Genomic DNA, 115343 nt, shown 5'->3' with positions numbered 1-115343 from the left:
TTGTTGGGTGTTTTTATTGGTGGTAATGGGAGTGGTATTGCTGTTTTAAAATCTCGACACCCCTTAAAAACTTGAATTGCTTTTCTCTCTCATTGAGTCTTAAGAAGTCCATTAAAACTTTTTTAATCTCTCGCAAGTTTTTAAATTAAAGCTTATTTTTTGAGTCAGATTAAAATCGTTTCATTTTAAAACTAGGATTAACGCTTGATATGTGAAGCACTCAAACGCAAAAATGGAGATTTTAAAAACAAATGAACATTTTGAGCAAAAGCTCATAACCCTAAATCCAAGGTTACTAGCTTGATTTAATGGTGCTCTAAATAAGAAATCACGCTTAAAGCCGCCGTAGCGCCATCGCTTGCTGCACAAACCACTTGTTTAGGGGCAAAAATGCGAATATCTCCCGCTGCAAACAAACCTTGAACATTTGTTTTCATGGAAAAATCCACCACTATTGAGCCGTATTCATCGCATTTGCATAGCATTGAGCCATCTTCTTGCTTCAATACAGCGTTATTCACATCATAACCCACAAAAACAAAAAATCCCGGCACGACCAACTCTCTTGTTTGATTAGTGGCTGTATTTTTAATGCTTAAAGAAGACACGCCGGCATTATCGCCCTTGATTTCTTCTACCACATAAGGGGTTAAAAACTCAATTTTATCATTCTTTCTAGCATGCTCTAAAGTGATAGGTGCACACCTAAAGCCATCCCTCCTATGGATAAGATAGACTCTTTTGCAGATATTAGCCAAATAAATCGCCTCTTCTACGGCGGTATCGCCCCCACCAAGCACCGCTACCTCCTTATTTTTGTAAAAAAAGCCATCGCATGTCGCACAAGTGCTCACGCCCTTGCCCCAATATTCTGACTCGCCTTTAATACCTGTGCGTTTAGGACTACCACCGGTAGCAATGATCACGCTTTTAGCTTCAAAAGTCTTGCCGTCTTCTGCCAAAATAACAAAATGAGAGTCTTTTTTAGAAACCCTTTGAATGGCGGTCATTTCGTGCTTTAAGCCAAAGCGAAAGCACTGCTCTTGCCATGGTTGCATGAAATCCAACCCACTCACCACTTCCTTAACGCCCGGATAGTTTTCAATCTCGCTACTGCCAGTGATTTGCCCTCCAGGCATTCCTTTTTCAAACAAAACGGCGTTTTTGACACCGCCTCTAGTGGCATAAAGCCCCGCACTCAAGCCTGCAGGACCACCTCCAATGATCGCACAATCTATCATGGCTACTAGCCTAAAAGTTTGTCTAATTGCTCTTTTAAAGCGACTTTAGTTTGCACGCCCACTAGCTGATGGACGACTTCACCATCTTTTGTGAATAAAAGGGTAGGAATGCTTCTAATGTTAAATTTTGCACTCAATTCTTCTTGATCGTCGGTATTGACTTTACAAATCTTAGCCTTACCTTCATATTCGCTAGCCAATTCATCAATTATAGGGGATAGCATCTTGCAAGGACCACACCATGGTGCCCAAAAATCCACTAACGCAACCCCTTTTTTAATGGTGCTTTCAAAATTTTCTTCAGTTAATTCAATATAGTGACTCATTAGTTACTCCTAAATATGTGATTTTGATTAACGATAATAATACTAGCTTGAGAATGTTAATGCAAAGTCTTTTATTTTAAATAAGTCTAAAAAGTGATATTTTCTAAAAGTTCAAATTTACCATTTTTCACAATGAGAGCGTCAATGCAAAAATCACTATTAGGATCTTTTTGAGACAAATAATAGCGGATCGTTTGAATTATTTTTTGTAATTTACTTGGCGTGATCGCATAAATAGGATCAAAATTTTCCCCGCTTTTGACTTCAATGAAATGCAAAACCCCCTTTTTAAAAGCGATGATATCAATTTCGCCAAATTTTGAAAAAAAGTTCCTTTCTATTATTTCAAAACCCAGCGTTTTTAAAAACTCGCAAGCTTCTTCTTCAGCCTTTAAGCCCTTTTCTTTATGCTTGTTATTGAAAAAACGCATTCAATTTTCCAAGCGGATCATTTTAGGGGTATCCAACACGCTTTTTAAATTTTCAAGCTCTTTTAGGGCGTTTAAAAGCGATTTTTCATTCGTGGTGTGCGTGGAAAATAAAATTTTAGCCTTGTTAAAATGCGGGATTTCTTTTTGTAAGACATTGTTGAGCGAAATATCATTTTGGGCTAAAATCGCACTGATTTGAGAAAAAACCCCCTTTTCATCGCTCACTAACAAACGCGTATAATAAGCGCATTGTATTTCTTCTTTGGGTTTTAAGGGGAGTTTTTGGGGGGTTTCAAAGCCTAGCATCAAAGAGCTTTTTTTCCTTGCGATTTCTATAATATCGCTAATGACCGCGCTTGCTGTAGGCTCTCCCCCAGCCCCAGCCCCATAATACAAAGTCTCGCCCACCTTATCCCCTATGACGCTTATAGCGTTCATCACCCCATCCACTTTAGAAAGCATGGATTCATTTCTAATCATGCTTGGATGCACCCTTAATTCAATGCAATCTTGATGTTTTTTAGCGATACCTAAAAGTTTAATGCTATAACCAAACTCTTTTGCAAACTCCATGTCATCTGGCTCTATTTTTTCAATACCTTCAATTAAAATTTCTTCTAATTTCGCATCAATACCATACGCTAAAGACGCTAAAATCAAGAGCTTGTGAGCTGCATCAATGCCCTTAATATCAAATTCAGGGTTTAATTCCGCATAACCTAAATGTTGCGCATCTTTCAAAGCGTCTTTAAAACTCGCTTGATTTTTAAACATCTGGCTTAAAATATAATTGCTTGTGCCGTTTAAAATGCCCTTAAAAGAAAGGATATGATTAGCGCTCAAGCCGTCTTTTAAAGCCTTGATAATAGGGATACCCCCACACACGCTCGCTTCAAAGCCTATGGGGGTGTTTTTAGCGATTTGTTCTAATTCGTAGCGGTGATACGCTAACATAGCCTTATTGGCTGTAACGAAAGCTTTTTGTTTGGCTAAAGTTTTTTTAGCTAAAAGATAAGGTGCTTCAACCCCACCCATAAGCTCCACGATAATATCAATCTCTTTATCTTCTACCAAACTTTCTAAATCATTACTGATTTCAAAAGGATAGCCCTTGTGTTTTTGAACATCTCGCACCACCGCTTTTTTAATGACTATTTCTACACCGGCCCTATCTTTTATAATTTCTTGATTTTCTTGTAAGATTTTAGCGACCGCACTCCCCACACACCCTAAACCCACAAGCCCTATATTTAATCTTTTTTTCATGCTTTTTCCTTTAATTTCGTTTTTTCAAAACGGCGTTTTTTTCTTGCTCGCTCGCTTTTTCTATCGCTTCAAAACTCCCAAAATAATCCAATAATTTTTTCACGCTGGCTTCTCCTATGCCCTTTTCTTTTAAAAGAGCGATTTGTTTCATGTTTTTAATTTTAGTGGATCGGTGGAAGTTTATCGCATACCGGTGGCTTTCATCGCGCAATTTTTGCACCCATTGCAAGCGTTTGTCACTAGGGAGCAATTTAAAAGTATCGCTCATCGTATGGATAATGTCTTTAGCGCCCCCTTTAGAGCGATAAGCTTTAGAATCCCTTTTTTCTTTAGAAATAGCGATCACTTCTACAAAACTCCCGCTGCTTTTTAAAGTTTCTAAAGCGATGTTTAATTGCACCCTCCCTCCATCTATCACCCACAAATTAGGCGGTGGCTCTTTAGCAAAATCTAAGGCTCTTCTGGTGAGCAATTCGCTCATTTGAGCGTATTCATTAGAGCCTTTTAAATGGTAGCGCCGATAAGAGTTTTTTTGGAATGCACTATTTTCATACACGACCATTCCCCCCACGCATTGGCTGTTTGCATGGTGGCTTGTGTCAAAGATTTCCACCCTATAAGGCACGCACTCTAAATTTAAAAGCGAGCGCACCTCTTCTAAGATTTCTTCTTCGTTAGAGGTTTTTTCTTGGCTAAAAATCTCTTGAGCGTTTTTCATAGCGATTTCTATTAAAGCGAGCTTATCGCCCTTTTTGGGGATATTAAGAGTGATTTTTTTAGAGTGTTTATGATAAATAAACTCTTGCAATTCTTTAAGCGTTTCATTAGAGCAAGCGTTCAATAGAATTTGTTCAGGCATTAAAGGCAAATGCGATTGGTAATGGTTAATGATCGCTTGTTTCATCGCTTCATCAGCATCAAACCCATTGAGGGAGTGGATTTTTTCAAACGCTGAAGAAATGATTTTACCCCCACGCATGAACATTTTCACTAACACCGCCCTGTTGTTTTTGCCATAAAAAGCAAAAATATCCAAATCATAGAGTTTGGCTAAATCCATGCAAGTGAAAGGGGCGATTTTTTGGATTTTAGAAATCCTGTCTCTATAAATGAGAGCTTCTTCAAAACGCAAGTTACTAGAAAGGCGATCCATTTTTAATTGAAGTTCTTTGATGAGCTTGTCTTTATTTTCAATCATTTCTAAACATTCTTTAGCGATTTTTAAATATTCTTCTTTGGTGATTTTATTCTCGCATGGAGCTTTACAACGCTCTATTTGATAAAACATGCATGCCTTTTTATCCTTAATGCAATTTTTCTTTTGAACTAAAGGGAGCAATTCATACAAGCTATCCAAAATATCTTTAGCCCCACTAGTAAAAGGGCCAAAATATTTAACGCCAAGCTGTTTTAAAATTTTTCGTGTGATTAAAGGAATAGGAAAGTCAGTGGAAAAATCCATATAAATATAAGGGTAAGTTTTATCGTCTCTTAAAAGAATGTTGTATTTGGGTTTGAGTTGCTTGATTAAAGAATTCTCTAAAATCAAAGCGTCTTGCTCGTTTTCTACTAAAATTGTTTCTAAAAAAGCGATTTGTTTGACCATCATTTGAATGCGCAAACTTGTGCGATGATTGGGCGTGATTTCATTATTATGGATAGAAAAATAGCTTTTGATGCGCTTTTTTAAATTTTTTGCTTTACCGATGTAGAGTAATTGGCGGTTTTTATCAAAGTATTGATACACCCCACTGCCATTAGAAAGGTTTTTTAAACTGGACAATAAATCAGCCATTCATTCCTCAAAAAAACTGCGTTGGTAGTGGATCAAAGAGCGCGCTTTTTCAAAACATTCATGCAAACGAGCGTCTTTGATAGGGTTATGGAACAACCCTAAAGCACTAGGGCGATAAAATTGGGCTTGCTTTTTAATGGGTGTATAAAAATTGGCCTTTTCTAGCGAATCTTTAGGCACATAAGCCACAATTTCTAACGCATCTAATCCCTCAAGCCCACAAACATGCCCTTGCACGCTTAAAAAATGGCTGATTTCTTTAGCGATTCGTTGATTAAATTCCTTACACGCCCAAAGATCTTTAAACGCAAAAAGCAATTTAGAATCTTTTATGAAGATAAAAAGCAAATTTTCTTGTAAACTTAAAGGTATAAAAACCTTAAGCTTTTTGAGTTTCAAAAGAGTTTCAAGCTTTTTATAAGACTTTTTTTGAATGAGTAAGGAGAAAATATTTTGTTCCATAAACTTATCTTAACATGCTTTTTAACGCTTGTGGCGCTAACGATTCAAGCTTGTGGCTATAAAGCCCCCCCATTCAATGAAAAACCCGCCCCAAAAACTCCAAATAGCTCTAATTCTTCTATGCAAACGCCCACCAATAACACCACGCCATCGTTTTTGAATGAGCCTTAAAAATATCATTCTTGACTAAGGGCTTTGATTTCTAGAGTTTTTGTGGCTAATCTTTGAGCCTCGCTCTCATCATGCGTGACCATAATAAAAGTGGCGTGAGAATTTTGGTGTATTTCTTTGATGAGATCTTGTAAATTCTTGCGGTTGATGCTATCTAAAGCGCTGAAAGGCTCATCCAATAAAATGAGTTCTGGCCTGTGGATAATCCCCCTAATAATGCCCACCCTTTGGGCTTGCCCCCCACTCAATTGATTAGGGAATTTATCCATAATACTCTCATCTAAGCCCATTTTTAACGCTAAAGCTTTAGCTTCTTTTTGAGCGGCTTGTTTGTCAATGCCTTGTAAATTGAGGCAAAAAGTCATGTTTTGTAAGGCGTTTAAATGGGGGAATAAAGAATTGCCTTGAGCGATATAGCCTATTTTTTGGCGTAAAAAAGCGTTGTTTGAATCAAAGGTTTCATTAAAGATTTTAATCCTCCCAAGACTTGGTTTTAAAAGTCCTAAAATCAAGCCTAAAAGCGTGCTTTTACCGCTCCCACTCTCCCCTAAAATGCATAAAAAATCCCCTTCTTCAATACTTAAATTAAAATCTTTAAAAATTGCACGATTGTGGTAGTTAAAAGATAAATTCTCTATTTTAATGATTTCTTTCATGTTTTATAGCCCCATGTTTTCTAAAAAATCTTTAGCTACTATTTGGGGGCTTTTTTTCAACACTTCCACCTGATAGTTTAAATCTTGCATTTTTTCATCGCTGATCTTTATTTTTTCTAAGATTTCTAACACTTTAGGATATTTTTTGACAATTTCTTTTCTTATGACAATACCGGCTTGATAATTAGGGAAAAATCCTTTATCGTCTCTAAGCACCTTCAAATCAAGCTCTTTGATTTGAGCGTCTGTAGTGAAGACATCTAAAGCGTTGATTTTATGGGATTCAAAACTTTTATAACGCAAGTTAATATCCATTTCATGCAAACTTCTAAAATGAAAGCGATAGGCTTTCACTAAGCCCTTAAAAGCGTCCTCTCTTTCAAAAAAGTCAAACTCCGCGCCAAAATCAAAATTTGGGCTATGAAAGGCTAAATCGCTAAAAGTTTCAACAGCGTATTTTTGAGCGTCCTCTTTAGAAATCGCTAAGGAATAGGTGTTATTAAAGCCCAAAAGCCCCACCCATAAAAGATTAAATTCTTTCTCATAACGCCTTTTAATCGTTTCAAAATCCACTTTTTGAGTCAAAGGGTTTTTGAGCGTATTCACCCAAGCGGTGCCGGTATATTCCACATACAAATCAAAATCGCCCCTAATTAATGCCGGATGGATATTCATCGTCCCCCCACCAATGCCAAACACTCGCTTAACAGGAATATGGTGTTTTTCTAACAAAAGGCTTAAAATCTCGCCCAAAATATACTGCTCGCTGCTAGGTTTTGCCGCCACGACTAAAGGCTTTTCTTCTATAACGCTTCTAGGCACTAGCCATAATATACTCGCTAGTAATAAAAAGAGGAATACCGCCACACTAACATAAACTCTTCTTTTTTGTTTTTTGGTGGCGTTTTGAGAAAGCAGGTGTTGCAAGGCGTTTTCATGCTGAAACACGCTCACAAATTTATCCGCTAAAACACTAAAAACCGCAATAATAAAACTACCCGCCACTAAAAGCGTGGTATTTTGTGTGTTTAGCCCTCTAAAAATCGCTTGCCCTAATCCCCCAGCCCCAATGAGTGCTCCAATCCCAGCCATCGCCACTAACATCACCACCGCAATCCTTAAGCCCACTAAAATTTGGGGGATAGCAAGTAAAAATCGCACCCTAAAAAACAACTCTTTGGGGTTACACCCTAGCCCAATGGCGGCCTTAATGACTTCCTCTCTCACCTCTTTTAAGGCGTTATAAGTGCTATGGACAATGGGTAATAAGCCGTATAAGACCAACACTAAAAGGGCGTTTTTTAACCCCACCCCAATCAAAGGGATGAATAACGCAAATAGTGCCAGCGAAGGGATCGTGTAGAGAAAATTCACCACAGGGAGTAAAAAGACCCTAGCCTTTGAATTGTAAAACACAAAAACCCCAATCAAAACCCCAAACACCAACACGATAAGACCAGAAAGCGAAACGATGATAAAATGCTGTGCAATTAAATCTATAAAATAAATAAAGCGATCATGAAATTCTTTTATCAAATATTTTACCACGCTTATCTTTAACACCATTGCAACTAAATGTTGTATAGCCACATCCACAGAATGGATCAACCATTCATACAATTCTTTGATCAATTGTTTAAAAACGCCCATGATCAGCATTATAACCAAACTTATTCTAATAAAGGTGTCTTAAAATGCTAAAGGCATTCTTTAATGTTGGTTGCAAGTTAAAATTGAAAGGTTCGTTTGCCTAAATTGGTGCTCACTTCTATCCATAAGGGCTGGTTTTCGCATAAAATTTCATAGGCTACGCTTTGATTCCTCACTAAAGAAACGCTTTTTGGCGTAGGGTAGAGTGCACAAGAACGCCCTTGATTGATGTCAATTTTTAAAATCACCACCTTTTCCACTAGAGCGCTCACCTTTAGATAATACGACCCCCTAGCCCCTTGCCATTCCAAATAGGGCGTCTCTTGGGAGACAATTTCTAAAGCCACCAAAGGGCTTTGAGCGAGTTTTAAACGCGTTTTTTGATCCTTTAATTCTTGTTCGCTATTGATCCCTTTATCAATCAAATCAAAAAGGTTTGAAGAAACATCCTTATCCCTAGCGATAAGGCTTGACAAGAAAAGAAAGATTAACAAAAAAATTGGTTTCATGCGGTTTTCATTTTTATTTAGGATTGAATTCTTTGTCCAAAATAGAATGGATCTTACTCAAATCATTCGCATCAGTTGAAAAAAAGATTTCCACGCGGTTGTTTTTCATTCTGTTTTCTAGGGAGTCATTAGGGGCGATAGGGTTTGTGGATCCATAAGAAGAAAAAGATAACTGATCGGGATCCACGCCGTATTGCATAAGGACTTTCATCACTCTATAAGCGCGATTGGCGGCTAATTCGTAATGGCTTTTAAAACGAGTTTTAATTAAAGGCGTGTTGTCTGTAAAACCTCTCACATTGATATGCACCCTTTTAGGGAGCTTTTGAATGATTTTAGCGATCCGTTCAATATAAAGCATCATGTCTTGATTGATGGCATCAGATACAGCGTTTTCAAAGAGCAAATTAGAGGGGAGCTTTAAAATAGAGCCTTGATCAATTTGCTCTAAAACACTGCCCTCCCCCTTACGAGTGATAGTGATCTTAGATTCAGTGTTTTGCGAAGCCGGCTTGGAGCTTTCACTCGCCGTTTGCTCTTCTTCTTGCCCTGAATCAGGCGGAATCACTACAACCGGCTGTAGCGCTTCTGGCTTGGGGGCATAACTAAAAATTTTAATGAATTCGGTTTTTAAGGCTTCTACTTTGGATTTATTGACCGCTGAAATCGCATAAAGAGCGATAAAAAGTGCAAGCAATAAAGACAAAAAGTCCGCATAAGGAACCGCCCATTTTTCACCAGCAGGGCATTCGGTGGGTTTGTTTTTCTTGGCCATGTTTAGCCCTCAAATTGAGATTTTTTAGGCTCACCAGGAGCGATATAATTTAAGAGTTTGTTTTCTAAATCCCTTGGATTTTCCCCATTAGCGATGCCTAAAATCCCCTCTAAAAGAACGGTTTTTTCTTTAATAATATCTTTAGACTTAGCCTTAAGCTTATGCCCAAAAGGGCCAAAAATCGCATAAGAACACATAATCCCTGTCACAGTAGCCGTGAATGCCCCAGCGATCCCTGCTGCCATTTCGGCCGGGTTGTCTAGTTTTTGCAAGGCTAACATAAGCCCCATAACCGCCCCCACCAACCCCATCGTAGGCGCCGTTTCGCCGGCAGTCTCCCAATAGTGAGCGGCACCGTGGTAGTATTCTTCCATTTCTTCAATGCTGATTTCTAAGCTTTCCTTAACGGATTTTAGATCCTTACCATCTATAATCATAGACAAGCCATTACGGGTGAAATCATCTTCGATTTGCGCCACGCGCCCTTCTAAACTCAACACCCCATCTTTTCTAGCCAAAGTGGCTAATTCCACTAAATTTTTAATGGTTTCATTCAAATTGATTTTAGGGTTTAAAAAAATAATTTTTATCTCTTTGTAAGCGGCTTTCACATAGCGTGCATGCGTGCCTGTCATAGCGGCAAAAAGCGAAGTGGGCACGATGATAATGACTGAACTCAAATGGATAATGTGTAACGGGTTGCCATCTTCTAAAATATCGCCTAGCGAAATAGAAGCGATCGCTAACACCAAGCCTAGTATGGTTGATAGATCCAAATTTTACCCCTTAACCTAAATTTTCATAATCGCATGAATGCATTGAATGAGTAACACTCTTTTTCTGGCTTGGTGCAACATTTAAGCCATCCTTGAAACCCAAATTTTAGAATGCTCTCTTTCAGCAAAAAAACTCGTTTTACCCCCATGCCCTGGATAAATTTCTATATCTTTAGGGAAATCTAAATTTTGAAACCTTATCAAGGACTCTTTCATGTCTTTTTCATTAGAATAAGGGAAATCATAACGGCCAATGCTGCGATAAAAAATAAAATCCCCACTAAAAATCACCCCTTCTATTTCTATGATAGAACAACCGGGCGTGTGTCCGGGAAAATGCCAATATTTAATGGTTGTGTTTTCTATCTCTAAAGTCGTGCAACCTTTATTACAAGGCACGCTAAAAGTGGGGCTAAAAATGGGCATGCCCAAATGAAAAATATCATTTTCTAGCATGAAAATATCATCTTTAGGGGCGTAAATGGGGGTGTCTTTAAGGATTTTTGACAATTGAGCGCTATCCCAAACATGGTCATAATGCCCATGCGTGATTAAAATCGCTTTAGGGTTTTTGGCGTTTTCTAACACCCATTTGCTGCTAGAAAATCCGGGATCTATAATAAAATCTATCCCACTAGAAAGCTTCACAATATAAGCGTTTTCTTCCACCGCCCCACACTCTCGCCTTAAAATTTCCAAACTACTAACTCCCTACTAAACTAGCTTAAAAAATCATCATTATTCAATATCATAGCGCAAAAATAAGGCAATTTTGACTAGAATGGTGGTCTCTTATTTTGATTGAGATGAGTTTAATAGAAGGAAAATCGTGCGTTCGTTTGGAAACTACATGCAAGAGTGGCTTTATAGCGAAAAAGGGTATTATAGAAAGGCTGTAATCGGTCAAAAAGGGGATTTTTACACTTCGGTGTCTTTGAGCAAGTTTTTTGGGGGTGCTATTGCGTTTTATATTATCAAGCTTTTAGAAAAAGAAAAATTATTTTTGCCTTTAAAAATTGTAGAAATTGGCTCTCATCATGGGCATTTTTTGAGCGATATAGCCAATTTTTTAAAAGCTTTAAGCGTGGGCGTGATAGAAAAATGCGAGTTTGTAAGCTGTGAGCCTTTAATAGAATTACAAAATATCCAACAAATCACTTTTAAACAAGCCACGCAATTAGATTTAATCGGTTGCGATTTAAAAGAGCTTGATTTTAAAGAAAATGAAAGCGCGTTTGTTGTCTCTAATGAATTGTTTGATGCGTTTGCTTGCGAGATTATCAAAGATAACCAAATGCTTTTTATCACCCATGATCATCAAAGTGTTTGGAGCCATGTTGATGAGCCTACTAAAGAACTTCTAAAAACATTGAATTTAAAAGAAGGGTGTGCACCCTTGTTTTTGAACGCTTTTATCAAGGATTTGTTAGAAAAGTTGGATAAGGCTTCTTCTTGGGTGTTTTTAAGCTTTGATTATGGCGATACAATAGAGAGAAAAGACATGCATTTAAGGGCTTTTAAAAACCATCAAGTGCTGGATTTCAAGGATATTTTAAACCATTTAGCTTCTTTGTATCAACAAAGCGACTTGACTTATGATGTCAATTTTTCTTTGGTGCGCTCTTTGTTTGAAAAACACCACGCAGAATTTTCATTCTTTAAATCGCAGGCTAACGCTTTGCTTGATATGGGGCTTATGGAATTGTTAGAGACATTTTCAAAAAGCGTGAGTTATGAAAGGTATTTAAAAGAAGCCGCTAAAATCAAACCCTTGATTAGCCCCGGAGGTTTAGGGGAGCGTTTCAAGGCGTTAGAGTTTGTGAAAAAGAGTGAAATATAAAAACAATCAAAAAGCGATAAAAAGCGTGTTTTAATGCTTTCTAATGTGTGTAGCGATGAGATAAACGCTCACCACTCTTTTATAATCCAATTTATCCCCATAATTATTGCGATAGAAATTGACTTTAAACGCTGGCACTTTAACCCCTAATTCAATACTACTGCCTCCAAGATGGATTCACCACCATTTTTATCAAAGCCGTATTCTTCAGTATTCCAACGGATGCCAAATTTTCCTGATATTTTCCTGATAATTGAAAGATAGTGCGGTTATTGACTTGGTCAAAAAGGTTAAAATTGCTATTTTGAAACCAAGCGCTAGCCCCTATATCCATGCCAACCACAAGTCCTAAAGATTTCCTAAACAGATGCACATTTCTATTTTGAAAAACTTTAGCGCCGATCATAGCAGAGAATGGATTAGGGTATCGTTGTAAATCTTCTAAAATTGCACCCCCACCTTGCGTTTGACTAAGTCTTCTTAAGTCGTTGGAGTTTCTCCCACTAGAGAGTTTATCGTTCTTCCAATTAATCAGCAAATCCGTATTGAAACCATTAAGATAAAGCAAGTGCCCAAAAATCTATATTGCAGCTGCGGTTATCAAGATTAGGAGCGTTGCTAGAGGCTAACTAGCATTAAACCGACACACCGCCTATTTTTTTGTGTGTTCTAATTTAAGTTTTCAATACTGCCCCAAAAACTGCCCTATTTTACCTCATATTTAAGCTTTAAAACCTAAGCATAAGCCATTTTGTTGGGCTTAAAAATTCTACCCTTGTTTTTAAAGATCCACAATGTTTAAAACGCCCTAAATTTAAAGGGCATTTCGCCTTAAAACTAAAAATTTACAGCAAAATTTTTCAACCACTCATTTATCGCCTTTCTGCTATAAAGTATGGTTTTGCCGTATTTAAAAAAGGGGATGGAGGTTGCCTTACCTTGATTTGCTTTCATTCTTGCCTTTGCTTGAGTGTTTTTTGATATGCCAAATTCTTACTCCAACTGCTCTATGGTTATCAAATCGCCATTTTTGATATTTTTCATTTTAAGTCCTTTGCTTTAAATTGTTTTTGAAACACTACTCAAAGAAAACCCAAACACAGATTAGGCGAATAAGATTTAAATTTCACTTTTATGAGTGTTTGTTTTAGGGCTTAGCAGTCTGTCTTGTGAGCGTTTTTCTTAAAAATTATTAAAAAATAATAAAAAATAACCGAAATAATAAATAATGGGATAAAAATACAATACCAAAAATCTTATCAAAGCACTAATAAGCATTAAATAAAACTATAATTTCAAACAACAAAACTTCCTTAACAAAATGCCGCACTTTAAGTTTTATTTAACTATATCACTTTTAATTTTAACATCTGTCTTGCATATATGTTTTAAAGGTAGTTTCATTCATCATGGCTTTTTCAACTCCATTTTCACAACTCCAAATTTGCCAATCGTTGCTAGATTTAATTGGTATGTAAAAAACATATCCAGTCTTTTTGCTTGCAAACAAATAAGCCTTTTTCAGCTTTTCTACCTTATCTTTGTATCTGTCCGTATCAAATTCAGCGTTGCCATTGCCATTTACACCCTTTACTTCAAAGATATGAATAATGTCTTTTTTGTCTTTAAAAATAAAATCTGGATAGCTTGTGTGTTTAGATTTGTGATAGTAGTCGAATTTGACATTTGAGTTCTCATCTATATAGTTCTTGCCTAGCAAATATATTTGCTCTTCATCAATTATTATACTCTTGCAACACTTTTTCTTGATTTTGTTTAAAAGCTTAAACCATTCAAGCTCGGATTGGCTATCGTGGTGAAACTCATCATCTTTATCATCAGTCCATATTGTGTTATCTGCATTGAAAGTATTGCCATTTAAATCCATAAAGGCATACACATTGTTTCTCAAGCCATCGGTAATTTCAACCATTTTTCCGTATTTATCGTAGTCTTCTACCACTGACCTTAGCTCTTCTTTTATCTTCTCTAAATTGCTTGTAAAATCAAACCATTTTTTGGCATCACTCACAAACTCCCTGCGTGCTTTTTTAACGATACTATCGCATTTGTTTAGCTCTCTGTATGCTTCAAAGATGTTTTTGTTATCTGCTAATTCTCGCTTTATGCACTTGCTAATATCAATATCGCTCATGGCTACTTCGGCTAAAGTTACGGATTTAAAAGGTGCAAATTCTTTGATTATCTCATTGCCTAAAAATTTGCCCCTAAGTCTTATCTCTTGTTTGCCCCTAGAGATATTTTCGCTAGGCTTTACTCCATAAACATAAGCCTTGCTAAAATGCTCTTGCGTGTTCTTATCTAGCTTATCAAATTCTTTCAGATAAGGATTTCGCCTTACCCTGCCGATTACTTGCTCATCAAGTGTCACAGAATGCGTATCCCTTACTTGATAAAGCACGCACGCCCTAGGTATGTCAAAGCCTTCTGTGATTACCATTTTAAAGATAATTACATCTATTGGATAATTTGGCTGCTTGATTAGCTCTCGCCAAATTTTTTTATTTTTTGTCTTGATAAGGGCGTTGTTGGCTTCATATTTCTTTTCATCACTCACAAAACTAGCCCACTGCAAGCCTTGGTCTTCTACTATTTTGACTATTTTTTCAAACTCTTCAGCCCCTTGCGTTGCATTTGAAATTTGCACTATAAAAGCAGGGTTGATATTGTATTTTTCATAAGTTGGTTTTATCTTATCTTTAAAGTGCTTTAGCGCCTTTGTTAGTTCGTATTCTAGCTCGCCTTTATTGTCTATGTATTCGACTCTTTTAATTAACTTTGCATCTACGGCATCGCTCTCTTTTAGGATTAAGTCGTATTCATCGTTTTTTGGCGTGGCTGAGAAGTTAATTGTTTTAACAAAATAGCTTTGAAGTGCATTGATTTTGTTTGTCGCTATGTGGCTTTCATCTCTAATTAGCACTATCTCTTTCTTTTCCCTTTTGCATTTTTCAAGGAATGCTAGCAGTGCGCTCTCTTTTTTTATCCTAGATGCATCTGTAAATTGATTAGTTGGCAATACATAAGCATTATACCCCCAGTCTATTTGTATGCTATATTCTGTATTTTTCTTGTTTTCATTGCCAGTTGAGATTAGATATGGCTTTATGGATTTAAAATAATAGTCGCTATTTTTCATAAAGCTATTGTAACATTGCTCGGCTAAATCGCCCTTTGAAAGGCTAGAGATTAAAAATATATATTTATCATCCTTGCTTAATAACTCATGCATAAGCATAGCCATCATGTGAGTTTTACCACTGCCAGTTGGTGCTTTTACGCCTATGGTTTTAATATCAGTAAGAAATAGCGACAATAGATCTTGAACTAGGTTGTGTTGTAGTTCGTTTATTTCATCAGTCATTTTCTATCTCTTTTTGGCAAGTTTTTTCGAAGTTTTCACAAATCCAGTCTATTTTGTCATTTATATCTGAAAAGGGAGGGAGTCCGTATAGACTTTCATCTATTCTGTCAAATATATTCTCATCGGTATTTGGAATTTGGGCTATCTCTACTACTTCTAGGCTATCGCCATAAGGCGCATTATTTTCAATCCACTTGTAGCTTTTGTCGCCATCATAGCACTTGCCATCCATTACTCTTTTTAATCTTTTAGTGGTGACATCATAAGCTATGCCATTTGGATTCATCTCTGTTATTTCGTTGTTTGTGGCTAATATAAATTGTCTATTGCCACCATCTTGTCTGTTTAATTCAAGCACTGCGTGTCCTGTTGTACCACTGCCAGCAAAGAAGTCTAGGATTATATCGTTTTCATCTGTTTTAATCATTTTTAACAAATTTATTATTAATGTAACTGGTTTTGGATTTTTAAAAGGAGCGCTGGTATTTCCTACAGCTAAAATGCTATCTAAAACTTTTTTTGCGCTATCATTTGAGTTTTCATTTTCTAGCAAAGATAATGTTGTAAAAGGTTTTCCATTAACAAATTCAATTTCATTCTTTCCATTTTTCTTTCTACATTTCTTCGTATGTTTTGGTATATATTCTATTATTTCTAACTACAACAAATCCATTTTTTAACCCCCACTCAAATGCAGATTTAGACCATCGCCAAACCCAATCAGTTTGCCCATGATTTCCAGCTTTTCTTGCTAAAAAATTTTCATAATTTGAACCAGCATAAAAAGTTTGCCCATTAATTTCTATTGGATAATCCATATTTTTAGAATATTGTAATGAGCTATAATCTAATGCTTGAGTTAATTTATATTTGCCACGCTCTTCTACGAATTCATCTTCTAGCGTAAAACTTTCATCATCTCTTTCATCAAGTTCAAAATTGTCCATAGCTTCTATGTTTTTTACATAAGCTAATACATAATCATGATTTTTTTTGAATTGTTGTCGAACTTTTACCACCTTTTTTGACAATCCTAGGAATTGCAAAAATAAAATTCGCCTCACCAAAAACCTCATCAAAAAGACACTTAACATAAGCATGATTTCTATCATCTATGCTACAAAAAATCACGCCATCATCTTTTAAAAGTTGTTTGGCAAGTTGAAGTCTATTGTAAAGCATGGTGAGTAGGTTATCTCTTTTTATTGCGTTTGTGTAGTTTGTCTGTGCGCTCTCACCCATGCTATCCTTACCATAAGGTGGATCTATGTAGATGACTTTGATTTGTTTTCTGTATTGAATGAGTAAATTATTTATGGCATTGTAGTTGTCGCCGATGATGAGTTTGTGCTTGATGCCACCATTATCAAAGCTAAGTGAATTATTTTTTTTAAAATATTTTATGGTGTTGTCGCCAGCGATTTCAAATCTCACATCAAAGTGAAAGCCAGTGCGTTGATACCTTGTGCCTAGTGCTTTGATTTTGATTAGCTCTTGTGTGTTTAAGGCTCTGTCTGTGAGCGTTTTTAAAAACTGGGCGTTCTCTGTTTCTATGATGCCATTTTCTTTTAGCTCATCAAATTCTTTTTTGTATTCTTCTTTTAATTTTTCTAGGCTTTTCATCTTTTGTCCTTGTTGTAGTTTGATGCGGTGCAGAGATTTTGTGTGAGTATTCTAGTGTAACAAAGCTTAAAAAATAATCTTGCTCTTTGGTTGTTGTTGTGCTATTTTTTATGAAATATCTAGTTTGTTTTTTAAAATTTTTTGTGTTTTAATTTTTTATTTTGCATATATTTTTCTTTCTGTCTTAAAAAAATTTTCTATCTTTCAAAAAAATTTTTCAAAAATTTTTTGCATTTTCTAAAAATAAAAATGAAATTTTTATTTTATTTTTGAAATTTTGAAAAAATTACAAAAATCTTTCGCAAAAAGCCTACTTTAGGGGCTTTTTAGTGAAAACCCCACACAAAGAGAGTTATCCTACCACATTTCTTGGACTTGCTTTTTTCTTTTGTCGATGCTACATTGCTTTTAAAATTTTTTTTGGAGCTTTTTGCCTTGCGTGATGATTTTGATGAGTTTTGGACCTGTTATAGGGAGTTGTTTTGCACTACTAATCGCTTCATTTAAGGTGTTTTGTGCAAGACCCCTCTCGCTCACGATCGCTTGACTTTGTAAAACGCCTTCTCCTAAACCAAAATAAGATCCATTTTTTCAGCGTGGAGCCAAAACGAGAGAGAGTAAAAGGGCTTTTTTCATGGTTTTCCTTTAGTTTAAAATCTTGTATTCAGTATTTTATCATTTTTTTAAAAAAATGAAGCCTGTGAAAAACCCATCAAAAACTGATAAAAACGCTTTAATAAACCCTAAAACCATAAGTAATGGTAAACATCAAATGGCTTCTATCAGAATACACATTGTGCGTTAAAGGCTGTGTGCCAGGCCCATTAGGATCAGCCGGGACATACATGCCACAATACCCAATACAATAGCCTTTTTTGGTGATATTGCCATAATATTCTAGTTTTAAATCCAGTCTAATATTATAGCGGTTAGAAAAATAGCTCAAAAAGAGTGCAAGACTCCTTTCATCAGCCCTTGGGCTGTCAGTCCAACGGCCTAAAATTTTCCAGCTAAGCCCTTTATAACTCGATCCCACATAAGCAAAGCCATCGATCACATCAGCGCCAACGATATTGTTGATTTCTGCGTCATAAATACTATTCGTCCAAATATTATACCCCAAAGGATCCCCATAAATACCTATATCGCCATTAGCGTTACCGATATTTTTATAGACACTGCCCCCAAATTGCCACTTGTTATAATAAAAACGGGTGCGGAAAAAATAAGTTTGCCCACTCTTACCCAATGGCACTTGTTGGAAGAGGATTATATCGTTTTGATCAGCCGGGGTGACAAAAATTGGGAAAAGCCCCACAAAAGTGCCTACAAAACGAAAACCCTTATTATTAAAATTAGGGTTGGTATCATAAGTGACATTGATGCCTGGTGCATACATCCTTTGAAAGATCGCATAAAAATAAGGGTTGATTTTCAAACCATTTTTTTCGTATTTTAAATCTGCAATCATTAGAGCCTTACCGCTCGTATAGTAACGCCCAAAATACCAAAACCAATCGCTTGACGCTGAAGCCCTAGCGTCTGAATACATCACTCTCAATTTAGTGTCTTTGTATTTGATAAAACCCTCAACGCCTTGACTATAAGAAGTGAACCAGTCATAATCTTCAGCCTCATAGCGCCCCCCTTTCACACCCAAACTGAATTTATCTTTTTTGTAGTTGTAGCTCAAAAAGGCGTTATGCACCATAGCCAAACGAGGTTTTTGCACATGCAAACCACTATGCCCCGCATACCAGCCAATGTATTGCCAAAAGATACCCGGACCAAAAGGATCCGTCCTAGAGCCAGGCTGTCCATTAGGGATATTGTTGCCTTGATAGGCGGTGGAGTCATAGGGAAGTGCTGCCATCATGCCCCCTACTTCCGCTCTCAAACCCTTGTATAAACCCATGCTCAAATTCAATTCGCCCAGTAAAGAAGTGTAGCTACCTGTGGGGTAAATGTCTTTAGAGGGTTGGTATCTTTGGTCGTTAAAGCCATACTTGGTGTAGCTGCTCACTTTTCCAGTGATGCTCATGTTGAAATTGTAAGCTTGAAGTTTGGAAAAAAAGAGACTAGAAAGCAGTAAAAAAGAGAAGGAGTAAGAAAAATACTTTTTGTTTTTCAAAGCCCTACTCCTAAAGATACTAAACCAAAAAATACAAAAATCATATCTAAGGGATAGAGAACCCTCTTAGAAACTATAACTGATATGCGTCATCAAATGGCTTCTATCCTGGGTAATGCTTTTTGCAATACCACCCATGTTTTGAGGACCTTGTGCGAACGCTGAAGACTCAAACAAACCATTATTCAAGTTGAGCGGCTGACCATTTGGCCCAAGGAAACCGGTCCCAGGGTTGTAGCCTGCACGGATTTGGAAAGTTAACCATACGAGTTTGAGACCTGCTTTGATGCGTTTGCTAAACTGATAGTCTAAATACATACCAATACCATATTCCAAAGCCCTTGGTGCGGTCGTGAAGCGCTGATAAACGCTCCAACTAAACTTACCATGCTTGCCCCCACCTTTAACATACTCGGTGAATGCGTCCGCATCGGTAATGTTGTCAATCCCTGCAAAACCTAAGCTATAGATACCACCGACCCATTGTTCGATACCATCAATAGCCACAGGGTTACCCCAAGTTCCTAAGTTCATGTTAGGGTTACCAATGTTGAGATAAGCACCTCCAACAATAAAGTAGTTGTTAATGTCTATGTGGTGGCGCAATAAGAGCGTCGCACCACCAGGTCCTTGTAACCCACGCCACTTACCATTATCCAAGAATGGATCCCAAGTGTTATAACGAGCGGGTGCATAACGACCGTATTCAGCATTATTCCAACGATAGTCATACAATCCATAGAAAGTCGTTTTATTTCTAATGCCTATACCTCTGAAATCAGGATTGGTATCATATTCTATTTTAACGCCGGGCAATGTACCTACCTCTGGGATAAGATACACATAAGGGTGGATCAATAAATTCTTTGTAGGGCGATAAATGATACCGGCCTTATGAATACCCCAAGGCTTTTCACGATAGATAGGGAATAGCCACTGACCATCAGCGATACCACGACCCCAACTGCTAAAGAGCAAGAATTTCATGTTCTTAGTAAGCTTGAAAGTCCCATAAAAACCTTGGAACAATTGATAAATCCAATCCATTTGCTCTTGCTCGGTAACATCAAAGCGCCCCATTACCATATGGACCCTACTGCTATCATAGGTAAGATTCGCTTTATAAACTTCGTAGCGTCTTGAATGCCCAGGCAAGTAGGCGTTAGCCGGATAATAGTTAGGGAATAAGCCGTTCCACTCACCCATATACATATAGCCAATACCTCTAGGGTCAATAATACCGCCTGGCCCTTGCTGTTCCCACATTTTAGTTGCGTTCATACAAAGACTCATAGAATCAGTGCCACACGAAGTTTTATCCCAATAGCTTGGAGGGGTAAAATCTTTCGCCCATCTATCGTATCTAGTGCTATCATAAACTTGTCCGCCTAAAACACCGCCTAAATTCACGCTCCAACCCTTACCCAAATGCACAGACCCCTCTATCTTACCGGTAAGATTGACAAAAGTCTCCGTAGGATAAATACCTTTAACGGGGTTGATAGGCGAGTGGTTAAAACCCACTTTAGAGAAGTTAATAAAATCCCCATGCACCTCGTAAGTGATTGCTCCTAACGAACCCGTCGTAAATAATAGCGGTAGTGTCAAACGCTTGAGCAATGCGGTAGCAACTTTTCGTTTTTTTAATTTCATTCCTTTTTCCTTACTTTACCTAATCAGATAAATTACTCTGTAAAAAAGATTTTAGCATAAAAGAACATAGAATTAGCTAAAAATCAAGCTAATTTTTCTTAAAAATCACAAATTTAAAACCCAAGCTTGCCATTAAAAGCTTGCTCATAGCATGCAATATGGATAGGATAATCCTTTTTAAAATTTTATAAGATATTGAAAAAAGGCTTTTTGAGACTAAAATAAGAAATTTATTAATATAATAAAAATATCAAAACAACGGAGTTAAAGAATGAAAAAAATTTGTTTGAGTTTAGGTTTAATTTTTAGTTTGGGATTTTTAAAAGCCCATGAAGTGAGTGCTGAAGAGATTGCAGATATTTTCTACAAGCTCAACGCCAAAGAGCCAAAAATGAAGATCAACCACACTAAAGGGTTTTGCGCTAAAGGGATTTTTCTCCCTAATCAAGCCATAAAGAACGATTTAGATGTGCCCTTACTTGATGAAAAAGAAATCCCTGCGTCTGTAAGGTATTCTTTAGGGGGCGTGGCGATGGACGATAAAAGCAAAGTCAGGGGAATGGCGTTAAAACTAGAAAATCAAAACGCTAGTTGGACAATGGTGATGCTTAATACAGAAATCAATTTCGCCAAAAACCCTGAAGAATTCGCTCAATTTTTTGCGATGAGAATCCCACAAAACGGAAAAGTAGATGAAGCAAAAATCAAAAAGCTTTATGAAGAAGTCCCCTCTTATAAAAATTTTACCGCTTACACAAAAACCATAGGGATTAGCTCAAGCGTGGCTAACACGCCTTATTATAGCGTCCATGCGTTCAGGTTTAAAGACAAAAAAGGGAAATTATTGCCTATGAGATGGAAATTTGTGCCAACCGATGGCGTTAAATACCTTAACCCCCAAGAATTAAAACAAAAAGATTCAAATTATCTGCTCTCTGCATTCCAACAACACCTTAAAACTAAACCCATAGAATATAAAATGTATTTGGTGCTTGCAAATAAAAATGATGCCACTAACGACACGACCGTGCTTTGGAAAGGCAAACACAAGGAATTATTGGTGGGGACATTGAAAGTTAAAGAATACGAAGGGATGGGCTGTAATAAAGATGTGTATTTCCCAGCCGATCTCCCTAAAGGCGTAGAAGCCCCTATTGATCCCTTGTTTCAAATTAGGAATGAAGTTTATGGGATCACTTTTGGCAGGAGACAATAAAAAGAGATTTAAAGCAAAGTGATCGCTTGCTTCAACTCTTTAGTCTTTAAAAAATGCCTTTGAGCATTTTTTAATCCGCTGTTATTTTATTAAAAATCAAAACTTCAGCGTAAGATTGGTCATCATATAGCTCCTATCCTGGTAATTCGCACTAAAATCACCACCAGGATCGTTGAATTTGGGTGCTCCAAAATACCCTACTTGATAGCCTTTATTGATTTTTGCTCCATAATAAGTGATCCTAAAGTTAAGGAGAACGACTTCACTGAACGCATAGCTCGCATTGAATTGCAAGGAATATTCATTAGCCCTCCCCACTTGCCCTAACGCATTCTTATTTGCATGAGAGATGCGCCCAAAAACATGCCATGCAAAACGCTTATAAATCCCACCAACAGAAGTGTAAAAAGTGAAAGTGTCCGCGTTAGTGATCGCATCTGCCAACCCATCATAAGCCGTATTATCCCAAAAATCATAGCCAATCATTCCAGCATGCTTTACACTAACTCCAATATCATTATCAACATAAGAAGTGTTATTACCTTTTGGCATCGTGTGAGAGCCTAAAAAAGCGTCCGAATTCCCAAAAGTGTTATAAAGACCAATGGACCAGTTATAATTATCCCACCAAAAAATTTGGCGGATATTTAAAGTGACGCCATTTTTCCCTAACAACGAGCCATGCGGTGTGCTGTCTTGTATGCTGTAAGTTTTTGTCTTTGGGTTATACCACCCTTTATAATACAAAGGAAAAGTTGTCATTATCATGCTTTGAGAACGAAAACCTACGCCGCCAAAATTTCTATTCGTGTCATAAACCAGTTTGAAACCAGGAGCGTTATAAGTTTTAGGGGAAAAATAATAAAAAAATTGAGCGTCTAAACCTTTATAAGAATAAGTCGTAGTGATCCCATGCCAACCATAATTGATGAAATCGTTGCTGTTGTTGGGGTTGCCTCCTTTTTTTAAATAAGGCACTGTTGCATAAAATTCATAAACCCAAGAATTGAACGCCAAACCCCTACCATAAGAACTCCACCACCAAAATCTTAATCTTTGCGTTTCAGTCTTATAGGGCTGATAATACACTTCCCACCCTTGATTGGATCCGCTCATAAAATCAATATTCGCTTCATAGCGCCCTGCCTTAAACCCAACAATATCTTTATAATCGTATTGCAAAAAAGCGGTATCTAGCACATAAGGTCTTGCATGATAGCTTGCAGATTGGGAGTTTCCAGAATAAGCGGGACCAAGGTATTTATTAAAAAAATACCCATGATAACCCCCAATGAAATTTTCTACAATAGAGCCAAAAACTTTCCCATTCGCCTGGTCAATATCGTATTTAGTCTTATCGTAAGCAATAGCGGCAAGCGTGCCTCCTAAAGAAGCATAGAGCTTATGATTTTCGGTATTTTTTGGGAGCAAATTCACTTTGATTTGCGCCATGCCCACAATATCTACAAAACTTTCAGTAGGATAAATCCCTTTTTTGGTGTTGATTTGAGAATTGTTAAAACCAATTTTAGAAAAGTTTTCCATGCGACCATTGAACTGGTAATCCAAAGCCTGCATGTCATAAAACAAACAAGATAAAAGCGATAAAAAAGAAGTAAAAAAACATTTTTTCATTAAACTACCCATGCCCATGCCTAAAATTAAACCATGCCTAAAATTAAACCATGCCTAAAATTAAACCATGCCTAAAATTAAAAACCCATAAAATTAAGAGATCCTGTTTTTTATTTTTTTATTCGTTTCATTTTTTTATAAAAAACAATCCCTTTATTATCAATGAGTTTAAAGTTATAAGCATTAAAACCACATATTTGCTACTTTTAAAACTTATAAGCGATTTCAAATCTAGCGTTAAAGCCAGGCTCTGCCATGCCCCTTGCGTATTTGTCTTGATTGGGTTCATCAGGGCTCATCACTGGGCTTGCTTGATCGATGTATTGTTTGTTAAAAACATTGTTAAAAACAGCGTTCAAGCTCAACCCTTCAAGTTTTTTGTAAGTGGGCTTGTAAGTGATAAAAAAACTGCTCACCCCATAACCGGGCTTATGCACATGGAAAATCCCAGGCGTTTTAGGGCAATTGCTAGGCCGTCTGTCAATATCCGTAGGGCCGTTACGATAAGGGCTATAAGAGCAATAATCTAAATCGGTCACAAAGCGTGAAAGCCAAGTGATACTAAGCCCAATGCGTGGGACCGTATAGCTTGCCGTTAAAATAAACACATTACCCACCGTGGCAGCCAATTCATACACATCAGCGATCAAATGCTTTCTTAAAGAAGGCCATGATCGCGCCACGCTCAAGCCTAAAGAAAAACCCTTATACTTAGCCGTCCCTGAAACTTCATAGCCCGGCACATAAATAATATCTTTTGGGGGCAAGTTAGTCACAAAAAGCGTTGAAGAAAATTGATTGATATAATTAGAGATCAACTGGACAAAACCAGCAGCTCTAAAATCAAAATACTTACTGCTATATTCAGTGTTAAATTCCACATTTTGCCCAATTTCTGGCTTTAAATTTCGGTTATAACGCAAATTGTCTTGACGCATCCACACCAAGCCTCCAGGCATAGGACCTCTAGTGACATACGCATAAGAAAGCCTAAAATTCAAATCCTCTAAAGGCGAGACATTTAAAGCCGCACTAGGGCTAAACCCTTGAGTGACATGCAATTGCCAGTCTTTATCCATTAAAGTATAGACATCATAACGAGTCCCCGCCCCTAAAGTGACCATAGGGTGCAAAGTGTAGTTCGCTTGTGCATACACCCCAATCACATTCGCCGTAGCGCCATTCCTTTGGCAGCGCCCATTCATGTTGGGATCATTGGGTCCTGTAACTCTTAAGCAAGCATCAGGGGCATCGCCCGGTTTGACCAATTCGCTATTAGGGATCGCCTTATCAAAAGTGGTTAAATTTTGATAATTCAACCCATATTCAAAAAGATTGTCATTTTTATGGTCTATGGTATGGATCACATTCGCATTAAATCCGGAATTGATGATAAATAAATCCTTATTAGCGACGACAGAACCGCCTCCAAGGCTTTTAAAAGTAATAGCACAAGTTTGTTTAATGGCGTCATAAATACCTCCTTGCGCCACGCATCTGTTTTCTTCTCCTTGAGAGAGTTGTGGGTTTGGCGTAAAAGAAATTATGGTCGCTATATCAGTAGACCTAAAAAGAGGGTCAATTTTGACATTCCTAATGCTCGTATAACCATTGATCTTTAATTTAGGATCGCCAAAACGACTCCCCCCTTCTCTTTCATAATTCAAACTCACATTATGCACTAAATTGACGCTATAAGTTTTAAACAAGCTGGCGTCATTTTCAAACAAACAATCGCTAGGGTTTTTCTCGTTAGGGAAAGCGTTAAAATCACCGCAAGAATAGGGTAAAAAAGTGCCTGTAAAATTCGCTCTTAAAGGGCGATTAGCGTTATCTCTAGTCATGTTATAACTAAGCGTTAGGATATCTCTTTCGCTTAAATAACCATTGATTTTAGCCATCACATTGTTTTGCTCGCTAGGGCTTCCTGAAACCTTATTGCTTTCTTTGGGCTTGAAAAGATCTTTTGTGGCGTTATCCCCATCACGATAATAAAAAATATTTTGATGCGTGTAATACAAAAGCACATCAAAATGATTATTACGATAAGCGCCCATAACGGTTTCTCTATCCCCAAAGTTGGTTAAAAAAGTTGCAGCCCCACTCATCGCATAGTCTTTACCTCTAGGGATAAAATCATTCGCGCTTTTAGTCTCCATTTTAATCGCACCAATTAAAGCCATAGGCCCCGCGCTCGCTTGAGCCGCTCCTTTAGTGACCACCACGCTTTTAAGCATTCCGGGGTCAATAATCGTATTGCCTTGATGCCCATAGCTAGCACCCATTTGTGCTGCGCCATCTACCGTAACCCTAGTCAGTCTGTCTTCAATACCGCGCACATAAATTTTTTGCGCCATGACCGCACCACCACCTACATTGATATTAGGGTTTCTCCTAAACATATCGCTGATTTGGTTGGCTTGTCTTCTCTCTAATTCTTTACTTGAAATAGTTGTTTGGTTGTTGTAATTAAAGATTTTGACCGCTTGAGTGGTAACTTTGCCTAGAGTGTGTTGGGTATTCTCCTTTTTATCTTTTTTTCTTTCTGTCTTTCTTTCTTCTTTTTCTTCTTTAGCTTCTGCTTCAAACATTCCTAATAAGGACAAAAAAATAGAAAAACTACAATATTTTCTAAAACGCTTATCGTTCATTCTTAAAATCCTATTTATAATAATTATTGTTTTTTAAAAAACAACGGCTTTTTATTATAGCTAAAAAAGTGTTATGGTCAGTAAATATGCAATTTTAGAGAGAGATTTTTTCTGTATAGAGAGCGCTAATTGTAAAAGACACCTTTTAGCGTTTCTTAATTTTCATGTTTTAATTTTCATGATTAACGCTTAATAAAAAAATCCTACCTTATTCTAACTTTTTTATTTTTATAGAGTTTGAATATTTTAGAACTAGAGCTTTCAAACAAACCCCTTTCATCGCTCACAATGACATCAGCGAGATTGGAAGCGATCTCTTTATCATAAGTGCATTGAGTGAGGTTAGCTGAAGTGCTATAAAGCGTTTTAAAACGCTTTAAAAAATCCCCATGCCTACCCCTAATCACACGAACGGCGTTTAAATTAGGATAAATAAAAGTGGTTTTAGCGCTTCTTCTAATGAGATTTTTAAAAGCATTGGGTGCACGCACCAAGCTTTTTAAAGTTCTAAAATCAGCGCTTTCTATTAAAACGCTTTTATTTTTAGGGCGCTTCTTTAGAGCGTTGAGTTGCTCGCTATCTTTAGAAAGCAAGCCGATAGTGGTATCGCTTTGGGCTAAATACACGAACGCCATCAAATTATTTTAAATAATCTTGCAAGGCCAATAGTGCATCTTCTTCAGGGCTTTCTTCGAGGGCTAAAAGCAAGACTTCTATCGCGCTTAAAGTCGTGAAATAACTTACATGGTTTTTAAGCACAGAAGCGCGAATGAGTTTGGCGTCATCTTGAGATTTGTGATCGCTTGTGTTGATAGCCATGCTGATTTCCCCATTCATCATTAAGTCCATGATATTGGGACGGCCTTCAGAGATTTTAAGCACTTTTAAAGACTTTACCCTAGCTTTTTCTAAAGCTTTATGTGTGCCTTCTGTGGCGCACAATTCAAATCCTAATTGGACCAAGCGCTTCATTAAAACACACGCTTCTTCTTTGTCCTTATCTTTAATAGAGACAAAAATAAGCCCCTTGTTTTTAATCGGGTTAAAGCAAGCCGTTTGTGCCTTGAAAAAAGCAAGCCCTAACGATCGAGCAATCCCCATCACTTCGCCGGTGCTTTTCATCTCAGGCCCTAAAATCAGATCCGATCCATAAAGTTTATTAAAAGGGAAAACCGCTTCTTTTAAAGCCACAAAATGGGGTATTTTAGGCTTATAAATGCCATTAGAATACTCTACTATATTTTTTTTATCATAAAACTTAAGGGCTTCTTTCAAGTCTTCTAACACCATAACCCTAGTCGCTACTTTGGCTAAAGGAACGCCTAAAGCCTTACTTAAAAAGGGCACGGTCCTGCTAGCTCTAGGATTGACTTCAATCAAGTAAAGTGCATTTTTATACACAGCAAATTGGATATTCAATAGCCCCACTACGCCTAAATGCAAAGCGATTTTCGCACTCACTTGTTCAATTTCATCTAAAATTTTAGGGCTTAGATTGGAAGGGATAAAGCAAGCGGAATCGCCTGAATGGATACCCGCCTCTTCAATATGTTGTAAAATGCCTGCAACATAGACCTCTTTTTTATCGCAAATAGCATCTACATCTAATTCAATCGCTTTTTCTAAAAACTTATCAATGAGAAGGGGATTTTTAGGGCTAATTTCTAAAGAATGCGTCACGCTTTCTAAATAATGGTGCAATTCTTCAATATTTTCTAAAATTTGCATGTGTTGCCCCCCTAACACATAACTAGGGCGCACAATGATAGGGAAACCAATTAAATTAGCAATGCTATAAGCTTCATCAATATTTTTAGCCATGCCATTTTCAGGCTGCTTAATATCAAGATCTTTTAAAAAGAGAGAAAATTTTTCTCTATCTTCAGCAATGTCAATCACTTTAAAAGGCGTGCCAATAATAGGTGCTTGCATTTTGGCTAAATCTTTAGCGAGTTTTAAAGGGGTTTGTCCCCCAAAATGCACGATAATGCCATCTACTTGTTCTCTTTGAATGATGGTTTTCACGCACTCAAAATGAATGGGTTCAAAATAGAGCGTATCGCTTGTATCATAATCCGTGCTAACGGTTTCTGGATTGCAATTAAGCATGATACTTTTAATGTTTAAATCTTTTAAAGCAAAGCTTGCATGCACGCAACAATAATCAAATTCAATGCCTTGACCAATGCGATTAGGACCAGAGCCTATGATTAGGATTTTATTTTCTTTATTTTCTTTATTTTCTTTATTTTCTTTATTTTCTTTATTTTCTTTATTTTCTTTATTTTCTTTATTTTTTAAAATGGGGGGCAAAGGGTTAGGGGCATAGGTGGAATACAAATAAGGCGTAAGCGATAAAAACTCCGCTGCACAAGTATCCACTTCTTCAAAATTGGGCGTGATTTGTAGGGTGATTCTAGCCAATTCCACTTCAAAAGGGCTCACTTCCAAACTTTCATTTTCTTTGATTTTAGCAGCAATCCTTGCATCGCTAAAGCCTAAATTTTTAAGCCCTCTCATTTTTGTTGCGTCCGTTAAAACGCTAGAATTAATGCTCTCTTCCACTCCTACTAGCTTTTGAATTTGAGATAAAAACCACCTATCAATCTGGCATAATTCAAAAACTTCATCAACAGAAATGCCCAACCTGAACGCATCAGCGATATAGAGCAAGCGCTTGAAATTAGGTCGGCGGATTTCCTTTTTTATGGTTTCTAAGTCTTTACTTAAAGACTCAAACCCTAGCCAATTGTTTTCCAAAGAGCATAACGCTTTTTGTAAAGCTTCTAAGAAATTCCCCCCTATTGCCATCACTTCGCCAATGCTTTTCATAGAAGTCCCTAAAGTGCTAGAAACACCGGCAAATTTTTCAAACGCAAAGCGAGGGATTTTGACCACAATATAATCCAAACTAGGCTCAAAACTCGCCGGAGTGTTGGTAATATCGTTTTTGATTTCATCTAAACTAAAGCCCACCGCAAGCATGGTAGCCACTTTTGCAATAGGAAAACCGGTCGCTTTTGACGCTAGAGCGGAGCTACGGCTCACTCGTGGATTCATTTCAATCACAACCATTCTCAAAGTCTCTGGATGGATCGCAAATTGCACATTACTCCCACCCGTATCCACGCCAATTTCTCTTAAAATCGCAAAGCTCGCATCGCGCATGCGTTGGTATTCTTTATCGGTGAGTGTGAGACTTGGAGCGATGGTGATACTATCGCCGGTATGAATGCCCATGGGGTCAATATTTTCAATACAGCACACAATAATGCAATTATCCTTGCCGTCTCGTATGACTTCCATTTCATATTCTTTCCACCCTAACAAGGACTCTTCAATCAAAATTTCATTGATGGGCGAAGCGTCTAGGGCGTTTTTAGCTAATTCTTGAAACTCTTCAATATTATAAGCGACCCCACTCCCCCCACCGGCTAGAGTGAAACTCGCTCTAATCATGGCTGGAAAGCCAATTTCATTAATAGCTTCTAGGGCTTCTAACTCGCTATAAGCGTAACGCCCTTTAGGCAAATCCATTCCGATTTTTAACATCGCTTCTTTGAACGCTTGCCTGTCTTCGCCTTTTTTAATCGCTTCAATCTTAGCCCCTAAAAGCTCCACGCCTTCTAACATGCCCTTTTGATGCATTTGCATGACCACATTCAAAGCGGTCTGTCCACCCATTGTGGGTAAAATGGCGTCAATCTTTTCTTTTTTAATGATAGTGGCGATATTTTCTGGGGTGATGGGCTGGACATAAGTCTTATGAGAAAATTCAGGGTCAGTCATCACAGTGGCTGGATTAGAATTGATTAAGATCACCCTATAACCTAAAGATTTTAAGGTCTTACAGCTTTGAGTCCCTGAATAGTCAAATTCGCAAGCTTGCCCAATCATAATAGGACCTGAGCCTATCAGTAGAATATTAGAAATATCGGTGCGTTTAGGCATGATCAATCCTTAAAAAAGAATATAAAACGAAGTGTTATCAATATTTAAAATATTTTTAAGTTGGGTTTTTGCGTTATATCCCCCCCTATTTTTTCAAACTATTTGTCTCTGTCTGAAAAAATACCAATGATTTGCAAGATAGAAATAAAGACATTCAAAAAGTCTAAATACAAACTCACCGCCGCATCAATGGGGCTATCATACATGCCTTTAACGATGTTTTGAGTGTCGTAAGCGATATAAAGACTGAATAAAATCGCACTCGCTCCCGCAATGACAACTTGAAACATAGGACTACCCAAAAACAAGTTAATGAGCGAACACACCACCACCACAATCAAAGCGATAAAGAGCATTTTACCCATATTCGCTAAGTCGTTTTTAGTCTTAAGAGCATACACGCTCATCAAACCAAAAACAATAGTCGTCATGCCTAAAGCTTGCCAGATCGCCCCTAAACCAGCTTTTGCAATCACCATACCAAGCAAAGGAACTAAAGTAACCCCTGATAATGAAGTGAAAGCAAAGAGCATGAATAAATTCAACCCAGGTTTGGATTTAGAAAACATCAAGCCAAAAAACGCCACAATTTCAGCGATAAAAAACGCCCATTTATACTGCACTACGGTTTGAAAATTCATTAAACCCAATAACGCCCCAATGGTCGCTAACAACAAACTACCTGCAAAGAACTTATAAGTCGTTTTGACAAAACCCACCAACTCGCTTTCATGCAACAAAGAATCTTCTGCATACGCACTACGAGAATTCACTCTGTCATACAATGCCATGTCTTACTCCTTGAAATTTTAACTCAAAATGAACAATTTAATTTAACCCTATGAAGGTCCAATATAATAACACAAAATGTAGTAAAATACCAAACAAAACCCCCTAAAAATTGAAATTGAAGTCTGAAAATAGGATAATAGTTACGATGAAAATTTTTATCAATGGATTTGGCCGCATTGGGCGATGCGTTTTAAGAGCTATTTTAGAGCGCAACGACACAAACCACCCTTTAGAAGTGGTGGGTATCAACGACCCTGCTAATTGGGAAATTTTGGCTTATCTTTTAGAGCATGACAGCACGCATGGGCTACTTAATAAAGAAGCGCGTTACTCTAATGGTAAGCTTATTATCGGCTCGCTAGAAATCCCTATTTTTAATAGTATCAAAGACTTAAAAGGTGTGGATGTTATCATAGAGTGTTCAGGGAAGTTTTTAGAGCCTAAAATGTTAGAAAATTACCTTTTGCTTGGGGCTAAAAAGATTCTTTTATCCGCCCCCTTTATCGGCGAATACGATGAAAAACAATACCCTACTTTAGTGTATGGCATCAATCATTTTCTTTATCAAAACCAAGCAATTGTTTCTAACGCCTCTTGCACAACTAATGCAATCGCACCCATTTGCGCGATTTTAGATAAAGCTTTTAGTATTAAAGAAGGCATGCTAACAACCGTTCATAGCTACACGAGCGATCAAAAACTCATTGATCTAGCCCACCCCTTAGACAAACGACGCTCTAGAGCGGCTGCAAGCAACATTATCCCCACAAGCACTAAAGCCGCTCTAGCCTTGCATAAAGTTTTACCCAATCTCAAAAATAAAATGCATGGGCATAGCGTAAGAGTGCCTAGCCTTGATGTTTCCATGATAGATTTAAGTTTGTTTTTAGAAAAAAAAGCTCCTAAAGAGTCAATCAATGATTTATTGATTGAAGCTTCAAAAGGGGCTTTAAAAGGCGTGTTAGAGATAGATTTGAAAAAAAGGGTTAGCTCTGATTTTATTTCTAATCCTAGTAGCGTTATTGTCGCGCCTGATTTGACTTTCACGCTAGAGAATATGGTAAAAATCATGGGGTGGTATGATAATGAATGGGGGTATTCTAATCGTTTGGTGGATATGGCGCAGTTTATATGTCATTATTAAGTCATTGTTATCAATCTTTTGAGTTTGTTTGACCTAAAAGTTGTAAAAGCGCTTTTAAAAAGCTATCATTCGCTCACGCAAGCTCTTTGATGTTTATTTAAAGAACGCTTTTAGTATTTTTGATAACCAACGCTCATAAAACAAAGCTTTAAATCTTTTCTAAACTCTGTTTAAAACGGATTAAAAAATCATGCGTTGGTTGTTTTAAAAACTCTGTGTATAAAATAGACCGTAAGCGTTTAGGGATATTCAATCTCCTAGCTTTGTCTTTAAAATCCTTTGGCATGCTTAAAGTTTGTTGGGGTTTAAGGGCGATAAAGACATGCTCTTTATCCTTTTCAATGATGAATTTTTGAGCGATTTCTAAACTAAAAAAATGGCGTTTGATTTCTTCTTTTTGAGAAAAACTCAACACATACCCCTTTTGTTTTAAGATTTTATCCACTATAAAAAGCGCGTTTTGTGAATATTTAAAAAAAATGATCCCATGCATTTGTGAAAAGGGGGTCAAAGGGTAAAGCCGCTCTTTTTCTTGATCCAAAAATTTAAAACTTTGGATAATGCCTTTGGAATAATATTGCATTAAGGAATTGGCGTAATGTTTTCTAAAAAAATTGCGTTTGAATTTCAAAGAATAATTAGAAAAGTCTTCAAAAAATTTCATATCTTTAGCGAGCGTTTTAAGAATGTCTTTAGAGGTGTAGAGTAAGGGACGCACAATCGCATAAAACCCTCTTTTTTCATAAGCTTGAAAGCTTAAAAGCGTGTTCAACCCAGCTCCCTTGCTTAATTGCATCAAAAACCATTCTAGCCTGTCATTCAAGTGGTGCGCTAAAATCAAATGCTTGTAAGAATGCTCTCTGATTAGGGTTTCAAAAAAATCATAACGGATTTTTCTCGCTTGCATTTCAAAATCATGCGTGATTTTTTGAGCGTAATGGATATAGCATTTTTTATGGTGTGTTTTTGCGAGTTTTTGAGCGTGTTTGATGATTTCAAGGCGTTGTTTTTGCGTGTTATAATCCACTAACGCGATGTCAAAGGCGATATTTTCTTTAACTAAAAGATGAAACAAGCAAGTAGAATCCACCCCACCTGAAAAACCCAATAAATTTTTACCCTCTCTTAAGGGCTCTAAATAAGCTTTAAAATCTTGCACTATAAAATTTACACTCAATGTATGCTTAATTGATCGCATTCTTTCATGAAATTTCCTTATGGGTTAAAATGCTTTTTAGTAAGCTCACACCCTCTATGCTTAAAATTTCATTCCTTACTTTTTCAACTTCATTCAAACTTGGAACTTTTGTATGAACGGCTTCATTGCGGATATTTTGAATGAGACTTAGGCTTTTTTGAAAAAAAGAATTGATGAATTTGTTTAAGCTTTCTTCTAAATGGCATTGGACTTTTTTGTGTTTGAGTAGGAATTTAATGCTCCCAAGATTAGGCTTTTTAGTAAAAAAATCTTTAAGCGTAAAAAATTGCCCTTGGACTTGATAAGTTAAATCATAAAGGTTGGGATCTTTTTCGCACGCTTTTAAAAGAACTTTTTTAGCAAAAATATAAATTTCATATTCTAATATTTTAGAGTATTTAACTATAATGCTTGTAAAATCATTCAAAAAATCGTTTTGGCTTTGTAAAAGCTCTAATTCTGCATGAATGATATTATTGATGCTATCAGGGTGTAAAAGGTAAAAAAGCCTTTTGCCAAAAACAAAGTGCATGAAATTTTCTTGCATGGCTAAATATTCTTTGCTTTTACACACGCTCAGATAATGCTTTTCGTCCCCTAAAAAATAAGAACGCTCTTCTTTTAATCTCACCGGCAAAGGATAAATGTAATTATTCCTATAAATGGCATAGGTGTGGTTGTTTGGCGTGATAAAATTGGCTAAAAATTTATCCCTTAAAAGGCTAAAATCTTCCCTGACCAATTCTCTTAAATCGCTGATAATGAAAAAGTCTTCCACTTCCAAATTTTTTTCTTTATAATAGCTAGGGATCAAACTCTCATCAATATCTTTAGAAACTCTTATTACCTTAGCGACAAATAAATTAGCGTAATCGCTCAAAAAAAGTTGCAAAAAATTTTCTTCATTGGTGGCTTTGTAGATCTCTTCTAATAAGGAGTGCTGCCTTTCTTGATTGTTGAGTTTTGATTTGATCTTGCCAAAGCCCACTTGGGATTTTTCTTGCAAAATACTTAAATATTGTTGGATAACATCTTTTTGATAGTAAGGGTTATAAAGGATTAAAAGATGGTTCATACCTTGCCTTATTTTAGGATTTCTTTGAGATTTTTCTTGATCTCGTCAGGGTTTTGCTCGTATTCTTGTATGAGATCTTTTAAGACTTCAAACAATTCGTTAAAATCTTGTGGGTGATCTTTTTTAAATTTGATTATCAAGTCCAAAGTTTTACAAGCGTTATTTGATCGATCCGTGTTGTCATCAAGAGCGTTTTTTATATCCAAAACCATATTGATAATGCGAGCACTTTGCATAGGGTTTGAAATGCGTTCGAATAAAAAGCCTTTAAGCGCATTTGCAAGACTAAGAGATGAAAAAATTTTAGAAAACATTGCCTTTCCTTATTAAGAGATTCAAAACACCGCTTTTTAAACTTAACTAACAAGCTTTTTTGCGTTTTTGAAATTTTAAAACAAGTTTAATTATAGCTTATTCCTCTTCAGGCTCAACTTCTATAAAATCTTCGCCAATTTTAATCCACTTTTCAAGTTCTTCACTGCACTCTTGCGTTTTTTTAATGTCTTTTTCTAATTCTTGAAACGATTTTTCTAGTTCAAATATGTTTGGGAAACATGCTTGTTTAAACTTGGTTTCATCATTGATGAGATCTAATATTTCTTGTTTTTTGGTTTTCAAAATTGGATTTCATTTTTTCTTTAGCTTTTTCAAATTCTTTTATTTTTTGTTGTTCTCTCCAAGAATCCCATACTTCAAAAGCAATACCGATAAGCGGCAAAGCTTTGTTTATGTTACCTACCAATTTGACAGTGCCCCAAGGTTTGAATTTTAAAGCCAAATCTATGCCTGCAAATTTTCCCACAGCCACTATCCCATCTCTAGCCAATTTGACATTAGTTGCATTGATAAACCCGCTTTGTCTTAAAAAATTAATTCCCATTTTTCCAAGTGTTGTGAAATATTTTTCAGAAGAACTCAGATCGGCGTTAAAACTCGTCCCAATTTTAGAAATTTCATTTACAATCCCTTGCGTTTGTCTCTCAAATTCATTTTTGACTTTTGTGTCTATATTTGATACCTTCATTGCCTATTTCTCTTTCAAAAAAACCATTAAATGTTTCTATGCTAGTGCCAGAAACTTGACGGATAAGATCGCTAAAATACCTCGTTATAAATTCTCTTAAATGAATGCGAGATTGAGAAATTTCTCCATTTAAATCTTGAATATCTTGTCGCCTTTTTTAAGCATTTTATTCAAGTATCCCATTTCTATACTAATGCCTTGCAACACTTGTTTTGCAAGCGGTGCTTGCCTATGGATAATATCTTGAATGATGCTTTTTTGGCTTCTTCTATGATGGTTAATTCCCCACCATTTTCTTTAATCTTTTGTTGTGTCGCATCTTGCAAGGCTTTGATATGTGAAAGTTTTTGAAATTCTTCTTTATGCTTTTGCCAATGTTCAAACCCCAAGTCAAAAGGATTTGCAACAACAGCGACAATCACCAAACTCTCTTTTTCTTCTTCGTTTAAAGAAATCAGTTCATCAAGTCTGCTTTGAATATTTTCTTTTTTGATCTTAAATCTTTTGTTGTAATCTTCTTCATTTTCAATATCCGCTTCTTCATCAAAACGGCTGATGACAAATATGGTCCTAGATAAAAGATTGAGCGTTCTAAACAACCAGTTCAAATCGTCCTTATGACTTTCTTTGATGGGATTTGACGGGTTGAGCGCGTATAAAATGAGATGGGCTTCGCTGACATATTTTTTTGTAATATCTTTATAGCGTTCTATCTTCCCACTATCGTGTTCTTTTACTTTAAACCCGAATAATCCTGGAGTGTCAACTAGCTCAATTTCACCATCTATGTTGTAGATTTTAACTCCATCGCTGGATTCTTGATGACCTATCTTCATGCTCGTTTTGTCTAATCGCTCGATCCAAGCTGCTGCTATGGATGTTTTCCCTCAGAAAAACCTCCCACTAAAGCCACTTTAAGTTTTTGATCGGCGACATTTTCATCGCATTATGGATTTTTTCTTTGAGAGAATCTTCAACATCGATGCCGTATTTTTCCCCTGTATGGACAAAATCAAGTAATTTTTTAAGAACTTCTTGATTCCTCTTTTGATTTTTTTTAAATTGTTCTAGCGTTTCATTCATTGCATGCTCCTTGTTTTGATGTTATTCGAGATGTATCCTAATCTTTCATGGGCTTCTTTTAATTGTATTTTCATGCGCTTGTAATTATCAATAAGTCCGTTAAGATCGGCTTTGAAATTTTCAATTATTCCCAATGCACCTTTTTTTGCAACTTTCAATTTGGCTTTTCACATCCTCTGCAATTTTTTCACAAACTTGTTTTAAAGCATTATCCACTTCTTTTCTTTGTTGGGATTTTTTATAGTCTGAATCAAAAAGATTCCACACTGATTCAACCATCCCAATTAATCCTAAAAGACCCCCTAATCCTAGCACTATCCAACCCAGAGGATTCCAAACCCCAAGCAAAAGCAAACCTCCTATTGAAGCCCCTAAGCCTAATTTACTAATGTGTGCCACTATTAATATTAATGTCAAAATTAAAATCACTATTAGTATTGATGTATTCTAAATTTTCTAGAGAATTTTTAATTCTATCTTCAAATTGTTTAACAGCTTTTTCTATACTTCTGCGGAATTGTTCCACATCTTTTTCAAACCGCCCTTCTATGTTTTTACACAATTTTTCAATTCCTTGCTTGTATTCATTTTTAAGAATTTCTTCAAATTCCTTATTTTCAATTTCTCTTTCAAGCGGTTTGATTCTATGATTTTGGCACGTGAGTTTTTAATAAGCTCTTCGCTGATAAATCTCCCTAATTGTTTAAAATGAGATTTATTCAATAATTCTTCTTCTTTAAAATTTTCTAGAAATTTTTGTTTGTTTTTATAAAAATCAGTCTCTAGGATTAAAGCTTGTGCAAGACCATAGAAAGCCATTTGGGCGCTAACTGCTTTATGACCCATGTAGTGTTCGCCTAAAATGTTTTTCATCTCTTTATCTAAAATTTTTAAGCTTTCTTGTTCGTTTGCGTTGATAAGCCCATCTTTTAAGGCTCTTGGGCTGTTAATCGGTTTGTTAAAAATTGTCTATACCTCTGTTTGCGAATCAAGTTGTTTTTGAATTTTTTCAATTGTCCCTTCTTTATTCTCTTCTCCTTTTTGCGGAGAATTGCAACTTTTTGTGATATAAAAACAGCATGGGCTTTTTGTGTTGCGTCAGAAATTTGCTCAATCACTTTTTCTTCGTCGCTTTCTATGCTTGGAACATTAAGCAAAACAAAGTCTTGATTGCCGTATTTGAAATGATAAGATTGTGTTTTTAAAGTAAAATCGCTTCTTCCATCGCCCATAATCTCTCCATCTTACAATGAACTCATTTGATTTAAAATATCTTGTTTTTCAGATATATAATTTTTCTTTTTTAGTTCTGTATCGTTTAATTCGTCTTGAGATTTTTGAAAACATTCTGATATTTCCTTAAATTTTCTATTTCCTGTAAGAAAGTGAAAAATTTTAAAAAATATGTTGCATTCTTTTAAAGAGGTAAGTTTATTTTCAAGGTTTTGCAATGTTTTTTGAATGTCAGAAATTTCAGTATCGTATTGTTCTATAATGCGTTCATCATCTTTATATTTCTTTTGATAATTTGAATCAAGTTGCTTGAATCATTCTTGTTGATCTTTTTTGTTTTGTTCTTTAAAAAATATTCTCAAACATTCAATAAGGGTTAATTTCCCTGCATTGGTTTCTCCATAAAATGCAATGCTAAATCTTTCCCACTCTTCATTATTGTGTAAGCTTTCAAGTTCTAATTGTTGGAATTCCTTTAACGCTTCTTGGTTAAATTTTTGTAGTTTTTCATCTTTATCATTGGTATGTCTAAAAATACTTTGAAGATTTTCAATATTGGTTTTTACCCCAACATAAATGTTCTTCATTTTTTGCCTTTAAACGGATTTTTCTAATCCATTTTAACAAAAAAACGCAAACCCACACGCTCTAGCCACGATCTTGTCGTGCTTTTAGCCTTACGGCTAACTTTTAAAAAGGGCTTAAAACCTTAGCGAGTAAGATATTATCTTTAAAGGCACTAGGCACAATCGTGTAATGCCCAGGTTTTAAGGGGGTGTTTAATTCGCTGTCATTGATTAAAATTTCCCCATCCACTTCAGGTGCCCATCTCAAATCCCTTGCTTTGTAAAAATACTCGCCTTCTTTATTTTCCACTAATGCCTTAATAGGCTTATTTAACAAAGCCTTAAAAGAATTGTGCTGGTGTTTTAAAGCGATTTTATTCAAAGCTTTAATGCGAGCGTTAATGATTTTTTTAGGCACTTTCTCTAAAGAATACGCATGCGTATTTTCTTCAGCACTAAAAGCAAAGATATTCAATCTATCAAATTGGAACTCATCTAAAAATGCACTCAATTCTTCAAATTCGCCCTCATTTTCTTCTGGATGCCCTACAATAATCGTGCTTCTTATAAAGCTTTCTTGAACTTGTTTCATGGCGTTTAAAAGCTTTAAATGGTGTGCTTGGCTGGAGTTACGACGCATTTTTTTAAGCATGGAATCGCTAATATGCTGTATGGGCATGTCAAAATAATTTTGAAAAATGGGCGAGTTTTCAATCGCGCCAATAAGCTCTAAAGTGGTGCTAGAAGGGTAGAGGTATAAAATACGAGCACTCCTTAAGGCTTGTTGTTTATCAATCGCACTAATGAGCTGGATTAAGCCGTCTTTTTGCCCCTTATCGTATAAAAATGAGCTAGAATCTTGAGCGATAAAAGTCATGTCCTTATAGCCTTTAAGCACTAGATCTTCTACTTCTTTTAAAATGGAGTCTAATTCTCTGCTATGCAATTTCCCCTTAAAGCTAGGAATGGCACAAAAAGAGCATTTTTGGTTACAGCCCTCAGAAATTTTAACATAAGCATGCACGCTAGATCCTGTGATAACGCGTGCGTTATAATGCTCGCTTAAAAACACTTGCTCGCTGAATTGGTTTTGTTTTTTAGCGATTAAAATATCAATCTTGTCATAATCCCCCACTCCGGTAAAAATATCCACTTCAGGGATCAATTCTTTGATTTCATCTTTATAGCGCTCGCTCAAGCACCCGCTCGCAATCAAAAGCGTGCCCTCTTTTTTGTCCTTAGCGGCGTTAAGAATGGTTTGGATACTCTCTTGTTTAGCGCTTTCAATAAACCCACAAGTGTTGATAAGAATCACATCAGCGCTTTTAGCGTCATTGGTGAGCGTGTAATTATAGAGCTTGCCCAACATCACTTCTGAATCCACCAAGTTTTTAGAGCAACCTAATGAGATTAAGCAAAGTTGTTTGTTTTCTTTTTGCATGTTAATGGCTTTTAAAGTTTTTCAAATCCACTTCCCAAAAGAAATCAATCCATTCAGGAGCGTCTTTTAAAAACGCATCGGCTTTGTATTTTGCGCTTGTCTTTTGGAACAAACTCGCGCTATAAAACTTTTTATCAAGGTGTTTTTCCTGCAACACTTTAAGCACCGCTTCTAAAGAATTACCGCTATCTACGATTTCATCTACCACAAGAATGGTTTTTAAATAATCTTTGATTGTGGGGATATTTTCAATTTTTAGGGCGTTTTGTCGGTTTGTAGTGTCATAAGAAATCGCATTGATGCCATAAACTTCCCTTAAATTCCAATGCAAACTCAAAAAATGCGCTAAAGTCATGCCCCCTCGCATCACGCACACAAGGGCTTCTGGGATACCGCAAATTTGTTCTACTTGTTCCACTAATTTTAGGCTGTCTTTTAAAAAGGTTTCATAAGAATAATGCATTGTGATCCTTAAATTTCATAATATTGCTTTAAAAAGGTTGTGTTCGCTACGCCATCAAATTCCCTTAAATTCAAATCGTTTAGGGCTAATTCTAGGGTATTTAAGGCGTAAGCGCTTTGGTAAACAGGAATGATTCCCATGTGATTGATGCGAATGAGTGCATCTTTATAAGGCTCTTGCCCACCCGCAAATTGCACCTGGTATTTTTCTTTTAAAAGAGTTCGCAATTCTTTGGCATGCTCGTTAAAAATCGTTGTCATGCTCAAACTTGGGCTTTTAGGGAAGATCTTTAAACCTAATGCTAAAACCGCTTTTTGAGTGGCTAGAGCGACTCTTTTAGTCTCTTTATAGAGTGCTTCAAAGCCCCCCAAATTTTGCACTAATTCAAAATAGCGTTGCAACCCTAAAGTGTGTAAAATAGGAGCGGTGTAGCTTGTGGTGTTATTTTTTTGGTTTTTCAATTCGCTCTTTAAGTTGAAATAAAACCCTATATTGCGTTCTTCTATACGATCAATTGCTTTTTGACTCAACGCAATCAAGCTCATCGCAGGAGGCAGCATGAACGCCTTTTGACTCCCTCCAATGAGTGCATCTATATGTTTTATTTCTAAAGGTTCAACCCCTAAAGCGGTGATGGCATCTACGATCACAAAAATATCTTTATTGGTTTCTTTGATCGCTTGAGCGATTTCTTCTACAGGGTGTCTTAACCCCCCACTAGACTCGCATGCTTGAATGCAAAACGCATCAATGTTAGGGTTAACTTTAAGCGTGTTTAATATTTCATCTACTTTAGCGGGCGTGTCCCACTCATAGACCAATTCGCGAGCTTTGAGTGAATGGGCTTTAGCGATCTTGCCAAACCTTTCGCCAAATTTACCCGCATTAACAAACAGCAATCCCTTTTGACACAATGAAAGAATGCTCGCTTCCATAGCCCCTGTCCCACTGCTATTTAAAAGCAAAACTTCTTCTAAACCTGTCATTTTTTTTAAATTTTCTCGCACGCTTTGAAAAATCTTTTCAAAATCTTTGGTGCGGTGGTGGGGCATTTGCTGAGAAAAGCTTGTGCGCATTTCTTCACTAATCGCTACAGGGCCTGGAGTAAAAAGCAACATTTTAAAATTAACCTTTAGTTTCTAAAGAGAATTTAAAAGCGATCATACTAAAAGCGTGCTTAAATTAAGCCTTATTGTTTAAAGAATCGCTTTTTAATTGAGATAAAATGCTAAAATGCTCTCATTAGAAAGAATTTAAGGCAATGATTGAATAAATTTGGTTGGCGCGCGTGTTTTTTAACCCTTTTTTTTAGCGGTTATTCTAAAAAAGCTCCTGGAACGATAGGGAGTTTAGTGGCGTTATTACTAGGCTTACCTATTTTAGCTTTTTCGGCTAACACTTTGTTTTTAGGGGCGATTTTTATTGGGCTTATCGCTATCACTCAAATAGATAAAGAAGAAGAAGAGAGTAAAAGGCATGATAGCTCTTACATTGTGATAGACGAATTAGTGGGCATGTGGCTTGCTATAGCTATTAGTGGGTTATCACTAGTGGGTGTGGTTTTGAGTTTTATCTTTTTTAGGATCTATGATATTACTAAGCCCTCACTCATTGGTGCAATAGACAAAAAAGTTAAAGGAGGTTTAGGGGTTGTGGCAGATGACGCTTTGGCTGGCGTTTTAGCTGGGTTGAGCGTGTTGGTGGTGGTCAATATTTTGGGGTTTTTTAACATTAAACTTTAATTTTAAGAAAATTCAAAAGCCTTTTTTTAGGTAAATATAGATAGACTCTATTTTAATCGTTTTTAGGGAGTTTTATGGTGGAATTTTGCGTTTTATTTGGTGGGGCGAGTTTTGAACATGAAATCAGTATTGTGAGTGCAATCGCACTTAAAGAAGTGTTGAAAGATCAAATTAAATATTTTATTTTTTTAGATGAAAACCATCATTTTTACTTGATTGAAGCATCTAACATGCATTCAAAATACTTCGCTCAAATCAAAGAAAAAAAATTACCCCCCCTAATGCTGACACACAATGGTTTACTTAAAAACTCGTTTTTAGGCACTAAAACAATAGAATTACCTTTAATGATTAACCTTGTGCATGGAGGCGATGGCGAAGACGGAAAATTAGCGAGCTTGTTAGAATTTTATCGTATCGCTTTTATAGGCTCTAGAGTTGAAGCGAGCGTGTTGAGCTATAACAAACATTTAACCAAGCTTTATGCTAAAAATTTAGGGGTAAAGACTTTAGATTGCATTCTTTTGAATGAAAAAAACCGTGCTAACGCCCTGGATTTGATCAAGCCTAGTTTTAATTTTCCCTTTATTGTCAAACCCAATAACGCTGGGAGCTCTTTAGGGGTGAGTGTTGTGAAAGAAGAAAAAGAATTAGCCTACGCTTTAGATGGCGCGTTTGAATATTCTAAAGAAGTCTTAATAGAACCTTTCATTCAAAGAGTGAAAGAATACAATTTAGCCGGTTGTAAGATAAAAGAGGATTTTTGTTTTTCCTATGTTGAAGAGCCTAACAAACAAGAGTTTTTGGATTTCAAACAAAAATATTTGGATTTTTCACGCACCAAAGCCCCTAAAGCTAACATTCCTAACGCCCTAGAAGAACAATTGAGAGAAAATTTTAAAAAACTCTATAACGATTTGTTTGATGGTGCGATCATTCGTTGCGATTTTTTTGTCATAGATAACGAAGTGTATCTTAATGAGATCAACCCCATTCCTGGCAGTTTAGCCAATTATTTGTTTGATGATTTTAAAACAACGCTAGAAAATTTAGCCCAATCATTACCCAAAACCCCTAAAATCCAAGTTAAAAACTCTTATTTGTTACAGATCCAAAAGAATAAGTAATGGCTAAACGCAGCGTCGCTTATTTAGGGAGCGTTTTTGATATTTCCTACACTTTTATAGACAACCATAGCCCTTTAAACGCCTTGTTTTTGCATGGCTGGGGGAGTTCTAAAGAAGTGATGCAACAAGCGTTTCAACGCTGTTTTTTAAATTACAACCATTTGTATGTGGATTTGCCCGGTTTCAATCAAAGCCCTAATGATGAAAAAGTCTTAGAAACTAAAGATTATGCTAATATCATCAATCTATTCTTAAAAAGCGTAGATAAAAAAGTGCATGCCGTTTTTGGGCATAGCTTTGGAGGGAAAGTGGCGATCTTGTGTGAAAACGATCGGATTATTTTATTGAGTAGCGCGGGTATTTTAGAGCCAAAACCTTTAAAAGTGCGTTGTAAAATCCTTTTAGCTAAAATCTTTAAAAAATTAGGACTAAATTTAGGGTTTTTGAGGAGTAAGGACGCTATTAATCTTAATCAAGTGATGTATGAAACCTTTAAAAAAGTCGTCAGTGAAGACTTTAGCGATCATTTCAAACGATGCGAGAAAGAAGTTTTATTATTTTGGGGTAAAGATGATAAAGCAACCCCCTTAAGCTCCGCTCAAAAAATGCAAACCTTATTAAAAAAGAGCAAATTATTTGTTTTAGAAGGGGATCATTTCTTTTTTTTAAACCAAGCAAAAGAGATTGAAAAACTAATGGAGAATTATGATCATGCAAAGTCCTAGTTGGCTGGATTTAGCGTTTCGTTGGCTCTTTGTAACAGGGCTTGGCTATTATGTGATAACTTTATTGCAATGGTATCATTACAGCGTGTTTAGGATCTTAACTAAGCATCATAAAATGCGTTGGCATGGGATTTATTTTGTATTGCCTTTAGGGGTGTTTATGGGATCGTATGTTTTCAAAATACCGTTTGTTTTTGATTTCTTTTGCGGTGTTATTCAAATACCCATGCTCATTGTTTGGGCTAAACGCAACGACAAGCCTTTAGTTTTCACGCCAAGGGTGAAGCGCTTTTTTATTTTTTTATTGTTATTTTTAATCTTGCATGAAATCTTAAACATAGAATTAGTTTCTTTAAGCGGGATCTCACTCGCGCTTGGCTATTTGTGTTTATTCATATTCGTTTTAAGCACTTCTTTAATCTTTGAAAAAGTCTTATCCAAGCAGTATTTGCAAATCGCTAAAGATAAAATCGCCTCTTTAAAAAGTTTAAAAGTCATCGCCATTACTGGGAGTTTTGGGAAAACTAGCACCAAAAATTTCTTGCATCAAATCTTACAAACGAAATTCAATGTGCATGCAAGCCCTAAAAGCGTCAATACCCTTTTAGGCATTGCGAATGATATTAACCAAAATTTAGAGGATAGTAGCGAAATTTATATCGCTGAAGCTGGGGCAAGGAATAAGGGCGATATTAAAGAAATCACCCATCTCATTGAACCACACCTTGCTGTGATCACAGAAGTGGGCGAACAGCATTTAGAATATTTTAAAACTTTAGAAAATATTTGCGAGACTAAAGCGGAGTTATTGGATTCAAAACGATTGGAAAACGCCTTTTGTTACTCTATAGAGACCATTAAACCCTATGCCCCTAACAACGCCCCTTTAATAGATTATTCTAGCTTGGTTAAAAACATCCAATCCACTTTAAAAGGCACTTTTTTTGAAATGCTTTTAGATGGCGTTTGGGAAAGTTTTGGAACGAAAGTTTTAGGCAAATTTAACGCTTATAATATCGCTTTAGCTATTTTAATCGCCAAGCATTTAGGTTTAGAAACAGAAAGGATCAAACAGCTTGTTTTGAATCTCAACCCTATTGCCCATCGTTTGCAACTTTTGGAAGTGAATCAAAAAGTCATTATAGACGATAGCTTTAATGGGAATTTAAAAGGCATGCTAGAGGGTATTCGTTTAGCGAGTTTGTATGAAGGGCGTAAAGTCATTGTAACGCCGGGATTAGTGGAAAGCAATACAGAAAGCAATGAAACTTTAGCGAAAAAAATCAATGAAGTCTTTGATGTCGCTATCATCACAGGGGAGTTAAATTCTAAAGTGATTGCGTCCCATTTAAAGAAACCTCAAAAAATCTTACTCAAAGATAAGGGGCAATTAGAAAATATCTTACAAGCCACTACGATTCAAGGCGATTTGATTTTATTTGCTAATGACGCCCCCAATTACATTTAAGAAGTGAATATGCAACATTTATATGCCCCTTGGCGCGAAAATTATTTGAAAGAGAAAATTAAGAATTGTGTTTTTTGCGAGATCTCTCAAAACCCTGTAAAAGATTTAGAAAATAGGGTGCTTTATAGAGATAATGATCTCTTTGTTGTAATGAACGCCTACCCTTATAATCCAGGGCATTTGTTGATCATTCCCCATGTGCATAAAGCGAGTGTTGAACTTTTAGAAATTAACACTTGGTTGAACATGAATCAATTAGTGCCTAAAGTTTTAAAAGCGTTGTATGCTTATGGCGCTCAAGGGATCAATGTGGGTTTGAATCTGCACAAAAACGCAGGAGCAGGGATCCCAGAGCATTTGCACATGCATCTAGTACCTAGGTTTTTAGGGGATAGCAATTTTATGAGTGTTGTCGCTCAAACCAGAGTGTGCGGGATTGATTTTAATGAAACTTATCTTGCATTAAAAAACTTATTAGAAAAGGATCTTGGTTGAAAATTAACGCTTTTAGTTTTGGTGTGTTACAATTATTTTTAATCCATTTAGGGAGTGTAAGCAATGAAAATGCGTGGGTTTAAGATTTTTTCAGGGAGCGCTCACCCTGTATTTGGCAAAGAAGTAGCAAGGCATTTAGGCGTTCCCTTATCCAAAGCGATGATTGGGAGATTCAGCGATGGCGAAATCAATATCCAGATCAGCGAATCGGTGCGCGGTAAAGATATTTTTATTATCCAGCCCACTTGCGTGCCTGTCAATAACAATTTAATGGAATTATTGATCATGGTAGATGCTTTAAGGCGCAGTTCGGCCAATTCTATCACGGCGGTGTTGCCGTATTTTGGCTATGCAAGACAGGACAGAAAAGCGGCTCCAAGAGTGCCTATCACGGCTAAAATGGTCGCTAATTTGATGCAAGAAGTGGGGATTGAAAGGATCATTACGATGGATTTGCATGCTGGGCAAATCCAAGGCTTTTTTGATGTGCCGGTGGATAATTTATACGGCTCTATCGTTTTTAGAGACTATATCCGCTCTAAAGCACTCAAAAACCCAGTGATCGCCAGCCCTGATGTGGGTGGGGTTACAAGAGCTAGGTATTTTGCTAATCAAATGGGCTTGGATTTAATCATCGTGGATAAGCGCCGTGAAAAAGCCAATGAAAGCGAAGTGATGAATATTATCGGCTCTGTGCAAGGGCGAGATGTGATTTTAGTGGATGATATGATCGATACTGCAGGCACGATCTGTAAAGCCGCTCTCGCTTTAAAAGAGCAAGGGGCGACTTCTGTGATGGCGTTAGGCACACATGCGGTTTTGAGTGGGAATGCATTCAAGCGCATTAAAGAAAGTGCGTTAGATGAAGTGGTGGTGAGCAATTCCATTCCTTTAGCTCAAAAATGCGATAAAATCACCACTTTAAGTGTAGTGCCCTTATTTGCAGAAGTCATTAGAAGGATTTATCATAACGAAAGCGTTCAATCGCTTTTCACTTAAAAAGGGGATCAAAAGAAGTGTGGGAGTGGTGGATTCTGTAGGACTTGAACCTACGACCAATCGGTTATGAGCCGAGTGCTCTGACCAGCTGAGCTAAGAATCCAAAATTCCCAAAAGATGGTTTGCTATTGTATCCAAAAATATAGCGAAAAGCAAGCAAGTTTTCTAAGATCCCAAACAAGATTATAAAAGTGATAAAACTACTCCCCCCATAACTGAATAAGGGTAAGGGAATCCCCACCACAGGGGCTAACCCTAAGGTCATGGCGATATTCACGCTTGAATAAACAAAGATCAAAATAGAAATCCCAAGGGCTACAATTTTTAAAAACCAATCGCTGTTGCTCTCAAACATATAAAAAAATAAATGCAAAGTTAAGCCTATATAAATCGCAAAAAGCAACATAGCCCCTAAAAACCCAAAACGCTCCACAAAGTAAGCAAAGATAAAATCGCTCGTTGCGATAGGCAAGAATTTGAATTTGGTTTGAGTGGAGGCTTCTTGAGATTTGCCTAAAAAACCGCCTGAGCCAATAGCGATAATGGATTGCATGACATGGTAATTAGGCTTTTCAGAAAGAAAGTCCGCGATACGCTTTTTTTGGTAATCATGTAAAAAATGATAAGCGATAGGCGAAGCCACCATTAAAGCGATTAAAAGAGAGAGCCATACCCTAGTCCTTAAACCCACGATCAATAAAATCCCAAACCCCATGATTAACACAATAAGGGCCGTGCCTAAATCAGGCTGTTTTAAAATCAAAAGTGCCGGTAAGCAAATGTAAAAACTAAGCTTTAAAAACATGCCCCAATCATAGCCATTAAAAGGGGGTGGGTTTATTTTAATCAAATGCGCCAACAATAAAAGAATAGCGATTTTTACAGGTTCGCTAGGCTGTAAGGTGATAGAAGTAAAAGGAATGACTAGCCATCGTTGTGCCCCAAGCTTGCTAGATCCCACAAAATCCACTAACGCCAATAAAATAATGCATGCCCAATAAAACACAAAAAGCCACCGATCGAGCTTTCTAAAAGGGATAAAAAACACTATCCAAAAGAGCACAAACCCTATTGTATAATAAATCCCTTGCTTCAAGCTCAAAACCGCACTGCTCTCAAAAATCAATAAAAAAGAAACCACAAGCAAGGGGATGATAAACATAAAAGGTAAAAGATCAAAATGCATCCAAATCCTTTTGTCTAATGCCATGCGTTTTTCATAACCCCTAATCTTATTGTTTCAATTTTTTGATTATATCCAAACTGAAATAATTCTCCTTAAAGAGAGAAGCTATCATGCTAACTTCAGGCAAATTGACTTCAACCGTCTCATCATTAAAGCATTTTTCTAGCACTTTCAAATACGCAAACCCAATGCCTTCTGTGGTAGCGACAGCGGTTGCACTCCCTGCAACACTCCCAAAAATAGGGATGAATTTAAGGAAACCATTAACGAGCGTTCTCCCTACTTGTGCAACAGCGGTTACGCCTAACAATCCTGTGATTAATGTTGTGGCTATAGAGTCATCTAAACTCACTCCAAAAGCACCATTCATTTTATAGATCATTCCTGCTTGAATGGCGCAATAGCAAGTGCATCGCTAAAAGGTATAGGGATAAGCCCAACCGCTCCTGCAGTACCTGATGCAGTATGAATAATGAATTTACAATCATCTATCGTAGCCTGTTTTCTTTCTTGAATCTTAACTTTTTGAATACGCAAGAAATGCTTTTTCTTATTTTCTCGAGCGTCTGAAAGACATTTTTGCGTTTCATCTACCAACTTATCTAAGCCTTCAACAGGGACTTCAATACCCCTAAATGAATATGCAACCGAATTAACCCTCACATAGGCTCTAATGAAATCTTTAAACCCCCATTCTTCACTGATGATCTTTTGAGCTTCTTGGACAAATGCATCACCGTTTTCAGCTTGAGTGTTTGTGAAGATGACAATCGTTGGGATATTCCAATTTTTAGCAAAGCTTAATAAAACTCTCTCTTTAACCCTACTAGAAGTCTCTTTAACGCATAAATACGCTATATGAATAGCTTCTTTTTCACCACGCTTTTTAGAAGAATCTTTCATTGCTTTTTGATGCTTTGCATGGTATGGTCATAATCTTTAGATTCAATGCCTTTAGTGTCCCACAAAATCAAGCCCTTCTCTTCATCAATATATTTTTCAAGATGCTGAGTGATAGACTTTCCTTTGCCTGTTTTAGCAATTTATTTACCAAATAGAGCGTAATAAGCGAGCTTTTACCCACTCCAGTAGCCCCCATAAGCAAAATATTCATCTTGAGTTTTTCCTTTTTGATGTGTTCATGCATTTTGCTCATATCTAATCCTCCTTCTTTTCCATCAAGCGTGAATGCGTTACCTAAAAATCCACGCAAAACACCATTTAATTTATTATATCCGCCGTGTTCCATAATAAAACCCCTTTACAATGATTTAAACCACCTAGTGGTGGCACATGGGTATAGCGTATTAAATGAATGGAATAGGATTTTTTAAAGGTTTTTAGTAAAATAATGGTTTTTAAAAATGCAAAATATAATAAAAGGTTTGAATGCAAAAAGTTTTCATCGCCCCTAAAAATTACAAACGCATTGATGAATTTTTAGCCAAAGAGTTGCAAATTTCTAAAAATCAAGCGTTAAGTTTGATTAAAGAGGGGCTTGTGTTTTGTCAAAAAAAGGAGGTGAAAAAGGGGGGATTAGCCTTAAAAGAGGGCGATGAAATCGCACTTTTAACACCCAAAATCGCGCCAAAACCCTTAAAAAGAGAGCTTGATTTAGAAATAGAAGTCATTTTTGAAGATGACGATTTATTGGTGCTCAATAAGCCCCCTAATCTGGTCGTCCATAAAGCCCCAAGCGTGAAAGAGCCTACTTTAGTGGATTGGTTAGAAGCCAAAAATTACCAGCTTTCTAATCTAGGATCAAAAGAGCGCTATGGGATTGTGCATCGTTTGGATAAGGACACAAGCGGAGGGATTGTCATCGCTAAAAATAATTTTACCCATGTCTATTTGAGCGAACAACTCAAAACCAAAACCATGGGGCGCTACTATATCGCCTTGCTTTCAACGCCCTTAAGCCGTAAGGAAGAAAAGATTAGCGTGGAATGTTATTTGACAAGAAACCCCAATAACCGCTTAAAAATGATGGCAATTAAAAAAGAAAAAAGCCGTTATTCTAAAAGCGAATTTACCAGCTTGCTGACTTCTCAAAATAACCTTAATTTGATAGGGGCTAAATTATACACTGGGCGCACGCACCAGATTAGAGTGCATTTAGAATATTTAAACAGACACATCATAGGTGATAATCTTTATGGGCTTAATGAAGCACTCCCTAAAGAAGAAATAAGAATCATGCTGCATGCCTATTTGATAGAGTTCAAACACCCTAAAAGCGAGCAAAAACTGTGCTTTAAAGTTCCCCTATTAAAGGATATGTTAGAATATCTTAAAAAATTTTTTGACAAGGAGAATTTAGATGAGATCTTGGATGAAGAAAAAATACTTCATGCTTTTAATACAAAGTAGTGTGGTATTAGCGATTTTTATAGGGTGTTCTTCTACCAGGAATCATACTTTTTCAGCCCTTAACAATAAAGAAAATATAGACACTAAGCTCCCAGTAGTCCATTCCATTAAAACCATTAATGATGTGAGTTCAGTGGGCTTTGAATGGCCTAAGATTGACGATACTTACGATATTGATGGGTTTATTTTATATCGTTTGAAAAAAGACTCCCAGCTCAAAAGAATCGCCACCCTTAAAAACCCTTATGCGACCCACTATTATGATGAGGGGCTAGAAACAGAGAGTTCTTACACTTATCAGATCGCCACTTACAAAGGCGATAAAGTTTCCAACCTTTCAGAGCCTATTTTAGTAAAAACTTCTTTTATCAATCCCGTAGAAAGCGTGTTTGCAAGCCTTGAATACCCAAGAAGTGTGAAAATTTTTTGGAGCCCCCACCCTAACCCTAGCGTTTCTAGATATATCATTCAAAGGCAAAATAAAGACGGCAAGTTTTTGAATGTAGGGACTGTTAGAAACCGCTTGTTTGTGGAGTTTTTTGATAGGGATTTAGAATATGGGAAAAAATACCGCTACCGAATCATTGCAGAAAATTTCATGGGCGATAAGTCTAGACCTAGCATGGTAGTGGAGGGAAAAACCAAAGACTTACCCAAAGAAATCACTAATGTTAGAGTGAGTCAAAACCTCACACGACAAATTGAATTGAGTTGGGATAAATCCCCTCAAGTAGATGTGGTGGCTTATCGCATTTACGCTTCCAATAACCGCAACGATAAATACAAACTCATCGCTCAAACTACCAACACTTCCTATGTGGATAAGATAGAAAAAGACAACCTCACTCGTTATTATAAAGTCGTCGCCCTAGACAAAACGCATCTTGAAGGAGCCCTACCGAAAGAGCCAGCCATTGGTGAGACCGCTGATAGGCCTGAAGCCCCTGTTATCGTTAAAGGGATCATTCAAGACGCTTCAGCCTTTATCCAGTGGGAAAACAACTTAAGCCCTAGGATAGTCGCTTATGCAGTGTATCGTTTTGAAGACAATTCCAAAACCCCTTTGCGCTTTGGGAATGTCACGCAAAACCAATTTGTGGATAAGGACATGAAAGTGGGTGTGCCTTATCGCTATCAGGTAGTGAGCGTGGATAAAGATGGTTTAGAATCGCACCCTAGCAAAGAAGTGCGTTTGTTTTTAGAGCGCTAAAAGAGTTTGAATGCCCCATTTTTTAGCCAAGTTAGATTGCAAACCTTTAGAATACCCAATAATAAGTGGGGATTTTTGTTTTCATAAAGAATTTTCAAGCTTAAAACACCCCACTAAAAGTTGTGTGTATGCGAGTTTTAAAGACCATATTTTTTTATTGCAAAAAATCAGGCGAGCGAATGATTTTTTAATCAAAAGCGAAAAAGCAACGCCCTTAAAAAGAGAGATTTTAAAACAAGCCTTAAGGATTTATGCACAATCTTTTGAAGTGATTTTGCATAATTTGCAAGAAAATTCTAAACATGCGAGCGGAAAAAAAGCCCTTGATTTAGAGGATTTTGAAGACTTTATCAAAGAAAATCAAGCCCCTATTTTAATGGAAATTGGTTTTGGGAGTGGGAGGCATTTGATGGAATTAGCCAAAAACAACCCCACTAAAACATGTTTAGGGATAGAAATTTATACCCCCTCTATCGCACAAGTATTAAAACAAATAGAATTATTGGATTTAAAAAATCTGCATGTGTTACAAGGCGATGGTCGTTTGGTTTTAGAGAGCATACCGCATCACAAGTGCGAGAAAATTTTTGTGCATTTCCCTGTGCCGTGGAATGACAAAAAACACCGCCGAGTGTTAAGCGAAAGATTTTTAGACGAAGCTTTAAGGGTTTTAGAACCTAATGGGTTTTTGGAATTACGCACTGATGATACTCTTTATTTTGAAGACAGCCTAAAATTAGCCTTAAAACATTTTAAAAGCGAAATAGAAATCAAAAAAAACGCTCAAATCCCAGTTGTCAGCAAGTATGAAGCGCGTTGGAATAAACTCAAAAAAGATATTTATGATTTAAGAATTTATTCTTTAGAATCCAATGAAACCCCTTTTAATAACCATGCATTTGATTTTTCTTTTGATACAATAACACTTAATCAAAAGAGCGTTGGAATGATTTTAAAAACCCCAAAAATCATTAAAGAAGGGTATTTTGTGCATGTTTGCAATATCTATGAGAATAAGGGGGATTTTTTAGTGGAATTGAGCATGGGGGATTTTGATTGGCCTATGCGTTTGTTTGTTTTATCAGTAAAAAATCAAGTTTTTTACCTCAATAAAAGCCCATTAAAAACTTTAAACAACCACAAAGCGCATCTTTTGCTTCAAAATATCCTAAAGGAATTTGATGAGTATAATCATTGCAGCGAATAATCTATGCTTACAATACCAACAAAACGAGCCGGTCATCAAACATGCTAATTTACGCATCAAACGGAAGGATTTTGTGTTTATTTCAGGGTCTAGTGGGAGCGGTAAAAGCACGCTTTTGCGTTCGTTTTATGGGGATTTAAAAGTTTTTAGCGGTAAATTAGAAGTTTGTAATATCAACATGAATAATGCTTCAAAAACGATGATTTTAGATTTGCGTAAAAATATCGGCGTGGTTTTTCAAGACTATAAATTGATCCAAGATTACACGATTGAGCAAAATATCAAACTGCCTATGGTGATTTGCGGTGTTAAAAAAGAAGAATGCCACTTGCAGCTAGAAAAACTTTTAGGGTATATTGATTTACGCCATAAGGCTAACCGCTACCCTAAAGAACTCAGTGGGGGTGAGCAACAAAGAGTGGCTATGGCAAGGGCTATGGCAAACTGCCCTGAACTCATTTTAGCCGATGAGCCTACTGGGAATTTAGACGATTATTCTAGTGATAAAATTTGGAGCTTATTAAGGGGCATGAACACGCAATTAAACGCTACGATCGTAGTGGTTACGCATAAATTCCCTAAAAATTTTAGCGCTTATCATAGGAAATTTTATATAGAAGATGGGGAAGTTTATGAATACTCTTAAAAAACATTTAGCCTTTATCATTCCCCTTGTGGCGTTGTTGTTTGGTTTGGAATGCGTGCTGTTTATCAATGGGGCGATCGCACAGAAAGAAAAAAAATTGATTGAAGATTATTCAGTCGTGTTAGCTAGCACGCAAAAATTAGGGTTAGAATTGTTGCGTCAAAATTTTAGCGAGATCGTGGCACTAAAAGAGATCGATCCTAATTATTCCTTAGAACCTCTTCAAAAAACTCTAGGCTTAGATGGTATCAAAACATTAAGAAAAAATTTGCCCTTTTTTTATTCTTTGCAACTTTCTAGCTTCCCTACTCAAGAGCGTTTAGAAAACATTAAAGAAAAATTGCTCAAAATCCCTGGCGTTCAAAAAGTTGAAGTCTTTGCCAAAACTTACATGCAAGTGTATGATCTCTTAAGTTTGATTAAAGCCACTATTTATATCTTTGCGTTAGTCATCTTTGTCTTATCGGTTTTATTGATGTTCAAGCAAGTCCGCATTTGGATCTATCAATACCATGAGAGGTTGGAGATTATGGATTTATTGGGGGCCTCGGCGTCTTTTAAAAATGGGTTTTTGTATAAAATAGCTTTGGTGGATTCTTTAATCGCTAGTTTTATAGCTCCCATGTTAATGCTTTATATCACTTCACAAAAAAATTTTGAAAAAATCATGGATACTTTGGGTATTATAGGGAGTGATTTTGTTTTAAATAATTTTTTATGGGGATTGCTTTTTAGCCTTGTGGTCTCATTTATTTCTGTTTTACTTGTAGCTTGGAGAACCAAATTATGTATAAATTAGGGGTGTTTTTGTTAGCCACCTTATTATTAGCTAACACGCAAAAAGTGAGCGATATTGCCAAAGATATTCAAAACAAAAAAACCCTCTTGAAAAAAACCCATGAAGAAAAATTGCAATTAAACAGCCGTTTGAGTTCTTTAGGTGAAGCGATCCGTTCTAAAGAGCGCCAAAAAGTTGAGATTGAGCGTCAAATGACGGCTTTAAAAAAGAATCTTGAAAAGAATCGTAACGAAAGTTTGGCACAAGAAAAAGTCCTCACTAACTACCGCGAGTCTTTGGATAATTTACAAAAACAACGATCGTTTTTACAAAAAAGAGTCTTTGACACGCTTTTGCAAGATTTTCTTTTTTCGCAAGCCTTAAAGGGGCAGGATTTAGCCTCTTCTAATGATGTTATTTTGCAAGTGGCGTTTGAAAACTTGCACCAAAACACCCTATCTAAAATGTCGCAATTAAGCCAAGAAGAAAAAGAACTCAACACGCAAGCCTTAAAAGTCAAAAGCAGTATCCAAAAAATCTCATCTATCATAGATGCACAAAAAACTCGTGAAGTAACCTTAAAATCCTTACAAACCGAACAAAACAAGCTCATTTTGAGCATGCAAAAAGATTATGCGATCTATAACCAACGATTAACGCTTTTAGATAAAGAGCGCCAGAATTTAAACGCCCTATTGAAACGCTTGAATATCATCAAGCAAACTAGAGAAAATGAAGAAAAAGCCAACCTTAAAAAATCTTCTCATGCATTAGAAGTCAAGCAAGTGGCGAGCTCTTATCAAAATATCAACACCACGAGCTATAATGGGCCAAAAACGATCGCTCCCTTGAATGATTATGAAGTGGTGCAAAAATTTGGCCCTTATATTGACCCAGTTTATAATTTAAAAATTTTTAGCGAATCCATCACGCTTGTGTCAAAAACCCCAAACGCTTTGGTGCGTAATGTTCTAGACGGAAAAATCGTGTTCGCTAAAGAAATCAACATGCTTAAAAAAGTCGTTATCGTTGAGCATAAAAACGGCATCCGCACGATTTATTCCCAATTGGATAAAATCGCCCCCACCATTAAAAGCGGCATGCGCATCCAAAAAGGCTATGTTTTAGGGCGCATTGAGCAACGATTAGGCTTTGAAGTCACCATGAAAGAAAAACACATTAACCCTTTAGAACTCATTGCGCGCAATTAAGATTTAACAAATCGTCTTTTTGCCGATATTTACTGTGAAATTGAACAAAAGGATGGTCATGCACATGGGCATGCAAAAAATTTGGAGGTTTTTATGATCAACGAAGTTCAAGGGAGCAGTCGTGTGGTTTCTGCATCTCACATAAATGTTCAAGCAGCCCCCATCAAGGAAGTCAGTCGTGCTAACACTATTAACACCATAGATGAATCTAAAACGACTATCGATCCTGAGCAATACAAACCCAAGCTAGAATTATTGAGCGAGCGTTTGAATGAAGAGATGAGGCGTATTGGTACGGATATTGATTTTAGTTATAACGATGAGATTAAAGGGTTGGTGGTTTCTGTCAAAGACGCTAAAGGGGATAAGGTTTTAAGAGAAATTCCCTCTAAAGAAGCCGTGGAGCTTATGCAAAGAATGCACGATGTGATAGGCGTTATCTTTGATAAAAAAGGCTAAAAATTTGGGGGTAAAAAATGGCAATAGGTTCATTAAGCTCATTAGGGCTTGGCAGTAAGGTTTTAAATTACGATGTGATTGACAAACTTAGGGATGCTGATGAAAAGGCATTGATTGCACCATTAGACAAGAAAATGGAACAAAATGTTGAAAAACAAAAAGCCCTTGTAGAAATTAAAACGCTTCTTTCAGCTCTAAAAGGTCCTATTAAAACACTCTCAGATTATTCCACTTATATCAGCCGAAAAAGCAATGTTACAGGCGATGCGTTGAGTGCGAGTGTGGGGGCTGGCGTGCCCATCCAAGACATTAAAGTGGATGTGCAAAATTTAGCACAAGGCGATATTAATGAATTAGGGTCGAAATTTTCTTCAAGAGATGATATTTTTAGCCAAGTGGATACCACGCTCAAATTTTACACGCAAAACAAGGACTACGATATTGACATTAAAGCTGGAATGACCTTAGGCGATGTGGCTCAAAGCATCACAGACGCTACCAATGGTGAAGTGATGGGCATTGTGATGAAAACAGGGGGGAATGACCCTTATCAATTAATGGTGAATACCAAAAACACCGGCGAAGACAACCGCATTTATTTTGGCTCACACCTCCAATCCACGCTCACTAACAAAAACGCCCTTTCTTTAGGGGTTGATGAGAGTGGGAAAAATGAAGTGAGTTTGAATCTAAAGGGGGCTGATGGGAATATGCATGAAGTCCCTATTATTTTAGAACTCCCTGAAAGTGCTTCTGTCAAACAAAAAAACACAGCGATCCAAAAGGCGATAGAGCAGGCTTTAGAAAATGACCCTAATTTTAAAGATCTAATCGCTAATGGGGATATTTCCATAGATGTGATTCATGGGGGGGATTCTTTAATCATTAATGACAGGCGTGGGGAAAAAATTGAAGTTAAAGGGAGTAAGGTCAAAGAGCTTGGGTTTTTACAAACCGCTACGCAAGAAAATGACTTGCTAAAAAGCAGCCGCACAATTAAAGAGGGCAAATTAGAAGGGGTGATTAGCTTAAATAATCAAAAACTTGATTTAAGCGCTTTAACTAAAGAGGGTAACACAAGCGAGCAAAACACAGACGCTATCATTCAAGCGATCAATTCTAAAGAAGGCTTGAATGCATTTAAAAATGCAGAAGGCAAGCTTGTGATCAATACTAAAAATGGGATGCTCACTATCAAGGGTGAAGGCACTTTAGGCAAGGATAGTTTGAAAGATTTAGGCTTGAATGCCGGCGTGGTGCAATCTTATGAAACTTCACAACAAACGCTTTTTAGGTCTAAAAATTTGCAAAAAGCGAGCGATTCACAATTCACTTATAATGGGGTGAGTATCACACGCCCCACTAATGAGGTCAATGATGTGATCAGTGGGGTTAATATCACTTTAGAGCAAACCACAGAGCCTAATAAACCCGCCATCATTAGCGTGAGCAGGGACAATCAAGCCATTATAGATAGCCTTACTGAGTTTGTGAAAGCCTATAATGAGCTTATCCCTAAATTGGATGAAGACACTCGCTATGATGCGGACACTAAGATCGCTGGGATTTTTAATGGCGTAGGTGATATTCGTACAATTCGCTCTTCTCTTAATAATGTGTTTTCTTATAGTGTGCACACCGATAATGGAGTAGAAAGCTTGATGAAATACGGACTTAGTTTAGACGATAAGGGCGTGATGAGTTTAGATGAAGCTAAATTGAGTAGTGCATTAAATTCTAACCCTAAAGCGACTCAAGATTTTTTCTATGGGAGCGATAGCAAGGATATGGGGGGTAGAGAAATCCACCAAGAGGGTATTTTTTCTAAATTCAATCAAGTAGTCGCCAATCTTATAGACGGAGGGAACGCTAAATTAAAGATTTATGAAGATTCTCTAGACAGAGACGCTAAAAGCCTGACTAAAGATAAAGAAAACGCTCAAGAGCTTTTAAAAACCCGCTATAACATCATGGCGGAGCGTTTTGCCGCTTATGATAGTCAAATTTCTAAAGCGAATCAAAAGTTCAATTCCGTGCAAATGATGATCGATCAAGCGGCGGCCAAAAAAAATTAAAAATAAAAGAGCGATTAAATTTTAAAGGATAAAGGATTAAACCCATGCAATACGCTAACGCTTATCAAGCTTACCAGCACAATAGAGTGAGTGTGGAATCCCCAGCAAAACTCATTGAAATGCTTTATGAAGGGATTTTAAGATTTTCTTCGCAAGCCAAACGCTGTATTGAGAATGAAGACATTGAAAAGAAAATCTACTATATTAATAGAATTACGGATATTTTCACGGAGTTGTTGAATATTTTAGATTATGAAAAAGGGGGGGAAGTGGCGGTGTATCTTACAGGCTTATACACCCATCAAATCAAAGTTTTAACGCAGGCCAATGTGGAAAATGATGCGAATAAGATTGATTTGGTATTGAATGTGGCTAGGGGGTTGTTAGAAGCATGGAGGGAAATCCATTCGGATGAACTCGCCTGAAACTTTATTAAATTCCTTTAAAATCGCTCTCATTAAAAAAGATTCCAAGCAGGCTTTTTCATTGATAGAGTGCCTTTCTTCAGAGCAATTAAAAAACTTGGATTTAAACACGCTTTTAAGCCTTAAGGAAATGATAGCCCAAAGCATTGAATTATTAGAAAAAGAAAAAGAAGAACTGCAAATACAAATGCATAAGGCTAGAAAAATCCAAAAATTTTTGTCTTAAGTTTTTTTAAACTACGATACAATAAACGACAAACTTTGATTAAAGGCTAAAGATTGTCCGAACCCATAGATAGATTCACGCGCATAAGGTGGTTGTTTAAAGACGATTTTGAAAAAATCCGCCAACAAAAGGTTTTAATCTGTGGCGTGGGGGGTGTTGGGGGCTTTGCACTAGATTCTTTATATCGTGTGGGGATAGGACAAATCACTATCATAGATAAAGATGTGTTTGATGTGACTAATCAAAACCGCCAGATTGGCTCAGAAAGGATAGGAGAATCTAAAACGCTCGTGTTACAAGATCTCTATAAAGGCATTCAAGCCTTAAATTACCGCATAGATGAAGCGTTTTTAAATTCATTTAATTTTAGAGATTATGATTACATTTTAGATTGCATGGACGGTTTGCCTATTAAAACGAGTTTGGCGATAAAATGTCAAAATTTTGCTTATGGGAAGTTTATTAGCTCTATGGGGAGTGCGAAACGCTTGAATCCTAAACACATCCAAGTAGGGAGCGTGTGGGAAAGTTATGGCGATAAATTTGGGCGTAAATTTAGGGATTTTTTAAAAAAACGCCATTTTAAGGGGAATTTTAAAGTGGTTTTTAGCCCTGAAACTCCGCATTGTATAGAGCTTGGGAGTTTTAATGCAGTTACGGCGAGTTTTGGTTTGCAAATAGCGAGTGAAGTCGTACAAGATATTATCAAACATGAAAGGAAGTGAAATGAAAGATTACGAAGAAGAATTGGAAGATTTTGAAGGAGAAGAATTAGAGAGCTTTGAAGAATATGATGAGGGGTATGATGATTATAAGAATGTCTATGATGATGACGATTATCAAGATTATAGCTCTGATTATGAAGAAGAGTGAAAAATGATTTGTGCGAGCATTCTCCAACACGCTTATTGCGGCTCTAGAAAAAAGACTATAGAACATACAGCACACTTGCTTGAACAAGCACTCAAAAAACACCCTAAAACCAATTTAGTGGTGTTGCAAGAATTAAACCCTTATAGTTATTTTTGCCAAAGCGAAAACCCTAAATTTTTTGATTTAGGCGAGTATTTTGAAGAAGATAAGGCTTTTTTTAGCGCTTTAGCTCAAAAGTTCAAGGTGGTGCTTGTCGCTTCTTTATTTGAAAAGCGCGCTAAAGGGTTGTATCACAATAGTGCGGTTGTGTTTGAAAAAGACGGCTCAATCGTTGGAATTTATCGCAAAATGCACATCCCTGATGATCCGGGGTTTTATGAAAAATTTTATTTCACGCCGGGGGATTTGGGTTTTGAGCCTATTGTCACAAGCGTGGGGAAATTAGGGCTTATGGTGTGTTGGGATCAATGGTATCCTGAAGCGGCTAGGATTATGGCTTTAAAAGGGGCGGAGATTTTAATCTATCCTAGTGCGATAGGGTTTTTAGAAGAAGATTCCAATGAAGAAAAAAAACGCCAGCAAAACGCATGGGAGACGATCCAAAGAGGGCATGCGATCGCTAATGGCTTGCCTTTGATTGCGACTAACAGAGTGGGTGTGGAGCTGGATCCTAGTGGCGTAATTAAGGGGGGTATTACTTTTTTTGGCTCTAGTTTTGTGGTGGGGGCTTTAGGCGAGTTTTTAGCTAAAGCGAGCGATAAAGAAGAAATTTTGTATGCAGAAATTGATTTAGGACACACAGAAGAAGTGCGCAGAATGTGGCCGTTTTTAAGAGACAGACGCATTGATTTTTATCATGATTTGTTGAAACGCTATAAAGATTGATTTTAGAAAGGATTGGCATGGCAAGTGCAGTTTTTTGTGCTAAAAAAGCGCAAAAATTCTATCATTTTTGCGTGGTATTTTCACTTTAACAAGGAGCAAAAATGCTAGAAAATAGCTCTATATGGAGCAATCCTGCCTTTGTAGCCATCATTTGCATGTGTGTTCTTAGCCTTTTAAGGCTCAATATCATGCTTTCTATGATTAGTGCAACTCTCATAGTAGGGCTTATGGGAGGGCTTGGACTCACAGAAAGCTTTAATGTGATGATAGAGGGCATGAAAGGGAATTTAAACATTGCATTAAGCTACATCCTTTTAGGGGCTTTAGCGGTAGCGATCGCTAAAAGCAATCTCATTAAAGTCGCTTTGAACAAGCTCATCAATCTCATGGATTACAAACGATCCATTTTTTGCTTTTTAATCGCTTTTATCGCATGTTTTTCGCAAAATTTAGTGCCGGTGCATATCGCTTTTATCCCTATTTTAATCCCCCCTCTTTTGCACTTGATGAACAGGCTAGAGCTCGATAGAAGAGCAGTGGCTTGTGCTTTAACTTTTGGCTTGCAAGCCCCATACTTGGTGCTTCCTGTGGGATTTGGCTTGATCTTTCAAACCACGATTTTAGAGCAATTAAAAGCTAATGGCGTGGATACGAGTTTAGCGCAAATCACAGGAGTGATGTGGATAGCGGGGTTAGCGATGGTTTTTGGACTATTCATCGCCGTGCTAGTGTTATATAAAAACCCAAGGCGCTATATAGAAAAATCTTTTAATATGGAAAATTACGCTGTGCTTCAATTAAACTACCATGATTATTTGACCTTTATAGGGATTATCGTGGCTTTTGTGATCCAATTAGCCACCGATTCTATGCCTTTAGCCGCCTTTTTGGCTTTAGCGATCATCTTGCTAGGCCGTGGTATTAAGTTTAAAGAAACAGACTCTTTAATGGATGATAGCGTGAAAATGATGGCGTTTATCGCTTTTGTGATGCTAGTGGCTAGTGGGTTTGGAGAAGTCTTGCAAAAAGTACATGCCATAGAAGCTCTAGTGAATGCAATTGCAAATGTGATCCAAGGGAAGCTTTTAGGGGCTTTGTTAATGCTTGTTGCAGGGCTTTTTATCACTATGGGGATAGGGACTTCTTTTGGCACTATTCCTATTATCGCTGTGTTTTATGTCCCTTTGTGTGCGAAATTAGGATTCAGCACGGAATCTACGATTTTACTCATTGGCATAGCCGCAGCTTTAGGTGATGCAGGTTCACCGGCTAGCGATAGCACCATGGGACCTACTTGTGGGCTTAACGCAGACAACCAACACAATCATATCTATGACACATGCGTGCCGACTTTTTTAGTCTATAACCTCCCTTTGATCGCCTTTGGGGTTGCTGGAGCGTTACTATTAGGCTAATCTATCAAATTAAGAAAATTTTTTCTTTGGCCCTGCCCTCTGGGGTCAATGCCGTTTTAGATGTGTTGGTGGTCGCGCTTTCAGTCTTTTTCGTGGGCAAAATTTCACACCATCATATTGTGGCTTTAGGGGTGGGCTTGCAGTTTTTGATGCTTTTTTATGGGATCAATACGATTTTATACACCGGCACTAACGCCATTCTTTCTAGGCTTGTGGGTGCTAGGGATTTCACTCAAATCAATAACGCTTTTTCTAGTATTTTCATTGGGGCGTTTGTGATTTGTCTAGGCGCACTGTTTGTTTCTTATTTTTTGATCGATCCTTTTTTAGCGTGGATGCAATTACAAGATCCTTCACGCCAATTGACGCAAGATTATTTAAAAGTTTTAATCATAGCGTTACCAAGTATTTTTTTAAAAAATGTTTTAGTTTCAGCGCTCACTAGTTTTTCAGACACCCTAACCCCTTTTATCGTTAAAATTGTCATGGTCATAGCATGCATTTTTTTAAATCAAGCCTTGATTTTTGGGGATTTTGGCTTTAAAGAAATGGGGATTGTGGGATCGGCTTTAGCGAATGTGATTGTCTCTTATTTGGAATTAGTTGTGCTTGGGTTTTGGATACAAATCAAAAAAATCCCTTTAAAATTCAAAATAACCTTTGATATTTCTTTTTTAAAAACCATGTTTAGAGTGGGTTGGCCAGCTGGGTTTGAACGCTTATTAACCTTATTTTCTTTAATGCTTTTGTCTAAATTTGTAGCGAGCTATGGGGATAAGGTGCTAGCGGGCATGCAAATAGGCATTAGAGTGGAAACCTTTTCATTCATGCCAGGATTTGGGTTTATGATAGCTGCGATGGTTTTAATAGGGCAAAATTTAGGGGCGAACAAGCCAAAAATTGCTACGGAATACGCACATTTGATTTTAAAAATCTCTATGAGTTTAATGGGGGTTTTAGGGATTGTTTTAATCTTGTTTGCCAAAGAATTTGCGAGCCTTTTTTCTCAAGATGAAGAAGTTTTGGAAGTAGCACGCTCTTATTTAGTCGCTGTGGGCCTCTCTCAAGCCCCCTTAATTGGGTATTTTGTGCTAGATGGAGTTTTTAGGGGGGCTGGTATTTCTAAAGTTTCGTTATGCATTAACACCTTAAGTTTATGGGGGTTAAGGATCGTGCCTATTTACCTGCTTTTAATCTATCATTTTAAGGTGGAATTTATTTTTGCGGTGATCACGCTAGAGACTTTTTTCCGCTCGCTCATTTATTATAAAGTTTTTTCTAAAGGCATTTGGAAAAGGTGTGGGAAAAAGGCTTAAAAACGCTTATTGCTTGAGCGTAGCTGTGGTTTTGAAACGACTTTCTCGCACCACTTGCACACCCACTTCGCCTACATATTGAGCACTCTCTTCTATCTTTTTAGCGATCTTTCTTGCAATAATTGGCACTTGATTATCCCTAACTTGATTGGATTTGACAATCACTCTCAATTCTCGCCCGCTCTCCATCGCATACGCCTTTTCAACCCCTTCAAACCCTAGTGCAATCTCTTCTAAAGCTTGCATGCGTTTAGCGTATTCTTCATCACTCTTTCTTCTTGCCCCAGGACGCCCCGCAGAAAGTGCATCAGCTGCGCATACGCTCGCGCACTCTATACTCATAATCTCTTCATGCCCATGGTGGGCATAGATCGCATTGATAACGACCGGATCTTCTTTATTACGCTTACACACCTCAACGCCCAAACTCACATGATCTCTCCCAAGCTCTTGAGTGAGCGCCTTACCAATATCATGCAAAATACCGGCTCTTCTAGCGAGCTTTTTATCCCCTCCAAGCTGCTCTGCAATCAAGCCGGCTAAAAGGGCAACTTCTTTAGAATGCTGTAAAGCGTTTTGCCCAAAACTAGAGCGATAACGCATTTTACCTAGTAAAATTTTAAGCTCATCTTCCATAGCCCCAAGCTCCAATTCCAACACCACGCTCTGCCCATCAGAAAGCAATTCCTTTTCCATGTTGCGCACAACTCTGTGATAAACTTCTTCAATCCGGTTAGGCTGGATACGGCCGTCTTCTATTAAAATCTTAAGCGTCTCGCTCGCCACTTCACGCCTAAAAATATTGAAACTAGACAAGCACAATTCCTTATCGCCTTCGCTAAATTCTATATCCACCCCACTGATCTTTTTAAACGCCTCAATATTTTTCCCATCTTTTCCTATCACACGGCCAATATACTCTGAGCACGGCAAAGCGATGCGGTTTGTGAAATTCTCTATCGCATAATTGCCTGCAAAACGGGCTGTCGCTTCCGCTAAAATTGCATACGATTTTTTCTTACTCTCTTCCTTGGCTTCTTTTTCATAGTGCCTGATTAATGCGCTTTTTTGCGCTTCTAGTTCTTCTTCTAATTGCTTTAAAATCATGCTTTTAATTTCTTCTTTAGTGTAAGCCATGTAATTGAGCATCACATCTAGTGCTTTGGATTGATTTTCTTTGCAGATAGCGCACTGTCTTTTAAAATTTTCTTTTTCTTGTTCTAAAATTTGGCGCTCTTTTTCAAGCTCTTGTTTTTCCTTTTCCAAATAGCGTTTTTCGTCTCTTACGAATTCTTTGTGCTGCGCTTCTAAGTGCTTCAAATACGCTTCTTTTTTGTCAAAATGGGCTTTGAGTTGCAAATTCTTATTTTCATATTGTTGTTGCAATTTGCATTCTTGACTTTTCATGCGCATCTCTTCGGCTTCCACAAAAGATTTTGCTTGAAATTCCATCAATTTAGCTTTAGCTGAAGCACTTTTTAAAACGGCTTGCCCTCTAGCATAATAGATCTTTTTCATCACATAATACATTGCTAGAGCACTGATCAAACACGCTACAATGACTTCTAATGAAATGTAAATTAACCCGTTGCCCATAATATTTCCTTTTATTATTCTTCATAACGATACGAGCATTCATGTAAAGATTTGCTTCAATGTCATAAGCGTTTGTAAGATTGTTACTGGCTAGCGCTAACTCCCTGCTCACAAATATGATTAAGGGGTGCTTTAATGGCTTTTTGAGTAATTTGGGCAAGCTTTTATCATACATGCCCAGCCCAAAACCCACGCGCCTAAAACTTGTATCCATTCCTAAAATCGGCACTACAATGCAATCTAATTCTTGCTTATAGTAGTGCGATATATTAGGCTCATCAAACCACCCTAAACGCTTTAAGGGCAACCTAAAGGGCACAATACTAAAACCCTCTTTAGAAAAACCACTACCCTTTTTGATGCTTTTAGGCAACCACACACGCTTATTTTTTTGTCTTAACTTAAAAATTAAAGACCTTATATCAAGCTCATGCCCCAATGGGCTATACAATAAAATATTTTGATAATCTTTGAGTTTCAAAAACAAAAGCTTGCAAGCTAGTTTATCTCTAATAACTCTAGCTACTTGAACCTTTTTCAAGCGTTCTTTACAAAAATCTCTAAAAATCGTTTTAATGGTTATAATCCTTAAATTTTAGACTTACATTATAGTATAATTTTAGGTTACTAGTTACCATTTTAATTATTCTTAAGGATGTTTCATAATGAGAATTAAGGCTTATTTTTTGCGTTTTATGGCACTTGTTTTTATCGTTGCGTTAAGTTTTAATGCTTGCAAAAATTCTCAAAAATCTCAAGATTCTCAAAACAATACCCCACAAGAAAATAACCCTAAAACCTACACCGCTATCGCTTCAAATAACCAAGAATACACGATTATGGGCGATTTGGATTCTTTAAGCATAAGCCCTGATACTAACACCCCTACTTTACTGATTTTAAGCGCTTTAGACAATTCTTTAAAAGATTACGCCCCAACCTTTAATATCTTAAAAAAAACTTTTAAAGATCGTTTGAATATTCTTGTTTTACTCAATAAACCCTATTCAAGCGATGCGATCAAAGACTTTAGTGCACTTTCTCAAGATAATTTCCTTATTTTAAACCCTAAAGACACCGCTCTTTTTGAGCGTTTAAACGCCTCAAAGCATTCTTTTAACATGCTTTTATACCACAAACACCAACTTATCAATATCTATCAAGGGATCGTGCCAGTAGAAATGCTCCAATTTGATATTTCCAACTTAAAGGACTAATAACCATGTTTAATTTTTTCAAAAAAATTGTCAATAAAATCAAGGGTGAAGAGGCTAAAGAAAAAAAGCGTGAAAGCGTTCCTAAAGAGGAATTAGAAGAAATTTTGATTGGCTTTGACATTCAATACGATTTAATAGAGAGTTTGTTAAAGCATTTAGGCGATTTAATTACGCCCAAGCAATTAGAAGTCGCTTTGTTGCGTTTTGTGCGTGGGGAAAGCTATTATGACAAAACACGCCTAAAAACCATCACCACAAAACCCTTAGTGCATTTAATCGTAGGGGTTAATGGGGCGGGTAAAACCACAACCATCGCTAAATTAGCCAAGCTCTCTTTAAAACAGCATAAAAAAGCGCTTTTAGGGGCAGGCGATACCTTTAGAGCGGCCGCAGTCAAACAGCTCCAGTTATGGGGCAAAAAGCTTAACATTCAAGTCATTAGTGCTAAAGAAGGGAGTGATCCAAGCTCTCTAGCTTACAACACCATAGAAAGTGCAATCGCTAAAAATATAGATGAAGTCTTTATAGACACCGCTGGACGCTTGCACAACCAAACCAATCTCAAAAACGAGCTTTCTAAGATCGCACGCACCTGCTCTAAAGTTTTAAAAGACGCCCCCTTTTATAAATTCCTTATTTTAGATGGCACGCAAGGGAGTTCTGGACTCACTCAAGCGAAAATTTTCCATGAAACTTTGGCGTTAGATGGCGTGATTATGACTAAGCTTGATGGCACTTCTAAAGGCGGAGCGATTTTAAGCGTACTGTATGAGTTGAAATTACCCATTCTTTATTTAGGAATGGGCGAAAAAGAAGACGATTTGATCGCTTTTGATGAAGAATGCTTTATAGAAGACTTGGTTGATGCGGTGTTTGTGGAGTCATGAAATTTAAAAATGCGTTTGAGCATTTTTAAAATAAAAATAAATATCAAAGAGCTTGATTTTTAATCAAGCGATAGCTTATTAAAAAGCGGTTTTCTTGGGTTAGGGGGTTTCTTAAGGGGGTTGTAGGGGGAATTATTTCAAAACACCCCCTATCCCTTTAAGGGAATGAGTTTGAAAATCCCATTTTTTAATTCAGTAAAAATAGAGCCATTTTAAATTATTGATTAAGAATGACCCTAAAGCTCACATCCATGTGGTTTGCTTCCTGTAAGGCGTTGCAAATTTCTGCATTTTTGGCATAAAACTCTTTGCGTGGGATATGAGAAAAAAGCTTCTTGCACACCTCATCAATCCTGCAAATTAATGGGCGAGATTCATACATCTTACACAAACTCGTTTTCAAATTCAAAAATTTGCACACCCCATTGCCGGTGTCAAACTCTTTAAGTTCAATAATCCCGGTGATATTTTTACAGCAAAGCCCACAAGAGATGCAAGGGAAACGATTGAGAATCGTTTGCTTTTTTGATTCTTTCATTCTTCTTTCTCTCTTTTAAGGCTCTATAGCCCTAAGAAGTCTTATCGTCATCTCTTAGATATTCAAGTTGCACTTGCCTAGATTTAACGCTATCCAAGTTATTATGCCCACTTTCTTGCCCTCCTTCTAGGGCATTCATCTGCCCTTTCATAAGCTCCAAAGCTTTTTGCGTCTTTTGGCGATGGCATCTTGAGAAAGTGAGAAAAATAGTGCATCAAATTTTGTGATTTGCCTAGTGAAAAGCTTCGCCATTTTCTCAACGGCTTGAAGTTGAGAAATTATCACATCCGCTTTTTTGACGGCTTCTTCAACTTGAGAAAAGCATGCTTGCAATCAGACTCCACAGGCTCAAGCCCTTTTCTTTGTCGCTTCTTGTAAATCCTCTGCTTTTTTGATAATATCATCGGCATTCATGTTATCATCGATCGCATCAATCCCTTTTTTAATTCCATATCCTGTTGCCACTAGGGTTACTCTAGCTACAATAAATGGTCATAGCATGTTTTCTCCTTTAAATTTCTGTTCTTCCACGACTAGTTATGAAATCCCAACCCCTTTGGAATTATCAAATAACGGCTTTTGACCTAGCCATTCTTGGCTCTTATTAATTGGCTACTTATGGTTAGATCTGCATCCCCTGTATAAAGTGCATTTTTAAGTTCATCAAAACTCTCATTAAAGAATTTTACATTCCCATGAAAATATTGCTCAAACACCTCCTTAAATTGATTTTGATAGATCTCTAATAGAATGTTTGCACGGCATGCCTCTTCAATTTCAATGCACCTTTGGTGCACTAGCTTAGCCTCTTTGAAAGCCTTTAACGAGATGCCATAAAAAGTTTGGCTCAACGCCACACCCATAAAAGCTCCGATCATCGCCCCAACCCTAGGAATAGGGATAGCTAATTGACCAATGCCTGCCATAACTCCACCGCTTAAAGAGTGGTGTTGGTTTTCCCAAGCCGTTCGCAAAGCTCCATCTTATCAATCTTTCCAGAAAAATAGCGAATTAAAACCGTGACATTTTCCATACAAGCACCCACAATTATCGCAGGTACTGATCCCTTGCCAAGGCTTTGGTGATTTTATTGGTATTTTTTCCACCATCTTTTCCAAACCTAAGCTTACAAACTTTTTACTAAGATTAAGCATTGCTCTCTTTGTAATATCCTTGTGCAATCCTTTAGGATCCTTGCCATTTGCAAAACGCTCATAGATATTTGTTGCTAATGAAACCACAGATCTTATAAATGTCTCACTCTCTGCAGCACTCACCCCCACTTCATGGAAGCTTTGCAGTGGAATATTTTGAATGTTTTCTAACATGAATTATCTCCTCTTTATCGGTGTTAATAGGCGAGATTTAAAAAAGCGAGAAGTTTTAGGGATTCTAAAAAAGGCGTATAAGTAACCCCCCCCCCGAAAGACCGGACATAAAAAAGCCAGAAAAAAATTAAAAACTTTTTCACAAGACACTCCTTTTTGTTTAATCCTAAGCAAATCGCCTTATTTTCTAGCAAAAACATGTTTTTAGCGTATTGATGATAAAATAAAAAATCGTTTGATAAGTGAGGATGCATGGCTGAAGAAGAAAAGACCGAGCTCCCTAGTGCGAAAAAAATCCAAAAAGCCAGAGAAGAAGGCAATGTGCCTAAAAGCATGGAAGTGGTGGGGTTTTTAGGGTTATTGGCTGGGCTATTAAGTATTTTTGTTTTCTTTATATGGTGGGTGGATGGCTTTAGCGAGATGTATCGCCATGTGTTGAAAGACTTTTCTTTAGATTTTAGTAGAGAAAGCGTTCAAGAGCTTTTCAACCAGCTCGCTAAAGACACTTTTTTATTAATCTTGCCTATTTTAATCATTTTAGTAATGGTGGCGTTTTTGTCTAATGTCTTGCAATTTGGTTGGCTCTTTGCCCCTAAAGCCATTGAGCCTAAACTTTCTAAAATAAACCCTATCAATGGCGTTAAAAACCTTTTTTCTTTAAAAAAGCTCCTTGATGGGAGTTTGATCACTCTAAAGGTTTTTTTAGCTTTTTTTCTAGGGTTTTTCATTTTTTCTTTATTTTTAGGGGAATTAAACCATGCGGCTCTTTTGAATTTAAAAGACCAATTATTGTGGTTTAAAAACAAGGCGTTATTGCTCATTTCTTCGCTTTTATTTTTATTTTTTATCTTGGCTTTTATTGATTTAATCATCAAGCGCCGCCAATACACCAACTCTTTAAAAATGACCAAACAAGAAGTTAAGGACGAATACAAACAGCAAGAAGGAAGCCCAGAAGTCAAAGCCAAAATACGCCAAACGATGATGAGAAACGCCGCCAACAAAATGATGCAAGAAATCCCTAAAACCAATGTCGTAGTGACTAACCCCACCCACTATGCTGTCGCTCTCAAATTTGATGAAGAACACCCTGTGCCTGTGGTAGTGGCTAAAGGCACGGATCATTTAGCTATTAGGATTAAGGGCATTGCCAGAGAGTATGATATAGAAATTATAGAAAATAAAACGCTCGCCAGAGAGCTTTATAGAGATGTGAAGTTAAACGCTGCCATACCGGAAGAATTGTTTGAAGCGGTAGCGATTGTCTTTGCTCAAGTGGCTAAATTGGAGCAAGAACGCCAAAAACAAAAGATTATTAAACCTCTTTAAAATGTTAATGATAATGGGTAAAACATTCCAAAACATTAAATAAAAATTTTTGGCTCTGTTTTTATCTAATACCAACAACTAAAACTTTATTAATGGGATTTTGGTTGCTTTATTTTATAGATTTAGTTTTATATTTATAGTGAAACTCATTTTCTTAAGGCGTATGGCATTTTTTAATATCTTTAAAATGAATTTCCTAAAATTTTATTATTATAGAATAATTTAACCCTAACAAGGGGACTAATTTTACCCCTACAAAACTTAAGAGAATTTTTCTAAGACGCACAAGATCTAAGTCGGGAATGATCTCAAACCCTATAAAACCCCTATTATATGGATACAGAGCGAGAATTAAACCCTCTCTAACTTTAATTTTTTCAATCATCAAAGGGCTAAATTGTGTATGCTTTCATGCTTTGATTATCCCCTAGCACCAATTATAGATATAAGGTCTTAAACTCACTAGTGCTTAATATATCTTTATCCATATTCACTAATTGCCCAAACAATACCTCTTGTACTTTTTTTAAACGACTTTTTTCATTACCACTCCTTTATTTTATTCTCTCTACTCAGCCACAGCTAAATAAAGGGGATCACCCCTTTTAATAAAAATAAAACTAGAGCCTGAATTTCTCCATCAAGTTAAAGTTCATGTAGCGATAGATCTTGTCTTTTTGGCTTTCTAGCTTTTCACTCACTAAATTCATGTATTCTTCTTTAGTGGGGATTCTCCCTAGTAAAGCACACACCGCCCCAAGCTCCGCACTACCTAAATACACTTTAGCCCCTCTGCCCATACGATTATCAAAATTGCGTGTGGAAGTGGAAAAGACGACCGCATTATCCCTAACTCTCGCTTGATTGCCCATGCACAAGCTACAGCCCGGAACTTCAGTCCTTGCTCCAGCAGCCCCAAAAATCGCATAATAACCCTCATTAATAAGCTCTTGTTCGTCCATTTTACTAGGTGGCACTACCCAAAGGCGTGCTTGACTAGGGGGAGCGTTTTTAACGATTTCGCCAAAGGCTCTAAAATGCCCAATATTTGTCATGCAAGAGCCAATAAACACTTCATCAATAGCGTGAGGTCTTTTTCCGGTCGTATCCGCTAAAACTTCGCTCAGAGTGGCGACATCATCAGGATCGTTGGGGCAAGCCAAAATAGGCTCAGTGATTTCTGTTACATCAATTTCAATGACAGCAGCATATTGGGCATTACTATCTGGCTCTAATAACACCGGTTTATCCACCCAAGCTTGCATCACATCTCTGCGTTTTTTCAAAGTCTCTTTATCTTCATAACCGCTTGCAATCATTTCATCAATAAGCTTGATATTGGATTTCAAGTATTCAATCATCGGTTCTTTATTCAAACGCACCACACAAGCAGCCGCACTCCTTTCTGCACTCGCATCGCTCAATTCAAAAGCCTGCTCCATTTTAATATCAGGCAAGCCCTCAATCTCTAAAATACGGCCGTTAAAGACATTGGTTTTACCTTTTTTCTCCACCGTGAGTAACCCTTTTTTAATCGCATAATAAGGGATCGCATTCACTAAATCCCTTAAGGTGATCCCAAGGTTCATTTCCCCTTTAAAACGCACCAACACCGATTCTGGCATGTTCAATGGCATCGTGCCTGTAACCGCCGCAAAAGCGACTAGCCCACTCCCTGCAGGGAAACTAATACCTAGAGGGAAACGAGTGTGGCTATCCCCCCCTGTGCCTAAAGTGTCAGGCAATCCCATACGATTAAGCCATGTATGGATCACGCCATCGCCCGGATGCAATGCCACGCCCCCTCTTTGGGTGATAAAGCTAGGCAAAGTCGCATGCAAACTCACATCGCTAGGCTTTGGATAAGCAGCAGTATGGCAAAAACTTTGCAACACAAAAGGTGCATCAAATTTCAAGCTCGCTAATTCTTTAACCTCATCTCTGGTCATCGCCCCTGTGGTGTCTTGACTGCCTACAGTGGTAACCTTTGGCTCACAATAAGTGCCAGGCAAAATTCCCTCTACCCCACAAGCACGACCTACAATTTTTTGGGCTAAAGTGTAGCCTTTAGCGTCGCTTTTGGGAGCGGATGGCTTTTTAAACGCTTCAGATTCGCCAAGCCCTAAGAATTTACGTGCTTTGTTAGTCAAACCCCTACCAATGATTAAAGGGATACGCCCAGAAGCCCTCACTTCATCTAATAAAGTTTCAGGCTCTAGTTTAAAGGTGCTAACCACTTTATCATTCAGCGTGATTTCGCCTTTATAAGGGTAAATTTTAATAATATCGCCCTCTTTTAAGTCTTTAACATCAGCCACAATGGGTAACGCCCCACTATCTTCACAAGTCGCAAAGAAAATCGGAGCAATCACTCCCCCAATCACAATGCCCCCACTCCTTTTATTAGGCACGAAAGGAATGTCCTTACCAAAATGCCACATGATAGAGTTTGTTGCGCTTTTTCTAGAGCTTCCTGTGCCTACCACATCACCCACATACGCCACAGGAACGCCTTTAGTTTTAATGGCTTTTATGCGTTGTTCGTAGTTTTCAATCCTGTTTTTTAACATGGCTTTGGCGTGTAAAGGAATATCGCTTCGTGTAAAAGCATCGCTCGCTGGACTTAAATCATCGGTATTGGTTTCGCCATCAATTTTAAACACGCACGCTTCAATGCATTCATTCAAAGGCTCTTTATTCAAAAACCATTCTGCATTCGCCCAAGATTCTATCACTTCTTTAGCTAAAGCGTTAGTTTTACTCATTGTGGCAATTTTATCAAACGATCCATAAACTAAAAGAGTGGTTTTTAAAGCTTTCGCGCTCTCTCTAGCGATGTTTTTGTCTTGGCTTTCTAAACCCACAATCAAAGGCTCTACATTATAGCCTCCAAGCATCGTGCCTAAAAGAGTGGTCGCTTCTAAAGCGCTAATATGCACACATTCTAGTTTTTTTTGAGACAATTTGGCTAAAAATTCCGCTTTGACTTTCGCCCCCTCATCAACCCCAGGGCTCACTCTATGAATGAGTAACTCTTTAGCAAAAGCGGCGTTTGTGGGATCTTTCATCAAAATCTCAACGACGGCTTCCACTTGTTTAGCGTTTAAAGGAAGTGCCGGAATGCCCTCGCTTTCCCTTTCTAAAACGCTTTTTTTGTAATCTTCTAAAAAATCTTTCATTATTTCTCCTTGATTTAAATCGCATTATTTACCAATGATCCAATAATTTCCCCATGATAACAAAACTCTTTTTACTTTTAGTTAAGTTGTAAGAAACTTTAGCTACCATGCGATACAAAAAAGGATTTTAAGTGCGTTTTGGTAAAATTGACTATTTGAACATGCTCCCCTTTGATGTGTTTATCAAATCCTACCCCACCCCTTGGCATTTCAAGCAATTTTTACGGCTTAAAAAAACCTACCCCTCCAAACTCAATCAAAGTTTTTTATTTAGGCGTATTGATGCAGGCTTTATTTCTTCTATCGCTAGCTATCAATTCGCTCTTTATCCTTATTCTCTAGGCATTGTGGCTTATAAAGAAGTTTTAAGCGTGTTAGTTATAAATCAAGAAAACGCTTTTGATAAAGAAAGCGCTTCTTCAAACGCCCTTTCTCAAGTGTTGGGGTTAAAAGGCGAAGTTTTAATCGGCAATAAAGCGTTGCAATTTTATTATTCTAACCCTAAAAAAGATTTTATAGATTTAGCCGCTCTTTGGTATGAAAAAAAACGCTTACCCTTTGTTTTTGGGCGTTTGTGCTATTATCAAAACAAGGATTTTTACAAACGCTTGTCTTTAATATTCAAACATAAAAAAACAAAAATCCCTTACTATATCCTTAAGGAAGTGAGCTTGAAAACAAACTTGAAACGCCAAGACATTCTAAATTACTTGCAAAAAATTTACTACACTTTGGGAAAAAAAGAACGATTAGGTTTGAAAGCGTTCTATCGTGAATTGTTATTCAAACGCATTCAAAAGCCTAAGCGTTTTTAAATATCTAAATCTTATGCTCCAAGCACCTTAAAGTGTTATGCACATATTCTAAAAGCCACCCTAACAAACCTAAAAGATAAAAACCTAATCGCATGCCATAATATTCTTTGGTTTGAATAAACATGCCAGAACATAGCACAATGACACTAAGCCCTACAATTAAAATGAGCGTGTTAGCGTATTCATAAAGTCCAAAAAGGTGCTTGTGATAGATTAAAACCAGTATAAACAAAATAAGAGCGAGCATAAAAAGGGAAAAATCCACGCAATCATACACGCTTAAAAATCTAAAACTCTGTAAAGAAGACGCAAAAATCCACACAATGCAAATATTCACAGAAGGCAAGAAAGATTGCTTCATACTAGCCCCTAAAAAACGCCACAATAAAGTCCCTAAAAGTGCAAAATAGAAAAGATAAAGCACGATTAAAGAATTTTTAATAGGAAAATTCCAAGCGTAGAAAGAAAGGCATAATATCCCTATGCAAGCACATTTTTGGCGCGTGAGAGTGAAAGGCTTTAAAATAAGCACAAGCAAATAAATTAAAGAAACGCCTATAAGCCCCAAGTAATCTAATTTGATAATGAAATCATAAACATGGTTTTCAAACAAAAAAAACAATTGGGAAAAATCATTGCTAAAATGCGAAAACAACAAAGTTTCCACATTAAACAAAAACAACAAAAAAAACAAAGAAGAAAAAACAACCTTATGCGTGTATATCTTTTGGTAAAAATTCATCTATAACCTAATCATTGCCTAATCATTCTTGCTGAAGAAACTATCAATGCCATCAGCAATGCCCTTAGCCAAGATTTTTTGATACGGTTTGCTTTGGATGCGTTTAGATTCTATCGCATGGGAATTATAACCAATTTCTATTAAGATTGAAGGCATTAAAGCCCCAGCTAACACCCAAAAAGGTCCCTCCCTAACACCCCCATCCACCACATCAGGGTAATTTTTACGGATATTTTGGAGCATGCCGTATTGCACATCAATCGCTAATTTGTTAGAGGCAATCAATCGTTTTGTGTTCAACGAATTCAAAAACAAACTTTTAGAAAAATAATCCATCAAATTCACATCGTGTTTATTTTCTTGCTCAGCCACTTTTCTAGCCCTTTCACTCCTTGCGGTGGATAAAAAATAAGTCTCTATGCCATGGGCGTTATAGGTGGAATGTTTGGGAATGGAGTTAGCGTGCACTGAGATGAATAAATCCGCACTTTTTTTATTGGCTAATTCCGTGCGGGCCACTAAATCAATATAAATGTCCTTATTCCTTGTTAATAAAACGCTGTAACCTCTTTTTTTAAGCTCTTTATTTAAAAACTTCACCACTTCTAAAACAATGTCTTTTTCACAAACAAAATTCGCACTCATCGCCCCGCAATCCTTACCTCCATGCCCAGCGTCTAAAACGATTTTTTTGTGTTTTTTATATTTTTTTGGTGCAATTAAAATATCCGGTTTTTCTGCTGTAAAAATTGGATTATTATTCTTACTTTCTGCTTCTTTTTTAGGAACTTCTTTTTTAGTGCTCCTTTCGTTTAATTGAGGATGCGTGTGCTTTGAGTGTGCATGCTTATTGGGCGTTTTCTCTTTGGTCTCTTTGGTCTCTTTGGTCTCTTTTTTAATGGGTTTATGGGTAGGTTTTGGTGCGGTATGCTTTGAAATAGCGGTTTTTAGTGCGGTGTGTTTGGGTGGTTTGGGCGTTATCTTATGCCCTATGAGAGACTTTTTCTCCACGATAGAAACATAGAGCTTGTCTTTAAGGATTTTGACTTCATAAGTCATTTTAGGTGTATAGCCAATGACCACTCGTGCTAATTTAGGGCTAAACTGTGCGATCGTGATGAAAGATTGATGAGAAAATTGGTAATGCTTTTTAGGAATGGTTAAAATGGCTTCTAATTCCAAATAACTCTTAAAATTTTTGAGCGAAACTTCTTTGAATTTCTTAATTTCTTGATTGAATGAGATTCTAACGCTGCTAGAGCCAAAAGGCACGATGTTGATAATCTTAAGGGTTGTAGCGTAAGCACAATGCAACCACAAAAGACATGCAACAACCCCTAATCTCACAAGCACTACAATTTAGCCCTCTGTAAGCTCTTTGATGAGTTCATGCACGCTGATAATCTTATCCACTCTATAACCATTAGCCCCAGTGAAATAAAGCCCCTCTTCTCTGTTGCCCAAATAACTACGCCCCAAACCATCAGCGATGCAATAGCCCACTTTTTTAGCTTCTTGCCCTCTGTTGCAAGGCGTTACGCAATTACTCACGCATGCGATTTTAGGTGCATTACCCTCTGCAATGCGTTTGATCACCCCTGTATTGATAGCCCTAGCCGGATAACCTACGGGCGATTTAATGAGTAGAATATCTTCTTTTTTGAGCGTGGGCAAAAGCTCTGCATACACTTTAGCGTCGCATTCTTTAGTGCCTAAAAAACGAGTCGCCATCTGCACCCCACTCGCTCCAAGGCTTAACATGGTGTTTATATCTTTCCTATCCCAAATCCCTCCAGCTGCAATGATGGGGGGATTCCCCCATTCTTTAGAAGCTTCCACGACTTTAGGTACCAAATTCTCTAATTGAAACTCTTCTTTAAAACAATCTTCATATTTAAAGCCCTGATGCCCCCCACTCAAAGGTCCTTCCACAATAAACGCATCCGGGATTCTTTTATAGCGATCGCCCCACCTTTTGCAAAGGATTTTTAAAGCCTTCGCTGAAGAAATAATGGGGATCAATGCCACATCACTAAAATCTTTAGCGAATTCAGGCATGTTCGTGGGCAAGCCAGCCCCTGTAATAATAATATTCGCTCCCGCCTCGCAAGCATCCCTTAAAACACGACCATAGTCATTGATAGCGTATAAAATATTAGCCCCTAAAGGGTTGTTGCCACAAATTTTCCTAGCGTTTGCAAAAATTTCATTCAACGCCTTTTTGGAGTAAAAATTCAACGCTTCAAAGGGTTTTTTAGCTACAATCCTTTCTACAAATCTCATGTTTTTATAATAGCCAGTCCCCACGGCTGAAATCACTCCCAAAACCCCTTCTTTGGCAGCATTTCCAGCCAATTCATCCCAACTAATCCCCACACCCATGCCCCCTTGAAAGATAGGGAATTTTATGGTGTGTTTGCCGATTTTTAGCGGTTTGAGTGTTGATACCATCGCTCTTTTCCTCAATTAGTTAATATTTAGTTTCATAAATCTTTTCTTGCCAAGTTGTATGACATAATTCCCTTTAACAAACCGATAACCCTCATCTTTTACCACTTCTTGATCAATTCTTACCCCTCCCCCTTGTATATCACGCCTAGCTTGTGAAGTGGATGGGCAAAAACCAATTTGTTTTAAAACATCTAATACCCCAACCCCCTCATCAAACGCGCTCTCCGAAAGGTTTTCTGGCAAAAGGTTCGTGCTAAACACTTTAGAAAATTGCTCTTTAGCCTTGTTCGCTTGATCTTTATCATAATAGCGAGTTACGATTTCACTAGCAAGATCCTCTTTAACGGCTTTAGGGTGCAAGGTTTGATTCAAAATCCCATGTTTTAAGTCTTCAATTTCTTCTAAAGTCTTAGCGCTTAAAAGGGTGTAATACCGCCACATAAGATCATCGCTCACGCTCATAAGCTTCCCAAACATCGCATTAGGCTCTTCAGTGATCCCTACATAATTCCCCAAGCTTTTACTCATTTTTTGCACCCCATCAAGCCCTTCTAATAAGGGCATGGTGATAATAGATTGCTCTTTATTCAAGCCATAAGCTCGTTGCAAAAAGCGCCCCACAAGCAAATTAAACTTTTGATCATTGCCCCCAAGCTCAATATCCGCATCCATCGCCACTGAATCATAGCCTTGCAACAAGGGGTATAAAAATTCCACGATGCTAATTGGGCGATTTTCTTTATAGCGTTTGGTAAAATCATCCCTTTCTAGCATTCTAGCGACTGAAAACTTAGCACACAATTCTACCATACCTTTTGTGCCTAAACTATCAAGCCAAGTGGAATTAAAGCACACCTCCGTGTGTTTTTGATCTAAGATTTTATAGATTTGCTCTTCATAAGTTTGAGCGTTTTCTAAGACTTGATCCTGGTTTAGGGGCTTTCTTGTTTCATTTTTTCCTGTAGGATCGCCTATCATAGCAGTAAAATCCCCAATCAAAAACTTGACTCTCGCCCCATATTGTTGCAACAAAGCCAATTTTTGGATCAATACCGTATGTCCTAAATGCAAATCTGGAGCGGTAGGATCAAACCCAGCTTTAACGATAAAGCGCTCATTGGTTTCATAATATTTTCTCACTAGCTTTTCAATGTGTTCCAATCCAATGATTTCATTAGTGCCTCTAGCAATTTCTTTTAAGGCGATACTTATTTTTTGTTCCATGTTTATTCCTTAATAGGGGGCTTATTATAACTCATAAGCATCATCCAAGCTAGACAATTCTACAATTCTGTCTTGGTATTTGCGATTGATTAAAGCCCTAATCCAATCTGATTTATCCGTTGCTATTTCAAAACTCACTTCACAATGGCTAGAATATTTGTCTTTATAGCCCAAGTAAGACACGCCCACAATATCGCATTCATTCCTGACCAAAAACGCTAACAAACCCACCAAAACCGACTTTTTCTCCCCTAAATAAAACATCATTTTATAAATCGTTCGATCCCTTTTATGCCATTCTATATAAACCATCGGCATTTTAGCATCCACTTCTGCCATCGCTTCTTTGCAAAATTTATGGTGCACGATCGCTCTTGGCTCTTTAGGATCCGTGGCAATCGCAATGATTTCATCGCCGTATTTTGGGTGGCAGCAATCGTTCAATAACACTTGCTTGATTTCTAAAGCGTTGCTTGAATAAACGCTAAAATGCTCTAACTCCTTACACTGCCACTGCCGATTAGGGGTTAAAAAATTCAAAACACTAGTTTTAAAACCCAAATACCTTAACCCTCGAGTCCATAAACTCATTTCTTGGTATTCTAAAATCGCTTCTTCTTTTAAAGAAAACACCTTATTTTCAATCTCTTCAGTGAGTTTGGCTAAATTTTCAAAGCTTTTCATCGCTTCTATTAAGGTGGTTTCCACCCCACAATCCACTAATTTTTCTTCAAAGTTTTTATAATCTTTCAAATCCACATTTTCAAAAACAGAACGCCCAAAAAAAGTCGTCAAGATATTGATCATGCTTTTAGTGTCAATTTCTTTCAGGCGGTTTCTTCTTTGGATGCGCAAATGGTTTTTAGCTTTGGAAGTCTTAAGCTGATCCATCCAAATGAAACGAGGCGTTATTTTATCGCCTTTCACGATCTTAACCACATCCCCACTCCTTAATTCTTGATTGAGTAAGGCTTCTTTGTTATTGACATAAGCATTTGTGGCTTTATCGCCCAAATCGCTATGCACCATGTAAGCAAAATCTAAAACGATCGCCCCTACCGGTAAGGTGTAAGTGTCTCCGTGGGGCGAAAAAACGACAATATCTTCACGATACAAATCATTCTTAGCGAGTTCGTAAAATTCCTTAGGGTCGTTTTTCAAATCGCTGTCATGGTATTTGAAATTTTGCAACCACCTCATGCTCTCATGTTCATTATCCACGCCCCCAGCTTTATACTTCCAATGGGCTGAATTACCATACTCCGCCCCCATGTGCATATCAAAAGTGCGGATTTGCACTTCATAGATAGAAGATTCATCAAAAATGGTTGTGTGTATCGTTTTGTAACCATTTTCTTTGGGCAAAGCGATGTAATCTTTGAAACGAGAGACAATAGGCTTAAAATTCAAATGGATGATCCCTAAAACCTTGTAGCAATCGATGGGATTTTTCAATAAAATCCTAATCGCTAACAAATCCAAAATTTCATCAATATTGACCGCACCCTTTCGTTGCATCTTAAGATGGATAGAATAAGGGCGCTTCACCCTTGAAACGAGTTTAAAATCCGAATGGCTAAACCCATTTTCAAAAAGCTTTTTTTCTAATTTGCTCGCAAAAGCGTTGAGTTTTAAGAGTAAAGATTGCTTGTTTTTGTGCAAATACTCCTTGATATTTTTGTATTCTTCCGGATAAATATAATAAAAGCTCTTATCTTCCAATTCATTTTTGATTGAAGACATGCCCAATCGGCTCGCTATGGGGGCATACACCGCCAAAGTTTCTTTAGAAATACGCACCTGTTTGTCATTGGGCAAGGCGTCTAAAGTGAGCATGTTGTGCAACCTATCGCTAATCTTTACCACCAACGCTCTTGGATCTTGTATTGCACTGATAAGAATCTTTCTAAAAGTGAGAGCAGAGACCACCATTCTAGGGTTTTGTGCATTCACTCCTAATTCTTCTTTTCTAATTTCAGTGATTTTGGTGAGTGCATCCACTAAATTGGCCACATCCTGCCCATAATCTTGCTCAATGGTTTCAATCTTACAGGGCGTGTCTTCTACTACATCATGCAGAAGCGCGGAGCATACCATCGCTTCATCGCCCCCACAAAAAGCCACCAAGCTTGCCACACAAATGGGATGGACAATATAAGGCTCGCCGCTTTTTCGGTATTGCCCCTTATGGCTTTTGGCCGCTAGATTTAGGGCATTTTCAATTTTGGGCGTGAAACCAATTAAAGTCCTTAAAACTTCAATGCCACTCTTTGGGTTTTTAACTTTTTTAATAACATCAAGAATCCGTAGGAATCCGATATCAACGGATTTATCAATTTCGTTCATCTATCCTATCTATATCAATTTTCCCTTCAGCGATTTCTCTGATAGCAATATCCACTAATTTATGGCGTTTAGGATCCATATTCACTAAAGTTTTGGCTCCAGCGTTTAATTGCTTCACCCGAGCGAAAACCAAATTATCTAGCATGTAGCGGTCGTTCCCAATATTTTTTAAGGCTTGAGCGACTAAACTCTCTGTTCTTTCTTTTTTCAAACTTATCCTTTTATTTTAAACTATCAAATTTTAAAGGGCTTATTTTACCATAGAAAATACGCCTTGTTGGTGCTTAATCACTTGCAATAAATTCCCTTTTTTAAACATGTTACACACCACAATGGGGAGTTTATTGTCTTTCGCTAAAGAAATTGCCGTGTCATCCATCACTTCAATATCCCCTATCAAGGCATCGTTATAGCTTAAAGTGTCTAATTTTTTAGCGTCTTTAAACTTGTTAGGGTCTTTGTCATAAATGCCATCCACTTTAGTCGCTTTAATGATCAGATCCGATCCAATTTCAATCGCTCTTAAAGTGGCGGCCGTATCGGTAGTGAAAAATGGGTTTCCAGTGCCTGCACCAAAAATCACCACCCTACCCTTTTCTAAATGCCTGATCGCCTTTCTGTAAATATAACTTTCACAAATCTCTTTAATCTCAATCGCGCTCTGGACTCTTGTATCCAGACCAATATGCTCTAAAGCTTCTTGCATCGCTACTGCATTAATCACAGTGGCTAACATGCCCATATAATCCCCACTAGTGCGCCTAATGATCCCCCCTTGAGCCGCACTAACCCCCCTAATGATATTGCCTCCACCTATCACAATACCCACTTCAATATCGTTTTCCACTAAACTTCTGATCTCTTTAGCGATGTGATCTAACACATGAATGTCAATCCCAAACTGGTTGTCCCCAGCTAACGCTTCCCCAGAAAATTTCACCAAAACCCGTTTGTTTTTTATCTTTGTTTGCATGATCCCTTCTCAATTATTATTATTATAAAAATTGCGATTGTAACCTAATCTTGCTTAAAAACACTTTCTAGGGTTTTTAATTCATTAATCACTTCCACTATCCCTATGATCGCTTTTTTAATTTCTTCATGCGTGATAATATAAGGAGGCATGAAATAGATAGTGTTGTTTAAAGGTCGTAGTAATAAGCCTTTAATTAAGGCCTTTTTAAAAATCGCCAAACTCAAACGCTCTTTAGTTGAGATAAAAACTTCAAAGGCAAAAACCATGCCTAAATGCCTTAAATGACGCACCACTTGTTGATCTATCAAGTCTTTTAATGCGTTTTGGAGAGTGCTGAAAACAAACTCGCTTAAAACCTTGTTTTTTTCAATAACATTTTCTTTTTCAAAAATATCTAGCGTAGCGTTTGCACATGCACATGCTAGGGCGTTTCCTGTATAGCTGTGCGAATGTAAAAACGCTTTATTGTCTTCATAGGGGGCGTAAAATTGGTTATAAATTTCATTATGGGTTAACAACACGCTTAAAGGCAAATACCCCCCACTAATCCCTTTAGACAAGCATAAAAAATCAGGTTTGATTGCACATTGCTCATAAGCAAACATGCTTCCTGTGCGCCCAAACCCTGTAGCGATTTCATCAAAAATAATGTGGATGTTTCTTTGCTTACACAATAAAACGGCTTGTTTTAAATATTTTGCACTATAGATATGCATATTCCCTGCACATTGCAAAAGAGGCTCTACAATAAAGGCACAAATTTCTTTAGCATGTGCATCTAACAAGCGCTTTAAAGCGTTTAGGGCGTTTTCTATCTCGCTATCATTTTTAGGCACAGGTGTAGTGAGATTTTTGAGTAATAAGGGGGTGTAAGTGTCTTTATAAAGTTTCACATCGCCCACGCTTAACGCTCCCAAAGTCTCGCCATGATAGGAATTAGAGAGCGATAAAAAAAGCTTTTTTTGGTGCGTCTGGTTTTCTAAAAAATGGACATGATAGCTCATTTTTAAAGCGATTTCAATGCAAGATGAACCGTTATCCGCATAAAAGCATTTATCCATGTGGGTAAGCTGGCAGAGCCTTTTAGAGAGCGTGATAATGGGCTTATGGCTAAAGGAAGCCAAAAGGACATGCTCTAAATTGTCAATTTGATGTTTGAGCTGCTGGCTAATATAGGCGTTATTATGCCCAAAAAGATTCACCCACCATGAGCTGATTAAATCCATGTAAGCGTTATTGTTGAAATCATAGAGATAGATCCCTTGAGCCTTTTTAATAGGGATAATGGGGAAATTTTGATGCTCTTGCATTTGCGAGCAAGGGTGCCAAAGGTATTCTAAATCCAAAGCGGCCAAATTTTCTTGAAAATTCATGCTAAAAACTCTCTAAATAAGGATAATTTTAATAACCTTTGGTTAGAATAAGGTTATTTGATTTTACTATAAGGTTGTTTAAACTTGAATTTCATATTTTTTATTTTTCAAAGGGATTAGAGTTCTTATGATTGAATGGATGCAAAATCATAGAAAATATTTAGTGGTTACAATATGGATAAGTGCGATCGCTTTTATTGCCGCTGGAATGATAGGTTGGGGGCAATACAGCTTTTCTTTAGATAGCAATAGTGCTGCCAAAGTGGGAAAAATTAATATTTCTCAAGAAGAATTAGCCCAAGAATACCGCCGCCTTAAAGACGCTTATGCCGAGTCTATCCCCAATTTTAAAGAACTCACTGAAGAACAAATCAGAGCCATGCATTTAGAAAAAAGCGCTCTCAATATTCTCATTAATCAAGCCTTATTAAGAAATCTCGCTTTAGATTTAGGGCTTGGAGCCACGAAGCAAGAAATCGCTAAAGAGATTAGAAAAACAAGCGTTTTTCAAAAAGATGGCGTTTTTGATGAAGAGTTGTATAAAAATATCTTAAAACAAAACAATTACCGCCCCAAACTCTTTGAAGAAAGCGTTGAAAGGCTTTTAATCCTTCAAAAAATCAGCACTCTATTCCCCAAAACCACCACCCCTTTGGAACAATCCAGTCTGTCGCTTTGGGCGAAATTGCAAGACAAGTTAGACATTCTTATCCTAAAACCTAGTGATGTTAAAATTTCTCTCAATGAAGAGGAAATGAAAAAGTATTATGAATCCCATAAAAAGGACTTTAAAAAGCCCACGAGCTTTAAAACACGATCTTTATATTTTGACGCTAATTTAGAAAAATCTGATTTGAAAGAATTAGAAGAATACTACAACAAAAACAAGGCGTCTTATTTGGATAAAGAGGGGAAATTACAGGATTTTAAAAGCGTTCAAGAGCAAGTCAAGCATGATTTGAGCATGCAAAAAGCGAATGAAAAGGCTTTAAGGAGTTATATTGCTTTAAAAAAGGGGAACACGCAAAACTACACCACGCAAGATTTTGAAGAAAACAACTCCCCCTATACCACTGAAATCACGCAAAAACTCACCACTCTCAAACCCCTTGAAATCCTAAAACCTGAGCCTTTTAAAGATGGTTTTATTGTGGTGCAGCTTGTCTCTCAAACTAAAGACGAATTGCAAAATTTTGATGGAGTCAAAAGCGCTCTTAAAACCCGTTTGACTCAAGAAAAAACCCTTATGGCGCTGCAAACTTTAGCCAAAGAAAAGCTTAAGGATTTTAAGGGAAAAAGCGTGGGCTATGTGAGTCCTAATTTTGCAGGCACCATTAATGAGCTTAACCAAGAAGAAAGCGCTAAGTTTATCAACACCATTTTTAACCGCCAAGAAAAAAAAGGGGTTGTTATTATAGGCGATAAAGTGGTGCTTTATCAAATCATAGAACAAAATTTCAACCACCCATTTAGCACAGAAGAAAGCCAATATATGGATCGTCTCGTCAATAACACTAAAACGGATTTTTTTGATAAGGCTTTGATGGAAGAATTGAAAAAACGCTATAAGATAGTCAAATACATTCAATAAATACAAGGGAAAATAATGGAACATAAAGAAATCGTTATAGGGGTTGATATAGGCTCTAGGAAGATTTGTGCGATAGTGGCTGAATTTAAAGATGGGATTTTACGCATCATTGGCACGGCTCATCAAGATTCCAAAGAAATCCACTCAAAGGCCATTAGAAAGGGTCGTATCAATAGTCTTGCCCATGCTTCTAGTGCCATTAAAGAAGTGGTTAGCAACGCTAAAAAAATGGCAGGTTTGAACGCTGATGAAGACAGAAATAACCCCATTTCTTCCTTTAGAGAATCGTATCACCCTAAAACTAAAGCGATTGTCTCTTTTTCTGGGGCTTATACTGAAAGCATTAGAGATGTGACCGGTGTGGCGAGCACCAAAGATAATGTGGTAACCATTGATGAAATCAATCGCGCTATCAATAACGCATGCGCTAAAGCAGGCTTGGATAATGACAAACACATTTTGCACGCCCTCCCCTACCGCTTCACCTTAGACAAACAAGAAGTGAATGACCCTTTAGGAATGAGCGGGACTCGCTTGGAAGTCTTTATCCACATTGTCTATACAGAAAAAAACAACATTGAAAATTTAGAAAAAATCATGGTTCAATCTGGGGTAGAGATTGAAAACATCGTGATCAATTCTTATGCAGCCTCGATCGCTACCCTGTCTAATGATGAAAAAGAATTGGGTGTGGCTTGCGTGGATATGGGCGGAGAGACATGCAACCTTACGATTTATAGCGGCAATTCTATACGCTATAGCAAATACTTACCTGTAGGCTCTCACCATTTAACCACCGACTTATCGCACATGCTCAACACCCCATTCCCTTGTGCTGAAGAGGTTAAGATCAAATACGGCGATCTTTCTTTTGAAAGCGACGAAGAAACGCCCTCTCAAAATGTCCAAATCCCTACCACTGGATCGGATGGCAATGAAAATCATATCGTGCCGCTTAATGAAATCCAATCTATCATGAGGGAAAGGGCTTTAGAAACTTTTAGGATCATCCATAGGAGTATTCAAGACAGCGGATTAGAAGAGCATTTGGGTGGGGGCGTTGTTTTAACCGGTGGAATGGTTTTAATGAAAGGGATCAAAGAATTAGCCAGAACCCATTTCACCAATTACCCTGTGCGTTTGGCCGCTCCTACTGAAAAATACAATGTCATGGGCATGTTTGAAGATTTGAAAGACCCTCGCTTTTCAGTTGTGGTCGGCTTGATTTTATACAAAGCAGGAGGGCATACTAATTATGAGAGAGACTCCAAAGGGATTATCCGCTACCATGAGAGCGATGATTACACAAGAACAACCCACCAACCAAGTCCCACCCCCCAATTTAGCCCATCGCTTGCAGAAATGAATTTGAGCGATTTAAAGACCCCAAACGCTCCCTTAAGCACCGCTAAAAATGATGATTTCTTGCCCATAAAACCCATTGAGCAAAAAGGTTTTTTCAAAAATCTCTTGGATAAGATTTCTAAAATCTTTTAAAAGGGTATAATCGCTCTTTTATACATTAAAAAGTGCACCAACAACCATCAAAAACCAAAAAATGTAGTATAATCCCTTAATCATCTATCAAAATTTTTGATTAATAAAACAAATCGTTAAGGGGAAAGTGGCTATGGTTCATCAATCAGGGGTTGAAAATTATTCTATCGGTCAAGCAAACATTGAAGAAGTGAGCGATCCGGCTTACAAAGGGGCTAAGATTGTCGTCATCGGCGTTGGAGGTGGGGGATCTAACATGATCAAACACTTGGTTGAATATGGCGTGCATCAAGACGTTACCCCTGTTGCAGTGAATACTGATGGTCAACACCTCAAAAACAATCCCGCTCCGGTTAAAATCCTTTTGGGTAGAGAGACTACTGGTGGTTTAGGTGCTGGAGGGATTCCTGATGTCGGTAAAAAAGCCGCTGAAGAGAGTGCTAATGAGGTGAGAGAAGCAATCAAGGACGCAAAATTAGTCATTGTTTCCACAGGACTTGGGGGAGGGACTGGGACTGGAGCCACCCCTACTATTGTCAAAATCGCAAAAGAAGTGGGAGCGCTCACGATCGCTATCGTTACCAAGCCTTTCAAATACGAAGGGTCTCAAAAAAGAAAGAAAGCTGAAGAGGGGCTGAAGGAATTGGAGCAATCTAGCGATTCTATTTTGGTTATCCCCAATGATAAAGTTCTTTTAACGATGAAAAAAAACGCTAGCACTAAAGAATGCTACAAGGAAGTTGATGATGTCTTAGTTAGGGCTGTGAGCGGTATTTCTACGATTATCACTAAACCTGGGGATATTAATGTTGACTTTTCCGATTTAAAAAGCGCTCTTGGTTTTAAAGGGTTTGCGTTAATGGGTATTGGTGAAGCCACTGGCGAAGAGTCTGCTAAATTAGCGGTGGAAAATGCGATCCAATCGCCTCTTCTTGATGACGCTTCTATTGATGGGGCTAAGAGCATTATTGTCTTTTTTGAGCACCACCCTGATTACCCTATGTATGCTTATTCTCAAGCTTGCGAATTTATTCAAGATCGGGCCAATCAAGATGTTGATGTCAAGTTTGGCCAACACACTAGCGAGAATATCCCCCTTGATCATGTGCGTGTCACCATCATTGCAACCGGTGCTGAAAGAAATAGCAATGAACCGGCTTTAGAATCGATCGCTACACCCTCTCAACCTGTGGTGAAACCAGCAAGAAAAGTGGGTAATGGCGAGTATTTAAGGATCCCTACTGAAGAGGAATTATCCACACCCACAGCCATAAGAATCCAACAAGATTGATCTTAATCCTTGCTTTTCTCCCCTTATTTTTGTGGGGCTATGATACGCAAGGGTTTGTTGGCTCTGTTTTCATTTATTTTTTAAAATAAAATTAAAAAGCTTTGATTTTTAGTTCGCTGAATCTTAAAGCGTTTTAGGGGGTTTTAAGGCACTTTAAGGGGGGAATTATTTCTCAAAACACCCCCTATTCTTATAAGTTAATGAAACGCTAGGAAGCTGTTATAAGTTACACCTTTGATCAACACAGAAATAAGGGTTAAACTCTCTACTCGTTGTTAGGTTTATCAGCATTACTTAACATGCTAGCAATAAGACTATCACTCACTCTCTCACCTTATGCCAGAGCGTTAGAGATTTTAATGATTTCAAGATTTTGTTTCACGCTCAATCTATAATTCTTACTCAAATTCCGTCTCTCATAGTCTCGGCTTTTCATGGTTTCTTTTTCCCATTCACTTACCTCATCAATGGTAAAAACTTTAGGGTATCCATACGCACGAGCCATACTCTGACTCCCTTTGATAGAGCCTACAATATAGCTTTCAAAGGGTTTGCCTAGTCTCTCAATAGGTAAGACAGCTACTTTGATTTGCGTTTTAGCGATTTCACTGAAATTTATGCCATAACCACTATCAGGTTGTTTTTTGAAAAAGGTATAAACCTTGTCTTTTAATCGTGTGAGAGATTGGGGTAATTGTGCAGGCACTGAAAAAGTAATGCCAGTGAATGTATCCCACACTCCACCATAACTATCAGGTTCAGTGCTGACTAAATCCACTTCATTAGTGCTTGCGTTTTTGGCAATAACAAATAGCCGCTTGACTAAACACTCTAGCTAACACTAATAAGGTCTTTTTAAATTAAAGGTATCACTAGGTTCGTTTTGAAATACAAAAAAGCTGACTTCTTTATTTGGGTAAAAGGTCATCTTTTAAGCTCTCTTTCCAATACCCCACCACTTCAATATAACCGAGAAAATTCCGCTTAAAGTTTAAAAATGATTTTAGCTGTCTTGTTCTGTTCGTATTGTCTTTGTTTGTGTAGCGGTATCTTTTAACAAATTCCCTACTGGACATAAAATCTTTCATTGTCGCTGTGCTATTAGGGTTTAAAATTTTATTAACAAAAGGTTTTCCTAACCCCTTACAGAGTTTAGCGTAGATAGTTTCATCATCTCTCAAAAAAGCGTCAGCAAAATAATAGGCATCTATATCATTAATGTTTATAACCGCTTTTATAAACTTCAATCAGTTTTTCTCGCTCACCTTCAGTAAAGTCAGCAATCATTCAGGTTTAAAAAATCTAAACGCCGAGATAGTCCCAAAGGGTAATCCGCTTTTAATCTTACTCACTACCCTAGAAAGATTAGCGCTCTCAATCGTAGAGCCTTTAATAGGGTTCATCTTATCTTAAAATCAACTTATCCATGCTGTCCGAACAATGTAGAAATTTCTTTTCTCATCAATGGCTCTGACTTTAGAGCCTTCAATTCTTTCTAAAAAATCATAGTTCAGTAACATAACTTACTCCTTATTGTTTTACGCCCTTATGGGCGATTTTCCATCATTCTAGATCAAAAGTCATATTCATCCTCCTCTTCTTGCCCTTCTATGTGTAAAATAGGCGTGATAGTGTCATATAAAAACTCGTCTCGCTTTTGAAGAGAGTTCTCATTCCACTTCCTATGATTGCTATGCAACTCTTTAGTGATGTGATAACAGCTGATCACTCTGCTTGTATCTTTGCCCCCATAAATTTGTCTTTTTTCATCAAAATCCATGTTTAAAGCTTGTGCGTTCTTTTTATGCTTTAAAAGGGTTAGATTTGCAATCTTATTTACCCATTCTTCTCTTTTTTCTTTGTCAAAATCCGCATTCCATTGACTGCCTCTTTTGGGTTTTTGAGGTAAAACATGCTCTACTTGGGTTTCTGCATCCATGGCAATAAAATTGGGTTTCTCTTCATCTACCATGAAATAATTGGCTAAGGCTAATACAGGACGCACCCATTTGTTAGAATAAACAGAAGAGCTATCCCATAAGTTATCGTGGTATTGGTTAAAGGTGTTATGAAGCGCTATATTGTCCAATATGAGCTCTTGGATGGTTTCAATGTCCTTATTGTTTTTAACATTTTTGATAATGTTGAGACTTGTTTGCTTGATGTGCGAGATTGTGCCTCCTGCAATCCAAGTTTGATAATAATAAGACACCAAAAGCTTTTTCAAAGCGTCAAAATCAGGGTATTTGACATAAAGAGCTGTCGTTAAAATACTAGCCCAAAATCTAGAGGGAAGGTATCTTAATAAGTAAATGTATCGGTCTTGCTTTTTTAACAAATCAGTATAAGACTTCATAAACTCGCTGACATCATAGATAAACTCGCAAGCGTTTTTTTTGCTGTCTTTGAACACCTTTTTTAATCCCTTATCGGCTCTCTTTTTAGATGAACTAGGATCAGCGTATTCTAAATACATGTTAAAAAAGTCTTCTAAATCAATGTCTATACCTTCAACGCTCTTGCAAGCATCAACTATCTTATCCCAAGTGGTTATAAAGTCCTTACGCCTTTCATCATCTTGCTTGATTTCTTGCATCAAACTGGATTTTAAAATATCAACAGGGCTTAAGGGCTGATCTCTATCGTTTAGCACCTGAAAGATTTGCACCGCGCTGTCTTGCTCAAAACAAATAATCCTAGTTAAAACAATGCGCTCATAAAACCACTTGACAAAATCATCAATATCGCTTATTACGCCATTTTCCATGCTCTCATCCAACAACTCCTTAAAATAGTAGGCGTTACGCAAATAAGTGTTTTCTTCAAATTTCTTATTCAACTCGCTCTTTTTGATATTATCTTCAAACTCTCAATTCTTTAGCACCGTGTTTTCAAAAATGCTCTTGTAATTTTGAGCGGCAAAGAATTTTAGACGCTCTTTTTCTTTATCGTATCTGTCATAAATACTCTCTTCAATAAAAGCTTTAGATTTTTGCCCTAACCGGTGTTTATAGAGCCTTAAAATCGTGCAAGCCAAGATAATAAAACTTGTTAGTCGCTGTTGGCCATCCACAACATCCCATCTTCCATTTTTATTTTCAGCGATCACAATAGAGCCACAAAAATATTCATCTTCTTTATTGTCTGTATAGCTACCCACTAAATCATCAATTAAAGCCCCTAAATGCTCTTTATCCCACACATAAGGGCGTTGGTAATCTGGCACCTGATAAAAATATTCACCATCCACTAAAATTTGATGGAGTTTTTTTAGCTCCACTTCTACTTTTGCCATTTTTGCCATCGTTTTGCTCCTTGTAATTTAACTCTGTAAGTCCCACTGATAAAAAGCGTTGTTATGTCTAGTTATCATTAATAAAAAACCTTTTAGCTCCTAAATTGCTATAATCAATGCATCTCACACCAATCACTTAGAAGAGTCTTGATTTTTAATAGAAATATCTAACTTATTGAAAGGGATTTCAATCTGGTTAGCGTCTAGGGCGTTTTTGATGCGCTCAATCAATTCGCTTCGCACATTAAAGATCCCATCTTCAATCTTTGCCCAAACCCTAATAGTGAAATTCAATGAACTTTGTCCAAAATCCGTAATTCCAATAAAAGTGGGCATGTTTTTATCAATTTTTTCCATTGCGTCAATGACATCTTTTATAGTCTTATGCACCAATTCAATATCGCTCCCATACCCTACCCCACACACCCATTCAATGCGCCGACATTCGGTATTATTGCTATTGATGATATTGGAATTAGCGACATTTCTGTTAGGCAAAACCGCCAAGCGCCCGTCATGAAGACGCAAAGAAGTGTTGAAAAGATTGACAGACTCCACCTTACCATTAAGTCCAGAAAGCTCAACCGTATCCCCCTTTTTAAAAGGGCGCAACACAATAAGGATAATCCCTCCAGCAATGCTTGAGAGAGAGTCTTTTAAGGCCAACGCCACCGCAATCCCTGCCGTTCCTAAAACGGTGATAATGGAGGTGGTTTGCACGCCTAAAGTACTGAGCGTAATGATTGTAGTGATGATAAGGATTAAAACAAAGGCGACTTGTGCGATAAAATTCGCTAGAATTTCGTCTTTTTTGGATAAAAGTTTCACGATTTTTTTGCGCAAGAAAAACGAAAGATAAAAACCCACGCAAGCGATAATAACGGCTTTGATTAAGACTATCCCAAAATACTTGGCTAACGGCAAAAAATCTATTAAGAGCGTTTTAATTTCATCCATAAACTTTCCTTGCAAAAATCGCTTAAGAATTTTAACATGTTAGCATGTTTAAAACTAACCTTATTATCACCACTCAAACACCAAACCCTGTGCTAGTATCAAATTGATTGGCTTTAAGCGCGCTGTCTAATGAAAAGGGGTTTTAGTGTTGAACCTAGAGACCACTTTAACACCCCCATTTGATGGCTAGCGCTTACTTTATGGCAATGGTTATTCCCTAGCTTGGCTTTAATGGACTTTATCGTTACGCTACCAACAGACACTGCTTTGTAGGACTTTTTCATCAAGGCTATGGTGTGTTTAAAAGTCTCTGATTAATTCTTTAAGAATTTGGGGGAGTTAGGGATTTCTCAATTCTGGTCCATATTTGGTGTGGTTAGCGGCTTTAATCCTTTGATCTCTTTTATCAAGGTTTATACCCTGCTCCTTCTTTTTTCTCAAAGAATGCGAATTTTAAAGGGGTAGTGAAACACAACCACGCTCTGTCGTTCCCAGAATGCAAAACGCTATCTTGTTCGTATTTATCTCCAAGCCCTCTAATGGTTGTCAATAAATCCGCACTCTCTTGTAAAGCGTAAATAAGGAAACTAGGCTCTTTACTCCCTAAATAAACGCCATTGACTTTAATGCAACCGATTTTAGGGTATCGCTTTTTAATCTCCGCTTCCAATTCCTTGTTTCTTTGGACATTCTCTGCTTCGCTCATTAGGTATTGAGAAAAGATAGCATCAACAGATCCGCCATAATAACCCACAATCATGTCAGTAGCTGTGTCAAACCCGTAATCTTGCCACAAGCTCAATTTAAACTCTCTGTTAGCTGAAAGACACCCGCACTTAAGCAGGTGTTCATACAGAAAAGAGCGGTTATGCTGTATTTTTCTTTTTCAGTAAGCTCATCAAACGCCTTTAAGTTAGGGTTATTCATCGCTCCACTTAAGGTCATTTTTAAAGTCGGTTTAATTTTGTAAATTCTCATAGCATTGATGAGACTTTGATTGACTTTACCGCTTGTAATGTTGAAATTTTTCATTCCGTAGTTCTCTCCTAAAACACTGCTCAAAAGGATTTAGAGCTAGGGTTCATATCGCTACCAAAACTGACAATCTCTGATTTTCCTATTACATGACCTAATTTACATCTCTTATGCTTTTTACCAGAGAAGTCATAAGCTTCAACCCCATTAGGGTTTGGTGTGGTGCAAATGAGACTAAATCTAGCATAAACCTTACCGCCTTTTTCTACCACTTCAGGACACCAAGTAATGCTGTCTTGCTCGAACTCGTTCCCTAGTTCAATAAATTCTTTTTTTAAGAGACAGTGAGGGTCTTTGAGTGTATAGACAAAAAAGGAAACTTCGTTCTGTGGAATATCATTAGCTTTTTCTTATTAAGAACCCTGAATGGTAATAAAGCCCACTTTAGGGTATAAGGCTTTCAATATTGCTTTGATCTGTTTAGTCCGCTTCATATTCGTTTCTAAATCATAGTTACTCCTAAAGGTCGAAATAATTCCGTATTGACCCCCTATCACATGCTTATAAACCCTAAAAAGACCGGCAACGCCCAAGTCAGCCCTTTCTTCATCTGTGAAAGCTATCGTTCTTTTTAAATTAGGGTTACTAGCTCTTATTTTAGCAAACTTTTCAGCTGTCCCACAAAAATAAGCCATAAAAAATAAACCAAACAAGATAAAACAAGACAGAATTAAAAACATTTCCCTATCCCTGCACCGACCTACATTCCCACTCTTGAAAAGAGCAGTATCATCAGCGATGAAGAGCTTGACTTCCAGGTTCGGAATGGTTAGCTGGGTAGTTCCTCTTCTCTAAAGGCACAAGGAAAAGGGAGTTAAAGATAAACCGCATTTACCCTTAACTCCCCTTTCTTTATTAGGGAGCTGTTTCTAACCAAGAAGACATTAATAGCCTTTTATTTTAAAAAGGAATAGAGCGTGTCTTATCCCCACTTAAAACCAACTATAAAAGTCTTTTGTAAAACTCCAACTCTCTTACACTCAGTAAGGCAGTGGTAACTTATTGATGCTTCTTGTCGTTATATTATTCAAAAAGCAAAAAACAAGCCAAACGCTCTATTAGTAGTAGTCAGCTAAACGCATTACTGCGCTTACACATCTACCCTATCAAGCACATCGTCTTTGTGCGAGCTTCAGGGAAAGTTAATCTTGGAGTTGGCTTCCTGCTTAGATGCTTTCAGCAGTTATCGCATCTGTGTGTAGCTACCCAGCGATGCTCTTGGCAGAACAACTGGTACACCAGTGACACATCCATCCCGGTCCTCTCGTACTAGGGACAGCTCTCCTCAACTTTCCTACGCCCACGGCAGATAGGGACCGAACTGTCTCACGACGTTCTGAACCCAGCTCGCGTACCGCTTTAAATGGCGAACAGCCATACCCTTGGGACCTGCTCCAGCCCCAGGATGCGATGAGCCGACATCGAGGTGCCAAACCTCCCCGTCGATGTGAGCTCTTGGGGGAGATCAGCCTGTTATCCCCGGGGTACCTTTTATCCTTTGAGCGATGGCCCTTCCACACAGAACCACCGGATCACTATGACCGACTTTCGTCTCTGCTTGACTTGTATGTCTTACAGTCAGGCTGGCTTGTGCCATTACACTCAACTTGCGATTTCCAACCGCAATGAGCCAACCTTTGCAAGCCTCCGTTACTTTTTAGGAGGCGACCGCCCCAGTCAAACTACCCACCAAGCATTGTCCTGCCTGTGGATAACACAGACCAGTTAGCTAACAGAAACATCAAGGGTGGTATCTCAAGGACGGCTCCATAAGAGCCAAAGCCCTTACTTCAAAGCCTCCCACCTATCCTGCGCATGATATTCCCATTAGCAGTGCTAAGCTGTAGTAAAGGTCCACGGGGTCTTTCCGTCTTGCCGCGGGTAGGAGGAATTTTCACCTCCACTACAATTTCACTGAATCTCTGGTTGAGACAGCTCCCATCTCGTTACGCCATTCATGCAGGTCGGTATTTAACCGACAAGGAATTTCGCTACCTTAGGACCGTTATAGTTACGGCCGCCGTTTACTCGGGCTTCAATTCAACGCTTCATCTTGCGACTGACGCATCCTCTTAACCTTCGAGCACCGGGCAGGCGTCACACCTTATACTTCCTCTTACGAGTTGGCAAAGTGCTGTGTTTTTGGTAAACAGTCGGGAGGGACTCTTTGCTGAGACCGCATTGCTGCGGCACACCTTATCGCGAACTTACGGTGCTAGTTTGCAGAGTTCCTTAACCAGAGTTCTTCCACGCGCCTTAGAATACTCATCTCATCTACCTGTGTCGGTTTGCGGTACGGACGACTATGGATATGCTTAGAGGCTTTTCTTGGCACGACGGTATCAGCGATTCTCCCTTTGTCCTAAAAGGACTCAAAGAGCCTGTTTGGGTTTCAAATACAGAGGTGGATTTGCCTTCCCTCCAATCTACGCCCTTAGACTAGCGCTTCCATCAGCTAGCTCGCTTAACCCTATGCGTCCCCCCATCACGCTCCACAGTCGGTATTGGAATATTAACCAATTTGCCATCACCTACCCCTTTCGGACTCGGCTTAGGACCCGACTAACCCTACGATGACGACCATCGCGTAGGAAACCTTAGATTTACGGCGGATACAATTCTCATATATCTTATCGTTACTCATTCCTGCATGCTCACTTCATGCCGCTCCAGCACTCCTTATCGGTATACCTTCAACGCTGGCATGAACGCTCTTCTACCACTGTGTCAAACACAATCTACAAATTCGGTGTCTATCTTAGCCCCGTTATATTTTCAGCGCATGACCACTAGACCAGTGAGCTGTTACGCTTTCTTTAAAGGATGGCTGCTTCTAAGCCAACCTCCTGGTTGTTTGAGTAGCCACACATCTTTTTCCACTCAGAATAGAACTTAGGGACCTTATTTGGTAGTCTGGGTTGTTCCCCTTTTGACGATTGATTTTATCACCCACCGCCTGACTCCCAAGATACGATAAAAGGTATTCGAAGTTTGATAGGGTTTGGTACCGCGGCGAGCAGCCCTAGCCCAATCAGTGCTCTACCCCCTTTTATTATCACTTGAGGCTATACCTAAATATATTTCGAAGAGAACCAGCTATCACTAAGTTTGTTTGGCCTTTCACCCCTATCCACAGCTCATCCCAACCCGTTTCAATGGGTACGAGTTCAGTCCTCCACGCGCTATTACACGCGTTTCAACTTGGCCATGGATAGATCACTTAGCTTCGGGTCTGCAGCATCTGACTAAACGCCCTATTCAGACTCGCTTTCGCTACGGCTTCGCATTCGCTTAACCTTGCCAGACACCACAACTCGCAGGATCATTATGCAAAAGGCAGTCCATCACCCTGATAAATCATAGGGCTCTGAATGATTGTAAGCAGATGGTTTCAGGTTCTATTTCACTCCGCTCACTGCGGTTCTTTTCACCTTTCCCTCACGGTACTTGTTCGCTATCGCTCAAAGAGTAGTATTTAGGGTTGGAGAGTGGTCTCCCCGGCTTCAACCTGGATTTCTCGTGTCCTGGCCTACTCTGGATACTGCTGCCTAAGAACGCCTTGTCGCATACAAGGCTATCACTTTCTATGGCTTACCTTTCCAGGTAACTCTGCTAAAGCGTTCTCTTGGATATTGCAGTCCTCAACCCCGAATGCAAGCACTCGGTTTGCCCTTTTCCCCATTCGCTCGCCACTACTTAGGGAATCTCGTTGATTTCTTTTCCTCTAGTTACTGAGATGTTTCACTTCACTAGGTTCGCTCTCTCTATTAGAGTAACTAATATCTCTATTAGTTGGGTTGCCCCATTCGGACATCTACGCATCAAAGCTCCTTGACAGCTCCGCATAGCTTATCGCAGTCTAGTACGTCCTTCATCGCCTCTCTTTGGCAAGGCATCCGCCATCTGCTCTTAAAAGCTTGTTTTAAATTTTAAAATATCCTTTAAAACCCGCCCTTTTATAATGAATAACGACAATTGCACCAATATTCTTTAGCGCTACCACTGCCTTAGTGAATGTAAGACAGAGTCATTGTAGTTTTACTTTACTTTTACATAGGCTATTAACAATATTAAATCAAACAACTCCGTTTTATTCAAAAACTCGCTATAATAAGTTCAAATTTTAAACCCTTTTTAACAAGAAGACTAAAAATGTTTAATCTCTAATCTCTTCTAACTTATCAAGTTATGAGCTTTTAGCTTTTTTAAGCTTTTTGGCTTGTAACAACTTGTTTGGTTGTTTGAATTGAAGAACTTTTTAAAGCTCGTTCTTTAAAAACGAAATGTAATTATAGACATACGATGCTTAAAGTTTGCTTAAATAAAAAAATTGTTTAAAAGATAAAATTTTAAGACAAAAATAATAGTGGTTAGCCATTGATTAAATATCACTAGATACAATTACAATGTATCTTGTCATCTTTTTTCAAAATAGGGGTAGAAGTGGCACTCAAGCGTTCAAGCCGTTCAAGCCGTTCAAGCAGCGCTACCATAGTTTTTACAAAAATCCGCTTAAAAATCCCCTACTTTTTATTATCCACTCTCTTTTTAACCAACACAATCTTTTTAGAAAATTTAATTCAATAAGCCCCATTTTTATCAGTGGGACTTACAGAGTTAAATCACAAGGAGAAAACGATGGCTCAATTAGAAGATTTGAAAGTGCATGAAAAATACAATTTGTTGTTATGCATGGTTTCAGGTGCATACAAAGGGACAATTCCAGGAAATAAGAATTTTAAAGAGTGGTGTGATGAATGCACTTTGACCGGTTTTCGCCCAAGAAGGGGAGAAGTGGCTCAATATGAGCATTTTGAACTCATGCGTAAGGCAGATTATGTTATTGGCATTGTGAATGAGGATTCAACCACTAGAGGGGCTGAAGTCCAACGGAGCGTTTTTGCCCTAAAAATTGACCATGACACTATTGGAACTGATGAAGAAAGGGGCGTTAATGGTTGAGGGCGTTTGCGCTCAAAAAGGGAGTCAAGAATACGAAGAATTAGTCAATAAAAGCACATGGCATTTTACGCACAGCACCAGACTTGGAAAACCAAAATCGATCAAGCGAAAAGGTTAAAAAAATATTGATTCAGATAAGAAAGGATTTTAATGGAATTGTTGAATTTAGACGGAGTGATTGAAAAAGGCGTGTTTGAAATCCCTAGTTATCAAAGGGGGTATGCATGGCAGATTAGGCAATTAAAGGATTTTTGGAATGATTTAGAGCATGTTTCCAAGCTAGAAAACAAATTCCATTACATGCATAGCTTAACTTTAAGAAAGTCTGGAGATGATTTTGGAGATATTGATTTTGAGATCATAGACGACCAGCAACGATTGGCTACAAGCTTGATTTTACTAGGTCTTTTAGCAAAAACCACTAAAAATGAAAATTATTCTTCAGCCAACCTCAAATCCATTCTATCCTACAAAGATGATTATTATGGCTTAAGCGAAGTTTTTAGGGCTATCACCGAAGAAAAAGATTTAGAAAAGTTTAAAACTTCTTTTTACGCTAAAAATTTTATTGACGCTTATGCATTTTTTAAAGAAAAAATCAGCAATACCCCTATTGAAACGCTTGAAAAAATGCTTGATGCCCTCACCAAAAAAATGCTTTTTAGCGTGGCGGAATTGAATGATAACAGGATCGATCCATTCAGCTCTTTTGAAACGATCAACAATCGTGGTAAAGATCTATCCACTTTGGAATTGTTAAAAAACCGCTTGCATTTTGTAGCGCACAAGATTTGCGATAAAGAAAAGTTAGAAAACCTTCAAAAAAAATATCAACGATACCTACACTCTTATTTATCACGATTTGAGATCGTTTGAAGACGATGATTTGGAGAAATTTTTAAAGCATTTTGTGGCGTATTACTATGGTGAAAACAGCAGCAAGTTTAAAGAGAGATTATTGGAAATGGAATTTAACACACATAGGAAATACGATGACACAAACTTGGATGATGAATATGAAAAAATAGATAATTTATTATTTTATATTTATTATTCTTCTAAAGTGTGGAATTTCTTGCACACGCTTGATGAAAAGGCTATGACCCTTATTTTTAGTGATCACAAAAAACTTGAGATTGAAATCACGCCTAACATGCGTGTTTTGTTAGACAAAATGCGGCGCCTAAACGCTTTGAGCGATAACGCGTTCTTGCCTTTATTACCCTCTCTTTTTACAATACAGCTTGTTGGGAAAAGCGCTGACGAAGAGCCTTATACCACTAAAGAATTAGAGGGATTATTAGATTAGAATATTTAGAGCGTTTTGGGTTTTTAATCTATGCTATGGGGTTGCTGGTAGGGATACAGCTAAAAACGAATTGATCAAACCAGCTTTTCAAGCGATGAAATCGTATAAAGAGAGGCAAGAAAATCTAACGATTGAAGATCTTCCGGAGTTAGAAAAGCATTTTTTCAACAAACAAAATCATAGCGGTTTAGAATTTCTTGAAGAGAATATCCACTCTAAAAGGAAACCCAGGAAATGGTATGAGTGGGGCAAGGCATTGAATTACTTGCTTTATGAATACGAGCTACACCATGACCCTAAAACGAGTCTTAATTTTGATGGCAGTATAGAGAGTATTGAACATATCTTGCCCAAAAACCCTGACAAAGGTTATAACACCAAAGAAAAAAATTTGGCTAAAAAGCCCCATGTCGTGCATGCTTTGGGGAATTTGCTCTTAATTAATTTCTAAAAACGCTAACAGCTCTTTAAGTAACAAGCCTTTTGATGAAAAAAGAAAAGGGTATATGAAAGGCTCTTATAGTGAAAAGGAAGTGGCTAAAAACGCTTCTTTTGGGCTTGAAGAGATTAAAGAAAAGGAGCGAAAAATTATTAGACTTTTTAATCACGCATTACAACATCGCTGCATTAGTGGGTGACAGCGAGATTAAAGCTTTTAAAAACAATCTTTTGAAAGAGATTAAATGATTGCAATAGTCAAAAAAGCGCTTCTTTATTGAACGCTATTTTTCGCTTTAACCCATCAAAGGAGAAACAACGCCATGCTAAAAAAATAAATAACATTAAATAGGGTGATCGCAACCGATTGTTAAAGCAAATAAAATTTTATTCAAGGAGTATTTTATGGGTTTTCAAAATGAAAATAAGTTGGAAATTGGCACTAAAGTCAAAGCCACGATCAAAGATAAAGTGGTAGAGGCTAAAGTCATTGGCATTGGGTTTAATCGTGTAACTTTACAAAGCGAAAAAGGTCAAGTCGCTTCGTATGTTTTCAATAGCGATAAGTTCCTAAAATGGTTTAATAAAGTTCCCTTAAACGAGGCGCTAAAAATTCGTGCTGAAAACAAAAAAGAAAAAGCGGACATTTTAGATGGTATCAATATCGTTACTAGCGGACCGAGTGTGAAAGAAAGGACTTCCACTCCTAAAGAGTCTAAAGAGGACAAGTATAAGCTCTCTTTTGGATTTAAAGATAAAAGTGAGTCTAGTTTTTCGGTGGTGGCTAAAGACTATTTCCTTACTGATAGAAAAAGTAGGCTTGGTGCGTTACTAACCCCTATGTTTTATCAAGGAAAAGGACATCAAGCGTCTGCTATCATTCTTACCGCTTTATCGTGTGCGGAGGGCTTAAATAAGCATAGCGACCTTGAGTGGGCTAAAATACTAGAAAATCGTAATGTTGAAAATTGCTATTACGACACTTTTGATAATATGAATTTAGGTAATCTTACCCTTTTCTGTAAGCTTATTTCTTTGTATGTGAGAGATCAAGAGGCGGAGATTGTGGAGTTGAAACCTGGCGGTATTTGGGATAATATGCTCCCTAGTAATAAAAATGAGGTGTTGTTTATAGCACAGCTCTTATGCGATGGAGGTATCAATAAGTATAATCTCTCATGTGGCGGTTTAACTAAAAATTTATTAAACGATTTCACGCCTTACATGGGGCTTATGGATAATGAGATGCTCGATGATTTTATCATGGAGGAAACTAAAGAAAACGAGACGGAGGGTGAAAACTAACCGCCCCCCTACTCTTTGGGGGTCTCCTTTTTTAATCTCTTTTTTTTAATCTCTCTTAATTTTTCTTTTTTCAACTGCCCTCTAATCCGTCAATTTAAGAAATCGTGCGCAAATACCCGTTTTCACTCAACATGACATACAAGCGCCCCATGATTTCTTTCTTTTCTTCCATGTCCAAATTGTTGTTGTCTTCAATTTTTTGTTTTAAAAGGCGCTCAATCTCTTTGGTGTCATAGTCTAAATCATCTAACACATCTAAAATCGTTTGGGCTTCGCAAATATCTTCCACTTCATAATCGCCTTTTTCATCAAAAACCACGCTAAATTCCGTAGGGTGCGTGAATAAATTGTGTTTCATGCCCAAAACTTCTTGATACGCTCCCACTAAAAAGAACGCTAAAAAGTATTCTTCTTCATCCACATCTATATCATGCAAAAACAAGGGTTTGGTGGAGTCAAAAGCGATTTCCCCATCGCTATCGCAAGTAATATCCCACAAGCTCGCGCTCCTAGTGGGCTTTTCATCTAATTTATTCAAGGGCATGACTGGGAAACTCTGCCTCAAACCCCAATAATCCGGCAAACTTTGGAAAAACGAGCAATTCAATAAATAGCGCTCTTGGACTTGCTCTTGAATGCGTAAAATATCATTATGATCTTTAAAATAAAGCAACTGCACCGCTTTTTTGACGATCAAATGGGCCAAAACTTCGGTATTGCTCCTATCAATCAAATCAATATAGCCCAAATCAAAAAGCGTAAATAACGACTCGGTGTGATCAAAGCTATCATGCAAGTATTCAATGGCGTTTTTTTCATTGATATTAGCGAGCAAGTCTAGCATTTCATCAATCAAAGGGGGGTTATCACTTTCTTTGATTTTTAGGGATTTTTCATTGTATTCATGCGAAAACAATTCCAAAACTGGGGCCACTAAAACGGCATGGTTAGCCGAAATATAACGGCCTGATTCAATGAAAATATCTGGCTCTATTTCTTGCTTATTTTTCACAATTTCTCTCAATAAAAACACCACATCAGCGCTAAATTCCTCTAAAGTGTAGTTTTTATCTTGATGGTGCTTGTGTTGGGTGTATTCTACGGCTAACCCCCCTCCAATATTCACGCTATTAAGATTTTTAGCACCCATTTTACGCAATTCTGCATACAAGTTACCTGCTTCTCTTAAAGCCTTTTTTAAGGGCGAAATATCGCTGATTTGAGAGCCTATGTGGAAATGTATCATGTGAAAATGCTCTAACAAATCGTTTTCTTCTAAAAGGCGCATCGCTTCTAACACTTCCGTGCTGCTAAGGCCAAATTTAGAATTGATCCCCCCACTCTTTGCCCAAACGCCAATGCCAGTACTGTGCAAACGGATGCGAATGCCAATTTTAGGGCAGATTAAAAACTCGTTTTGTTTAGCCACAGCGATAATGGTTTTCAATTCATTCAAGCCTTCAATCGTTAAAGTGATCTCATGTTGCATGCTTTTAGCGATAAAGCCAAGCTCAATCATTTCTTTGTCTTTAAAGCCATTCACGGTAATGGGGGTTTTAGGGTTAGTGTAGCTCATCGCAATGATGAGTTCTGATTTACTCCCAGCTTCTAAGCCATAGTTTAAACCCTTAGCCCCTTGCACTAAGGGCAAAACAAACGAGGGCATTTGATTGACCTTTAAAGGGAAAACCGCCTTAAAAGCCCCACTGTATTGATACTCTTTAATCGCCAAAGAAAACGCATCAAACAAGCTTTTGATTTGTTTTTGCACCAAATGGGGGAAGCGCACCAATAAAGGCCCTCTATAGCCTTTATCGCGCACGCTTTGAACGATTTCTAAAAGTGCAGGGTTTTTGCCATGACAAACCTTGACTAGCCCCTTTTCTATCTTAAATTCGTTATTGCTCCAAAATTTAATCCCATAATCATGGACTTCTTGCATCTTTTATCCTTTTATCGCGCTAGAGTTTTAAAGAGGTTGGGGTTGTTTTTAAAATCCTTGATCGCTTCTCCATAAACTTTTTCAATTTGAATGACTGAATTTTCTAAAGTGTAGTTTAAAGCGCTTTTAGCGTATTCGCCCTGCATTTTTTCTCTTTCAAGCTTGTTTTCTAGCCACCAATCTATTTTAACGCTCAAATCTTTAGCGTTATTAGGTTCAAATAAAGATCGTTCATCTAGCGCGAATTGCCTAGTCGCGCTTAAAGGGCTATTAGCAATAATAGGAACAATCCCTACACTAATGGCTTCTAAGCATGCAATCGCTTCGCTTTCTACATTGGCTGTATGCACATAAAGGGTGCAAGTTTTTAAAATCTCTAATAATTCATTGGAATTGACAAACCCAAACTCCGTTTTTACGCCTAATTTTTGGACTAGAAGTTTGATTTTTTTCTCATCAGGCCCTTTGCCTTTTAATAACAACACAATATCTTGTTTGTATCGGCTTAAAGCAATCGCTTTGATTAAAACGCTTTGATTTTTTTCGTTAGAATAGCGCCCTACCATAGCGATTTTAAAGGGTGTCATGTCAAAAAGGCTTTTTTGCTCTTGATTGCATTTAAACATGGGATCAAAGCCATTAGAGATAGCGTATTTTTTCCCTCCATAATTATATTTTTCTAATTCTTCTACAATGAATTTTGAGGGGCAATGGATGTGGTGGATATAGCGATAATGCGAAGATTTAAACCACGAAAAAAGCATTTTATTCAACCAAGAAAATTGCCCTAATTTCATGTTATAAGAAATATGCTCTGGCTGTAAATGGAAAGAGCCAATGTAAGGCACTTGCATTTCTCGTGCAATTTTTACGGCTTCTTTTTCTAGCAAAAAAGGCAAGTAAGTGTGGATCATATCCGCTCCCTTAAAGGCCTTTCTTAGAATTTTTTCATCCGGCTTAGCAAAAAGAATGTGCTGTCTGTGTGAAACTTCTGTAACTAAAGGAATGTAGCGTTCTTTAAGGTTGTAATACCCCTCTTCTTCATTCCCTAAATTATCCACATGAGGGGCGACCACTCTCATTGCATGCCCTCTTTTTTTCAACGCTTCAAAAAAACGAAATGCTGTCATAGAAGTGCCATTACTGGTGTCTTTAAAGCTATCCACAACTAAAACAATAACCATTCACAACTACTCTTCTTTAAAATTAAATTTAAAAGGCTTTTTATCAAACACCACCACTTCTATCATTCCCTCTAAAACCTGAATGTCTAACACAAACGCCTCTATTTTTATTTCAGCTTTTTTCACGCCATCTTGAACGACTTGCGCTTTAATGAGTGCTTCTTGATTCAATTCTAGGGGGGCATAAAAATTGATGTTATTAGAAACCACCACGCTGTATTTTTTATTCAACGCGCATAAGGCCGCATAATTGCATGCGGTTAGCACAAAGCCTGCATGCACAAAATTTTCTTCATACACCATGCTTTCATTACCTTTAAAACGCACATGGGCTATATCTTTTTCTAAAACGATCAATTCCCCACTCACGCTTGAATGAAAATTCTTACAAGTTTGTAAAGAGTCATAATCCACATGAGTGATTATTTCTTGCATGATCTTAATCCTTTATTTAAACTAACGCTTGCTTGATGATTTAAGCATTTTAAAATACCCTCTCAAAGGGGCGTCATACCCCTCTAAAGTTTTAGAATGATCTTTTTTATCCAAAAAATCTTCCAAACTTTGCCCCAAAATAAAATCCGTTTTACGCTGTTCTTTAGGCGTAGTCTTTAAAACGCTAATGATTTCAAAATCTCCAAACCCTACCCTTTCACACCACCCTTTTAGCGCACTAATACTAGGGATAAAATAAGCGTTTTTCATTTTAGCATAAGTTTTTTTAGGGCAAAGGGCAATGTCTAGGGGCGAATCAATAATGAGCGTATCCAACACCAACTCCCCCCCTATTTTCAAAGCATGATACAAGGCTTTTAAAGTTTCTAGTGGGCTTTTTCTATGGTATAGCACCCCTAAACAAAAAATGACATCAAAAGCGTTAGGGTATTTTTCATTCAAATCCTCCACCCCTAAAGACTTGTAGATGATTTTTTTTTCTTTATCAAAAAAGGGGGCTAAAAATTCAAATTGTTTTTTGACTAAAACGCCCGGATCAAACCCCACCAAACTTTTAGGCCCATGCTCTAGCATCTTAAACAAGTAATAGCCATTATTGCAACCCACATCAGCGACGATTTTATCTTTTAAAGAAGTGGCGTTCTTGACTAGATCCCATTTAATAGAGCTATCCCATTCGCTATCAATCTTGATCTTAGAAATTTCAAAAGGACCTTTACGCCATGGCCTTAACGCCATGATTTCTTCTAAAAGGGTTTTTTGATTGAGGTTATCGTTACAAATAAGCATGACTTACCATAGCGTGGGGGTTTTTTTAAAAAGAGGGGGGTTTAAAAGGGATTCTAAATGATTGGGGCTAATCCCATAAATAAAAGCGAAATTAAACGCTAAATTTTTTAATTGCTCTTTTAAATTGTTTTGAGTGGTGTAAAAATAAGAGTTGGCTTTTTCAAAAAAAACCACGCTATTTTTACGATAAAACACGACAATTTTCCCCCACGATAAAGTCTCAAGGGCTTTTTGAAGCAGCATTTCAAACAATTCTTTTGAACTCTCAGCGACAATCACCCTTGCTGTTGTCCCATAAGGAGCTATTTCTAAATTTTTATTCACAAAAAAGGGTTTGCAATGATCTAAAAAATATTCTTTTTTACCTAAAAGATTCAAGTCAAATTCAATTTTTAATTTCTCGCACAATCGGATCACCCTTTTTAAAGGCTCTAAAAAGATGCATGGCATCTTTAATTCATGCTCTTGTTTTTCATAAACTAAAGCGCTGCAAAAAAAGGATTGGTTAAGAACAATCAAATCGCTTTCTTTTAAGTCTTCTTCTAAACGCTCTTGCTTATAAAACAAATGAAGCCACTCCAATCTATCAAAAAACGCTATTTTACACCCCTCTAAAATGAATAAATCTTCAAGACTCTCTTTCAAACACCACACAAATTCGCTCACTATAATTTTAGAAGCGATCTCTAATTCTATAGGACTTAATAACACTCCAACCACACGCTCATTCAACAAACAAAATTTAAACAAATGATTCAAAGAATGCTCTATGTCTTTAAGCTTGATCCATGCCACATCTCTATCGCTTAAAGGATACTCTCCTGTGTATAAAATCCCATAAGCCCCTAATTCTAAAGCTTTAGGAATGAATGCATGATCTTTAGCGGCAAATAAAGAGCCTTTTTGCACCTTGTTTAAAGACAAAACAATAGAATTAAAATAGCTGATTGAGGGCGTGTTTTGCAATTCGCCCAAACTCAACTCTACCGCTTCATTCACCCCTAATCGCATTTAGCTAATGAGACTTCCTGCGGTTTTTTCTTTTGTGGGGCTAATTAAGGCCAAACTGTCATTATCTCGCACCGCTAAAATCATGCCCTCACTCATTTCGCCCATAAGCTTTGCGGATTTTAAATTAGCCACCACGCACACCATTTGACCGATTAAATTTTCAGGCTCATAATCCAAAGCGATCCCTGAAATAATCTGCCTCAAACGATTTTCACCTAAATCCACCTTTAAGCGCAGTAATTTATTGGACTTTTCAACCCTTTGAGCCTCTTTGATAAGCCCCACTTTAATTTCTACTTTTTTGAAATCATCAATACTGATATAGTTTTCTTGTTTTTGTGGGGTTTTTTCTTCTGGCGTTTTTTCTTCTTCTTTTTTGGCTGGGGTTGTTTCCCCCACTTTTTCCATTTTAGAGAATAAGGGCTCGGTGTCTTGCAAGATTATATCTTGTAAATTTTTAGACTTGAAAAAGCGTTCGTAATTTGTGGGCGTGATTTTTACATTAAAAGCGCTCGCTAATTTCATAGCACTCTTTGGCATGAACGCATAGAGTAAAAAGCTTGATTGTAAAAGCGCGTTTGCAATCAAACTCAATAAGGCTTCTAATTTTTCTGATTCGTTGTTTTTATGCAAAACCCATGGCTCTTCTTTAGCGATGAGTTTGTTTAAAAAATCATAAACGCCAAACAATTCTTCTAACGCTTTATGCAATTGCATTTTAGGCACAAAAGAGTTAGCGTTATCTAAAATTTGATGCACTTTTTCTAACTCTTTAGGGTAATATGTGGTGATTTTTTCGCTTTTTAAAGAATAGTTAAAATATTTTTTAGCCATGCCTAACAAACGATTCAATAAATTCCCCAAATCGTTGTTCAAATTGGCGTTGATCCTTTCTACTAACGCTTTTTTAGAAAAATCCCCATCTTGCCCAAAAGGTACTTCACGCAATAAAAAATAGCGCAATTCTTCAATCCCATACTCCATAGCAAGCTTTTGAGCGTCTAAAACATTACCCAAGCTCTTACTCATTTTCACGCCCTCTATCGTCCACCACCCATGCACGCAAAGCTGTTTGAATAAAGGCAAACCCAAGCTCATCAAAAAGGCTGGCCAATAAATGGCATGGAAGCGTAAAATATCCTTACCCACAATATGCCTAGCGCACTCAAAATGCACCATTTTATTTTCTAAACCATTCAAATACCCCAACGCGCTCGCATAATTCAATAAAGCGTCTAGCCAAACATACACCACATGTTTAGGATCATTCATTTTTTTAGGTAAAAGAATGCCCCATTCAAAGCTTGTGCGCGTGATAGATAGATCCAACAAGCCTTGTTCAATAAAAGAAGTGACTTCATTTTTACGATAAATGGGCAAGATCACTTCAGGGTTTTTGGCATAAAACTCTAATAAAGGTTTTTCATATGCACTCAATCTAAAAAAATAACTCTCTTCTTCTAAAAGCGTGGTCTCTCTCAAACAATCAGGGCATAAGACTTTATTGTTTGTATTATCCGCTTTAGAGATCGCGCAATAACTCTCACAACTCACGCAATAATACCCACTATAAGTACCTTTATAAATATCCCCTTTTTCAAACATGATTTCAAAAGCGTTTTGCACGCATTTTTGATGTTCATTATCTGTGGTGCGGATAAAACCATCATAATCTAAATTGAAAAAATCCCATTGGTTTTTAAAAATCGCGCTAATGCTATCGGCGTAAGCTTTAGGGCTTTGATTTCTTAATTTCGCGCTTTGTTCAATCTTTTGCCCATGCTCATCGGTGCCAGTTAAAAAAAAGACTTCTTCGCCTTGAAGCGTGTAATACTTCTTTAGAGTGTCTGCAATCAAAGTCGTATAAGCATGACCAATATGGGGGATATCATTCACATAATAAATGGGGGTTGTGATCAGTGATTTTTGCATTTTTGTAATAGCGTTACCTTAATTTGTTTTAGAAATTCGCATTAATTTTAACATGCTTTTGAAAATAAAGCCATGCAATTTAGAGGCTAGAGGTTAAATTGATGCTTATTTTATTTATAGAAAATGCATTATAATTAACGCTCAAAAAGAATTGAATATAAATTAAGGACGCGCAGATGATTTCAAAATTTTTGCTCAAAAGCATGTTTAAACAATGGAAAAACGGCGATTATCAGGTTGTTTTTTGGGATAATAGCGTTTATAGGAATGGCGAACATTCGCCTAAATTCACCCTTAAAATCCACCGCCCCCTAAAATTTAGCGATATTAAAAAAGACATGTCTTTAACGATTGCTGAGGCTTATATGGACGGCGTGATTGATATTGAAGGCTCTATGGATGAGGTGATGCATTCTTTGTATTTGCAAACCAATTATAAACATTTACATAAACATGATAGCGCTAAAGCTATTCAAAAACCCCTTAAAGAAAGCTCCAACATTTCTAAACACTACGATTTAGGGAATGACTTTTATTCTATTTGGTTAGATGAAACCTTAAGTTATTCATGCGCTTATTTTAAAAAGGACGATGACACTCTTCATACCGCCCAACTCCAAAAATTAGATCACACTTTAAAAAAGCTCCATTTAAAACAAGGCGAAAAACTATTGGATATAGGCTGTGGTTGGGGCTATCTCTCCATAAAAGCTGCGCAAGAATATGGGGCAGAAGTGATGGGGATCACCATTTCTAATGAGCAATACAAACAGGCTAACAAACAAGTCCAAGAGCTAGGATTAGAAGATAGAGTCACGATCAAATTATTGAATTACCAGGATTTAGATGGGCGGTTATACCGCTTTGACAAGGTGGTGAGTGTGGGCATGTTTGAGCATGTGGGTAAGGATAATCTACCCTTTTATTTCAAAAAAGTTAAAGAAGTGTTAAAAACGGGTGGGATGTTTTTGCTCCACTCTATTTTATGCTGTTTTGAGGGCGAGACTAACGCTTGGGTGGATAAATACATTTTCCCGGGCGGCTACTTGCCCTCTTTAAGAGAAGTGATGAGCGTGATGAGCGAATGCGATTTCCACTTGCTGATGGCTGAAAGCTTACGCATCCATTACGCTAAGACTTTAGACATTTGGTGGGACAACTTTAACCACAATTTAGACAAGGTGAAAAGACTCGGCTATGATGAAAGGTTTATCCGCATGTGGGATTTGTATTTAAGGACTTGTGCATCGGCTTTTAGGGTAGGGAGTGCAGATTTATTCCAATTGCTTTTAACTAACAGCGTGGATAACACATTCCCTTTAACCAAAGAATACATTTATCAATAATTTTAGATTTTAGCCTTTTCTTTCAGGCTAACTTTTGGCAAACTCTCCACATACAAACTCTGCGATGGGAAAGCAAAACTCAAATGATGCTTTTCTACAATTTCCATGATTTTTAGCATCACATCTTCTTTGACTTCTAGCCACTCCCCCCAAACCACCGTTTTAGAAAAGCAATACACTAAAATATTGATAGAGCTATCTGCAAATTGATCTAAAAAGACAAACAAATTGCTTTTATACCCTAAAAAATCATCAATAGAGACAATATCTTTTTTAAACATGTAGCGGTAATCATTCACATTTTGCAAAGCGCTATCGGATCCATTAGCGATTTTAGGGTGGTTTTCTAACATTTCTCTAATGTCTTTCACGCAAAGCTGTAAAGCACTTTGACTAGAATTATAAGTCAAGCCTATTTCCATTTTAATGCGCCTTCCCACTTTACGACGGCTCCAGTTTCTGATGGGCTTTCCGGCTAATTCTGAGTTAGGCACGGACAAAAGAGCGTTATCAAAAGCTCTGATCGTGGTGCGTCTTAACCCCATTTCCACCACCGTGCCCTCCACTTCACCGCACACAATCCAATCCCCTTGAGAAAACGAATTGTCTAATAATAAAATGACAGAAGCAAAAAAATTCGCCAACACATCTTTAACCGCTAAAGCCACTGCTAACCCACCAATCCCTAAAGAAGCGATGATGGCTGAAACATTAAACCCTAATTGTTTCAAAACCCCTAAAAGCGCGACAATAAAAATCAAAAAATACACGATTTTTAAAATCAAGTTGATCACTTCTTTTCTAAAATTGTGCGTGCTTTTGGTAGCGATATTGGTAACTAACGCCGCCCCATACCCCTTAAAAAGCACGATCACTAGCCATGCTAAAAGCATGATATACACCGCGCCCACCCACATAGAAAATTTATGGGGCGATGCGTTAGGGTAATAGAAAATATCTAAAGCCACATCGCAACTGAATATCGCTAAAAAGACAGAAACCGGTAAAACAATGCTGCTTTGGACATTGATATGCATTTTTTTATTGCGCCGCATGAATTCAAAAAGAAAATCCAATATTTTGCCTAGAAGAAAAGTGATTAACTTCCTTAAAGCTAACAATACGACTAAAATCGTTAAAGAAAGCACGATTTTACTCACTTGCAAACTATGGGTGGTGAAAGGCAAGATCTTACTGATTTTGTTTAACACAAAATCCATATTCACTTCCATGATCAAGTTTTTAGGAAGCACTTCTTTAGGGTGGTTTTTGATATAACGCAAGACTTCAGTATAAGTGTTCAAACGCAATTCATAATCGCTATACATTTCTTGCAATTCATGCATTTTGATATTGTCTAAATTTTTAGGGAAAGTGTAGGGTTTGAATTGCCCTAGACGCAAAAGGAAAGCGTTACTGATATTTTCCACATCTTTTTGTTCGCTAAAAATATCAATACTGCTCCTGATCTTATCGATAAAACGATATAAAATCTCATCCACTAACAAAATATCTAAAGACAATCTGTCTTTCATGAAAGTGTAGAAATCATGACCCTTAATGCTTTTAGCTAAATGTTTTTTGATTTTCTCTTGCTCTTTTAAATTTTGGTTTATATCAATCCCAATCTTATCCCTTTCATTCAGGACCTTAGAAGTTAGGCTTTTAATCAAATCATTTTTTTGATCGTTATACAAAGAGATTTCAGCGCTTCTTTCAGGGTCTTTTTTATAGGTCTCAATGACCTGATTGAGCTGGTTGATTTGATTGAAAATCAAAAACAAATCCAACGCATCTGTCTCTTGCTCTTCGGTCCTCAAAGGATTCAAAAAGAGCGATAATGCCAACACCCAACACCATAACAAACGCATATAAAACCCCATTAAAACAATAAAATTTTTTTCTATAATTTTTAGCAAATACCTAGCGATTATACCAAATTTTAGAAACGCTTCGCTTACTAAAGGCGGTTTGAAAAGCGCTTTAACTCTAAAAAACGGCTTTTGTTTTAAGGCTTTGTCAAGTCTTTACTAGTCTATAATTAAAAATAGTTTGCGTTGTTGTTACCGCTTTTTTGTTATTGTGTTTTTATTTGCATTGGCATTATGAGATTTAAGGCTTTGTTTTGTGCTGCTTTGCTTTTGGGTAGCTTAAAAGCTTATTAAATAAGGATAAGCCTTTAAAAAAAGAGATTTTAAGTTTTGTTTGTTGCTTGAGATCTTGTCGGAAAGGCTTTCTGAAAGGTTTATTGAAACATTAAACACTTTTTGCAAGCTAATAGCGGATAATAATAGGCTTAAGAAACGAGCAAAATCCTTGAAGAAAACTCAAATCTGAAGAATTAGTGGTGGCTTGAAGCGTTTCTTTTCCTGCAATTCTTATCCAAGTCATAATCGCATGCACGCTGCCTAAACTCTTCAGCTTGTTTCTTATCCTTTTCCACGCCCAAACCATATTCATAAGATTTGGCTAACCCTTCATACGCTTGAGAAGAGCCCACATCAGCTGCCATTTTATAGTAAATAACGGCTTTTTCTTTGTCTTGCTCAATGCCCAATTGCTCATTCCCACTATAATAAAGATCCCCTAAAAGGATATAAGCCTCTGCACTGCCTTTAGCCATCGCTAGCCTAAAATACTCCATGGCTTTCATATAACTGCTTGGAACACCTCTGCCTTCCATATACATGATCCCTAAATTCATGTAAGCACTCGTGTAACCCTTATTAGCAGCCATTTGGAAATACTCCACCGCTTTCTTTTCATCTTTAGGCACGCCCCTACCCTCTTTATACATCACGCCTAAATTATTATACCCTCTAGGAATATCCAACGCCACAGCTTTTTTAAAATACTCTACCGCTTTCTTGTCGTTCCTAGGCACGCCCCTACCATCTCTATACATGATCCCCAACAAAACATAAGCGATCGACTCGCCATTTTTAATCGCATCTTTATAAAGAGAAACCGCTCGCTCATAATCCTTATTATTGTAAGCTACTTCCCCTCTATAAACAAAACTCCCTTTGTGTCCAAGATGCTCCGCACCATTAAGAGCACCAAACAAGCATAAACCTATCAAACTAATTTTTAAAGCTAACTTGCTTGCATATCCCATCATTACTCCTCTGTATAGTTAAAAACTAAATCACAATACCAATTATTATCTTAGCCTTAAGAAATTGCATGCTTTTTTAAACCCACAAACACTCTCGTTTCGCACACACAATCATAGCACAATCATAGTTAAATATTGTCTTCTATAAAGAATTTTACACTATATTTTATGAATTCTAAGACTAAGTTTAAAACTTTTTAGCTAAAAAGTCCCCCCCCCCCCAAAAAATAGGGTCAAATAGGACTAAAAAACCTATTTTGATAAAAATCAAAACTCTTTCCTTGGATCTGTTGATCCATAAAAGATACGCCCTTTCACTTGAGGTAAAATATGGATCGCATTCACATCGCCCATCACCGGCTTAGTGACAATTTGATAGCCCATTTTAGTGAGGTTATCCTTCACATCAGCGGGTATGCCGAATTTTTCAATCCTTAATTCATCAGGAAGCCATTGCATGTGAAACCTAGGAGCTGAAACCGCTTCAGAAATATCCATGTTGTAGTCAATCACATTAGAAATCACTTGCAACACCGTAGTGATGATCCTAGCGCCTCCAGGGCTCCCCACCACCATAAAAACCTTATTGTTTTTCAACACGATCGTAGGCGTCATGGAGCTTAAAGGACGCTTATTGGCTTCAATCGCATTTGCATCGCCCCCTACCAAACCATAGAGATTAGGGTTTCCTGGCTTAATGGAAAAATCATCCATTTCATTATTCAACAAAAATCCTGCCCCATCAACGCTCGCAGCACTCCCATAATAATCGTTGATCGTGTAAGTGATACTCACCGCATTCCCCCACCTGTCCGCCACAGAATAATGCGTCGTGTTATTCCCCTCATGCAATTGCCCCATTCCCGGTTTGATTTGAGAGCTTGGCGTGACCGTATCTGGTTGGATAGCATCAAAAATCTTTTTAGCATACGCTTTATTGATGAGTTTATCCACCGGCACTGAAACAAAATCAGCGTCTCCCATATAAACCGATCTATCCGCATAAGCTTGGCGCATCGCTTCTGCAACGATATGGATATTTTTAGAAGCCCCATACCCAAGAGCGCTCAAATCCGCATTTTCCATGACATTCAAAATTTGGATCAAATGCGTACCTCCCGAACTCGGTGGTGCCATAGAAATGATCTTATATCCGCGATAATTCCCCACCACCGGTTTGCGCCATTTCACGCTATAACTAGCGAGATCCTCTTTGGTGATAATCCCTCCATTTTTTTTCATGTCTTTTTCAATCAAATCAGCCACTTGCCCTTGATAAAAGCCTTTAGCACCTAGCGTTTTGATTTGAGTCAAAGTTTTGGCCAAATCCTTTTGGACAAACAAATCCCCCTCTTGGTAATCAAGATGCCCCTTTTTCAAAAAATATTTTTTACTAGAATTGTATTTTAAAAACCGCTCCCTAGCGTCCTTTAAAGTCTCTGCTTGCCTTTTTGAAATAGGGTAACCATGCTCAGCTAATTTAATCGCAGGCTCAATAAGTTGCGACAATTTTTTAGTGCCGTACTTTTTTAGCATCGCTTCCATGCCAGCCACCGTTCCAGGAACACCAACGGCTAAATAGCCATCTTGACTGAGTTTGGGGATCACATTGCCTTGCTTGTCTAAAAACATGTCTCTAGTGGCTTTTAGGGGGGCTTTTTCTCTAAAATCTAAGGTCACATTTTCCCCATTGGCTAAATGGATAACCGCAAAACCCCCTCCACCAATATTGCCTGCCACAGGATGGACGACCGCTAAAGCAAAGCCAATCGCTACGGCCGCATCAATCGCATTGCCCCCATCTTCTAAAACCTTTTGCCCGATTTCAGTAGCTAGCGGATGGCTAGAAAGGGCTAACCCTACTTTAGTGTTTTGAATGGGTGGGTAACTCGCTGCACTCAAAGGGTTTAACAAACCCAAAGAGAATGCTATCGTGCATAAGCCAATCGTTTTTAAAAAACTCCGTCTCATCTAATTTTCCTTTCCATAAGCAATGACGCTTAAAATTTCCCTTATTATAACACAAGTTTTATAAAACGCTCTCTCGCTTGCAGCTTCTATGTTATTAACTATTATTTTAATTTCTTGTTTTACAAAATTGATAAGCTTTATTTAGCTTTAATATCATTTTTATTTATAGTAAAACTCATTCCCTTAAGGGGATAGGGGGCATTTTGCGATTAATACCCCCCTTAACCCCCTTAAAAACCCCCTACCCAAGAAGACCGCTTTTTTAAAGAAATTATCACTTGACTAGCGTCAAGCTCTTTTGTATTTGTTGTAAAAAATGCTAAAAAGCATTTTTTAAATTTTATAAAAAATATTATTGCTTAATACCCAACAAAGTGTCTATCATCCTATCAATAGCAGTGATGACTTTAGCGTTAGCCGCATAGCCGCTTTGAAACTTGATTAAATTCACCATTTCTTCATCCACGCTCACTTGCGAAATGGAGAGTTGCTCTTTTTTAATAGTCTCTAGCATGCTCTTTTTAGTGTCCAAAATACGCCCAGATTTTTCAGCGTCCGTGTTGATTTTACTGGTTAAGAATTGATAAAACTCGCTGATCTTCATTTGTTTGATGTCAAACTTATCGTTATAGAAATCCACGCTATCGTATTGCAATTGTTGCATCATGTTAGCCACATCAAAATTCCCATTAATGGGGGCAAGCCATGGGCGAATGGTGGTCGGCTCTTTTTTGTATTCTTTATTCAAGCTAATAGTGGAAGCGTCATCGCCTTGAAAAAAAGGGTTGAGTTTTAACGCCCCCATAAAATTCGTGCCGTTATCTTTCATAGAGACAAACAACCCTTGTGAAGCGTTTTTAGGTTGGATAATAAACTTTTTAGTCTCATTGTTAAAACTCGCTGTGAAATAATC

General features: G+C 37.5%; 96 protein-coding genes, 1 tRNA gene, 2 rRNA genes and 10 pseudogenes (1 of these 109 only partly in view). 37 read left to right on the top strand and 72 right to left on the bottom strand.

Annotated elements, in window-relative coordinates; all coding sequences use genetic code 11:
* Nucleotides 1-305 precede the first annotated feature (305 nt).
* The 6 genes from trxB to DYI00_RS02085 form a co-directional block, all read right to left on the bottom strand.
* Nucleotides 306-1241, bottom strand: a complete 936-nt coding sequence (gene trxB, locus DYI00_RS02110) for a thioredoxin-disulfide reductase (protein WP_011577642.1) — start codon at nucleotides 1239-1241, stop codon at nucleotides 306-308.
* Between the two features lie 5 nt (nucleotides 1242-1246).
* The gene (gene trxA / locus DYI00_RS02105) at nucleotides 1247-1567 is read right to left on the bottom strand and encodes a thioredoxin (RefSeq protein ID WP_011577641.1); all 321 of its coding nucleotides are present in this window, start codon (nucleotides 1565-1567) and stop codon (nucleotides 1247-1249) included.
* 86 nt (nucleotides 1568-1653) lie between these two features.
* Nucleotides 1654-1998 (bottom strand): YraN family protein, encoded by a 345-nt coding sequence (locus DYI00_RS02100; RefSeq protein ID WP_011577640.1) that lies wholly within the window; start codon nucleotides 1996-1998, stop codon nucleotides 1654-1656.
* Nucleotides 1999-3264 carry a homoserine dehydrogenase gene (locus DYI00_RS02095; RefSeq protein ID WP_011577639.1) on the bottom strand — a complete coding sequence of 422 codons (1266 nt, stop codon included), beginning with the start codon at nucleotides 3262-3264 and terminating at the stop codon, nucleotides 1999-2001.
* A 10-nt stretch (nucleotides 3265-3274) separates the two neighbouring features.
* On the bottom strand, nucleotides 3275-5059 hold the full coding sequence (gene uvrC / locus DYI00_RS02090; protein WP_011577638.1) for an excinuclease ABC subunit UvrC: 1785 nt from the start codon (nucleotides 5057-5059) through the stop codon (nucleotides 3275-3277).
* Nucleotides 5060-5521, bottom strand: a complete 462-nt coding sequence (locus DYI00_RS02085) for a hypothetical protein (protein WP_011577637.1) — start codon at nucleotides 5519-5521, stop codon at nucleotides 5060-5062.
* Between DYI00_RS02085 and DYI00_RS02080 the strand changes: the two genes are divergently transcribed.
* Nucleotides 5513-5692, top strand: a complete 180-nt coding sequence (locus DYI00_RS02080; RefSeq protein ID WP_041600190.1) for a hypothetical protein — start codon at nucleotides 5513-5515, stop codon at nucleotides 5690-5692. The two genes, DYI00_RS02085 and DYI00_RS02080, sit on opposite strands and share 9 nt — an antisense overlap.
* A gap of 5 nt (nucleotides 5693-5697) precedes the next feature.
* Here the strand turns inward: DYI00_RS02080 and egtV are convergent, their stop codons facing one another.
* The 6 genes from egtV to DYI00_RS02050 all read right to left on the bottom strand — a co-directional run bounded on the left by egtV (nucleotide 5698) and on the right by DYI00_RS02050 (nucleotide 10757).
* Complete coding sequence (gene egtV, locus DYI00_RS02075) at nucleotides 5698-6348, bottom strand: ergothioneine transport ATP-binding protein EgtV (protein ID WP_011577636.1); 651 nt, start codon at nucleotides 6346-6348, stop codon at nucleotides 5698-5700.
* Between the two features lie 3 nt (nucleotides 6349-6351).
* Nucleotides 6352-8007, bottom strand: a complete 1656-nt coding sequence (gene egtU, locus DYI00_RS02070) for an ergothioneine transport permease/ergothioneine binding protein EgtU (RefSeq protein ID WP_011577635.1) — start codon at nucleotides 8005-8007, stop codon at nucleotides 6352-6354.
* 68 nt (nucleotides 8008-8075) lie between these two features.
* Nucleotides 8076-8507, bottom strand: a complete 432-nt coding sequence (locus DYI00_RS02065) for a hypothetical protein (protein WP_011577634.1) — start codon at nucleotides 8505-8507, stop codon at nucleotides 8076-8078.
* Between the two features lie 13 nt (nucleotides 8508-8520).
* Complete coding sequence (motB, locus tag DYI00_RS02060) at nucleotides 8521-9282, bottom strand: flagellar motor protein MotB (RefSeq protein ID WP_104709221.1); 762 nt, start codon at nucleotides 9280-9282, stop codon at nucleotides 8521-8523.
* Between the two features lie 2 nt (nucleotides 9283-9284).
* Nucleotides 9285-10058 carry a flagellar motor stator protein MotA gene (motA, locus tag DYI00_RS02055; RefSeq protein ID WP_011577632.1) on the bottom strand — a complete coding sequence of 258 codons (774 nt, stop codon included), beginning with the start codon at nucleotides 10056-10058 and terminating at the stop codon, nucleotides 9285-9287.
* Between the two features lie 81 nt (nucleotides 10059-10139).
* Nucleotides 10140-10757, bottom strand: coding sequence for an MBL fold metallo-hydrolase (locus tag DYI00_RS02050; RefSeq protein WP_011577631.1), 618 nt, complete (start codon nucleotides 10755-10757; stop codon nucleotides 10140-10142).
* A gap of 130 nt (nucleotides 10758-10887) precedes the next feature.
* Between DYI00_RS02050 and DYI00_RS02045 the strand changes: the two genes are divergently transcribed.
* A complete protein-coding gene (locus DYI00_RS02045) occupies nucleotides 10888-11898 on the top strand; it encodes an SAM-dependent methyltransferase (protein ID WP_011577630.1) in 1011 nt (336 codons plus the stop codon).
* Between the two features lie 30 nt (nucleotides 11899-11928).
* Here DYI00_RS02045 and DYI00_RS08705 read toward each other — a convergent pair.
* The 8 genes and pseudogenes from DYI00_RS08705 to DYI00_RS02000 all read right to left on the bottom strand — a co-directional run.
* Nucleotides 11929-12268: pseudogene (locus DYI00_RS08705) on the bottom strand (outer membrane beta-barrel protein); the annotation flags it as partial.
* Between the two features lie 993 nt (nucleotides 12269-13261).
* Nucleotides 13262-15283, bottom strand: a complete 2022-nt coding sequence (locus tag DYI00_RS02025; RefSeq protein WP_011577627.1) for a DEAD/DEAH box helicase — start codon at nucleotides 15281-15283, stop codon at nucleotides 13262-13264.
* Nucleotides 15276-15836, bottom strand: a complete 561-nt coding sequence (locus DYI00_RS08700; protein WP_011577626.1) for a DNA methyltransferase — start codon at nucleotides 15834-15836, stop codon at nucleotides 15276-15278. Before DYI00_RS08700 ends, DYI00_RS02025 begins: the two co-directional genes overlap by 8 nt.
* A 61-nt stretch (nucleotides 15837-15897) precedes the next feature.
* Complete coding sequence (locus DYI00_RS02015; RefSeq protein WP_050711592.1) at nucleotides 15898-16302, bottom strand: site-specific DNA-methyltransferase; 405 nt, start codon at nucleotides 16300-16302, stop codon at nucleotides 15898-15900.
* Nucleotides 16265-16906 carry a DNA methyltransferase gene (locus DYI00_RS02010; RefSeq protein WP_011577625.1) on the bottom strand — a complete coding sequence of 214 codons (642 nt, stop codon included), beginning with the start codon at nucleotides 16904-16906 and terminating at the stop codon, nucleotides 16265-16267. Before DYI00_RS02010 ends, DYI00_RS02015 begins: the two co-directional genes overlap by 38 nt.
* A 408-nt stretch (nucleotides 16907-17314) precedes the next feature.
* Nucleotides 17315-17443 carry a hypothetical protein gene (locus tag DYI00_RS08310; protein WP_256594184.1) on the bottom strand — a complete coding sequence of 43 codons (129 nt, stop codon included), beginning with the start codon at nucleotides 17441-17443 and terminating at the stop codon, nucleotides 17315-17317.
* Nucleotides 17444-17639: 196 nt separating this feature from the next.
* Nucleotides 17640-19037 carry an outer membrane family protein gene (locus tag DYI00_RS02005; RefSeq protein WP_011577622.1) on the bottom strand — a complete coding sequence of 466 codons (1398 nt, stop codon included), beginning with the start codon at nucleotides 19035-19037 and terminating at the stop codon, nucleotides 17640-17642.
* Nucleotides 19038-19103: 66 nt separating this feature from the next.
* Nucleotides 19104-20690, bottom strand: a complete 1587-nt coding sequence (locus DYI00_RS02000; protein WP_011577621.1) for an outer membrane family protein — start codon at nucleotides 20688-20690, stop codon at nucleotides 19104-19106.
* A gap of 271 nt (nucleotides 20691-20961) precedes the next feature.
* On the opposite strand from DYI00_RS02000, the gene DYI00_RS01995 reads away from it, so the two are divergent.
* Nucleotides 20962-21906, top strand: coding sequence for a catalase family peroxidase (locus DYI00_RS01995; RefSeq protein WP_011577620.1), 945 nt, complete (start codon nucleotides 20962-20964; stop codon nucleotides 21904-21906).
* Between the two features lie 96 nt (nucleotides 21907-22002).
* Here DYI00_RS01995 and DYI00_RS01990 read toward each other — a convergent pair whose 3' ends face one another.
* The 5 genes from DYI00_RS01990 to DYI00_RS01970 all read right to left on the bottom strand — a co-directional run bounded on the left by DYI00_RS01990 (nucleotide 22003) and on the right by DYI00_RS01970 (nucleotide 30934).
* Nucleotides 22003-23541 carry an outer membrane family protein gene (locus DYI00_RS01990; protein ID WP_011577619.1) on the bottom strand — a complete coding sequence of 513 codons (1539 nt, stop codon included), beginning with the start codon at nucleotides 23539-23541 and terminating at the stop codon, nucleotides 22003-22005.
* A 206-nt stretch (nucleotides 23542-23747) separates the two neighbouring features.
* A complete protein-coding gene (locus DYI00_RS01985) occupies nucleotides 23748-26192 on the bottom strand; it encodes a TonB-dependent receptor (protein WP_104709222.1) in 2445 nt (814 codons plus the stop codon).
* A gap of 203 nt (nucleotides 26193-26395) precedes the next feature.
* Nucleotides 26396-26827 (bottom strand): L-threonylcarbamoyladenylate synthase, encoded by a 432-nt coding sequence (locus tag DYI00_RS01980; protein ID WP_011577617.1) that lies wholly within the window; start codon nucleotides 26825-26827, stop codon nucleotides 26396-26398.
* Between the two features lie 4 nt (nucleotides 26828-26831).
* Nucleotides 26832-30143: a carbamoyl-phosphate synthase large subunit gene (carB, locus tag DYI00_RS01975; protein ID WP_104709223.1), complete on the bottom strand. Its 3312-nt coding sequence runs from the start codon at nucleotides 30141-30143 to the stop codon at nucleotides 26832-26834.
* Between the two features lie 98 nt (nucleotides 30144-30241).
* Entirely contained in the window at nucleotides 30242-30934 is a 693-nt protein-coding gene (locus DYI00_RS01970) for a Bax inhibitor-1/YccA family protein (protein WP_011577615.1), read from the bottom strand.
* Between the two features lie 146 nt (nucleotides 30935-31080).
* Between DYI00_RS01970 and gap the strand changes: the two genes are divergently transcribed.
* The gene (gene gap / locus DYI00_RS01965; protein ID WP_011577614.1) at nucleotides 31081-32079 is read left to right on the top strand and encodes a type I glyceraldehyde-3-phosphate dehydrogenase; all 999 of its coding nucleotides are present in this window, start codon (nucleotides 31081-31083) and stop codon (nucleotides 32077-32079) included.
* Between the two features lie 148 nt (nucleotides 32080-32227).
* Here the strand turns inward: gap and tilS are convergent, their stop codons facing one another.
* From tilS to DYI00_RS01925, 9 genes and pseudogenes are all read right to left on the bottom strand, one after another.
* A complete protein-coding gene (gene tilS / locus DYI00_RS01960) occupies nucleotides 32228-33277 on the bottom strand; it encodes a tRNA lysidine(34) synthetase TilS (RefSeq protein ID WP_011577613.1) in 1050 nt (349 codons plus the stop codon).
* Between the two features lie 4 nt (nucleotides 33278-33281).
* The gene (locus tag DYI00_RS01955) at nucleotides 33282-34352 is read right to left on the bottom strand and encodes an HP0729 family protein (protein WP_011577612.1); all 1071 of its coding nucleotides are present in this window, start codon (nucleotides 34350-34352) and stop codon (nucleotides 33282-33284) included.
* A gap of 8 nt (nucleotides 34353-34360) precedes the next feature.
* Complete coding sequence (locus DYI00_RS01950) at nucleotides 34361-34666, bottom strand: hypothetical protein (protein WP_104709224.1); 306 nt, start codon at nucleotides 34664-34666, stop codon at nucleotides 34361-34363.
* 97 nt (nucleotides 34667-34763) lie between these two features.
* Nucleotides 34764-36459 (bottom strand): annotated as a pseudogene (locus DYI00_RS08305) (LeoA/HP0731 family dynamin-like GTPase).
* A gap of 141 nt (nucleotides 36460-36600) precedes the next feature.
* Nucleotides 36601-37748 (bottom strand): annotated as a pseudogene (locus DYI00_RS08300) (GTPase); the annotation flags it as partial.
* A gap of 261 nt (nucleotides 37749-38009) precedes the next feature.
* Nucleotides 38010-38279 (bottom strand): annotated as a pseudogene (locus tag DYI00_RS08640) (hypothetical protein); the annotation flags it as partial.
* Between the two features lie 103 nt (nucleotides 38280-38382).
* Nucleotides 38383-39699 carry a 30S ribosomal protein S12 methylthiotransferase RimO gene (gene rimO, locus DYI00_RS01935; protein ID WP_011577602.1) on the bottom strand — a complete coding sequence of 439 codons (1317 nt, stop codon included), beginning with the start codon at nucleotides 39697-39699 and terminating at the stop codon, nucleotides 38383-38385.
* Between the two features lies 1 nt (nucleotide 39700).
* Nucleotides 39701-40162 (bottom strand): phosphoribosyltransferase, encoded by a 462-nt coding sequence (locus DYI00_RS01930; protein ID WP_011577601.1) that lies wholly within the window; start codon nucleotides 40160-40162, stop codon nucleotides 39701-39703.
* Between the two features lie 8 nt (nucleotides 40163-40170).
* On the bottom strand, nucleotides 40171-41280 hold the full coding sequence (locus tag DYI00_RS01925; RefSeq protein WP_104709225.1) for a pyridoxal-phosphate-dependent aminotransferase family protein: 1110 nt from the start codon (nucleotides 41278-41280) through the stop codon (nucleotides 40171-40173).
* A gap of 147 nt (nucleotides 41281-41427) precedes the next feature.
* On the opposite strand from DYI00_RS01925, the gene DYI00_RS01920 reads away from it, so the two are divergent.
* The 6 genes from DYI00_RS01920 (at nucleotide 41428) to DYI00_RS01895 (ending at nucleotide 46718) form a co-directional block, all read left to right on the top strand.
* Nucleotides 41428-41904: a phosphatidylglycerophosphatase A family protein gene (locus DYI00_RS01920; RefSeq protein WP_104709226.1), complete on the top strand. Its 477-nt coding sequence runs from the start codon at nucleotides 41428-41430 to the stop codon at nucleotides 41902-41904.
* 77 nt (nucleotides 41905-41981) lie between these two features.
* On the top strand, nucleotides 41982-43031 hold the full coding sequence (locus tag DYI00_RS01915; protein WP_104709235.1) for a D-alanine--D-alanine ligase: 1050 nt from the start codon (nucleotides 41982-41984) through the stop codon (nucleotides 43029-43031).
* Nucleotides 43031-43756 (top strand): lipase EstV, encoded by a 726-nt coding sequence (gene estV, locus DYI00_RS01910; protein WP_011577597.1) that lies wholly within the window; start codon nucleotides 43031-43033, stop codon nucleotides 43754-43756. The genes DYI00_RS01915 and estV overlap by 1 nt, the downstream gene beginning before the upstream one ends.
* Nucleotides 43743-45224: a Mur ligase family protein gene (locus DYI00_RS01905; protein ID WP_011577596.1), complete on the top strand. Its 1482-nt coding sequence runs from the start codon at nucleotides 43743-43745 to the stop codon at nucleotides 45222-45224. The genes estV and DYI00_RS01905 overlap by 14 nt, the downstream gene beginning before the upstream one ends.
* Before the next feature lie 9 nt (nucleotides 45225-45233).
* Complete coding sequence (locus DYI00_RS01900; protein ID WP_011577595.1) at nucleotides 45234-45719, top strand: HIT family protein; 486 nt, start codon at nucleotides 45234-45236, stop codon at nucleotides 45717-45719.
* A gap of 69 nt (nucleotides 45720-45788) precedes the next feature.
* Nucleotides 45789-46718 carry a ribose-phosphate pyrophosphokinase gene (locus DYI00_RS01895; protein ID WP_041600269.1) on the top strand — a complete coding sequence of 310 codons (930 nt, stop codon included), beginning with the start codon at nucleotides 45789-45791 and terminating at the stop codon, nucleotides 46716-46718.
* 26 nt (nucleotides 46719-46744) lie between these two features.
* On the opposite strand, the gene DYI00_RS01890 is transcribed toward DYI00_RS01895, so the two are convergent.
* The 4 genes and pseudogenes from DYI00_RS01890 to DYI00_RS08690 form a co-directional block, all read right to left on the bottom strand.
* Nucleotides 46745-46821: transfer RNA gene (locus DYI00_RS01890), tRNA-Ile, on the bottom strand.
* On the bottom strand, nucleotides 46783-47928 hold the full coding sequence (locus DYI00_RS01885; protein WP_011577593.1) for an FtsW/RodA/SpoVE family cell cycle protein: 1146 nt from the start codon (nucleotides 47926-47928) through the stop codon (nucleotides 46783-46785). Before DYI00_RS01885 ends, DYI00_RS01890 begins: the two co-directional genes overlap by 39 nt.
* 22 nt (nucleotides 47929-47950) lie before the next feature.
* Entirely contained in the window at nucleotides 47951-48286 is a 336-nt protein-coding gene (locus DYI00_RS08695; protein WP_370447421.1) for a hypothetical protein, read from the bottom strand.
* 428 nt (nucleotides 48287-48714) lie between these two features.
* A pseudogene (locus DYI00_RS08690) lies at nucleotides 48715-49153 on the bottom strand (GTPase); the annotation flags it as partial.
* A 140-nt stretch (nucleotides 49154-49293) separates the two neighbouring features.
* Here DYI00_RS08690 and DYI00_RS01870 point away from each other — a divergent pair.
* From DYI00_RS01870 to DYI00_RS01800, 15 genes are all read left to right on the top strand, one after another.
* Complete coding sequence (locus tag DYI00_RS01870) at nucleotides 49294-50274, top strand: RluA family pseudouridine synthase (protein ID WP_011577590.1); 981 nt, start codon at nucleotides 49294-49296, stop codon at nucleotides 50272-50274.
* Nucleotides 50237-51484, top strand: a complete 1248-nt coding sequence (locus DYI00_RS01865) for a fibronectin type III domain-containing protein (RefSeq protein ID WP_172460808.1) — start codon at nucleotides 50237-50239, stop codon at nucleotides 51482-51484. Before DYI00_RS01870 ends, DYI00_RS01865 begins: the two co-directional genes overlap by 38 nt.
* 10 nt (nucleotides 51485-51494) lie before the next feature.
* Nucleotides 51495-52691, top strand: a complete 1197-nt coding sequence (gene trmB / locus DYI00_RS01860) for a tRNA (guanosine(46)-N7)-methyltransferase TrmB (protein WP_011577588.1) — start codon at nucleotides 51495-51497, stop codon at nucleotides 52689-52691.
* The gene (locus tag DYI00_RS01855; RefSeq protein WP_011577587.1) at nucleotides 52666-53337 is read left to right on the top strand and encodes an ABC transporter ATP-binding protein; all 672 of its coding nucleotides are present in this window, start codon (nucleotides 52666-52668) and stop codon (nucleotides 53335-53337) included. Before trmB ends, DYI00_RS01855 begins: the two co-directional genes overlap by 26 nt.
* Entirely contained in the window at nucleotides 53324-54136 is an 813-nt protein-coding gene (locus tag DYI00_RS01850) for an FtsX-like permease family protein (protein WP_011577586.1), read from the top strand. Before DYI00_RS01855 ends, DYI00_RS01850 begins: the two co-directional genes overlap by 14 nt.
* Nucleotides 54124-55326: a murein hydrolase activator EnvC family protein gene (locus DYI00_RS01845; protein WP_041600188.1), complete on the top strand. Its 1203-nt coding sequence runs from the start codon at nucleotides 54124-54126 to the stop codon at nucleotides 55324-55326. The genes DYI00_RS01850 and DYI00_RS01845 overlap by 13 nt, the downstream gene beginning before the upstream one ends.
* 93 nt (nucleotides 55327-55419) lie before the next feature.
* Complete coding sequence (gene flaG, locus DYI00_RS01840) at nucleotides 55420-55785, top strand: flagella length regulator FlaG (RefSeq protein WP_011577584.1); 366 nt, start codon at nucleotides 55420-55422, stop codon at nucleotides 55783-55785.
* 17 nt (nucleotides 55786-55802) lie between these two features.
* On the top strand, nucleotides 55803-57860 hold the full coding sequence (gene fliD, locus DYI00_RS01835; RefSeq protein ID WP_011577583.1) for a flagellar filament capping protein FliD: 2058 nt from the start codon (nucleotides 55803-55805) through the stop codon (nucleotides 57858-57860).
* A gap of 44 nt (nucleotides 57861-57904) precedes the next feature.
* Nucleotides 57905-58285, top strand: a complete 381-nt coding sequence (gene fliS, locus DYI00_RS01830; protein WP_011577582.1) for a flagellar export chaperone FliS — start codon at nucleotides 57905-57907, stop codon at nucleotides 58283-58285.
* Nucleotides 58272-58511, top strand: a complete 240-nt coding sequence (locus DYI00_RS01825) for a hypothetical protein (protein ID WP_011577581.1) — start codon at nucleotides 58272-58274, stop codon at nucleotides 58509-58511. Before fliS ends, DYI00_RS01825 begins: the two co-directional genes overlap by 14 nt.
* Before the next feature lie 53 nt (nucleotides 58512-58564).
* Nucleotides 58565-59236 (top strand): tRNA threonylcarbamoyladenosine dehydratase, encoded by a 672-nt coding sequence (locus tag DYI00_RS01820; protein WP_011577580.1) that lies wholly within the window; start codon nucleotides 58565-58567, stop codon nucleotides 59234-59236.
* Between the two features lies 1 nt (nucleotide 59237).
* Nucleotides 59238-59384, top strand: a complete 147-nt coding sequence (locus DYI00_RS01815; protein ID WP_011577579.1) for a hypothetical protein — start codon at nucleotides 59238-59240, stop codon at nucleotides 59382-59384.
* Nucleotides 59385-59387: 3 nt separating this feature from the next.
* Nucleotides 59388-60269 (top strand): carbon-nitrogen hydrolase, encoded by an 882-nt coding sequence (locus DYI00_RS01810; RefSeq protein ID WP_011577578.1) that lies wholly within the window; start codon nucleotides 59388-59390, stop codon nucleotides 60267-60269.
* A gap of 101 nt (nucleotides 60270-60370) precedes the next feature.
* Nucleotides 60371-61684 carry a Na+/H+ antiporter family protein gene (locus tag DYI00_RS01805; protein WP_011577577.1) on the top strand — a complete coding sequence of 438 codons (1314 nt, stop codon included), beginning with the start codon at nucleotides 60371-60373 and terminating at the stop codon, nucleotides 61682-61684.
* A 32-nt stretch (nucleotides 61685-61716) separates the two neighbouring features.
* On the top strand, nucleotides 61717-63000 hold the full coding sequence (locus DYI00_RS01800; RefSeq protein WP_104709236.1) for an MATE family efflux transporter: 1284 nt from the start codon (nucleotides 61717-61719) through the stop codon (nucleotides 62998-63000).
* A gap of 6 nt (nucleotides 63001-63006) precedes the next feature.
* On the opposite strand, the gene rny is transcribed toward DYI00_RS01800, so the two are convergent.
* Together rny and DYI00_RS01790 are read right to left on the bottom strand one after the other, a co-directional pair.
* The gene (gene rny, locus DYI00_RS01795; protein WP_233755676.1) at nucleotides 63007-64518 is read right to left on the bottom strand and encodes a ribonuclease Y; all 1512 of its coding nucleotides are present in this window, start codon (nucleotides 64516-64518) and stop codon (nucleotides 63007-63009) included.
* Nucleotides 64496-65164: a 5-formyltetrahydrofolate cyclo-ligase gene (locus DYI00_RS01790; RefSeq protein ID WP_081430797.1), complete on the bottom strand. Its 669-nt coding sequence runs from the start codon at nucleotides 65162-65164 to the stop codon at nucleotides 64496-64498. The genes rny and DYI00_RS01790 overlap by 23 nt, the downstream gene beginning before the upstream one ends.
* A 97-nt stretch (nucleotides 65165-65261) precedes the next feature.
* On the opposite strand from DYI00_RS01790, the gene DYI00_RS01785 reads away from it, so the two are divergent.
* Both DYI00_RS01785 and ftsY read left to right on the top strand, forming a co-directional pair.
* Nucleotides 65262-65813, top strand: a complete 552-nt coding sequence (locus DYI00_RS01785) for a hypothetical protein (protein ID WP_104687469.1) — start codon at nucleotides 65262-65264, stop codon at nucleotides 65811-65813.
* 5 nt (nucleotides 65814-65818) lie between these two features.
* The gene (gene ftsY / locus DYI00_RS01780) at nucleotides 65819-66700 is read left to right on the top strand and encodes a signal recognition particle-docking protein FtsY (RefSeq protein ID WP_011577572.1); all 882 of its coding nucleotides are present in this window, start codon (nucleotides 65819-65821) and stop codon (nucleotides 66698-66700) included.
* 217 nt (nucleotides 66701-66917) lie between these two features.
* On the opposite strand, the gene DYI00_RS01775 is transcribed toward ftsY, so the two are convergent.
* The 4 genes and pseudogenes from DYI00_RS01775 to DYI00_RS01760 form a co-directional block, all read right to left on the bottom strand.
* A complete protein-coding gene (locus DYI00_RS01775; RefSeq protein WP_011577571.1) occupies nucleotides 66918-67238 on the bottom strand; it encodes a YkgJ family cysteine cluster protein in 321 nt (106 codons plus the stop codon).
* Nucleotides 67239-67403: 165 nt separating this feature from the next.
* A pseudogene (locus DYI00_RS08685) lies at nucleotides 67404-67568 on the bottom strand (sortase); the annotation flags it as partial.
* 254 nt (nucleotides 67569-67822) lie between these two features.
* Nucleotides 67823-68212 (bottom strand): hypothetical protein, encoded by a 390-nt coding sequence (locus DYI00_RS01765; RefSeq protein WP_225236259.1) that lies wholly within the window; start codon nucleotides 68210-68212, stop codon nucleotides 67823-67825.
* Nucleotides 68213-68224: 12 nt separating this feature from the next.
* The gene (locus DYI00_RS01760) at nucleotides 68225-68566 is read right to left on the bottom strand and encodes a hypothetical protein (protein WP_041600187.1); all 342 of its coding nucleotides are present in this window, start codon (nucleotides 68564-68566) and stop codon (nucleotides 68225-68227) included.
* Nucleotides 68567-68818: 252 nt separating this feature from the next.
* On the opposite strand from DYI00_RS01760, the gene flhB reads away from it, so the two are divergent.
* The gene (flhB, locus tag DYI00_RS01750; protein WP_104709229.1) at nucleotides 68819-69895 is read left to right on the top strand and encodes a flagellar biosynthesis protein FlhB; all 1077 of its coding nucleotides are present in this window, start codon (nucleotides 68819-68821) and stop codon (nucleotides 69893-69895) included.
* 196 nt (nucleotides 69896-70091) lie between these two features.
* Here flhB and DYI00_RS08290 read toward each other — a convergent pair whose 3' ends face one another.
* Complete coding sequence (locus DYI00_RS08290; protein WP_041600185.1) at nucleotides 70092-70280, bottom strand: hypothetical protein; 189 nt, start codon at nucleotides 70278-70280, stop codon at nucleotides 70092-70094.
* 235 nt (nucleotides 70281-70515) lie between these two features.
* A complete protein-coding gene (gene acnB / locus DYI00_RS01745) occupies nucleotides 70516-73074 on the bottom strand; it encodes a bifunctional aconitate hydratase 2/2-methylisocitrate dehydratase (RefSeq protein WP_011577564.1) in 2559 nt (852 codons plus the stop codon).
* Nucleotides 73075-73205: 131 nt separating this feature from the next.
* On the opposite strand from acnB, the gene DYI00_RS01740 reads away from it, so the two are divergent.
* Nucleotides 73206-73889: an MqnA/MqnD/SBP family protein gene (locus tag DYI00_RS01740; protein WP_011577563.1), complete on the top strand. Its 684-nt coding sequence runs from the start codon at nucleotides 73206-73208 to the stop codon at nucleotides 73887-73889.
* A 4-nt stretch (nucleotides 73890-73893) separates the two neighbouring features.
* Here DYI00_RS01740 and DYI00_RS01735 read toward each other — a convergent pair whose 3' ends face one another.
* From DYI00_RS01735 to DYI00_RS01700, 8 genes are read right to left on the bottom strand one after another with little or no spacing between them, the layout of a single operon-like run.
* Nucleotides 73894-74631, bottom strand: a complete 738-nt coding sequence (locus tag DYI00_RS01735) for a hypothetical protein (RefSeq protein ID WP_011577562.1) — start codon at nucleotides 74629-74631, stop codon at nucleotides 73894-73896.
* 18 nt (nucleotides 74632-74649) lie between these two features.
* Nucleotides 74650-75984 (bottom strand): N-acetylmuramoyl-L-alanine amidase family protein, encoded by a 1335-nt coding sequence (locus DYI00_RS01730; RefSeq protein WP_011577561.1) that lies wholly within the window; start codon nucleotides 75982-75984, stop codon nucleotides 74650-74652.
* 6 nt (nucleotides 75985-75990) lie between these two features.
* A complete protein-coding gene (fabX, locus tag DYI00_RS01725; RefSeq protein ID WP_104709237.1) occupies nucleotides 75991-77082 on the bottom strand; it encodes a decanoate oxidase/trans-2-decenoyl-[acyl-carrier protein] isomerase FabX in 1092 nt (363 codons plus the stop codon).
* Nucleotides 77083-77097: 15 nt separating this feature from the next.
* On the bottom strand, nucleotides 77098-78306 hold the full coding sequence (gene tyrS, locus DYI00_RS01720) for a tyrosine--tRNA ligase (RefSeq protein WP_115365288.1): 1209 nt from the start codon (nucleotides 78304-78306) through the stop codon (nucleotides 77098-77100).
* 24 nt (nucleotides 78307-78330) lie between these two features.
* Nucleotides 78331-80652: a RelA/SpoT family protein gene (locus tag DYI00_RS01715; protein WP_104687462.1), complete on the bottom strand. Its 2322-nt coding sequence runs from the start codon at nucleotides 80650-80652 to the stop codon at nucleotides 78331-78333.
* Nucleotides 80639-80863: a DNA-directed RNA polymerase subunit omega gene (locus tag DYI00_RS01710; protein WP_000712202.1), complete on the bottom strand. Its 225-nt coding sequence runs from the start codon at nucleotides 80861-80863 to the stop codon at nucleotides 80639-80641. Before DYI00_RS01710 ends, DYI00_RS01715 begins: the two co-directional genes overlap by 14 nt.
* Before the next feature lie 39 nt (nucleotides 80864-80902).
* Entirely contained in the window at nucleotides 80903-81625 is a 723-nt protein-coding gene (pyrH, locus tag DYI00_RS01705; protein ID WP_011577557.1) for a UMP kinase, read from the bottom strand.
* A gap of 44 nt (nucleotides 81626-81669) precedes the next feature.
* Nucleotides 81670-83001, bottom strand: coding sequence for an adenosylmethionine--8-amino-7-oxononanoate transaminase (locus tag DYI00_RS01700; RefSeq protein WP_011577556.1), 1332 nt, complete (start codon nucleotides 82999-83001; stop codon nucleotides 81670-81672).
* A gap of 127 nt (nucleotides 83002-83128) precedes the next feature.
* Between DYI00_RS01700 and DYI00_RS01695 the strand changes: the two genes are divergently transcribed.
* The 3 genes from DYI00_RS01695 (at nucleotide 83129) to ftsZ (ending at nucleotide 87380) form a co-directional block, all read left to right on the top strand.
* Complete coding sequence (locus DYI00_RS01695; RefSeq protein ID WP_011577555.1) at nucleotides 83129-84592, top strand: peptidylprolyl isomerase; 1464 nt, start codon at nucleotides 83129-83131, stop codon at nucleotides 84590-84592.
* Nucleotides 84593-84607: 15 nt separating this feature from the next.
* Nucleotides 84608-86089 carry a cell division protein FtsA gene (gene ftsA / locus DYI00_RS01690; protein ID WP_104709232.1) on the top strand — a complete coding sequence of 494 codons (1482 nt, stop codon included), beginning with the start codon at nucleotides 84608-84610 and terminating at the stop codon, nucleotides 86087-86089.
* A 133-nt stretch (nucleotides 86090-86222) separates the two neighbouring features.
* Nucleotides 86223-87380, top strand: coding sequence for a cell division protein FtsZ (ftsZ, locus tag DYI00_RS01685; RefSeq protein ID WP_011577553.1), 1158 nt, complete (start codon nucleotides 86223-86225; stop codon nucleotides 87378-87380).
* Between the two features lie 265 nt (nucleotides 87381-87645).
* Here the strand turns inward: ftsZ and DYI00_RS01680 are convergent.
* The 8 genes and pseudogenes from DYI00_RS01680 to DYI00_RS01640 all read right to left on the bottom strand — a co-directional run bounded on the left by DYI00_RS01680 (nucleotide 87646) and on the right by DYI00_RS01640 (nucleotide 96590).
* Nucleotides 87646-88900 (bottom strand): annotated as a pseudogene (locus DYI00_RS01680) (hypothetical protein).
* 53 nt (nucleotides 88901-88953) lie between these two features.
* A pseudogene (locus DYI00_RS01675) lies at nucleotides 88954-90675 on the bottom strand (DUF262 domain-containing protein).
* Nucleotides 90676-90807: 132 nt separating this feature from the next.
* Complete coding sequence (mscS, locus tag DYI00_RS01670) at nucleotides 90808-91632, bottom strand: small-conductance mechanosensitive channel MscS (protein ID WP_011577547.1); 825 nt, start codon at nucleotides 91630-91632, stop codon at nucleotides 90808-90810.
* A gap of 406 nt (nucleotides 91633-92038) precedes the next feature.
* Nucleotides 92039-92434 carry a hypothetical protein gene (locus tag DYI00_RS01665; protein ID WP_233755715.1) on the bottom strand — a complete coding sequence of 132 codons (396 nt, stop codon included), beginning with the start codon at nucleotides 92432-92434 and terminating at the stop codon, nucleotides 92039-92041.
* Nucleotides 92431-92664 (bottom strand): hypothetical protein, encoded by a 234-nt coding sequence (locus DYI00_RS01660; protein ID WP_104709234.1) that lies wholly within the window; start codon nucleotides 92662-92664, stop codon nucleotides 92431-92433. Before DYI00_RS01660 ends, DYI00_RS01665 begins: the two co-directional genes overlap by 4 nt.
* A gap of 356 nt (nucleotides 92665-93020) precedes the next feature.
* Complete coding sequence (locus DYI00_RS01650) at nucleotides 93021-93347, bottom strand: hypothetical protein (protein ID WP_104687458.1); 327 nt, start codon at nucleotides 93345-93347, stop codon at nucleotides 93021-93023.
* 7 nt (nucleotides 93348-93354) lie between these two features.
* A 5S ribosomal RNA gene (gene rrf, locus DYI00_RS01645) occupies nucleotides 93355-93472 on the bottom strand.
* A gap of 232 nt (nucleotides 93473-93704) precedes the next feature.
* Nucleotides 93705-96590, bottom strand: a 23S ribosomal RNA gene (locus tag DYI00_RS01640).
* A 520-nt stretch (nucleotides 96591-97110) separates the two neighbouring features.
* Here DYI00_RS01640 and DYI00_RS07910 point away from each other — a divergent pair.
* The 4 genes and pseudogenes from DYI00_RS07910 to DYI00_RS01615 all read left to right on the top strand — a co-directional run bounded on the left by DYI00_RS07910 (nucleotide 97111) and on the right by DYI00_RS01615 (nucleotide 100681).
* The gene (locus DYI00_RS07910; protein WP_158296022.1) at nucleotides 97111-97254 is read left to right on the top strand and encodes a hypothetical protein; all 144 of its coding nucleotides are present in this window, start codon (nucleotides 97111-97113) and stop codon (nucleotides 97252-97254) included.
* A gap of 51 nt (nucleotides 97255-97305) precedes the next feature.
* Nucleotides 97306-97747, top strand: a pseudogene (locus DYI00_RS01630) (hypothetical protein).
* A gap of 32 nt (nucleotides 97748-97779) precedes the next feature.
* Nucleotides 97780-99625 (top strand): annotated as a pseudogene (locus DYI00_RS08285) (DUF262 domain-containing protein).
* A 156-nt stretch (nucleotides 99626-99781) separates the two neighbouring features.
* Nucleotides 99782-100681: a hypothetical protein gene (locus DYI00_RS01615; RefSeq protein WP_104709308.1), complete on the top strand. Its 900-nt coding sequence runs from the start codon at nucleotides 99782-99784 to the stop codon at nucleotides 100679-100681.
* Between the two features lie 94 nt (nucleotides 100682-100775).
* Here the strand turns inward: DYI00_RS01615 and speA are convergent, their stop codons facing one another.
* From speA to metG, 6 genes are read right to left on the bottom strand one after another with little or no spacing between them, the layout of a single operon-like run.
* Nucleotides 100776-102623 carry an arginine decarboxylase gene (gene speA, locus DYI00_RS01610; protein ID WP_011577535.1) on the bottom strand — a complete coding sequence of 616 codons (1848 nt, stop codon included), beginning with the start codon at nucleotides 102621-102623 and terminating at the stop codon, nucleotides 100776-100778.
* A gap of 11 nt (nucleotides 102624-102634) precedes the next feature.
* Nucleotides 102635-103807 carry a glycosyltransferase gene (locus tag DYI00_RS01605; protein ID WP_011577534.1) on the bottom strand — a complete coding sequence of 391 codons (1173 nt, stop codon included), beginning with the start codon at nucleotides 103805-103807 and terminating at the stop codon, nucleotides 102635-102637.
* Nucleotides 103808-103813: 6 nt separating this feature from the next.
* Entirely contained in the window at nucleotides 103814-104242 is a 429-nt protein-coding gene (locus DYI00_RS01600) for a hotdog domain-containing protein (protein ID WP_011577533.1), read from the bottom strand.
* A gap of 21 nt (nucleotides 104243-104263) precedes the next feature.
* Nucleotides 104264-105052 carry a tRNA 5-methoxyuridine(34)/uridine 5-oxyacetic acid(34) synthase CmoB gene (gene cmoB / locus DYI00_RS01595; protein ID WP_011577532.1) on the bottom strand — a complete coding sequence of 263 codons (789 nt, stop codon included), beginning with the start codon at nucleotides 105050-105052 and terminating at the stop codon, nucleotides 104264-104266.
* 3 nt (nucleotides 105053-105055) lie between these two features.
* Nucleotides 105056-106063 carry a hypothetical protein gene (locus tag DYI00_RS01590; protein ID WP_011577531.1) on the bottom strand — a complete coding sequence of 336 codons (1008 nt, stop codon included), beginning with the start codon at nucleotides 106061-106063 and terminating at the stop codon, nucleotides 105056-105058.
* A complete protein-coding gene (gene metG, locus DYI00_RS01585; protein WP_104687456.1) occupies nucleotides 106064-107995 on the bottom strand; it encodes a methionine--tRNA ligase in 1932 nt (643 codons plus the stop codon).
* Between the two features lie 176 nt (nucleotides 107996-108171).
* Here metG and cfaS point away from each other — a divergent pair, with 176 nt between their 5' ends.
* Nucleotides 108172-109341 (top strand): cyclopropane fatty acid synthase, encoded by a 1170-nt coding sequence (gene cfaS / locus DYI00_RS01580; RefSeq protein ID WP_011577529.1) that lies wholly within the window; start codon nucleotides 108172-108174, stop codon nucleotides 109339-109341.
* Nucleotides 109342-109343: 2 nt separating this feature from the next.
* Here the strand turns inward: cfaS and DYI00_RS01575 are convergent, their stop codons facing one another.
* The 4 genes from DYI00_RS01575 to flgK form a co-directional block, all read right to left on the bottom strand.
* Nucleotides 109344-111212, bottom strand: coding sequence for a mechanosensitive ion channel family protein (locus DYI00_RS01575; protein WP_011577528.1), 1869 nt, complete (start codon nucleotides 111210-111212; stop codon nucleotides 109344-109346).
* Nucleotides 111213-111682: 470 nt separating this feature from the next.
* Nucleotides 111683-112459 (bottom strand): tetratricopeptide repeat protein, encoded by a 777-nt coding sequence (locus DYI00_RS01570; protein ID WP_104709309.1) that lies wholly within the window; start codon nucleotides 112457-112459, stop codon nucleotides 111683-111685.
* 267 nt (nucleotides 112460-112726) lie between these two features.
* Nucleotides 112727-114430: a gamma-glutamyltransferase gene (ggt, locus tag DYI00_RS01565; protein ID WP_104709310.1), complete on the bottom strand. Its 1704-nt coding sequence runs from the start codon at nucleotides 114428-114430 to the stop codon at nucleotides 112727-112729.
* 352 nt (nucleotides 114431-114782) lie between these two features.
* Nucleotides 114783-115343, bottom strand: partial view of a flagellar hook-associated protein FlgK gene (flgK, locus tag DYI00_RS01560; RefSeq protein ID WP_011577525.1) — the 3' portion only. 1260 nt of this gene lie beyond the right edge of the window; the window shows 561 of its 1821 coding nt (coding positions 1261-1821); the start codon falls outside the window, past its right edge; it ends in the stop codon at nucleotides 114783-114785.

This window comes from Helicobacter acinonychis, assembly GCF_900461455.1.
Classification (GTDB): domain Bacteria; phylum Campylobacterota; class Campylobacteria; order Campylobacterales; family Helicobacteraceae; genus Helicobacter; species Helicobacter acinonychis.
This window is presented reverse-complemented; position numbering and strand designations above follow the sequence as displayed.

Coding starts and splice junctions, on each gene's coding strand:
- trxB (WP_011577642.1), bottom strand. CDS start 1,241: ATGATAGATTGTGCGATCATTGGAGGTGGTCCTGCAGGCTTGAGTGCG.
- trxA (WP_011577641.1), bottom strand. CDS start 1,567: ATGAGTCACTATATTGAATTAACTGAAGAAAATTTTGAAAGCACCATT.
- DYI00_RS02100 (WP_011577640.1), bottom strand. CDS start 1,998: ATGCGTTTTTTCAATAACAAGCATAAAGAAAAGGGCTTAAAGGCTGAA.
- DYI00_RS02095 (WP_011577639.1), bottom strand. CDS start 3,264: ATGAAAAAAAGATTAAATATAGGGCTTGTGGGTTTAGGGTGTGTGGGG.
- uvrC (WP_011577638.1), bottom strand. CDS start 5,059: ATGGCTGATTTATTGTCCAGTTTAAAAAACCTTTCTAATGGCAGTGGG.
- DYI00_RS02085 (WP_011577637.1), bottom strand. CDS start 5,521: ATGGAACAAAATATTTTCTCCTTACTCATTCAAAAAAAGTCTTATAAA.
- egtV (WP_011577636.1), bottom strand. CDS start 6,348: ATGAAAGAAATCATTAAAATAGAGAATTTATCTTTTAACTACCACAAT.
- egtU (WP_011577635.1), bottom strand. CDS start 8,007: ATGCTGATCATGGGCGTTTTTAAACAATTGATCAAAGAATTGTATGAA.
- DYI00_RS02065 (WP_011577634.1), bottom strand. CDS start 8,507: ATGAAACCAATTTTTTTGTTAATCTTTCTTTTCTTGTCAAGCCTTATC.
- motB (WP_104709221.1), bottom strand. CDS start 9,282: ATGGCCAAGAAAAACAAACCCACCGAATGCCCTGCTGGTGAAAAATGG.
- DYI00_RS02025 (WP_011577627.1), bottom strand. CDS start 15,283: ATGACTGATGAAATAAACGAACTACAACACAACCTAGTTCAAGATCTA.
- DYI00_RS02010 (WP_011577625.1), bottom strand. CDS start 16,906: ATGAAAAGCCTAGAAAAATTAAAAGAAGAATACAAAAAAGAATTTGAT.
- DYI00_RS02000 (WP_011577621.1), bottom strand. CDS start 20,690: ATGAAATTAAAAAAACGAAAAGTTGCTACCGCATTGCTCAAGCGTTTG.
- DYI00_RS01995 (WP_011577620.1), top strand. CDS start 20,962: ATGAAAAAAATTTGTTTGAGTTTAGGTTTAATTTTTAGTTTGGGATTT.
- DYI00_RS01990 (WP_011577619.1), bottom strand. CDS start 23,541: ATGAAAAAATGTTTTTTTACTTCTTTTTTATCGCTTTTATCTTGTTTG.
- DYI00_RS01985 (WP_104709222.1), bottom strand. CDS start 26,192: ATGAACGATAAGCGTTTTAGAAAATATTGTAGTTTTTCTATTTTTTTG.
- DYI00_RS01980 (WP_011577617.1), bottom strand. CDS start 26,827: ATGGCGTTCGTGTATTTAGCCCAAAGCGATACCACTATCGGCTTGCTT.
- carB (WP_104709223.1), bottom strand. CDS start 30,143: ATGCCTAAACGCACCGATATTTCTAATATTCTACTGATAGGCTCAGGT.
- DYI00_RS01970 (WP_011577615.1), bottom strand. CDS start 30,934: ATGGCATTGTATGACAGAGTGAATTCTCGTAGTGCGTATGCAGAAGAT.
- gap (WP_011577614.1), top strand. CDS start 31,081: ATGAAAATTTTTATCAATGGATTTGGCCGCATTGGGCGATGCGTTTTA.
- tilS (WP_011577613.1), bottom strand. CDS start 33,277: ATGCGATCAATTAAGCATACATTGAGTGTAAATTTTATAGTGCAAGAT.
- DYI00_RS01955 (WP_011577612.1), bottom strand. CDS start 34,352: ATGAACCATCTTTTAATCCTTTATAACCCTTACTATCAAAAAGATGTT.
- DYI00_RS01950 (WP_104709224.1), bottom strand. CDS start 34,666: ATGTTTTCTAAAATTTTTTCATCTCTTAGTCTTGCAAATGCGCTTAAA.
- rimO (WP_011577602.1), bottom strand. CDS start 39,699: ATGCAAAAAGAAAACAAACAACTTTGCTTAATCTCATTAGGTTGCTCT.
- DYI00_RS01930 (WP_011577601.1), bottom strand. CDS start 40,162: ATGCATTATTCTTATGAAACCTTTTTAAAAGACAGCCTAAAATTAGTG.
- DYI00_RS01925 (WP_104709225.1), bottom strand. CDS start 41,280: ATGTTGCTTTTTACTCCAGGCCCTGTAGCGATTAGTGAAGAAATGCGC.
- estV (WP_011577597.1), top strand. CDS start 43,031: ATGGCTAAACGCAGCGTCGCTTATTTAGGGAGCGTTTTTGATATTTCC.
- DYI00_RS01905 (WP_011577596.1), top strand. CDS start 43,743: ATGCAAAGTCCTAGTTGGCTGGATTTAGCGTTTCGTTGGCTCTTTGTA.
- DYI00_RS01900 (WP_011577595.1), top strand. CDS start 45,234: ATGCAACATTTATATGCCCCTTGGCGCGAAAATTATTTGAAAGAGAAA.
- DYI00_RS01895 (WP_041600269.1), top strand. CDS start 45,789: ATGCGTGGGTTTAAGATTTTTTCAGGGAGCGCTCACCCTGTATTTGGC.
- DYI00_RS01885 (WP_011577593.1), bottom strand. CDS start 47,928: ATGGCATTAGACAAAAGGATTTGGATGCATTTTGATCTTTTACCTTTT.
- DYI00_RS08695 (WP_370447421.1), bottom strand. CDS start 48,286: ATGATCTATAAAATGAATGGTGCTTTTGGAGTGAGTTTAGATGACTCT.
- DYI00_RS01870 (WP_011577590.1), top strand. CDS start 49,294: ATGCAAAAAGTTTTCATCGCCCCTAAAAATTACAAACGCATTGATGAA.
- DYI00_RS01865 (WP_172460808.1), top strand. CDS start 50,237: ATGAAGAAAAAATACTTCATGCTTTTAATACAAAGTAGTGTGGTATTA.
- trmB (WP_011577588.1), top strand. CDS start 51,495: ATGCCCCATTTTTTAGCCAAGTTAGATTGCAAACCTTTAGAATACCCA.
- DYI00_RS01855 (WP_011577587.1), top strand. CDS start 52,666: ATGAGTATAATCATTGCAGCGAATAATCTATGCTTACAATACCAACAA.
- DYI00_RS01850 (WP_011577586.1), top strand. CDS start 53,324: ATGAATACTCTTAAAAAACATTTAGCCTTTATCATTCCCCTTGTGGCG.
- DYI00_RS01845 (WP_041600188.1), top strand. CDS start 54,124: ATGTATAAATTAGGGGTGTTTTTGTTAGCCACCTTATTATTAGCTAAC.
- flaG (WP_011577584.1), top strand. CDS start 55,420: ATGATCAACGAAGTTCAAGGGAGCAGTCGTGTGGTTTCTGCATCTCAC.
- fliD (WP_011577583.1), top strand. CDS start 55,803: ATGGCAATAGGTTCATTAAGCTCATTAGGGCTTGGCAGTAAGGTTTTA.
- fliS (WP_011577582.1), top strand. CDS start 57,905: ATGCAATACGCTAACGCTTATCAAGCTTACCAGCACAATAGAGTGAGT.
- DYI00_RS01825 (WP_011577581.1), top strand. CDS start 58,272: ATGAACTCGCCTGAAACTTTATTAAATTCCTTTAAAATCGCTCTCATT.
- DYI00_RS01815 (WP_011577579.1), top strand. CDS start 59,238: ATGAAAGATTACGAAGAAGAATTGGAAGATTTTGAAGGAGAAGAATTA.
- DYI00_RS01810 (WP_011577578.1), top strand. CDS start 59,388: ATGATTTGTGCGAGCATTCTCCAACACGCTTATTGCGGCTCTAGAAAA.
- DYI00_RS01805 (WP_011577577.1), top strand. CDS start 60,371: ATGCTAGAAAATAGCTCTATATGGAGCAATCCTGCCTTTGTAGCCATC.
- rny (WP_233755676.1), bottom strand. CDS start 64,518: ATGAAAAAGATCTATTATGCTAGAGGGCAAGCCGTTTTAAAAAGTGCT.
- DYI00_RS01785 (WP_104687469.1), top strand. CDS start 65,262: ATGAGAATTAAGGCTTATTTTTTGCGTTTTATGGCACTTGTTTTTATC.
- ftsY (WP_011577572.1), top strand. CDS start 65,819: ATGTTTAATTTTTTCAAAAAAATTGTCAATAAAATCAAGGGTGAAGAG.
- DYI00_RS01775 (WP_011577571.1), bottom strand. CDS start 67,238: ATGAAAGAATCAAAAAAGCAAACGATTCTCAATCGTTTCCCTTGCATC.
- DYI00_RS01760 (WP_041600187.1), bottom strand. CDS start 68,566: ATGTTAGAAAACATTCAAAATATTCCACTGCAAAGCTTCCATGAAGTG.
- flhB (WP_104709229.1), top strand. CDS start 68,819: ATGGCTGAAGAAGAAAAGACCGAGCTCCCTAGTGCGAAAAAAATCCAA.
- DYI00_RS08290 (WP_041600185.1), bottom strand. CDS start 70,280: ATGATTGAAAAAATTAAAGTTAGAGAGGGTTTAATTCTCGCTCTGTAT.
- acnB (WP_011577564.1), bottom strand. CDS start 73,074: ATGAAAGATTTTTTAGAAGATTACAAAAAAAGCGTTTTAGAAAGGGAA.
- DYI00_RS01735 (WP_011577562.1), bottom strand. CDS start 74,631: ATGAATTTTTACCAAAAGATATACACGCATAAGGTTGTTTTTTCTTCT.
- fabX (WP_104709237.1), bottom strand. CDS start 77,082: ATGGTATCAACACTCAAACCGCTAAAAATCGGCAAACACACCATAAAA.
- tyrS (WP_115365288.1), bottom strand. CDS start 78,306: ATGGAACAAAAAATAAGTATCGCCTTAAAAGAAATTGCTAGAGGCACT.
- DYI00_RS01715 (WP_104687462.1), bottom strand. CDS start 80,652: ATGAACGAAATTGATAAATCCGTTGATATCGGATTCCTACGGATTCTT.
- pyrH (WP_011577557.1), bottom strand. CDS start 81,625: ATGCAAACAAAGATAAAAAACAAACGGGTTTTGGTGAAATTTTCTGGG.
- DYI00_RS01700 (WP_011577556.1), bottom strand. CDS start 83,001: ATGAATTTTCAAGAAAATTTGGCCGCTTTGGATTTAGAATACCTTTGG.
- DYI00_RS01695 (WP_011577555.1), top strand. CDS start 83,129: ATGATTGAATGGATGCAAAATCATAGAAAATATTTAGTGGTTACAATA.
- ftsA (WP_104709232.1), top strand. CDS start 84,608: ATGGAACATAAAGAAATCGTTATAGGGGTTGATATAGGCTCTAGGAAG.
- ftsZ (WP_011577553.1), top strand. CDS start 86,223: ATGGTTCATCAATCAGGGGTTGAAAATTATTCTATCGGTCAAGCAAAC.
- mscS (WP_011577547.1), bottom strand. CDS start 91,632: ATGGATGAAATTAAAACGCTCTTAATAGATTTTTTGCCGTTAGCCAAG.
- DYI00_RS01660 (WP_104709234.1), bottom strand. CDS start 92,664: ATGAAAAATTTCAACATTACAAGCGGTAAAGTCAATCAAAGTCTCATC.
- DYI00_RS01650 (WP_104687458.1), bottom strand. CDS start 93,347: ATGTTTTTAATTCTGTCTTGTTTTATCTTGTTTGGTTTATTTTTTATG.
- DYI00_RS01615 (WP_104709308.1), top strand. CDS start 99,782: ATGGGTTTTCAAAATGAAAATAAGTTGGAAATTGGCACTAAAGTCAAA.
- speA (WP_011577535.1), bottom strand. CDS start 102,623: ATGCAAGAAGTCCATGATTATGGGATTAAATTTTGGAGCAATAACGAA.
- DYI00_RS01605 (WP_011577534.1), bottom strand. CDS start 103,807: ATGGTTATTGTTTTAGTTGTGGATAGCTTTAAAGACACCAGTAATGGC.
- DYI00_RS01600 (WP_011577533.1), bottom strand. CDS start 104,242: ATGCAAGAAATAATCACTCATGTGGATTATGACTCTTTACAAACTTGT.
- cmoB (WP_011577532.1), bottom strand. CDS start 105,052: ATGCTTATTTGTAACGATAACCTCAATCAAAAAACCCTTTTAGAAGAA.
- DYI00_RS01590 (WP_011577531.1), bottom strand. CDS start 106,063: ATGCGATTAGGGGTGAATGAAGCGGTAGAGTTGAGTTTGGGCGAATTG.
- metG (WP_104687456.1), bottom strand. CDS start 107,995: ATGCAAAAATCACTGATCACAACCCCCATTTATTATGTGAATGATATC.
- cfaS (WP_011577529.1), top strand. CDS start 108,172: ATGATTTCAAAATTTTTGCTCAAAAGCATGTTTAAACAATGGAAAAAC.
- DYI00_RS01575 (WP_011577528.1), bottom strand. CDS start 111,212: ATGCGTTTGTTATGGTGTTGGGTGTTGGCATTATCGCTCTTTTTGAAT.
- DYI00_RS01570 (WP_104709309.1), bottom strand. CDS start 112,459: ATGGGATATGCAAGCAAGTTAGCTTTAAAAATTAGTTTGATAGGTTTA.
- ggt (WP_104709310.1), bottom strand. CDS start 114,430: ATGAGACGGAGTTTTTTAAAAACGATTGGCTTATGCACGATAGCATTC.